We start from the raw sequence: 115,343 nt of genomic DNA on the forward strand, positions 1-115,343 counted from the left end.
GGATGAAACCCCGAGCGAATCAAAGAATAAATCCTTGTTTCCATGTATTTAGCACACACATCTTTTATGCCTGATTTCTTTCAATTGAAAATGATGTTTCTTAAATTATCCTTTTAAACCTAATTCAAAACAATCATGAAAAACTATCTTAAAATCAGCGCCTATGCGCTCTTGCTATTCCTGTTGGCCTCCTGCCAGGATCAGAACACTCCAGAACAACCACAACTGGAAGATGTCCCCAATGAAATACTCGACAAAGTAGATGCCCTCGGCTTCAATGCCAACGAAGTGCGCATGTACGATGGCACCCTCTTTATCGAAGGAGACATTGCCATTCCGGTCTCGAAACTCGATCAAATGAAACCCGGCCAACGAATCCCCACGGAGGAACAGTACAGCACTGACAACCTGGTAGCTGGCAATCCACGTACCATCAACGTATTTGTAGACATGCCTCAGAAGTACAAAGATGCCACTGACATTGCTAATGCCAGATACAATGCGGAAAGCCTTAACCTCACCTTTCAGCGGGTCACCAGCTCCTCAGGTGCAGACATTACCATCAAGGCTTCTCCCTGGTATTATCGTTTCTTAGGAATTCTGGGATCCGCCGGATTCCCAGAAAATGGTAACCCCTATCACACCATTCTGATGACACGCGCCTATTATGACAATGTGAGCAATATCAATGGACTGGCGACTACCATTGCTCATGAAATGGGTCATTGTATCGGCATGCGACACACCGACTATATGGACAGAAGCTATAGCTGCGGTGGAGTACCGGACAACGAAGGAGATGGCGGTGTAGGTGCCAACCACATCCCTGGTACCCCTACCGGTCCGGATGCAAACTCATGGATGCTGGCCTGTGGGACTCCCGAAGGTGACCGGCCATTTACAAGCAACGACCAGGTAGCCCTGGACTATTTGTATTAATTCAGTTCTCATATTTATTTTTCAGACTCATGATCGAAAGGTCATGAGTTTTTTAGTGTATTTAAAAAAATTAACCAAACGGTTAACTTTATTTCCATACTCCCGTATATTTGCAGTATGACACAGGAAACTGCCGAGTACAAAATCAAAGAAGCCGCCAAAGATGTCTTCATGATCAAAGGGATGGCCGGAGCCCGCATGCAGGAAATTGCGGATAAAGCCGGTATCAACAAGGCGCTCCTGCATTACTACTATCGCAGCAAAGAGCTGCTATTCAAAGCAGTCTTCGAAGGGATCATCAAAGCATTTATTCCAAAGATGCTGCAGTTATTCACCAGCGACCTCCCTCTGGAAGCCAAAGTGTATCAAATGGCCGATAAGTATGTGGACTTCCTCTCCGAACATAGAGAAATGCCTCTTTTTATCCTCACGGAGCTCAGAAGAGGCCCCCTGAAGCTTATACAAGCCTTAAATATAGGAGGATTGATAGACCTATCGGTCATTCAGCGCCAGATAGATGAAGAAGTGGCGAAAGGAAATATTCGCCCGATTACTGCACCACAGTTTATGCTCAATTTTGTCTCCATGATGGTATTCCCCTTCGCCGCTGGCCATATGTTCACTGGCATCTTTGGCGTCTCAGAAGAGGAATTTCAAAAGATCATGGAAGCCAGAAGAACCGAAGTTCCCAAATTTATCATGAATGCATTAAGACCATAAAAAAAATTTGTCATGAAATTAACCAAAAGGTTAAACCAAACAATTAAACCAGGAATACTCTCACTGATGCTCCTCGCCTCCACTGTCGCTGAGGGTCAGTCTGTGACAGTATACTCTTGCTACGAAATGGCTGAAGACCTGAGCCCTCTCAAACAAAAGGAAATTTACCTCAGCTCCATCAACAGTCTGAACCAGCTCATACAAAACACCCACAACCTTCCCAGTGTGACCCTGGAGGCTTCTGCCTCCTATCAATCGGATGTGTTTGGGCTACCCGCTAGTATTCCAGGCGTGGATTTTCCTACGATCCCTCGAGATCAGTACAACATGTCACTGCAAGTGAAGCAAAAAATTTTCGATGGTGGAGTCTCCAAAGCCTCAAAAGCCATTGAGGCTTTGGATGAGCAAGTGAAGCAAAATGAACTGGATGTTTCCCTTTATCAAATCAGGAATATCATCAACGAACTCTACTTCGGAAGCCTCCGGCTTCATCAGCAGGAGGCCGTGCTCATCAGCTTGTTGGCAGAGTCTGAAAACAAAACCAGCGCCGCACGCGCGGCCTTCAACAATGGTGTGCTCCTCAAAAGCGAGCTGAACGAACTGGCAAAAGAACAACTGAAAGTGAGCCAGCAACTGGTGCAGGTGAGTCATGCCAAGGCCGCAACACTGTCCATTCTATCCACCTGGATCAATCGGGAAATCAGTGCAGAGCAACTGGAACTACCCACCCCAGACGTGAATCAAAGTTTCGAATCCATTGACAGGCCGGAGCTCTCACTTTTCGCCACCAGAAATGAAAAGCTATCGGCCATGGCCGACCTAACCTCCACGAATAATACCCCCAAGCTCTATGGGTTTGCCAATGTAGGGTACGCACAGCCTAATCCACTCAACTTCTACCAGACTGATTGGAACAGCTACTACCTCGTGGGTGCACGACTCACCTGGGGATTGGACTGGGGGGCTTCCAAACACCAAAAGGAAATACTCCTGATCTCCCAGGAAATGACTTTGACCGAACAGGAAAACTTCCTTCGTCAGATCAACAATGACCTGATCAAAAAAAAATCGGAGATCGAGCAAATGAAAGCCACCATTGTGCTGGATGAACAAATCCTGCAAATGCAAAACGAAATTGTAGCTGAAGCCGAAAAACAATATGAAAATGGCACCCGCTCCTCTACTGACCTGCTCACCATACTTCACGAGCAGGCACAGCTGAAAATGAACTTATCCATACACTCCATAGCCCTCGCACAAATGGGTGTAGAACTATTGACCATATCCGGAAACTTACCATGAAAAAACTAAGCATATTACTCCTGGGAGCCTTCACACTGTCCTGCTCCTCCTCAGATCAAACACCAGATGCCTATGGCAACCTGGAAGCCACAGAAGTTTTTGTGTCAGCCGAAGTTGGTGGAAAAATCATTCAATCCTCCATCCGGGAAGGCAGTCTTTTGGAAGAAAATCAAATCATACTCACCGTAGACACCACGCAGCTTCACCTGAAAAAAGGCCAAACTGAAGCCATGATCTCTGCCCTCAGAGAAAAGCTTCAAAACATACCCATTCAGCTGGAGGTGTATCAAAAAAAGGAACAGCTGCTCCGGCGAGAAGTGCAACGTGTAAAGAACCTACTGGAAGCCGGAGCTGCCACCCAAAAGCAACTCGACGACCTCTCCGGTGAACTGGAGGTGATCACCCGACAAAGCGAAGCCCTGGAAAGTCAGCTATCCACCGCCAATAGAAGTATTCTGTCGGAAATCAAACCCCTCAACTGGCAGTTACTGCAGCTAGAGGATCAGATCACCAGAAGTGCCATCAAATCCCCCATCAGCGGCACGGTACTTCAGAAATTCAAAGAACCTGGTGAAATGGTGATGCCTGGCCAGCCAGTGGCCAAGCTTGCCAACCTGGAGCACATGGAAGCCCGAATATTCATCACGGGGGATCAACTGTTGTCCATAAAGCTCGGCGGCCAGGCTAAGGTTTCCATCGACGGTACAGAGGGGAATATTGTCTACGATGGCACAATCATCTGGATTTCTGACCGGGCAGAATTCACCCCCAAGTCTATTCAGACGAAAGCCGAACGCGTCAATCTGGTGTATGCCGTAAAACTGGAAATGAAAAACGATGGCAGCCTGAAAATCGGGATGCCTGTGGACGTAACCTTCGTCTTATGAAAGCCATCACCATCAACCATCTGAAAAAAGATTTCGGAAAAGTAACCGCTCTGAAAGAAGTGAGCCTGGAAGTGGCTCAAGGGGAACTCTATGGACTCATAGGGCCCGATGGTGCGGGTAAAACTACCATGATCCGCATCCTCACCAGCCTCCTCACTGCCACCGCAGGAGAGGTGAGCGTACTGGGCCTGAATCCCCAAACGGAATACAAGGCCCTGAGACAAAAGATCGGGTATATGCCAGGGCAGTTTTCGCTCTATCAGGATCTCTCGGTGGAAGAAAACCTGAACCTCTTTGCCAGCATTTACGAGACCACCATTGAAGCTAACTACCACCTGGTAAAGGACATCTACCAGCAGATCGAACCATTCAAACACCGCCGGGCCGGGGCCCTTTCCGGAGGTATGAAGCAAAAACTGGCACTCTGCTGTGCCATGATCCACCGGCCAGAGATTCTCTTTCTGGATGAACCCACCACCGGCGTAGATGCGGTTTCCCGAAAGGAATTTTGGGAAATGCTCAAAACACTCAATGTCGGCGGACTGACCATCTTCGTATCCACACCCTACATGGATGAAGCCTCACTTTGCGAAAGAGTGGCGCTAATCCAGGCAGGCGAAATATTGGCTGTGGATACCCCGGAAAATATTAATGAAACCTTCGGAAGGCATCTCTATGCCATCAAAGGAGGTAATAAGCGGGCACTACTCAATGCACTAAAGGCCTTTGAGCACTGTCAGTCTGCGTATTCCTTTGGCTCCAGCATCCACTACACAGACAGCCGCCAGGAGATGGATGTTGAGGAGTTGCTCCTCTCACTTCAGGCGCACGGACACTCCAATATTACCATAGAAGAAATTTCACCTTCCATAGAAGATTCATTCATGAAACTAATGACCAGCCATGACTCGTGAAGCTGTAATTTCCGTCCATCATCTCTTGAAGACCTTTGGCAGCTTCCATGCAGTCAATGACATTTCATTTGATGTCTATCGTGGTGAAATCTTTGGTTTCCTGGGTGCCAATGGCGCAGGGAAAACCACCGCCATGAAAATGCTCACCGGGCTCTGGAAACCTACTTCCGGCAAGGCCACGGTGGCTGGTTATGATGTATTCACTCAGGCGGAAAGCGTCAAGCGCAGCATTGGCTATATGAGTCAGCGATTTTCCCTCTATGCTGACCTCACTGTGAAAGAAAACATCGAGCTGTTTGGAGGAATTTATGGCCTTAGTAGCGGTCACATCAGGGAAAAACGAATCGAACTCCTTTCCAGATTGGATCTGACAGATTCCGAGCATGAGCTCATCAGCGCGCTGCCATTGGGGTGGAAGCAAAAGCTAGCCTTCTCGGTGGCCATGCTTCATGACCCGCAAATTGTCTTTCTGGATGAGCCTACCGGGGGAGTAGACCCTATTACCAGGCGGCAGTTTTGGGACCTCATCTATGAAGCTGCCGACTTGGGCAAAACCATTTTTGTCACCACCCACTACATGGACGAGGCTGAATATTGCGATCGCATTTCCATGATGGTAGATGGGAAAATCACCGCATTGGGCACCCCGGAAGACCTCAAAAAGCAATTTCTGGCCAAAGACATGGACGAGGTGTTTATCAAAGTAGCACGACATACCCAACCGATAGCCCAATGAAACGATTCGCAGCATTTGTCACGAAAGAGTTTTACCACATCCTGCGGGATAAGCGTACACTGGTCATTCTGATCGGGATGCCTACGGTCATGATCATGCTCTTTGGCTTTGCCATTACCAATGAACTCAAAGAGGCCCGGGTGGCCTTTCTCGACCATTCCAACGACCCACAGACTCTGGCCATTCAGGAAAAAATATTGGCCTCCCCCTATTTTTCTCTTTCCGGGCAAATCAGCTCTCCAACCGGAATCGAAGACATCTTCAGGGATGGTCAAACCAAGCTGGTGATGGTTTTTGAAAGTGATTTTGGACAAAGGTTAGAAAAAGATGGCCAGGCCAATATCCAGCTGATTGCAGATGCCACCGACCCCAACACGGCGAGTACGGTAGTGAATTATGCGCAGGCCATCATACTGGATTATACCCGGAACATAATACCCCAACAGAGTACCCCATTAATCAATGTGCAGTCACAAATGCGCTACAATCCGGAACTCAACGGCGTTTATTATTTCGTGCCCGGACTTATCGCCATTCTGCTGATGCTGGTATCAGCCATGATGACGTCTATCTCCATCGCACGGGAAAAGGAAACTGGCACCATGGAGGTACTGCTGGCCTCACCCATGAAGCCGGCTCAGATTATCCTGGCCAAGGTGGTGCCATATGTCTTGCTGTCCTTTCTGGATGCCGTGCTCATTCTCACCCTTGGCAAATTTGTGTTCGGTGTGCCCATCCTGGGGAGCCTCGGCTTGCTCCTGGGGGTGACCTTACTATTCATTCTTCTGGCACTGTCGCTTGGCATCCTTATCTCCACCGTTTCACCCAATCAACAAACCGCACTGCTCCTCTCACTAATGGGGCTGATGTTGCCTACCATTTTGCTCTCAGGATTCATTTTCCCGATAGAAAATATGCCCTTGCTACTGCAGGTCATTTCCAATATCATCCCCGCCAGGTGGTTTATCATCGCTGTGAAATCCATCATGCTCAAGGGCTCCGGATTCTTACTCCTTTGGAAGGAGATCCTGATCATGTTTGGATTCATCCTCTTTTTCATTGCCGTAAGTGTTAGAAAATTCAAAATCAGACTGGAATGAGGGTTATACTATTTCTTATCAGAAAGGAATTCCTACAGATATTCCGAAACAAAAGCATCTTGCCGCTGATACTGGTGATGCCTGTGATCCAGCTTTTCATACTGTCCTATGCCGCAGATTTCGAAATCAGGAATGTGCGCGTTTTCTGGATGGATGATGACCAGAGTACCTCCAGCAGGATGCTGCTTCAGAAAATTCAGGCATCCGACTATTTTCAGCTGGTCGATCAATCCTTTTCTCCGAAAGCTGCGGATCTGGCCCTGGTGCAGCGCAAAACGGATTTGGTGATCCACATCCCTCAGGAGTTTGAACACAACCTTTTCAGAGAAGGACATGCTGATATCCAACTGACTGCTGATGCCATAGATGGTACCAAAGCCGGACTGGGGACTTACTATGCCAATCTGCTGATTCAGGATTTCAGTCGTGATTGGCTGGCCAAGTATGGGAGCAACATTCACATACAAGCCGCATCCATGCCTTCCATCGTGCCCACCTATTCCTTTTGGTACAACCAGCACCTCAACTATAAGACTTTCATGGTTCCCGGTATTCTGGTGATGCTTGTCACCATGATCGGGGCGTTCATATCCGCCATGAACATCGTACGCGAGAAGGAGCTGGGAACCATCGAGCAACTGAACGTCACTCCCATCAGAAAGTATCAGTTCATTGCTGGAAAACTGATCCCACTTTGGATCCTTGGACTATTCATCTTCACTATTGGTCTGGTGGTGGCCAAGCTGGCCTTTCATGTCCCCATCATAGGAAGTCTTTTTCTTATCTATGGATTCACGGCGATCTACCTGGTCATGATCCTGGGCCTTGGGATGCTCATTTCCACCTTCACCAATACCCAACAGCAAGCCATGTTCATATCCTGGTTTTTTCTGGTGATTTTTATCCTGATGAGTGGGCTCTTCACGCCGATCGAAAACATGCCTTCATGGGCTCAAAACCTGACACTGATCAATCCCATCCGATATTTCATAGAGGTCATTCGCCTGGTCATGCTGAAGGGGGCAGTTTTTCAGGATGTTGGCCTCCAATTCGTGGTTATCGGATTGTATGCCATAATCATCAATGGACTGGCTATTTGGAATTACCGAAAGACCGTGTAATCTCCTACTTTTGAGGAAGATCAAGAGATATGACCTTCCTCGAAACCACAGCCCTCAACACAGCCCAAAAGGAAGCTGTAATGGCACTTTGGAACAAAGAATATCCAACCACACTTGCTGTGACCACTGTAGCGGATTTTGATGCCTACCTCCAAAACCTGATTAATCACAATCATCTGCTGGTGATAGATGACCAGAACCGAACCGTGGGCTGGTTCTTTACTTTCGAGCGGGATGCTGAAAAATGGTTTGCAATGATTCTGAGTGCTGATGTACAAGGGCAGAGACTAGGTTCACAGCTGCTTTCGCGAGCTCAACAAAAGCACGACACCCTGAATGGCTGGGTAATTGATCATGAAGACTACAAAAAATCCAATGGCCAGCCTTACCTTTCTCCGGTTACCTTTTACTTAAAAAATGGATTTGAAATACTGAACCTCACCCGACTGGAGACTCCAAAACTCTCTGCCGTAAAGATGCGATGGAGAAATCAGCTTTAGAGCCTAGTCCACCACATTCACCGCATAGGTTTCAGAAGTGATCTGTGAATGAGCGACTCCTCCTTCTTCTGTGGCTTCTGCCAATGAACCTGAAAAAGACCTGGATATGCTCATTCCGCATTGTCCCAACAAGGTCGCCTGAATATCCGCAGAATCGATTTCAATGAAAGTGGCGTTGACCAGGCCTATGGAAGCATAAAAATCACCCCCATCACCTGATAGGTGAAAAGTGACGGTTTCACCTGACTTCAGAGGTGCTCCCTCCCAGGTAATCCTGGCTCCTTCTGCAATGGATAGTTCGGTCAAAGAGGACGGCAAATCAATATCGGCAGGCAGCGACAAGGTATTTCTATACACCACACCATCATTATTGGTATAAACAAAAGTACCGCTGGGCACCTTTGTGCCGTAGCTCTTCTGATAATCTACTATCCCCAGTATCTCGGTTTCCTTCAGACGATCATCATCAAAAGTGATACTACTCGGGGAGTTGATCTTCAAAAAAGTAGAGCCAAACAAAAAACTCGCAGAGGCCGTGGTTTTACGGTCTCCGGCATTATAAGCAAGTGTATAATTGGTTTCAATTCGCTGCTGATTGACATCTGCAGCATCTTCAGACTCACAGGAAGTCCAGACAATCAGGGACATCAGGAGTACAAGGAATAATGGGCGGGTGGAGGTCATGGCTGTGTATCTTAATTGGATTTCAAAAAAGACACTTCAATCTAATAATTCGTTGGGACAAAAAGAAGGCCCGGCTCTCCGAGCCGGGCCTTCAATCTACTAATTTGAACAACAACTATTTCCTGGTGATTTCCTGAATGGCCCTATTCGGAACCAACACCTTATTTACTTTTTCCACGATGATTTCTTCAACCACCTGAAATTTGGCTTCTGCTCTTATATCTTCACTGGAAGCCCCTATTTTCACACTATACTCACCGGGTTCTACCACCCATGCTGAGCGGTCACTGTCAAATGAAGCGAGATCCCGGGCGTCAAGACTGAAGTTGAGTGCTTCACGTTCACCGGGCTTTAGAACCCTGGTTTTTGAAAAAGCTTTCAACTCAAGCGCAGGCTTATCCATAGAAGTCCCCGGAGCAGTGATATACAATTGCACAGATTCCTTTCCTTGAGTATCGCCGGTATTGATCACCTCCACCGACACAAACATCCTTTCTTGAAAAAACTCTGAACCCAATGCAAGCCCATCATAAGAAAATGAGGTGTACGAAAGTCCATATCCAAATGGATATGCTGTTTTCACCCCGAAGGTGGTGAAATATCGATATCCGACATAAATCCCCTCTTCGTATACCACCTCGGAAGCCTTGCCCAGCGACATAGGCCCCATCATCACTTCTTCTGCGCCAGGCAGCGCTTTACCCGGAAAGTTTTTGGTACTTAAAATATCTTCATAGGCCATCGGAAAGGTAGTAGGCAATTTTCCACTCGGGTTAACTGCACCGATCAGCACATCCGCCAGCGCATTGCCAGCCTCCTGCCCACCTTGCCATGCCAGCACAATCGCATCTACCTGATCCCTCCAGCTGGCTGTTTCGATCACATTGCCAATATTGAGCACCAATACCACCTTTTTATCTATCGCATGATAAGCGGCCGATACATTGCGAATAAGTTCCTTTTCAGCATCAGTGAGGTAATAATCGCCATCCAATGTCCGGTCCTGAAACTCACCAGAGTTTCTACCTATCGTGATCAGTGCCAGATCACTTTCACTGGCATGGGCCGCTATTTCTGCCTTTTGCAAGGGTCGCTCCGCTATGGGTGGAAGTAACTCAAAGAAAAATTTCTTTTCCGGCTGCTTGGCCTTCTCCTGTGCGATATACTTTTGATAATCCTCCCTAAGTGCCCCACTCACCAGGTACTTAGCCCTGCCCAGCCCCTCAACCAGGGAAACAGTGTAGGCCTCATTCACGTCACCACTACCCGACCCTCCTGCAATAAAATCATAAGAACCATTTCCAAAGGCGGCAATTTTTATACTGGAGTCCTTCAGAGGTAATGCGCCATCATTCTTAAGCAAAACCACCCCTTCTGCAGCTGCTTCTCGTGCCAATTCAGCATTGGCCTTGAGGTTTGGCTGATCACTATAAGCATATCTTGAAAACGATGGAGACTGTAATACGATCTTTAAAATATGACGAACATTTTCATCCAGCACGGCCTCATTCAACACCCCATCCGATACAGCTGCGAGAATGGCCTGGCGCTGATCTGGTCTTCCGGGCATCAGCAGATCGTTCCCCGCCTTCATCTGTGCCACCGCATCTTTACCCGCAAACCAATCAGTCATCACCAGGCCCTCAAAGCCCCACTCTTCTCTCAATACAGTATTTAGAAGCTCACCATTCTGTGAAGCGTACGTTCCATTGAGTTGATTATAAGCACTCATGATGGTCCAGGGCTGGGCTTCCTTTACTGCGATTTCGAATCCTCTCAAATAGATTTCCCTGATCGCCCGCTCGCTCACTATAGTGTTGATCTGCATTCTGTTAGTCTCCTGATTATTGGCTACAAAATGCTTCACAGAGGTACCAACACCATTTGACTCTACTCCATTCACAATGGCGGCCGCCATCTTCCCACTCAATACCGGATCTTCTGAGAAATATTCGAAATTTCTACCCGCCAGAGGACTTCTGTGGATATTCATAGCCGGAGCCAGCAAAACATCTACCCCATATTCTTTCACTTCATTGCCCATAGCCTGTCCCACCCGGTTCACGAGATCAGGATTCCAGGTGGAAGCAAGTACCGTCGCGATCGGGAATGCAGTACAGTAGTAAGTATTGTTATCCAAACTGTCACGAACAGGGTCTATTCTCAATCCCGCAGGCCCATCTGCCAGCACGATAGACGAAATACCCAAAGATGGAAGTTCCAAGGTACTGCCCGCTGCACCCTGCACTTTATCCTTACGCTCTGCCATGGACATACCGGGAATGTTCATACCCATGCCCACGACCAACCCCACTTTTTCTTCGAGAGAAAGCCGTGGCATGATATCAGCCACACGCTCATCGAGGGAAGCTTTGGGATTCTCATAGAGATCCATTTTCCCATTTTTATTTAAATCAGAATAGGTTGACTCCTGATTTTCAGTGCCGCATCCCAACAGGATGAGCAGACTGAGGGTATAAAATTTATTCATAGCTATGTTTCCTTATTGCGTCGTTATGACACAAACATAATACTTAATCATTATTTTTCATCAACTTTGCCTGCGAAAAGGATAAGTGCGTATGCAGACAGAAAATTTCCACCCTGGTTTATCTATTGACTGTGTGATTTTTGGATTTCACGAAAACGAGCTGAAGGTTTTACTTCTGAAGCTCAAAAAGGACGACCGGTGGGCATTGCCAGGAGGATTTGTGGAGAAGGATAAAGACGTAGACTCTGAAGCCGTACGTGTATTAAAAAAGCGAACTGGTCTGGATCATATTTTCCTCAAGCAATTTCACCTCTTTGGAGATGTCGATAGGATCGAACCGAGCCACTCCGACACCATGGTCAAAAAAGGGGTGATCCCACCGGAACTGAAAGGATGGTTTGATCAACGATTTGTTACCGTGGGGTATTATGCACTGGTAGAATACTCTCGGGTGAAGGCCCCCACTCCTGACCTCACCAGCGAGCGCTGCGATTGGCGGCCACTCAGTGACCTTCCGCCAATGATGCTCGATCATGCTCAAATCCTGAAAAAAGCTCACCAAACTCTGAAAAAGGAACTTAATGATCAACCAATAGGGCTCAATCTTCTACCCGAGCACTTTACCATGCCAGAGCTACAAGCCCTGTATGAAACCGTACTGGAGAAGTCCCTGGACAGGAGAAACTTCAGAAGGAAAATGCTGAGTTACGATATTCTGATTCAAACTGACCTTCAGCGTAAGGGAGGGGCTCATAAGGCACCGCTGCTTTATAAGTTTGACAAGGAAAAGTACAACAACGCTATACTGAGCGGATTACAATCCGGGTGGTAACGCTAACCTCTTGATTTACAGGGATAAATTTTGTTACTTACGAAATGCCGCCTGCATCTCACGTTTACATTCATGAGGATATATCCTCTATTCAGGAGCTCTATTCAGACCTCACAGAGGACTTATCAGCCACTCCTTTGGTGATTGATTTTTTGACCGCTTCGGCCGAAAAACTGTTACATGCACACCGAACCAACCTCCATGCTGCCTTCGTGGAAATCCGCAATGGCCTCCCTCAGTTCGCAGGTAAAAGCATTAGTGAAATATTCAACTATGCCTTTACCATGCTGGACGCACGTACCACGGTGGCCAGACTCCATGGGTTTGAGGATTGGGAAGAGGTAGAGCGGCATTCTGAAAATTCTTTCAACCTGGAATTTGAAAAAGCGATAGATCTGCTACTGGGTGGAGAGGTGGAGCACCTGAGTCAATTACTCAGCACTCATCCGGCATTGATCAAAGCCAGGTCTCCATTTGGACACCAGGCCACGCTGCTCATCTACTGCGGTAGCAATGGTGTGGAAATGAGAAGGCAGGTGGTCCCCGACAACCTGCCTGAAATGGTGAATCTCCTACTAGCCGAAGGGGCAGAAAAACACGCCAAGGCCCGGGTATATGGTGGGCAATTCACCACCTATCAGCTTGCCGAAAGTAGCGCCCATCCACATGATGCCGGTATCATGGATAAGCTACTTCGGGTCTTAAAGTGACATGGTTTGAGTTAGACTTTGGTTTATGGGATTAATTAAGTAATTTCTTGAATCATTCTTAGAACCATGAAAAAACTCATCCAACCACTAGCACTATCTATCTGTATGATGCTCACGATCACTGTGCAGGCACAGGATCCTAAAGTATCATTTCTGAATGGCAACAAAGCACTGAGCCAGGGTAATCTGGACAAAGCCATTGCTGACTTCAAAGAAGCGGTCAATCTGAAAAACGACTATCAGGACGCCTGGTATCAACTGGGGCTCACCTTCAACTACGCCAGAAGGTGGGAAGAAGCCGTCTACTCTTTTTCCAGACTCAAAGCGCTCAATCCCAATTACAACCCGTGGTTTTACTACGAGGCGTGCAGAGCACTGATCGAACTGGACAAACTACCAGACGCTCAGAATGCGGCAACAGCATTTTTAGAAAAGTATCCCAATAAACCGAAAGATCAGCTCAGCAGACACCAGGCTCTTACCAAATTGGTCTATGCCCGAGAAAGTCCCGGTCTGAGAATGCTTCCAAAGAGCATGACGGACCCTGTGCCCCTGAGTGCCATCAACAGCCCATCGGGAGACTACATGCCGCAGGTAAACCCTACAGGCACAAGGCTCTACTTCACCAGTGTGCGGCAGGGCGGATTTGACAACCTCGACGACAGTACGCGCATGATGGATTTTGGTGAGGACCTTTATTTTTCCATCCTCGAAAACGGCACATGGAGTGCTCCGAAACTACTTCCCGAACCACTGAATTCCATGGGGGATGATTTCGGATCGGCATTTACCGGCGACGGACAAATGATGGTCTATGTGCGCTGTGGAGACAAAGAGAGTATCGGCAATTGTGACCTGTACATTACCCAGCTCGTAGGCACTGATTGGTCCGAACCCATGAATATGGGAAATGTGGTCAATAGTGACGACTGGGACTCCCAGCCTACCATCAGTTCGGATGGTAACCGCATCATCTTTACCTCCGCAAGAACGGGTGGCTATGGCGGCTCTGATATCTATATGGTGGAAAAAAATCACCTGGGCGAATGGGGCGTCCCGCAAAATCTGGGTGGTACAGTGAATACACCTTTCAACGAAAACAGCCCCTACCTGGCGCCCGATGGCAAAACCCTCTACTATGCCAGCAACGGCCACCCGGGATTTGGAGGTATGGACATCTTCTATTGCATTTTTGAAAATGGTAAATGGTCCAAACCCATCAACCTGGGTGCTCCGCTCAACTCCTCCGGGGATGACACCAACTTTAGTATATCGGCAGAGGGCATGGGTTATTTCTCTTCCTCACGGCTAAATGGAGAAGACTATGAAATCTTTCAGATAGAACTTCCTGATCACCTGAAACCCAAGCCTACCGTGGTGGTACAGGGGATCGTATCCAACGCCAAAACCAGTGCACCGCTGGAAGCAGTGGTGCTCATAGAAGACATCAACTCAGGAGAGCTCATCAGTGTCAACAAAAGCAACTCATCCAGTGGCGAATACCTGGTGGTGTTGCCTGCCGGCAGAGACTACAGTGTTTCGGCCAGTAGTAAGGGCTTTTTCTTCTATTCACAGAGCTTTGAATTACCTAAGGATACCACCTATCAGGAGATCAGCCTTAATATCATGCTCGAGCCAATCGAGAAGGGAACCAAGGTAGTACTGAACAATATATTCTTTGAAAGTGGGCGAGCGGAGCTTAAACCCATCAGCTATGTGGAGCTCAACAAAGCCGCGGACTTATTAAAGGACAATGCCACCATGATCATAGAAGTAGGTGGCCACACCGATAACCTGGGGTCAGATGAACTCAACCTTTCTCTTTCTCAAAAAAGAGCCAATGCCGTGATGGAATACCTGAAACTGGCGGGAATTGAAGAAACCCGCCTCAAAGCCAAAGGCTATGGAGAAACACAGCCCATCGCCGACAATAGCACGGAGGAAGGTCGCGCCAAAAACCGTCGAACGGAATTTGAAATTGTAGAGTTTTGATATAGGTAAATCACAACGCTACAAACCATTCGCAAAGGGAGCGCCAAAACTCAAAACGATAAAAATTGAGTACGGAATAATGGTAGATGAGGAGTAGGACGAGTACTACCGGAAAGACATTCCATCTCCGGTGGGCATACCAATCCCAGATAGCCAGCCCTACTACAATAATATCGGCAAGAGCAAATCCAATAACAGGAACGATAGGGGCGTGATCAATCCTGGGTACCCATTCAATGAGCGGCCTGAAATATCCGTATATCAGGCGATCCGTTACCGGAGTAAACATGGGGAATATAGTAGCCAACATATACCTGGCGTGAACCAGAGGTCTTTTTCTGTGGTAGATAGCCAGACCGTAAATAATCACAAATACGATGATGGCATTGATGATCAAGGCCAGTGCGTACATGGGCAGGTTGGTCACCCTATCCAGTCCCCGCATCTGAAAATGGATCAGATTCAACGTAGTAAAGACAATGTAGGGAATCAGAAGATATGAAAGCCACCCAAGCCGCTTGTGCAACCCGCGCCTATGAGTGCGAATGAGATAAGCCTGAGTGATCAATAGCATACACCACAGGATCATGCCTATACCGTGTGCATGGAGACGATAGTCGGTCTGAGCCGTGAGTCGAGCAAAATAGCTTCCCCAAAAGGCCACTACTGCCATGACGAAAAACAAACTAAAGAGAATTACGCTCCGACGATTGATCAATTGATCCAATTTCATACTTCATAAATTATATCCAGTTTCCCAATAATTATACGGTTTACGCAAACTTCTTTTAGAGGAGCGGCGTTAAACTTGCCAAACCTAAATTTTCAACAATAAACTTTACATCAAATTATGGCTTTAAGAATTGGAGATGATGCACCCAACTTTCAGGTGGAAACCACTGAAGGTGCGATTGATTTTCATGAATGGTTGGGAGATAGTTGGGGAATCCTCTACTCACACCCTGCTGACTATACCCCTGTGTGTACTACAGAGCTTGGAAGAACGGCCCAGTTGGCACCGGAATTTGCCAAGCGAAACACGAAAGTTCTGGCAGTAAGCGTGGACGATCTGGAGTCTCACCAGGGCTGGATCAAAGACATCAATGAGACGCAAAACACCGAAGTGAACTTCCCGATCATTGCTGATCCGGATAGAGTGGTGGCCAATCTATATGATATGATCCACCCAAATGCCTCCGCTACTGCGACCGTTCGTTCGGTATTCTTCATTGGTGCGGATAAGAAAATCAAGGCTTCGCTTACCTACCCGGCCAGCACCGGACGTAATTTCGCAGAGATCCTGAGGGTCATTGACTCCCTGCAGCTGACTGCCAACTTCAGTGTGGCTACTCCGGCTGACTGGATACAGGGACAGGATGTGGTGATCACTCCGGCAATCAAGACGGAAGACATTCCGGCAAAATTCCCGAAAGGACACACCATCATTAAACCTTATTTGAGAATGACTCCTCAACCAGATAAATAAGCTTTTTAAAAGGTCGTTAATCCAAATTGGATTGACTGAAAACAAGGCGCCCGCAAAATTTTCAATTTTGCGGGCGCCTTTTTGTTTGAGTGTGTAAAGTCTATCATTCTCTCCTATCTGTAATTGCTCTCTTCTGGGTGAGATTTGGCAACCCCAAAGCTGCCTCTACTGCCGCGTAATCCGAGAAATCCACTCGACCGGAATTCCAGAATTCGCCGGGCACCACCACTACCCTGGCAATCCAGGCATCCGTATCTATTGCCCCCAGCCAATCCAGCGGAAACTCAGCATCCAGAAATAACCTCACATCATATTTAGAGTGGTCGTAGTTGTAGATCAGCAACCCATCATCGGTGATTAGCGTCTGATCCAATTGGCGCCATACTTCCACCACTTCATTATTGGCATTGGTATATGTATCCCATAAAAAATAAACCAGTGCTACGTCAGAATCAAACCCTTCGAAGTTGTCCGGATAAGCCAGTATTACTTCATAGTCGGGAGCTGTGAAGTTGATGTTTTCCCATTCAAAAACGAACCCCGACTGACCGTCAGCTCCCTTGGGACCAATAGGGCCTTGAGGACCTGTGGGACCCTGTGGTCCAATACTGGTCTCTGAGTAACAAGAACTTAGCATCACCAGTAGGCCTAATGCGAAAAATTGTACGGTAGCTTTCATAATATTAATGTTTGATTCAGGTAGACTTTACCAAACATTGTTCCAGTTTGTGGTTTGAAAGAATTTATTCACTACATTTGATCCAATTTTTAACAATTTATTTTATTACAATGAGTACTGGAAAAGTAAAATTCTTCAATGATTCTAAAGGTTATGGTTTCATTAAAGAAGATGGATCAGAAAAAGAATACTTCGTACACGTATCAGGTCTTATCGACGAGATCAGACAGGATGACGAAGTAACCTTCGAGTTGCGTGAAGGTAAAAGAGGATTAAATGCAGTTGATGTTAAGCTTGCTTAATAATTAATCATAAAAGTATTTTAATCATTGCTGGCCCCTGACTTTAACGTCAGGGGTTTTTTTGTGGCTTTTTCAAAATAGAGGCCCTTTGCTGATTCACTTCCAGCTGAAAGATATCAGGTCGGCTGTAGTGCCCCGAAACATCCAGTGTCAATCTAGCTGCCCGTACTTTCTGATGATCAATCTCCACATAGAAGATCCCCTCCTGATCGATCACTGGCTCCAACAACCAGCTACCATCCGGTGCTGCCACGCAGCTTCCGCCGTTGGCCAGTGTTCCGCTCATTTGATCCTTCATCAAACGAGCCTGTGGTAAATCATCCGTGATGTCCTTATCTGTAAAAAGTCCGCAGGCTGCCACCACATATGATCTTGATTCCCTGGCAATCATCGGAATGAGGTCCCTGGTATTGCGGTCATTACCCGGCCAAACAGACACATGTAGATCTTCGCCCTGTGCATATAAAGTAGCCCTGGCCAAAGGCAGCCAGTTCTCCCAGCAATTGAGTCCACCTATACCGTGAATGGGGCCAATGAATGAGTCACCAGACCATTTCCATCGCCCATGGCCCACACGAGCCGTTCTTCATACGTGGGCATCACTTTGCGGTGAGCAGACTGAATAATACCCTGTTGATCTATGTATACCAGCGTACAATACAGGCTTCGTCCCCTGTCTCGAGGCTGCTCAATGATACCTAAATAGATGGCAACTTCATACTCAGAAGCTATTGCACACAGGCCATCCAAATCCCCGCGCTCTATACAAACGGCCTCATTCATATAGTGAGCAAAAATCTCCTGCTGAATCGCACTTTCAAAAACTGCTCCGTCTGTCTTCTCCACCCAAAAAGGATACCCCGGCACCAGAGCCTCTCCAAAAACCACAAGCCCTGCTCCGCTGCCAGCAGCTTCTTTGACGCAGTGAACTACCTTCTGCAGAGTGGCTTCCCGATGAAGCCACTCCGGTGCGATCTGTGCTATGGCTATTTTGAGTAGATCAGACTGGCTCATCTCAAGGTCTCAAAATCTCCAGGCTATGGGTAATCTTGGTGGATTCGTTGATCGTAGCTGCCACCGAACAGTATTTTTCTACCGCCAGGTTGACGAGCTTTTCAGCCTCTTCCTCCTGCAAATCCGGTGAAGTGAATGTGTACTTCACATGAATATCTGTAAATTTCTTGGGGTATTCCTCACGTCTCGTACCGTCTATTTCACCGGAGAACGCCACGAGGGTTTTCCTTCTTTTCTTCACCATGGCCACCAGATCAACAGCCGCACAGGAAACCACCCCTGCAAGAAGCAGCTGCATAGGCGACATGGCCTTTTTATCTTCAGCAGCCAACATGTCTATTTCTATCCGATTGCCGGATTCATTCACTGCAAAATACTCCTGGTCGGATTTAAAACCCATCTTAATTTTCATCGTGCTCATACTCGGTTATGCTAAGTAGTTTAATGTTTTGTCCTTTTTATGATTTTTAAAATTTACGGCGGCAAATATTCGGTTGATCCTAAATATTTCCATTTATAAGTAACATTTTCCCCAATCTTCTTGGCTTATGTCCTGAGTGACTTACTTTTGCCGATTCAATAGTAACAAAGTCAGGGTCATGATTATTCCAAAGGAGCCAAAGTTAACAAAAGAGCAGTTTGAAGAGGTCGTTTCGATCGTAGAAGAGTACGGCTGTCGAGTACAACCAATAGAAGGACACCACAGAACGATATATGCGGTGCTGGGTGATGAGCGGGAAACCATCATGGTCACCCGTATTCTCGGTTTGGATTATATCGACAGGTTTGATGCAGTGGATACTCCATTTAAATTAATGGACATTAAATCTGAGCTGGCACACCATAAAATTAAGATCGGGAACATTATTCTTGGTGAAGCTCCGTTCATCATCGCTGGTCATTGTACCATCGACCCGAAAAATCCGAACTTGTTTATCGAGTCGGCACACGCCATGAAGGAAGCGGGAGCAGCGGCCATCAGAGGTGGGGTATGGAAACCACGAACAATGCCTTATGCATTTCAGGGGGACGATGCTTCCATGAAAATATTGATTGAAGCCAAAGAGCAAACTGGTTTGCCTGTGGATACTGAAGTGATGGATGAGCATCAGCTGTCCATCGCCGTGGAAGCAGGTGTAGACATTCTGCAGATCGGTGCGAGAAACGCACTGAACTACTCCCTGCTCAAAAAAGTAGGTCAGGAAACTGCCGATAAGCAAATCGCGGTGTTGCTTAAAAGATCAATGGGTATGGGACCTGTCAATGAATTCATTGCGGCCTCAGAGTACATCGCAGCAGGTGGCAACCCGGACGTGATGCTTTGCCCAAGAGGGACATCACCTACTATGGACGGATATAGAAATTATCCTGACGAATGCATCACACCGCTCCTGAAAGAAAAAACATGGGCACCGGTGATTGTGGATCCTTCGCACTCGGTGGGTAGAGCCAAGTATGTACCTTCTGCCGCCATGGCTGCCATGGCTTATGGAGCCGATGGGGTGATTGTGGAATCACACTGCGATCCTAAAAAAGGTATTGGTGATGACCCTAAACAAGCCATCACTCCGGATGTATTGAAAAAACTGATCCAGGACATCCACCAGATCTGGGAAATCAGGAAGCACTATAAGAAAGAGCTCCCTGTAACCGTATAAAACGAAAAAAAGGCTGCCGAATGGCAGCCTTTTTTATTCAATTTCACTTGTCAACTCAGAGTTGCACCACCAGGTAATTGGTGCTCTTCCAAAAGAGCTTTTTATCCGAAATCACCAGCTGAGTTTTATCCTTCGTAGAAGTAAGGCTGTAGCTACCTTCGGGATGCTCGGTAATGAGCTTGATCGATTTGGCATTAAACTCCAAAGCACTGGTACTGTCTTTTCTGATAGCAGAAAACAATTGATCTTCGCTATTGGCATTGAGTACCTTCACCTGACCAAGGCCGATGAATCCACTTCTTTATCCACGATTCCTTTTTGCTTCAAGTCCTTGGAAGATCCAGCAAAATAATAGGCGCGATTCAGGATATTATTCAATTCCTGTGTAAGGGCCAACTGCTTCTCATAGGCCAGCTCCAGCTCCTCCACGTCTGCTTCCAACTCACTTTTCAGTACTACAAATTCCGCTTCCCTTTCTAAAAGTATTCGAGCCTGAGCCTTGATTTCATTGTTGAGGGCCAAAACTTCCTCACTCTGGTCTCCGTATTTTTTCCTCATCTCATTCAGGCTTCTGTCCAGCGCGATCAGTTTCAGCTTGGAGTTATCCATCAAAGCTTTGATAGAAGCAATCCGTGCCCTTATCATCTCTTTGGTGTCCGCGTTGCCTTTTCCATCTTTACCCACTTTACCCACCATGGTCGCATTGGCATCAATAGACTTCAGGTTTTCATCCACTTCTTTCAAAAACACTTTATACCCTTCTATAGAGGCATTAAGTTTCTTGTTTTGAGACTGAAACGTCTCATTTTCCTGCTTCAGCTTCAACGTTTCCGCTTTGAGGTTTTCATTTTCCTTCTTCACTTTGGTATTACAGCTGCCCAGTAATACGATGAGTGCGATTCCTATAATTTTCGTTTTCATTTTTTTTAGAGATGATGCATATACGCAACAATCATACGAGGGTTTAGTTATTTCAACACAGAAATCAACCAAAAAGTCCCTCTATCAAAAAAGCCTCCAAATGGATCATTTTGGAGGCTTTTGAAAGGAAAAAAATAGCAATCTCAGAGAGATTTATGTGAGTTACAATTCACGAACCCATATGTTTCTAAACTGCATGCGGTCACTGTGATCCTGTAGTACCAATGGCAGCTTCTCAGGATGCGCTATGTAATAGGGAGTGCCGATGAAACAGGTAGGCCCCAAAAGTTCCACATTATTCTGAACGAGGATTCCATTGTGAAGAACAGTCACTTTGGCCGGGCTTACCACCCCCCCTTTCTCAGAAAACTTGGGTGCCATGAAAATGATATCATAAGTCTGCCACTCCCCGGGTTGGGTAGAAGCATTAACCAATGGAATGTGCTGCTTGTAGACAGACGCTACCTGACCGTTGCTATAAGTGGGATTTTCATATCCATTGAGTACCTGTACTTCATACATCCCCATGAATATCACTCCACTGTTTCCTCCGGCCTGGCCTGTTTTATCAGCTGGCATTTTGGGGGCTCTCCATTCCAGGTGAAGCTGTACATCCCCAAAAGCTTTTTTGGTAGCAATGGCTCCGGTGCCAGGGGCCACTTCCAGGGCATCTCCAATGATCGTCCATTCAGCCGGTGCTCCTTTGTAATCGGGATCGATCAGAGGAATCATGGCCTTAAAACCATCCATTTTCACCGGAGATCCAAACTGAGCCTTTTGCCACTGACTTTGATCTTTCCCATTGAATAGCACAATAGCATCTGAGGGTGCTCCTGAGTTGGCGCGGGGAGTAACGGTGGGTACGTCCTTATAGAGCTCGGTGATTTCCCAGGGTTTGGTCTTATTGAGTTCGTCCCAGTTGGGCTGAGGTATGTCCTGCGCCACCAGTGTGGCTGAAAGTGTGATGAAGAAAATTGAAAAAAGTGTTTTCATGAATTGAGATTTTATTGGATCATTAAATCTAAAGAAACCTATTGAAAATGCCGTTCTTTATTACTTTGGCGCTCCCATGGCAAGGATATTTTATTACCTCATCATCAAACCCCTCTCGTTTCTCCCGATGTGGGCGTTGTATGTATTGTCAGATCTGCTGTACCTAGTCATGCGTTGCGGGCTCACCTATCGGAAAAAAGTGGTTTTCAGTAATCTCTCCCTTGCATTCCCTGATAAACCTCATGAGGAAATCCGAGCGATCGCCTGGAAATTTTACCGCCACTTTTGCGACCTCTTAGCCGAATCTGTCCGACTTTTTAGTATTTCAAAGGAAGAGGCCATCGCGCGATTCAAAGTGGTCAACCCTGAAGTACTCGACGCACTGGCCCTGCAATCCAAAAGTGCCCTGCTGGTAGGTGGTCATTACAACAACTGGGAGCTTTTTGCTGTAGCCACAGCCCCTCAGATTCCCCACCAGTTACTGGGTATTTACACTCCACTTACCAATGCTTTTTTTGAGAGAAAGTTCTCAGAATCACGTTCAAAATTTGGCCTGGTGCTGGTGCCTAAGAAAATGGTGAAAGAAACCTTTGAACACTACAGAAATCACCTTACGGTCACCACCTTTGCCATCGATCAAAGCCCGAGAAAAAGTCAAAAGGTATACTGGACCCGCTTTCTTGGTCAGGACACGGCAGTGCACTTCGGTGCCGAGAAATATGCCAAATACTATCATTACACAGTGGTCTACGGAAGTGCCCGCAAGGTCAAAAGAGGGTATTATGAGCTGCGATTTGAGCTAATAGAGGCCAATGCACCTGAAGCTCACGAGGGATCTATCACCGAGCGAATGACTCATCTGCTCGAACACCAAATCCACGAGTCCCCGGAATACTGGCTCTGGACACACAAGCGTTGGAAACTAAAAAAAACCTAAAACAAAAGAGGCTGCCATTGGCAGCCTCTTTTGGCTCTTATTTATTCCAAAATCAGTCTGTACTAGATCTTCCCGATCGGCTCTTATAAGTAGGCTGCTCATCGCCACGATCCGAAGTACTCCTTTGGGTAGTCCCTGCATTTAACCTGGACCTGCCTTCATTAGAGGAATACTTTACACTTTCTCGCCTGCTCACCCCATAATCCACCTTGTTGGATTTGTGATGGTTTTTCCCATGCCCTTTGTCATATTTGTAATGGCCGTGTCCATGTTTGGGCTGGCTATAGTTTTGATAATGAATGGCCACGGGGCGGTAACGCGGCCCGTGATGGTAGTGATGAAAGCTTTGGCTTGCATAATACGTGGTATGAAAACCACAAAAAGTACTGCAATGGTGATCGTAAAGTGGATAGTTATAATCTATCACTTGTCGGACAATACGACCATTTCGTTCAATGTCCACTACCACAAACACATCTCCCCTTCTCATAATCAACTCAAAAGTGTAGCCACGTCTGAACGGCACCCGTCTGGCGTGCACCAGGTCAAATCCACGGTATTCATGCTCGATGGAATGATAAACCTCATAAGGAATCTCCCAGTGCTGCTGCACTCCCAATGAGGTGACAAACCTAAACTGCTGTGCTTCACTTTTAGAGGCTAAAAGGATGACACTCAAAACGGAAAGTATTATTGCTCTTTTCATGGCTCCACATATTTGGTTATGCGGAGATATTACCAAGTATAGTGCCAATTTGATCCAAAGAATAACAACAAACTCATTATCAATTACTTACACAGATTTAAAAATCAGTCTCCCGTCTTCAATGAGTTGATCCAGGCTGCGATTTTCATTGCTTCCTCCTTTGGTACCTGTGGCATCGGGGCCATAGGGGTGGAGTAATCCGGCCAGTTTTCAGGCTGAGGATTATAGATCAACTCCACAATTTTCTTATCCGTATAGCGTCGCTTGGCAATGTCACTAAAGGCCGGCCCCACCACACGTTTGCTCACCTGATGACAGGCACTGCAGGTATTCTTATCCAGCAGCGGCTTCACCTGCTCATAGGTGAGCACTTCAGTAGTTAACTTAGTCACGGGCTTTTGAGGGGCCGGTTTCTTCGGCACCACAGCTGAAGTTCTTTTGGTGCTCAGCGCTGAGGCTGGCAGTTTGTCCCCTTCAGGAATGCTATTGAGCGTATAATAGGCCGTAGGATGCAAAACAGGAAGCTGCTCATCTGCTGATCGGATGCCTGGCACATTAATTTCATGAATATAGTACCGGGTCAGATTGTCCACCACCAGCCGCACACTCAATCCATCCTCAGCCACTTGCACCCCTTTGATCTTTAGCGGCTCTGCATTGATAGTGGGGCTACCGTAGACCGAGTGATACTTATAGGTAAAGCTCTGACCGCTATAGCTATCCAGGTTTTCTGCCAGTTTGCGATCCACAGGTTTGGTAAAAGCTATTTCAAATCCATCTGGCCGGGCCGAAACAGTCTTCATTTCCATGGGCACTTTTCCTGTCCAAATCAGTCGCTCAAAACCGGAGTTTTGATTTCCAGCTGATCCCCATCCCCTATTGGTCTCACCAATGAAAAGTGATCCGTCATTCCCCCAGTCCATTCGTAAAATCCCGGACTGAAAACCCTCTTTAAAATCGAAGGCCACACCTTGAAATTCGCCATTGACTTTCTCCATCACCACGCGCATAATCTTACTCTGACCCTGGTCACCCACAAACACCTGACCCGCAAATGGCCCAAATGCACCTTGGGTCTCATCTTTCAAAATCTCAGAATTGGAGATCCCCAAAATGGCGTGTGGCAACCACACCGCCGGCAACCTGATCTCGGGAAATTTCTCCTTTGCGGTGGCTAAAGTGAGGGGATTCTCCTCGTCCATTATATTCTCGGGCTTGATGTATCTACCCTCTTCAAACCTCCTTCGTTCGTCTATTTCATCAAAAAATGCCTTCTGCGAAAGCTTCACCGGGGAATCCGACTCACCTGACCACCTGAGCCCTGCGGGATGTCCGGTAAAACTCCCTTTGGCGACATGCCAGACACCTCCCGAGCCCATCCAATCGCCCTGGTTGTCGGCATAGAAAAACTCATCGTCAATCATACCAATACCACAGGGTGAGCGCATGCCGGTGGCCCAGGGTTCCATTTCTCCGGATGGAGAAATTTTCATCGTCCACCCTCTCCAGGGTACCCGGCTCTCACCGCGCCACCATTCCTGATCACCGAAAGCCACATTGGCGGTCACAAACATACTGCCATCATCCGCGATCTTAGGACCGTAGGAGTATTCATGATAGTGACCCGAAAGTGGCCAGGAGTAAATCGTTTCGTAAACATCTGCCCGATCATCACCATTGGTATCTACCAGTTTGGTGAGCTCTCCACGCTGGGCAGCGTACAGGGCATTTTGATAATAGGCCAGGCCCAGAGATTCGTGCAGACCAGAGGCAAACAAGGTGTATTTCGGCAATTCACCTCCGGCCAGATAAGGGTTTTCCACCAGCCATACGTCCCCCCTTCGTGTAGACAAAGCCACCCGTCCATCAGGTAAGGTGGTCACACCACCCACCTCCAGTAGGATGCCTTCAGGCACCGGCATGGTGATGATCTTGTAGTAATCTTCTTCCTTTGGCTGAGCCACCAATGAAACCCACAAGGTGGCCAAAATAAGTGCGAAATGATATTTTAAAGTTTTCATATGATTGGGCTTACCAGGTTAATGAATATTGGATCGGAGTGGTATCGACAGGCAAGATCAGCTCTTGGACATCACCTTTACTCCTGACAGATGGTACCTGACCCGACTGAATATTGATATAATACTGCTTGTCATCCACGGCATACCATCCATTCGGAAGCAACTCAATCTTTCGGCCTTCAGCCACTTTCAGGTAAGTATTTGGGCTTGGGTTTGAGACAACCACCTCCCGAATAAAATACTTTGCCTCCTCATCGGGAACAATTTGATCGCTCACTTCGGCGCCTTTGTATTCATACAAAAAAGTGGGGCGCTGACTAGCGTAATCCAGCTTGTAGCCTTTAGAAATAAGGTCCGTCGATGACGAGGGAAATCCCTGACCAGGAGTATCGAGTACTGCCAAGGATGGCCCTGAAAACAGGTATTGCAGCATTCCTATTGGGCGAAACGAACCATCACCCCGATCATGCCACATAGGCGTAGCGTCTACAAAATCACCCTTCCATACACACACCAGGTTGCCAGCATTCAGGTCATAGATGTAGTGAATTCTGTCCGGTTCGCCCACCCCAATGGTATGGGTAAGTCGCTGGCTTCTATCTCCTTTGAAGTCTAGAAATGCCCGAAGCAACCTTACCTCACTCTTCGGTTGGATCAGGATAGGTGGTACCAGATTGCTACCCGGAGGAGAAGAACTGAAGCTATGCAAAGCCACCGGGTAAGAATTGGTTGTAGAAACCACCAAGCTTAGACTGCTCCGCACCCAACTTTGAGCTTTGAAAAGCACCACTTCTACGGAGTGTGATCCTGCTTGCAGAGAAGTACTTGCCGACAAGCCTCCCCAGCCATCACCAATGGATGCTCCATCAATCTTAAGATTTCCAATCCCCCCGTATACCATGTCGAAGAAATAATCGGTGGTTTCCGGCACTGTAAGTTTCCCTGTGAAGACTATCCCATATTCGTTTTCTTTCCCGGCCACTTCATAGGTCAGTGCGGAGATGCTTCCGCTTTTCACCACGGCAGATTCCTTCACTTCCGACTCTGTCTCAAAGGGGCCGTGATGCACCTCAAAGTTCAGGTCTTCCATTCGAATGTCCAGATCGCCAATGAGCTTATATCGGAAGTTCCTGAAAGCCACCGGCCCATGGTCACCCTGAATCATGATTGGCCCCATGGCTACCTCGTCATTCACCAATGGACCGCCTGTCGGTCTGGGGATTTCCACATTGTCATGGATTTTTACTCCATTTAGCGTGGTAGAAATAACACGTGCATTGGCAATTTTATTTCCACTCGCATCAAACCTTGGTGCTTTAAAAACTACCTCCAGTTTCTGCCAAAGACCGGGGGCCTTGGCCGCATTGACTAAAGGTGCTTTTCCCATATAACTGGTTTCAGGATTCTGCTCCCAGTTGCGGTAAATCCCTCCTATATCTGAAAAACGGGCGGTCTTTACGCCCCAGCTATCGCAAAGCTGAATTTCATATCTACCCTGAAGATAAAGGCCGGAGTTAGATCCTTTGGGGATCATCACCTCCACCTCCAGAGCAATGTCTCCATGCTCCCAATTGGTGACCAAATGACTCTTCTTGTCATCATCTGGCATGTTAAGAAGCACGCCCGTTCCGGAAACTGAGGTAATTGGCCGAGGAGGGGCTTCACTTTTCTTTTTCTTTTTCTTGTCTAAAGGTGGCTGAGCATGAACATCTACGGTGGGGTCCATCATCACATCACCTACGATCTGCCAGTTGCCGGATTGGCTCTGAAAAGCAGAAAGATCTTCGAATGGCAATGGTTTCATGCCACTGTTCTGGGCAAAAAGAAGGGCTGACAACACCAAGTACATGACTGAACTCAGCATAATTCGGGTTGGATTCATATTTTGGGTTCTTAAAAATTGAGTGGATGAAGCTAAAGAAAAAATGATGGGAGTCAAAACAGAAAGCTGCCTGACTCTTCATTTTTACCCACTCAATGGTACCCTCCAAACTCCTGCTTACCTCAAGTAAAACAGTGATCTACCTAACAATGAGGGTGTTGACCTGACCCAAGGAGTCCTACCGAATAAAAACCATTTTTACATATTCCTTCGGTACTGACCTCCTACCTCAAACATGGCATGGGTAATCTGACCCAAAGAGCAATACTTGGTACTCTCCATCAACTGCGCAAAGGTGTTTCCATTGTTCAGGGCCACATTCTGTAACTTCTGCAGGGCCGCTGCAGACTTGCTTTCATTGCGGTGATGAAGTGCATTGAGATTGGTGATCTGAGCCTGCTTTTCGTCTTCTGTCGCCCTGATCACCTCGTCTGGAGTGATAGTCGGCGATCCTGTGGAAGACAAGAAAGTGTTCACTCCGATTATCGGCAGGTCACCATTGTGCTTCTTGGTTTCGTAGTAGAGACTTTCCTCCTGGATTTTACCACGCTGATACATGCTCTCCATGGCCCCGAGCACACCGCCCCTTTCTGTGATCCGGTCAAACTCCACCATCACGGCTTCTTCCACCAGATCAGTCAGTTCTTCGGTAATGAATGAACCCTGCATTGGATTCTCATTTTTGGCCAGCCCCAACTCATTGTTGATGATCAGCTGAATGGCCATCGCCCTGCGCACCGAATGCTCGGTAGGTGTGGTAATGGCCTCATCGTAGGCATTGGTATGTAGCGAGTTACAGTTGTCATATATCGCATACAAAGCCTGCAAGGTGGTGCGGATGTCATTGAAATCAATCTCCTGAGCATGCAGCGAACGGCCAGAAGTCTGAATGTGGTATTTCAGCATCTGCGAACGCTCGTTGGCCCCGTATTTTATTTTCATGGCTTTCGCCCAAATCCTTCGCGCTACACGTCCAATCACCGCGTATTCAGCATCTACCCCATTGGAGAAGAAGAAACTCAGGTTTGGAGCAAACTTGTTGATGTCCATTCCGCGGGAAAGGTAATATTCCACGAAAGTGAACCCGTTGGCCAGTGTAAAGGCGAGCTGAGTGATGGGGTTGGCCCCCGCCTCGGCAATGTGGTATCCGGAAATGGATACCGAATAAAAATTACGTACGGCATGATCAATGAAATACTGCTGCACATCTCCCATCAAACGCAGTGAAAACTCTGTGGAAAAAATGCAGGTATTTTGTGCCTGATCCTCCTTGAGGATATCTGCCTGCACTGTACCGCGCACACTGGAAAGCGTTCTTGCTTTGATCTCTTCATAAACCTCCCTGGGCAGAACATCCTCTCCGGTGACTCCAAGAAGCATCAAGCCAAGCCCGTCGTGACCTGCCGGCAAATCACCCTTGTAAGTAGGGCGCTCACTGCCCAACTGATCATATATCTTCTTGATTTTCGCCTCTACTTCCTGCTCCAGTCCTTTTTCTTTGATGTACAGCTCACACTGCTGATCGATGGCGGCATTCATAAAAAATGCTGCAATGGTGGCAGCAGGGCCATTGATGGTCATAGAAACCGAGGTGGTAGGATCGCACAGGTTAAATCCGGAATACAATTTCTTGGCATCATCCAGGCTGCAAATGCTCACTCCTGAGTTCCCAATCTTGCCATAAATATCTGGCCTGTGATCCGGGTCTTCTCCGTAAAGCGTCACCGAATCGAAAGCGGTAGACAATCTCGCCGCAGGCAATCCGTGAGATACATAATGAAACCGCTTGTTGGTCCTTTCGGGTCCACCCTCTCCCGCAAACATCCGGGTGGGGTCTTCCCCTTTTCTTTTGAACGGAAACACTCCGGCTGTGTACGGAAATTCACCGGGCACGTTTTCCTGCAGACTCCACTTCAGCACATCGCCCCAGGCCTCGTACCTCGGCAGGCTCACCTTGGGGATTTTGGAGTGCGAAAGCGTCTCACTGGTGGTTTCCACCTCTATTTTCTTGCCTCGTACTTCGTAGGTAAATTGCTCCCCGGCATAGTTGGCCTTCTTGGCTTCCCATTCTTCCAGTAGTTTCTTATTGTGCGGATCCAGATCGAGTTCCAGCTGTGACTTAGCCTCCTCTATGGCCTGTATGGCGGCTTCTTTATCCATCGCCCTCATCACCTCCAGGGATTTATCCAATCCGTAAAGTTTCTGAGCAATCTCTTTTTGTTTTTCTACCGTCTCATTGAAATCCCGGATGGTTTCAGAAATCTCCGACAAATAGCGGGTTCGCTTTGGTGGAATGATGTAGATCTTCTCCGACATCTCCTGAGTGGTCTCAAAGCCTGACTTCAGATCGGCACCTGTCTTTTTGGACAGCGCATCGATGATGGCCCGGTAAAGTTGGTTCATGCCCGGGTCGTTAAACTGGCTGGCGATGGTTCCATACACGGGTAGTTCTTCATCCGGTGTTTCCCAAAGCCCATGGTTGCGCTTGTATTGCTTTTTGACATCCCGAAGCGCATCCAGCGCGCCACGCTTGTCAAACTTATTGAGGGCAATGACATCCGCAAAGTCGAGCATATCGATCTTTTCCAGCTGAGTGGCTGCTCCATACTCGGGGGTCATCACATACAGGGCCATGTCTGAGTGATCGGTGATTTCGGTATCAGACTGACCGATACCGGAGGTCTCGAGGATGATCAGGTCAAAACCGGCCGCCTTGGTGATGTCCACGGCATCTTTCACATATTTGGAAAGCGCGAGGTTAGACTGCCGTGTGGCCAGTGAGCGCATATATACCCGATCACTGAAGATCGAGTTCATCCGGATACGGTCACCAAGCAGTGCTCCTCCGGTTTTCCGCTTAGACGGATCGACAGAGATCACGGCGATATTTTTATCTTCAAAATCCAGCAAAAATCTACGCACCAACTCATCCACCAGGGAAGATTTACCAGCACCCCCGGTACCGGTGATTCCTAAGACCGGGGCGATCTTCTTCGCATCCATGCTCTTGCGAATTTCATCCAGCAGCCCTATGTTTTCCTCCGGGTAATTTTCAGCAGCCGAAATCACCCTGGCTATGGCATTGACATCCTTTTTGTCCAGCTTTTTGAGCTGCCCGTTGAGGTTTTCTCCTACCGGGAAATCACTGGTTTTTACCAGGTCGTTGATCATGCCCTGCAAGCCCATTTCTCGCCCATCATCTGGCGCATAGATGCGCGTGATCCCATACTCATGGAGCTCTTTGATCTCCTCGGGAAGAATAGTACCTCCACCACCGCCAAAGATCTTGATCTGGCTGGCACCACGCTCCTTCAGCAGGTCATACATGTACTTGAAGTACTCCACATGCCCACCCTGATAGCTGGTGATAGCGATGGCCTGCGCATCCTCCTGAATGGCGCAATCAACGATCTCCTGCACGGAGCGGTTGTGGCCCAGGTGGATCACCTCGCAGCCCGTAGACTGAATGATCCGACGCATGATGTTGATGGCAGCATCGTGGCCATCAAACAGCGAGGCAGCAGTGACGATCCTAATGTGATTGACGGGTTTGTAAGGAGCAATGGTCTGAGACATAAATGATTGGTTTATGTTTTGGGGTATTTTTTAATGTTGTTTTGGTCTACTGAACTACAAAAATAAGTAAAACCCCACTGTGAAGGTGTCCATTTCGGGGATTTGGTGAAAGGGGAAAGGATGTTTGGAAAGCAAAGGAATTGGGTAATTCCTGTTTTGAAAATGAAGGAAATTGAAATGGAAGGTTTTGGGGATTAGGGGGGTATTCTCAGGAAATTGAGATCACCCATCTAAAACCCTACTGATTGCGCCTTACTGACTTCCCCACTTTAATATACAATGCCGATATCCCAACGAATAAGACCATCAGGCCCATGGCATTGATCAATACTTTCGAAAGGCCGAGACTCCCCACATCCACAAAAGGATAGGGGTAGAACCCAGAGCCATTGCCCCTGATGAGTATGTACACCAGGTAAATCAAAGGATAAATGAGCCATTGTGGTATTTGTCGGTAGGACACCAATGATTTGTCCTCAAACAAATACCAGCAAACAATGACCGCAACGGGTATCACAGAATGAAGGAGCTCATCAACTACCAGCTGGATTCCGGTAGGCTCCCAAATAGGCCGCAAAAGAATTTGATAAACAAGTCCAACAATGGTAATATAAACCGTGAGGGCAGTTAGCGTGCCGGGCTTATTGAGCATGGAGGGATTTTCCTTTTTATGCAGGAGAATCCACCAGGTAAAATAAATCGCCACCAGCGAATTGGTCAGAATGGTAAAAAAACTAAAGAATCGGATGGTTGTTTCACCCACCGAAGCTACCCTGTTCTCAACCATTAAAAAGTATTGAGTCAATACAGCTACCCAAGCTATGCCTGCCAAAAACAACGACCATTTTTTCCTCATAACGCGATCCTAATTTAATCATCTCTCTGATTTTGAAAAATTCTTCAAAGGATCTCTTCGCTATGGCAGAAAAAAAGGGCCCCATCACATAACACTCACTTCTCTTCAAACGGGAAGTAATCGAGCACATCATATTCCCAGACATTCGTGGGAAATATCACCACCAGATTGGCCGTTTTCTCGCCTATGTTCTTAAATGCATGGGGCACCATTGGGGGGATATTCACAATGTATGGCGCCTCGATGGTAAAAAGCGTATCTCCAAGTGCGTAAAGAATCGTGCCCTCCAGCAGCACATGGGACTCTTCGCCCTTGTGGGTGTGCATTGGAGGAGCACCTCCCGGGAAGGTCTCCGTAATCCCTATCACCAGGTTTTGATAGCCATTTTTATAGCCCTCCATTACATGCACATATTCACCGGGGCCTGGATTAATGACTGGTAGTTCATCCAGCCGGGCAGCATATTCCTTCCAGTTCTTAAGCTCCCGGGTCGCATAGCCCGGGGGCACTGTTCGCCTTTCCAGTACCTTATGCGAATGGTGTTGGGCATGTAGGTATTCAATAATAGAATCAGGGACAGTCTTGATCTCATCCACCAACCCCTCAATTGAAAAGGTTTCCGTGGCAGAGCCATGAGTGTGAGTACCCAGACCATGCGTATGGGTTCCGGTATCTCCGGTGCAAGCGTAAAGCAGGAGGGCCATTCCACCTACAATTAAAAAGTTAAGTGGTTTCATATTAGTATTGGTTGGTGTCGTACGAGGGCACATCAACACCCTGATAAACAGCATGTTGACATTTACATTAAGACTCTTAAAATAGGAAAATAACCATTGCAAGTCAAGTATTATTTTTGTGTGGCAGGCTGATCTGCCTGTAGTAGAATGATGGTCACTGGATGCTCCAATAGGAAAAAATGTGCTAGAGAGACACAGGTTAGCGTATCTTTCTACCTGAATCGACGGGAATCCGCCCTAACCAATAAATAATCAAATGAGAAGATTAGTCTGGTTCGTTTTTGTGTTTCTGGCCATCGGTGTGGGCATCTACCCCATCCTTTACTTTGTGGTCGGTGAGCGAGTAGGATTGCTCACTGCCAAATCAACAGCAGTGCTCGAAAATCAAATTTGGTGGGTGGCATTTTATATCCATATCTCATTTGGTGCCTTTGCCCTGCTCACGGGTTGGTCACAGTTCAGTAAAAAAATACGCGCCAAAAATATCCAACTCCATCGCGTGCTTGGAAAAATCTACCTGATCAGCATTCTATTTGCGGGAACCGCCGGTCTCTATCTTGCACTTCACGCCAATGGCGGATGGATCGCACAAGTGGGATTTAGCGGGATGGCGCTGTCCTGGCTTACCACTTCCATTTTGGCTTACCTGGCCATCCTGAAATTGAACATCGAGCACCATAGGATCTGGATGATTCGGAGTTATTCGCTTGCTTTCGCAGCAGTCACCCTGCGATTGTGGCTTCCCTTCTTTGATATCGCCTTAGGGATGGGATTCGATGATTCGTACACCATCATCTCATGGCTCTCCTGGGTGCCCAACCTCTTTGTAGCCCAATATTTCATCAACAGGAAGTCCTGATTTACTTGCCAACTTATCTCGCATTTGCAGGCCTGGAAATTAATGTCTACTTTCGAGTAAACATCAAATTATTTATTATTTGATGTTTACTCAGTTTTGAACATCAAAACCATGGAAGCACCTCTTTTCAAAATCAACCCAGACAGAAACAAGCCCTGGAATGACTTACCGGATTTGCCCATACACCCCAACCTCTACCGAACGGTGGACATCATGGAGCAGTTGGGTAATACCAAATCTGCCCTGGGAAGGCTCCATGGACGCTCAGTAGCCATCCCCAATCAGGGAATCCTCATCAATACCATCAGTTTGCAGGAAGCCAAGGCCTCCAGTGAGATCGAAAACATCTTCACTACGGATGACGAACTGTACCAGGCCTACAGTGAAGAGGGAGAGGATGTGCATGTAAAGGGTGCACCCAAAGAGGTACTCCGCTACCGGGAGGCATTATGGGAAGGTCATCGGTATTTGATGGCGCAGGGTCAGTTTGATCAGGATTATTTCATCCGCCTGTACAGGATCATCAAGCAAACCAATGATGGCCTGCGGCCACCCAGTGCCCATATCTACATCAAGCAAGGTGGAACCGGCCCCAACGCCGGCACGGCCATTTATACTCCACCTCGTGACAAAGGGATCATCGAACAAAAGCTTCAAAACCTTACAGACTTTGTGAATGATGATGAAAAGTACCCCATAGACCCACTGATCAAGATGGCCATTGCTCATTACCAGTTTGAGGTGATCCACCCCTTTAGGGATGGAAACGGCCGTGCAGGTAGAATCTTCAACATTAACATCCTGACTCAAAAAGGACTTTTAGACCTCCCGATCCTGTTTTTGAGCCGATACATCATCAACCATAAAAGTGAATACTACTCCCTGCTGGCAGGGGTGACCCAGCGGGGACTTTGGGAACGGTGGATCCTATATATGCTCAAGGCGGTAGAGACCACAGCAAATCTGACATTCAACAAAGTCAACGACATACTGGCGGCTAAAGAAGGTATGATGAAAGCCATCACTGATGAGACCAAAATCAGGAAACCTGAGCAACTCGTGCAGATGATCTTTACTCAACCTCTCACCAAGGTGAGCCACCTCACCGATGCTAAAATCTATGCGGAGGGTACGGCCAGAAATTACCTCAATCAACTCTGTGATTTGTCCATTCTGGAAAAACGCACCATCTCAGGGCACCATTATTACCTGAATATGGAATTGTACCGGATCTTATCAGAGTGACCATACTCAGGAAAATGATGGTAAAACATCAGTAAACATCAAAAAAGAAAATAAACAACGTTTACTCCAAATCAGACATCAAATCTACCTGAGCAGCACTTTTTGAGATTTGGAGGTGTCCTCCATCAGCACCTGAATGGTATACAAGCCCCGTGGCCAAAAGCTGACATTCAGGTCAAGTTCCTGGCTCTCCAGATGATCATAATGCTGAACCATTCGCCCAGTAAAATCATAGATCACCACTGCTCTGGTATCCTGAGTCTCAGGTAAAACAAGTTTTAACCTGTCTTGTGCGGGGTTGGGGTAGATAAATACCTGCAAGGTTTCTGGATCCTCCACACCCAATACAGGTTCGGGGTTCAGGCTATGGTCGGTGTAATACACCTGGCCATCCAGTTGCTGTACGGCAAACACCCGCCCATCTCTGCGCTGAGCAAACCGGCAAAAGTTGAAATAGGGGGAGTCATTGATCATCACCGGATCCAGCGACATTCGCTCAAAGCTCTCCCGCTCATCATGATCCAGGTAGAAAATGCTGGACAACCGAAAGGAAAATCCCAGCCTGGGCGCATAAATGTCCCCATTTTCAGCAAAGAACAGGTCATAGCCCTCATTGTAAAACCAATCGTACCCATTGGGAGTAAGCTTCAGGTGCGACCATTCTTCCTGATCCAGTGCCCCGGAGAGACTGTTGGTCAGGTTGAGGGCCGTGGCCATAAAGCCAATGCTCCCCTGCAAACTAACATGCAGCTGATCACGCTGATCCACCTCCAGGCTGGTCACCTGCACTATATTGGTGGTGAGCAGCTCAGAATCCCCTCCGTTAAATTTTGGATTTGGAATTCTCTGCCAGGTATTGCCATGATCCGGTGAGTAAATAATGGCACCATCCTGGGAATTATATTCATTGAGCGAGGCGAAAAGATTACCCTGGCTATCCTGTGCCAGATGTACCACGTATCGGTTGTTGAAACTCCCAATATCCAACTTTTGCCAGGTGGCGCCATGATCAGCAGACCTGAAAAGGCCATTGCCCCGAAAATATCCCACGTCATCCTTCACTAACATGTGACCAGTGGCTGCCAACACATCTCCATTGGGCAGTACCTCCAAATCTCTGATCTCCTGCACATCCGGAAGCTGGCTCTCCTCCCAGGTGACTCCCCCATCTTGCGAATGGTAAACCACACCCTGTGCAGCTACCGCATAACGATACTGTCCGGAAATCCTGATCTGAAAAAAAGAGATAGTCGGGGCACTCAACTTTTGCCAGTCATCCCCATTGGGCCGGCTTTTATATAACCCATGGTCAGTGGCCAGATAGATCTCATCGCTGACCGGATCAATCGCAATATCAAAATGAACGGCCTGAGGATCGGCTTTGGATTCCAATACGTTCCAAAATGAGGTGTTTCGCTGGGACACCACCACTTGTGGCATCAAAATCAACAGCAGGAGGACTTTTCTCACGAAAAAATGAAATAAAATTCTCCATGTGAACGAAAAGTGGATAGACTGGTTTCAAAATAAATGTCTGACAAGGGACTTTTCGCTTCGAATCGGCATTAAGGCCCAATTACGCTTTCAATATCCAGCCCTGTCTCATCCCTTAATGCTTCTTCATCCATGTCCGGTACTGGTCACAAATGTCCGCATACGGATAACCATGAAACTACGGGAATACCCATCACCACTGACTATCAATCACTTAAAAGTATGGTTTGTTTTTTGCGGAAGAACCTGCAAATTACCTAAGTTATGAAAACAGTCATCGCCCTTATTCTTTGGTTCATCCTTTTCAGCCTTTCCTGGCCACTAGCCGTATTTCTGTTTTTCTTTCTGGGCTTCTTCTGGCTCATTTTGCTCCCCTTCAGAATTGTCGGGTTCACACTGGAGGTAGTATTCCGAACCGTTGGCGCTATTTTAACTCTTCCCTTCAGAGTCTTGAAAGGGGTCTAAGGTACTACCAATCCATCCGCAGGCATGACAAAAAGGGAATCGCTCAATGCAGATTCCCTTAATTCTATTTGCTCAAAGGTGGCATCTCCGGTCACTCCGCCCACGCTATCACCATCAAAATAGTGCCACTGGATTTTAGAAGGCATCTGGAGCCCGTTGACTAAAACCCAATCCCGATAATGAATCAGGTTGTATTCATTGCGCGCCTTGCCGCTGTGAAAAGTAGATTCATACATCAGCCATTCCATCTGATGACTATCCTGATCGTAAAACAAAATATAGCTGTCTCTGGATGACTGCCCCACACCGTCTGCATAGGAAATCCGGATAGCCTCATAAGTATTTCCCAGCAATTGCCTCCTGGCTACAGTATCGTAGCTGATGCCGGGATCAGCCAGCACAAAGGGCATTGCTCCAAAGTAAAAAAACAGGTTGTAGTAAAACCGGGCGCCCTGCAAATCGGCAGAATCCGTCACCCAAACATTCTCCCCATCAAATGCAACAATGCCTCCCCCTTCCTTATCGACTCTGGTCTTTCGGTCAGAAAGGTTGATTTGATGATGCTCCCCCTCCATATCATACTCCATGGACTGAAAGCTTTTCCACCGGTCTAGCCCACCGTGGGTTTCTAGCACCTTCTGAAGTGCAACCGGCACAGCCGCTATACCATCGCTCCCATCCGGTTTCGGGGAAGTGCAACCCACAACAATCAAAAACAAACCGCCAAAGTATTTTATCATGATATGAAGATAGTTTTTCATTCCATTTCCATCAAGACCGTATAGGTGCAAACGTCATGAAGCTTACATAAAAAACATCTCCTTTCAAGGATTTTGTCAACAGCATAACGAGCACAACCCCGTGAATCCGGTCTTTAGCTCCCCAAATCTTTCCTTTTGTCCATAAGAATTGATAATTTCATTACTCAAACTCACCACCCTAAAAACATGAAAACGATCGCCTCTCTTTGTAGTCTCATAGTTTGCTCATTTGCTTTTGCCCAATCCCCCATCACGAGTATTCCTTTTGAATTATTTGGGGACCATATGCTCATCAAGGTGAGCGTAGATAATTCAGAGCCACTGGATTTCATTTTCGACACGGGCTCCGGCCTCACAGTGATAGATAGTGATGTAGCTGAAGGCCTGAAGCTGTCCGGTAAAAAAATCAAAATGAATGAAGCCACCACCACTGTGGAGCTCATCAAGCACAATGAGATCGAGATTGATGGCTTTCCGATGGAGAAAAACATCAAAGTATATGCTACGGATCTTGACCATCTGGAAATCAGCCTTGGAAGGGATATAGACGGCATAGTGGGCTACGACCTGATGCACCACCACACCATCCGCATCAATTATGAGAATAAGACCATGGACATCTACGAGCACGGCAAGGGACCCAAAAGTGGTGATGCTGTACCTTTTGTGCTCAACACCTCTATCCCCACCATCTCCGGAAAGGTGGTTTTGAATAACAAAGAACCACACACCGGCACCTTTTTTATCATGTCTGGTGCAGGCACCACCCTCGACTTTAACTCACCCTATGCGCAAAAATATGATGTGATTCACAAAACCGGAAAACACTACTCCTACGTGGTAAAGGGGATTACCGAAGAAGAGACCCTGCACTATGAAGGTCATGTGCTTTCTCTTTCTTTTGGCAATCAGGTGATCAAGGATTTGCCAATTGGCATCAGCCAGGCCAACCATGGAATACAAGCCAGCCCGGAGGTATCAGGCATCATTGGCAACAAAATCTTAAGCATGTACAACATCACCATCGATGTACCCTCCAAAATGCTCTATTTTGAGAAAAACGCGAACTTCGGACAAAAGCTTTCGGTCAACTGCAGTGGCATAGACCTGCAGCTAACTCCCGACAAAAAGCGTGTGCTTATCCATCAGGTGTTTGAGGACAGCCCGGCATCCGATGCAGGAATCAAACTCAATGACGAATTGATCACCATCAATGATAAGTCTGTAGCTGAATTTGACCTGCCGGACATCAAGGACCTGCTGAAAAAAGAAGGTGAGACTGTGAACCTGGTGATCAAACAAGACGGCCAGGAAAAATCTGTTTCGCTCACCTTGAGGTCACTCATCGACTAAATCACCCCCCGGCTTTTATAAAAAGTGTAGGACATGGGTCTGAAAGGGATCGGAATGTCTATATGTGAAGGCTCAAATGGTCATACATTTCATTTATGACCCGCACAACCGTTAAATTCCTTCACTATTGTTTTAAAGACTAAACCCAAACCAGTCATGCAGAAATCCGGACTATTCATAGGTGCTTTACTGATGCTGAGCATCACCACTTTGGCACAAGTGCAAACCTCTAAGCTAGGTGTGCTGGAAGCCACCACCGATGTGGGTGCACCCAAAAACACGGGAAGCACCTCCTATAACGCCACCACGCAGCAATACACCCTCAAAGGCAGTGGCACTAATATGTGGGGCGAAAAAGATGAATTTCATTTTGCTTATAAAAAACTCAAAGGGGACTTTATCCTCCGTGCCCATGTGAAATTGATAGGCGAAGGAGTGGATTCACACCGCAAAATAGGGTGGTCGGTCCGGCCTACGCTGGAAGGCAACGGCACCCATGTGAGTGCTGAGCTCCATGGTGACGGACTCACCTCCCTCCAGAGCCGCAGTGAAATAGGAGGAATTACTGAAAGTCTTAACTCCACAGACAGCTTTCCGGATGTGATCCAGCTAGAGCGAAAAGCAGGGACCTATACCATGTCCACCGCTCAATACGGAAAAACCTTTACCAGTATCACACTCAACAATGTAGACCTGGGTGATGAGGTCTTTGCAGGAATTTTCGTTTGCTCACACAATGCCGAGGTGATTGAAAAAGCTGTTTTCAGCAACGTGCGCATTGTGCTCCCTGCTCCGGATGATTTCACTCCTTACAGAGACTACATTGGTAGCAACCTGGAAGTGATGGACATAGCCACAGGTCAAAGGAAAATCCTGGCGCAATTTCCCAATTCCATACAAGCTCCGAACTGGACACTGGACGGAAAAACCCTCATCTACAACAGCGAAGGCAAACTGTTCAACTTTGACCTGGCCACCAATACCTCCTCGGAGCTTTACACGGGCTTTGCCACCAGAAACAACAATGACCATGTGCTCACTTTTGATGGAAAAACCATTGGCATCAGCCACCACAGCGAGGACGACAATGGGCAGTCGATCATCTATTACCTCCCCACCAAGGGTGGAGACCCGGTGCGCGTGACCCCCAAAGGGCCCTCCTACTTTCATGGTTGGTCGCCCGATGGGAAAGAGCTGGTGTATACCGGTGGCAGAAACGATGTTTACAACATCTACAAAATCTCTAAAAAAGGGGGGGAAGAAACCAAGCTCACCGACCTCACCACCCTGGATGATGGCCCCGAGTACTCCCCAGACGGTAAATACATTTACTTCAACTCTACGCGCTCAGGCAAAATGAAAATCTGGCGCATGAAGCCGGATGGTAGCGAGCAGCAGCAGATGACCTTTGATGAATACAACGACTGGTTTCCGCATATTTCACCAGACGGAAAAAGCATGGTGATCATCTCCTACCCTACAGACATAGACCCTGCGGATCATCCCTTTTATAAACGTGTATACCTCAGGATCATGCCTGTAGAAGGTGGCGAACCAACAGTAATAGCTTACCTCTATGGCGGACAGGGCACCATCAACGTGCCTTCCTGGTCACCAGATGGTAAGAAAATCGCTTTTGTCAGCAATAGTCAGCTCTAAATCATCACATCAGCGGGAGTGGGTGCAGATGCACCCACCCCTGTTATTCGGGTGGATAGACAAAAGGCTTGGTTGCCGAATTTTGTTTCTTTAATTTGAGAGCAAATTACACCTATGACCGCCACACCTATCCACTCAAGAATCACCTCTATTGATCTGCTCAGGGGAGTCGTTATTGTACTGATGGCACTTGATCATGTGAGGGACTACTTTCATTACGACGCTTTTTTCTACGATCCCACGGACCTTACCCAGACCAACGGAGCCATTTTTTTCACGCGATTCATCACGCATTTTTGCGCCCCGGTCTTCGTCTTTTTGGCGGGCACCTCGGCCTTTTTGGTGGGTGAGCGCAGAGGCAAAAAAGTGCTTTCCGGCTGGCTGATTAAGCGTGGTGCCTGGCTGATCATTGCTGAGATTACCATTATCAAGCTGGGCTGGTTTTTCCAGTTAGACTTTTCCTTGATCGTGCTACAGGTCATCTGGGTGCTAGGAATCTCCATGGTCTTCCTGGCAGGTATTATTCACCTGCCCCGGAAACTCACAATTGCCCTCTGTCTGCTGGTGGTCTTCGGGCACGATGCCTTTAATAGCTTCCAGCCTTCAGAAAGCTGGAGTGGCGTCTGGTCCTTCCTGCATGTTTTTTCGATTGTCCCCGTGGGTTCGGTAGCCATTTTTGTGGGCTATCCCATGATCCCGTGGATCTTCGTGATGCCACTGGGCTACTATCTGGGGCAGCTCTACACTCCCGGCACGGACCCGGAATACCGTATAGCCAAACTCCGGCAGATCGGGCTTGGTGCCTTTCTACTTTTTGTGATCATCAGGTTCACCAACCTCTATGGCGATCCCGTCATCTGGACCGTACAGAAAAACCTGGGGCTCACCATTATGTCGTTTTTCAACGTCTCCAAATACCCCCCATCGCTGCTTTATCTGCTGGTGACGCTGGGGCCGGCCATCTACCTCCTCTCCCTGGCCGAAAGGTGGAAGGGAACCCTGGCCAGCTACATGGTGACCGTAGGCCGGGTACCTATGTTTTATTACATCATTCACATCTACATCATTCACATCGGTGGGGCGATTGCCGCCATGCTCACCGGCTTCTCGTTTTCTGATATGGTGATCAATGTGTGGGTCACCGAGGAGCCACAGCTGGACGGCTATGGCTTTGGACTGTGGGTGGTGTATGCCCTATGGCTGCTGCTGATTGTGGGGCTGTACCCTGTGTGCAAGTGGTACTATCAGTACAAGCAAAACCACCGGAACCAATGGTGGCTGAGTTATTTGTAGGGGATGCTGATGTTAAGATTATGTACTTAATATGGCAGAGTTCGTGTATGAATGCCAGAATGATTCAAGCCATATTTAAGAGTTACCACTGGCTTTGGCACGTGTCTCTAGACTTTTTTAATATCTTCAATCGATCAATTTTGTACAACATTTTAAGAAGTGAAACTGATTAGGAGGAGTTTCTTTTTGCATTTCAATAACAAATAGGCTCTCTTTGCGTTTTCAAGAACGATTGACTACATTTAATCGTTGATCAACATACCATGCCAGAAGTCTTAAAACGTATATTTTTTGCAATGAATGGCGCTTTTCTTCCAAAGGATGGATATATAGACGAATCGTTGCAAGAGTTTCAGGATTACGTTTATTCCGATCTTGAAATGAGTCACCCAATTGAAGATCGCATTAACATGAAACAAGATGTTAATAATGTGCGATCTGATTTTAGAAAATCACTGAAACAGTACAAAGAAGAACATACTGAGAATGGCAAAACATCATAGACAAACTAAACAGTCGAATGTTGTTGGTCGCCATGGGCAGGGTGTTTCCTATGAGCATCAGGAAAGCATTGATGACAGTTTATTGCCCGAAGCAACAGAGTTAGCAAGTCTAAAAGAACTAGATCCTGATGTGATGTCTTGGGTTAAGGAGAGAACCGCCAAGGAACAAGACGCACGACTGGATTTTAACGACCGAAAGATGGGTCTTCTCGAAAGGGGCCAAAGAATGAGTTATAGAGTTGACCTATTAGCCATTTTAGCTTCGTTTACAATCACAATGTCTGGAATGGTCTTTTCGTATTTCCTTGTTCAAGCTAATCAGATAATTACAGGAAGTGTTTTTGCAGGTGCAACCATCTTGTTTGCAGCCAATTCTTTTTTAAATTTCAGAAAGAAAAACAGTGGAAATACTTCAACTAAGTAGTTTCACTCAATGAGAAGCTTTTAGTTCAGATTCCTAATTATATTTCTCCCCACAGCACCGGGTATACTCCCTACGGAATTTCATCCCTTAGTGTACATACCTCTCTCCTAAGCATCTTTCACCCCTTCCTGGCCACTTAGGAACCTCCCCACAGCATCCGGCCCCCTTCCCACACAAAACCATGGTATTCCCCATACGTCAGGCAAGTCAATTGCAAATGCATCGCTTTTCCATCTGTCATGGTTGAGCTCCGTCGAACCACCAGACAGATGGTGGAAGGAGCGACCTGCCGGCTGTTTACAGCAATGTTTGGATGTCCTCAATCATCCGGGCCATTTCCAGCGGGATGGTACCATTGTAGACCCCTCTGATACGCCGCTGCTGATCCACTAAAATAACCTTCTCGGTGTGCAAAAAATCAGCCTCCACGGTCACCGTTTTACCAAACCCCTCATCAGCGAAGTAGGACTCCCTGGCCAGGGAATAGATCTCCTGTTTGTCACCCGTCAGCAGGTGCCACTGGTCACTCTGGATGTCATTCAGCTCAGCATATACCTGCAGCCGCTCCACGGTATCCGCCCAGGGCATCACCGTATGCGAAAGGATAAGCACCTCACTCGCCTCGAATGCCTCCTGTACCCTCAGGAGGTTTTTGGACATCCGGGGACAAACACTCGGACAAAGCGTGAAAAAGAAATTGGCGACATACACCTTTCCATCGGTCAGCGCATTGGTCACCGTGTCCCCCTGCTGGTCTACAAACTGAAAAGGAGCAACGGTGTGAATGGTCTTGTAGTCAGGCGTACCCGCCTCCACCCACACGGGTGTAAAAGTGGCTTCATTGAAAAACGGGAGCGGAATTTCCGCTACTTCCTTCCTGGCTGTCGGCTGACATGCTGATCCCGCCAGGATCAAGCTGAGCAGTGCCAGGTTAGTTCTCAACACCTTTGTAAGGGTCAATTTCTTCTTTTTCTCCATCTATTTTTGTGCATCTTTTAATTCCCATCAAACCATAGCGCTTCCCATTTTCACGGATCACGTAGTTGGCCCGTATCTTACCATCGCTTCTCCATATTTTCTGAGGACCAAACGGTCGCCCATCCTGGTAGTTTAGGTCCTGAAAAAGGCTGCCATCGGGGTACCATTCTTTGTGATTGCCCACGCTCTTGCCCTGATCAAAGTGATAAAGAAACTTCATTTGTCCATCCTCATACCAGGCCATATGCGCCCCATGTTTTTGGCCATCCCGATAGGGTCTTTTGAACCTGAGGGCTCCGCTGGCGTAATACGCTAGTATTTCCCCCTCCAGTCTCCCCTCAAAGTACCCCTGTCGCAGTATCACCTGGCCTTCCGAGTCCAGGTCCAGCAGATAACCGGAATAGGGCACCTCACGATACAGTAGCACACCGGATGAATCCTTCCGCAGCCCTTCATGCGTACTGACGAGCTGAGTGTTGGGGATTTGCTTCTCAGCAGCCCCCACCACCGCTCCATCATGCTCCTCACCCCCTTCGTACCAGGAGAGGGCAAGAAACAAACTACATAAAAGAAACAGGAAAAGTACTCGCATTTTAGCTTGCTGTTTTTACTTGGTAATCGTGCCGGGTGTCCCAAAATAGCCATCACCATTGATCCATGGAAGCTCATCTGTGATGTGGTAATGATAGATGCCATCAGGGAATTCGGCAGTTGCCGAAATATGCCCATGGTAGTCATCCAGGTCAGCATTGGTCAGTCTCTTGCCTCCCTCCACAGGTCCGTACACGGGAAATCCATCCAACAACAGCCCCAGAAAGGCATCATCACTGATGGTCTCGGTCAGCCAGATGGGCTCTAAGTGGTAATGGTAATCCCCAGACTGTGCCGGATGACCCTCATACTGATCAAAGGTATTGAGCTCCTCCAGGATATCATCTCCGGGCCCAGCATTCTGATTATAAAAGGCCACACTGTTGACCGCCACACCCATGGGTCCAAAATCAGTCGCTTCTTTATTGGTCGCTTCCTCGGGAAATCGGGGCAGCGTGTAGACAAAATTTTGAATCTCAATACTGTTCGGGTTTTTCTTAAAATCTGGATTATTCGGTTCATCATAGTCTTCATACAATGAATTGTTGGGTGAGTAATACATACTCTTGTGATCCGGCTGATCACTGGATGAAATAATCACATGATCGTCGGTAACGGTAACCGACACAGCGCTGGTGTGGTAAAATTTGGAGGCGAGTATGCTGATATCCACTTTGGTTTCTTCCTCCTCCTCTTCCTCCTCTTCTTCCTCTTCTTTATTTTCCTCTTCTTCCTCTTCCTCCTCCAGTTGCTCTTCCGGATCAGGTTCGTCTACCGGGGACTCATCACAAGCCACAGTGAAGGTCAAAAAGCCCATCAGGAGCAGCATGGCCAGTTGTTTCATAAGGTCTCTTACACTCATAGTAATATTCATTTAAATCAAACCAATGAAGGGTATCCCTCCTTTGGAAGATACAACGGGGAACCCTGCGTTAACCCTACCCCGCTATTCATACTTGTGGGAAAAACATGACCATTGTTTAGAGATTGACTTTTCGCGAGGCGAGAATATTTTATATCTTAACCCGAACTGATTGGCTACTTACCCTTCATTTTCTTTGCTTGCCCAAAGAAAACGAAGCAAAAGAAAAGGCACCAACGCAAAAAATCATTTTGACTCACCGTTTCAGACATTTTTTAAACAACTTTCTGGAGTCAAAATGATTCACACTTGCCTTGGATGCCCCTCCCTCCTTTGCGTCCTAACTTTTCTGAATACAAAGTGGATTAATTGGTTTAGCAAAACATAACCATATAGTGGTGCCCACACAAATATCGCTTGATTTATAACCATCACTCTACGAGTATTTCCCTGAGCTTCATCAATGCCTTCTGATTGTTGGGTAGCTCGATGTTTTGAATGATGTTCTGCTTCTCTCTGGTGGTCAAATGCCAGCTCAGCGAGGCCCTTTCCAGCTGCTTTCGTTCCAGCTCCTTTGAGGTCACAAGGTACTGCTCGCTAATGTTCGTATAGGTGTTGTACTCGATCTCCACCACATTCACTGGCAGGTGCAGCCAGGTGCTCAAACCCTCTATTTTAGATTCATTGTTGATGTCCTGAATGTTCCCCAGGTTGTTGTAAACACTGGCAATGGGGTAAGTCAGCTTGTCCACGAGCGATGAATTGGTTCTGGGCTCAATCGGGGCATTTTTACGGGTATCCCGGATGATGAGCAGCGTGATCCCACTGGTGTTTTCCTCCAGCCATTTTCTGAAAACATAGATAAACCGTGAGGCATCCCCCACCCCAAAGTTGTCGGAAATCCCCGCATCCATGATCTCAATGGGCGGATGGCTGGGAAGGGACACGGTGGGGGTAATGTAGGGAAAGGAAGCTGACATCCTGAGTGCCGTGAGAAAACTCAGGTCATTGGCTCCATGACCGCTAAAAAGCTGATTGAAATCTACTCCACGGATCTTATAGTCGTTATCGCGTAGCTCCTCATTGTTGATGTTCATAAAGGAAACGGAATGAGGGGAAATGTAAAGCTTGCGCCCATCATTGGCTATGACAGGTGACATCAGCATCAGTGGTATCAGCCCCTCGGCCTCCGGCCCCTCATAGTCGATCAGCCTTTTGTCAAAGACCCTACCCAAATTATTATTGAGGTTCTCTTCAAACACCACTCCCCTGTCCTTGAGGTACTTTCTTCCGGCGTACTCATAAGACCTCACCCTGAAAAAAGCGTCATTCACAAGCAGTGAAAAAATAATTGCGTTCAGGTTGTCGCGCCCCATTCTGGCCAGCTGCTCTGGTTCTGAAGGAATGGCCTGTTTTCTTTTGCGCATCAGCTCCAACTCACGGTAATACGCCGCACCAATCATCCCGCCTGAAGCTCCCGTAATCAGCGCAGTTTTGTCCATGATGGGGCTCCCAATGGTACTATCGATCTTCTGAAGGGCATTCACCGCCCACAAAGCAGCCCGCTGCCCGCCGCCACTCACACACAGAAACACCATTTGTGGTTGATCACTGTCCTGTTTTGCTTTCCAATTTTCCAGAACCTCTATCATCCTGAGACTATCCGCGGCAAACACTTCCTGACTATTCATCGCATTCAGTTTACTGAGCGAGTACGTCACCTTGGGGGAATCGTAGCTCAATCCACGCGCCTGATACTCTCCTTTGATCACACCCCATCGCACCAGCATATTCACCAACAGAAACAGGCCAAAAACAAAAGCCAGGCCCCAACCTCGCAGCCAGTAGGAAAAAGCTCCGATGAGCATCACCAAAAAGGAAAAAAGCAAAAGTGAACTGGCAGCCGCCGGAATCTGGAAATAGGGATTGTCCATGAAGGTGCCCAAAAACAGAATGAGAAAAATCACCGCCAGTTCAATCACCACCGAATTGAAGTGATTCTGATCAAAAACCTTTAAAACGGCTTCTTTATCATAGAAGTCCTGCAAATTCTTGCAGCTCATGACCCTCAGCTTCAGATCCAGGTAAGAATGCACCGTATACCTTCGCTCTCTGGTTTCGGTGAGCTTGTTCATCATCCGCTCCCGGCTGATTTTAGCCTTCCTGAGGCGTTTGTCCACAGACCCGGCCAGGTATTTGAAAATGTCTTTATTGGTAAACCTGAAGTAGATGAAAAAGACCGAAAGCATGCTGGCAATCCCCAGCAGCAGCCCCAGGAGATCCATGATGACATTGGTGGCTCCGGCAAATTCGTTGTTCACCTGAAACCGGACGATCAGCACAACATATACCACGAATGCAATGAGCGGAATCAGGCTGTTATTCACCGAAAACTTGGCAAAAGGGCGCTCCAGTATACCCACGAAGGTAAAACGGTGGCTGTCCAGAATATAACAGGTGATGTGGTAAGCCATGGTAAAGTTGCCAAAAGCCAGACCTACCAGAAAAAAACTCCAAAACCCAACCTTGTTCATGTATTCAGGATCCAGATACAAATAATGGATGCCATAAATCTTACCAATGCCCCCTCCCAGGGTAGCGATAAAGAGGATCCACAGTATGACCAGGGCGAGATTTCTCCTGATGTGATGAAAAACTAATTGTACAGGAAAGGAATAGATGAATGAGTTAAACTTTTCTCGCATAATCGGGGCACCCTATTTGATCCAGATAATTTATATAAATTCGGCTTCAAAGATTGAGAATGGATAGCGAAACAGAATATTTTTTAAGCCAGGACGGCCTTAGACTTTATTATCGCCACTGGGATTGCGAGCATCCCAGCAAAATGCTCTGCATCATTCATGGACTGGGTGAGCACAGCAATCGGCATCAGGAATTGGCCACCTTCCTCAATTCACAAGGGATTACCGTGTTTGCCATGGACCTGCGTGGCCACGGACTTTCACATGGCAAGCGGGGCCACGCCCGAAGCTATCCACTTCTGCTCAGCGATATAGAAGAACTTCTGAAAACTGCCCGCGCGGAGTACACCGAGCTCCCCATGTACCTGCTGGGACAAAGTATGGGTGGCAATCTGGTGGCTAACTATGTACTGAAAATGAACACCACCGAGCTGTCAGGTTTTGTGCTCACCAGTCCCTGGTTTCGTTTGGCCTTCGAGCCCCCCAAATGGAAAGTGACTCTGGGTAAATTGGTCTCTGGCATCCTCCCCGCACTCACACAGCCCAACGACCTGAATGCCGCTGATCTTAGTAGGGATCCGGTAGTGATAGAAGCCTACGATCATGACCCATTGGTGCACCGGGTAATTTCCGCCGGATTGTTCACATCGGCCACTGCCGCTGGCGAAGAGGCGCTTCAGCGGGCTTCGGAGGTGAAAATCAAAGGACTGGTCATTCATGGGAATGCAGATCCGATTGTTAGCTGGAAAGCATCCAAAACCTATGCAGAAACTAATGAACTCCTGACATGGACGGAACTGGATGGAGTCTTACATGAGCCCTTTCAGGATTTGGGCAAGGAGGAAGTGATGCAGCAGGTAGCTAAGTGGATTTTGGCGGAAGCCTAAGACAGAGATTTGACTTTCAGAATATCCTGAGAACGCTTCTGATCCAGCAGCTGGTACTCAAGCTCCTCTTTACCCATGAAGTAGACTTCCGTGAAGTCCCCTTCAAATCCTTTGACACGGATGTGAAAGTAAAAAGAGTTAAGCTTATGAATGTATCCCCCGTGCACATTGGGTTTCTGATAAAGAAAACCACTCACACCAGAAAGAATATGGTCTTTGGTCACACGATCCTGTATGATCATCAAAAGGCCTTCTTCCTGCTCTGAGAGCATCGCCCGAAATACGAACTCCTGTCCTTCCAGGCTAAAAAGCACCTTTACAATGATGTGATTTAATCTCACTACCTCCACATAGGTTCTCACCACTCTGCGTGAGGCAGAATAGACCATGTTTCCAAGGTATTTTCCCGAAAGTTTCGAGGCGAGATTTTGTTCCATTAGCAGATAATATCCAAACCAAAGTTAGAATTCCGCCAAAGACAACCTAATTACGAACAATGAACCGGTAAAAACGACGAATGGATGGGAATTTATGAATCCGAACCAAGGGGCAGGAATATTCTGAATCTGGCCCCTTTGCCCGGAGCACTATACACCTCTATTTTCCCCTTGTGCTCCTCTATGATCCGGTATGAAATGGATAAGCCCAGGCCGGTGCCTTCACCTACCTCCTTAGTGGTGAAGAAGGGATCAAAAATTTTGTTGATATGCTCTATGGCGATCCCATGCCCGGTATCCGACAGCTCTATGACCACATGCCCATCTTTTCTTTTGGTCTTCACTGTGATTACCCCTTCATGGGCGATAGCCTGAATGGCATTATTCAGAATGTTCAAGAACACCTGGCTCAGTTGCTGGGGATTGCACAAAATATCGGGTAACTCCCCAAAGTCCAACTCCAGGCGAATTCTGTCTTTGAGGTGATGGCGAACAAGGTTAATGGTTGATTTGAGTGAATCATTGACATCACAATACACTTTTTTGGCGCCTTCTGGCAGCGAAAAAGTATTGAGGTCGTTCATCAGGGTCTTCACTCTGTCAGCCCCTTCATTTACCCCTTCCAGCAGAGAATCCAACTCATCAAAAAGCAACTCAAAATTCTGCGTTTCAACGACGGGGCTTTGTTCATGGTGGTTATTGTTCAGGCTGATAAGAAATTCTTTCAACTCTCCCAGGTCCCTTCTAATTGGCCCAATATTACCCGCCACATAATTAATGGGGTTATTGATCTCGTGGGCAAGGCCCGCCGTAAGCTGGCCAAGTGAAGCCATTTTCTCGGATTCTATCAGGCGCATCTGGGTAGCACGCAACCTATTGAGGGTCTGCTGCAACTCATGGTTGGCCTCCAGTAGCTTAAACTCCGTCTGCTTCAGGTTAGTGATATCATTGTGTACGCCTAGCAGGTACTTTTCGGCACCTATCTGCATCCTGCGCTTGCTGAGAAAAAGCCATTTTTCGGAGCCATCCGGGTATTTATGCAATGACTCCTCCTCCACTGTTTTATTATTGGCCAGAATTTCCACATCCTCCGCTGCAAATTTTTCAGCATCCTCAGCATTCTGATGTGTTTCCGCTATCGTTCGCCCGATAAACTCTTCTATTTTCAACCCAAAAGAATCAGCCATGGCCTGATTCACAAGCACATATTTGCTCTGGGCATCCCTGACAAAAATGAGATTGGGCAAATTATCAATGATCTTTTGAAAAAATTCTGATTGTTCTTCCAGCTGAGCGGTTCGCTGTCTCACAAGCTCCTCCAGCTGGTCTTTGTAATTTTCCAATTCCTGCTCGGCCTGAATGCGATCCGTCACGTCAAAAACGTTGCTCGTAAGCCCCACGACGTTATCATGATCGTCATACACAGGATTAAAAATCTGAGTATAGTACCGATGATTATACAGGCTGGTGACAGAAAAGTGTTCACCATTAAGTGCTCTTTTGAAATTTCTAACCGTACGCTCTCTGATCTCGTCTGGCAAAAGATCTACGATATAGGCTCCTTCCTCCGCATGCGCATGAAAATATAACCGCATTTCCTTCTGATGGAGGGAGTTGAACCCGGTATAGCACATATCCCTATCCAGGGAAAAAATGCTCACATACTCAGGACTTTCAATGTAAGAGGTAAGACGCGCCGAATAAGTTTCCAGTTTCTCCTCCACTTTTCTTTTCTCCTGCAGATACTCCGAAAGCAATTGCTGAAAGTGCCAATAAAGCACCAAAAGCAACACTGCAGCAACAGCAGACGCCACCAAAAGCGCATTTCTAAAGAATTGGAGTTCATCGGAAATACCCGTGCCTGCTGAACTCCGCACAATGGATCCCATCCAAACCGCAAACAACGGAAGAGTGATCATAAGGACTCCTCCTACAATGTAGATCACCAGGTTTCGTTTCCGTGCAGGACTCATTTCACTTGAAAATAAGTGAAAAAACCGTCTCAGAGAAATCTATTTTCGTCTAAAACGAACTTACCCCGGATTAATAAAGCTCTTTGAAGTACTGAGCAGCCATTCTGTTACTCCCAAATTCTGGCAATACATCCTTCATTCCATTCACCACTATGTCGTGCCATGTATCAGGTTTTCCATAATAAGTAGGGATCACCCTACTTTCCAGAATATGGTATAGGCTTTCCTGATCCTGCTGATCCTGACCCTCCATATCCAGCTTCAGGTCAGCCGGTGGTATCACAAAACTGTTCTTACCATCTTTGGCAAACTCCGGAATCCAGCCATCATACGTAGAAAGATTCACTGACCCATTCATGGCAGCAGTCATACCGCTGGTACCAGAGGCCTCCCGGGTCACTCTTGGATTATTGAGCCAAATGTCCGAGCCTAGTTTCAGCAGCCTGGAGAGCTCTAACTCATACCCCACCAATACGGCTACATTGCTTCGGTATTTACTGAAAAAATGAAGTCTGTTGAAGGTATCTATCGCATCCTGATCTTTGGGGTAGGGCTTGCCCGCCCAGATGACTTGGATCGGTTTTTTGGTATTGCTCAGCATCTTCTCAAACCTGGCCTCATCACTCAGGAGCAAATCGGCACGCTTATACCCGGCAAACCTACGCGCCCACACGATGGTGAGCACCTCAGGATCAAACAACTTGCCAGTCTGATCGGCCACCTCTTTGAAAAGCTGAGTCTTTAGTTCTTTTTTACGGTTGACAAAGGCAACCTTATCCCCGCTTTCTGCCGCAGCAGCCAGTGCTTCATCCTGCCAGTATTTTTGATTCTGAGCATTGGTGATCGGGATAATCTCGCTGATGCCCTCATACCCCTTCCACATATCCTGCGAGACCTTCGCGTGCAGTTTGGATACGGCATTGGATCGATTGGCCAGCCTCAGAGCCGCCACTGTATAGCTGAGCATTCCGTCATTGACTGTTTGCGTTTCCAGCTCCTCCGCCGAAAGGTGCCTGCCGAAAAAGCCCATTTTATTCAGAAAATCACCGCTACGCTCCTCGTTTCCAGCCTTCTCTGGTGTGTGCGTGGTAAACGCAAAATGCTCTCTGGTGTAGCCCTTGTCTTTCAGGTAATAAAATGCCGGAAGACCATGCCCCTCATTGAGGTGGTAGACATCAGCGCCGCCCAGTTCCTCCACTACCTTGGCACCCCCTATTCCCAAAACGATGCTTTGAGATATTCTGGTCAGGTCATTGGCGTCATAAAGCCTGTCTGTAATGGTGCGGGAAAGGTGGTCATTCTCCGGTACGTCTGTGCTGAGAAAGTACATAGGCACAGTACCAAATGTTTCTGGCTTCAACACATAGGCTCTCACATGTACATTGGCATTGTCCAATACCTGTATTTTCACCTGGATCCCGGTATCCTCCAGGTACGGATAGTACTTCTCTATGGATTTGACCTCCAATGAACCATCCACTGCCCGGCTCTGATCATAATATCCATATTTCCAGAGCATGCCGATCCCGATCATATTCTGGCGCAGTTCGTAGGCACTGCGCATATGAGAGCCCGCCAAAAACCCGAGACCACCTGAGTAGATTTTCAAGGCCTGATCGATGGCAAACTCCATACTGAAATAGGCCACTTTTTTACTGTACTTCTTATCCGGTTTATAGGGATGAAACCACTTGTTATATTCAGTCATTTGTCTAAAATCTTATGCTAAAGGGCTCGAAAATAAGATTTTAAACCACAACTCAAATACAAAAAGGAATACATTTTTTATACAAACGTTTTCAATCAGGGCTCCCTACTGAAGTGGGTGTCCCGGGCATCAATTCCCCACATGAAAGAGGGCATCCCCCCTGTTGATCACCGGGTGATTATTCACAGCAATGATGTACCCTTCGAGCGGAGATTTAATTTTTACCTGGTACGTACCGTAAGGATCGCATACTTCGCCCAGTATTTCCTTGGGAATTATTTTAGATCCGTTTCGCACGAATGAATAGTGCAAACCAGCCGATTTGGCGCGAACCCATGTGGATTTATTGATCAGAATGGTTTCCCGCTCAGGCTTTGGTGCTGAGTCCTTCATTTTGAGGTGTTTCATTACCCGCTGCATCCCGCTGATGCCTTCATCAATGGCACTCTTTCGCAAACGCAGCGACTCACCACCTTCATAGACCAATATTCTTTTACCGTGCTTAAAGGCCTCTTTTCTGAGGGATTTTTCACGATAAGGAGAGTTGAGAATAAACCTGGTACCAAATGCCTGTGCCAGCTCAAGGTTCTGTGCATCGTCTGTCTGCACCCTCACCTGTGGGGAATTATTGATGCGGGCACCTCCTGTATGAAAGTCCACCCCATAATCTATATGAGGGATGATCTCCTGCATCATAAAATGCGCCACCTGACTGGCCAATGAGCCCGTTTTGGAGCCCGGAAACGACCGGTTGATGTCCTTACCATCGGGTACATCTCTGGAAAAATTGATAAACCCGTAAATGTTAATAATGGGTATGCAAATCACCGTGCCGGCATCTACTTTGTAAAGTTTCTCACGGATAATCCGGCGCATGATCTCCACTCCGTTGATCTCATCGCCGTGCATTCCTGCCAGTAGCATAAGCGTGGGGCCTTCTTTGGGCGCCCGGTAAACAATAATCGGGATGTCAATCAGTGTACCGGATGGAAGTTTGGCAATATTAACATCGATCTTTTTGGTCTTCCCAACAGGAATCTCCACCCCGGCTATGCGCATACTTTTGTTGTTTGGCTGATAAAAACGAAATGAAGTTACAAATACTTTTGATCCATGTCCAAATCTGAACGCCATAGAGCGAGTGTCTGACAAAAACTCTCGGAAATATCAGCCCCAAACCCATCTTGCATTTGGTCAGCATATGCCTGACTCACCTCCAACTCCAGACCCAAATACTGTGCTCCTAAAAACCGGGTGCGCAAATACGTGGTAAATCCGTCATCCGCTCCGGCATAGGGCTCATTATCCCTAATCACGAGCTGTGGCCTTATCCTTCTCAACTCTTCCTGCCATTTCAGGCAGAAGCCGGCCTCTGAGGTTCGGGTTGTATCGAACAAAAGACCCACTTCCACTTCTCTTTTCTGACCAAAAAAAACAGGCGTAAAACTGTGTACCGAAAGATGTACCACCTGATGACCCTGGTCAATGAGGTGGGAGATTTGGGCTTCCACTCCCTCCCTGTAGGGCTGGTAAAATGTGCACTTCAATTGCTCCTTTTCCTCCTCAGATAACCCACCAGAATACCTGGAAAATAGCTGAGGGTGATCCAGTGACCTATTCACCTCAATGAGTAAGCGAGAATAATCATAGGTGGTCAACGGTACTTTCAACTGGCCCGAAATAATTCGGGCCAGATCCAGTGCGCCGGGGTCCCAACCAAGATGGGTTTGAAGATCTGTGTGCGCCTCAGAGAATATGCCCCGGTACCGGGGAGGTATCTGATTACTTGCATGCTCGCAGGTAATCAGAGCTGTCACCTTATTCATGGAATGAAAAGCTGATCCTGATGAAGGCATTGTGCCAGTTTGGAGTAGGTCTCTTTTAGCTTCTCTTCAGAGAAATCTCCATTCAGTGCCGTCATGATTCTTTCCGCAAGGGTCCCCTGAGCATTGAGTTGATTCAGGGTTTCCAGCCATGGCATCAGATACTCCGGCAACGCCTGACTGACCTTCTGTATGGCATCTGCCCAAAACTGCCTGCCGGTCACGGGCTGATCATAGCCCCACGCACTGAGGTAGGTCGGGTCCTGAATGAGCGCAGCACTCCCTGACTTCACACAGCTTTTGAAGACATCATACAGATCCTCCGTTTCAAACGTTTCCTGCACATCAAAGCGCACCAGTTTTTCTCGCACCAAAAGCTTGACCAAACCAGTCACCAAAGCCACCACAGCCAGATCTGCGCTTACACACTCCTGGATGTCGATGATTCTGATCTCAATGGCTCCCCGGTCAAACCTGGCCATAGCGCCCCTTGAATTCAGCCAAACCGGCTTCAGAATATGATCAGTATCGAATGGCTTGATCGCCGCTGCTATGCGATCATAAACATGCTTTTGATAGGCATATTTGCTGAATAATTTCTCAGGAATCACCTTACCTGTAAGCACGGGAATCTTGGACTGGTTCTTTTCGTAATAGTACAGTCGCTTGTCCATGTAGCCTGTAAACTTCCTATCCAAAACAGGACTGGCAGCCGTGAGGGCCGGGATCATGGGCATCATAAACCTGATGGCTGTGTGCAATCTGGCAAACTCCTCGTCATCGTAAAACGGCAAGTTGATATGGGTACTTTGCAGGTTGGACCAACCATGCCCTCTGCAGCTGAAAATGCGATCATAAGCCTGGTAAATCTCCTGGCTTTCATGCTCCCATAGCTTGGTCTCCTTAGCGGGATTCATCCAGGGGTGAGCCGCCGATGGCATCAGCATGGCTCCGTTGGTAACCAGCTGACGATTGATGGCTCTCACGTCCAGTACAAACTTATCTCTCAGTGCTACCAGGTCGCCGGTAGGGCCATTGGACTTCAACTCAATGACGTGGCTCACGAGCTCATTGCTCCAGGCCGTGAGTCCGTGATCCATTTCCCCTTCTACTTCACCTTCTGCATTGCGAAGCAACACGTCGGCGATAGGCCTTACATCCAGGGATGATTGATCGGTGATCATGTATTCGAGTTCTACGCCGTAGCCCTCGAACAAGTGGAGGCGGGATGTTTTTTCCATGGTTCTTAAACCAATCGGTTCATAAATTCCTGCATGATCGTTTGGTAAAGCTGGTGTTTGAGTACCGCATCTTCCACACCTTCATCCAGGTTGGGGTTATCGTTGATTTCTATGATATAAAATTTCTTACCTCTTTGTTTGATGTCCACTCCGTAAAGTCCATTCCCGATAAGAGAAGTAGCTTTCACAGCCAGATCAATCAAAGCTTTCGGTGCATCCTCCACAGCAATGGTATCTGCGTCCCCCTCATCCGGTGTATCTGATCCCTTCCAATTCACAATTTGCCAATGATCTGCCGCCATGTAATACCTGCAGACATACAGGGGCTTTTTATTGAGCACCCCCACCCGCCAATCAAAATCAGTGGGGATAAACTCCTGCCCAATGACCAACTCGGAGGTTTGGAAGAAGTCTTTCAGCACTTTAATCAGCTCGGCTTCATTCTTCGCCTTTTTCACCCCTTTGGAAAAAGAACCATCGGGTTGCTTCAGGATGATCGGATATTCGAACGCTGAAGCATTGATTTGGCTCATTTTATCCTTCTTGATGATGTAATAAGCGGGTGTAGGAATGCTGTGTGCCCGGAGCAACTCACTAAGGTATACCTTGTTGGTACAACGCAAGATCGATTCCGGATCATCCATCACCACCAGTCCTTCGGAGGCTGCTTTTTTGGCAAACTTGAAGGTATGGTGGTTCACATTGGTGGTTTCGCGAATGAACAAAGCATCGTACTGAATGAGCTTAGCAAAGTCGTTTTTGGTGATCAAGTCCACATTGAACCCCACTTTTTCTCCGGCCTTCACAAAGTTCTGAATGGCCTTTTTATTGGATGGAGGGGTCTCCTCCTCTGGGTTGATCAAAATGGCCAGGTCGTATTTCTTGCGGCTGTATTGCTTGTTCAATTTGTTTTTTCCCTGGAGGTATTCGTCCAGCGCTGTACGCAAGAGTCCTTTTTGATCTTCAGGCAGTTCACTCAGGTTCAATGGTTTTAGCTGAGTGAGCATCCATTTGTCCTTTTTGGTGAAGCAAGCCTTCAGTATGGGCACCTGAAAAAGATTGAACAGCAAGGTGCTGATCCTGGCAAACTGTGGCTGGTACACCTGCCCCAAACAAATAATGAGATCCAGCTTATCACCGGTTTGTTTTTTCAGGCTCTGCTGTATGATGTCGTCAAAGTCTTCTGCATCTTCCCTCACCAATGCCGGAAATCGGAAATCCTGCAGGGTGGTGATCTGTGGCATCACCTTGTGGCCACGTGCCTCCGCCAGGAGGGACACATAATATCCCACACTCTGATATTGATAACTCTTGCAGAGGTTGACCACTTTATATTTTCGCGACTTCTGATAAATATCGGTGGAGAAGTAATCACTCGGTGAAATCAATTCTACATCATCCGGCAGGTCCTTCCACTCGTCCTGTCGTTCTGTTACTATCAGTTTATAAGCCATTGTGCTTGGGAGATAAAATCAATAAGTTAGCATCATAGGTGACAATTCCTAATAAAATGGAGTTAATCAGCCGCTGAAGTGATACACGATAATGTTGGGTGTCGCTGATGGGATTGGCTTCCAATGGATCAGCAATGTGCGCTACCCTATTCACCGGATCGTAACCATACACCACCACAAAATGGCCTGTAGGCTCCCCTTTCACGTCATGATATTCATTGATGGCACCGATCTCCCTGGAACAGTTATAGAGATAGGTAGCACTCAGCCCGGTCAGTATAGGCTTGTTTTCATTCAAAAGCCTCTTGATGAGCTTGGTATTCAACTCCTCAAATTTGATTTCTCCGCCAAGCTTCAAAAACTTGAGGTAGGCATTGGCTGCCACATGAAAGCCCTTCGCCGTTTTATAAATTTTCTGCTCTTCCAGCTTGGCACGAATATCCACACCCGAACTAAACCAGGTAGGATCAAACATGTGGAGGTTGTAAGTATACAATGTGGCTTGATACCCTCTGGCCAGGGCATGATTTCCCAGCATGACCGCCAAAGTACCACCGCTCTTCAGGGTTTTTACCTCTGAAATGACCGTATCCAAGGGCATAGGGTCATTAAAGTATTGATAAACTGCCTGAAGGCAGGTTGGCCCACATGTTTCGTCGTTGGGCTGTGCGTGGATGTCCAAACTTAAAGTCCTGGCATCCAATTCGGGGTTTTTGATCAACGCTTCAAACGTCTTCTAAATCCTTATTGATAATCAACCGATTTCCTCGGTTGTAAGTAAAATAATTCCATACCCAATTTAAGAAAACCAAAAATTTTCTTCTCAACCCAATAATGGAGAACAGGTGTACGAACATCCAGACAAACCATCCGAAAAAACCTCCAAACGTAATGTTCAAAGGAGCATCTACCACTGCCCTATTTCGCCCTACGGTAGCCATGGTGCCTTTATCCACATATTTGAAAGGCTTCATCGGCTCTTTATTGAATAACCGCTTCAGGTTTTCACCCAGAAGGTGAGCCTGCTGGATCGCTACGGGGGCCAGTTGAGGCAGCCCTTTTGGATATTCTTCATCTACCTGCATGGCCACATCTCCCACCGCATAGATAAATTCATGTCCTTTCACCAGGTTGAATTTATCCACCAGAATACGTCCTTTCTCCACAGCACCTTCTCTCAATCCGGGGATGGTGTTCCCTTTGACACCCGCTGCCCATATTAAGCAGTTGGTCTTGATGCTGGTGCCATCACTGAGGTAGGCTGTTTCGCCATCATACTTCTCCACTAGCTTTCCATACTGTACATTCACCCCAAAATGAGTGAGGTATTTAGCAGCCTTTCGTCCGGACTTATCAGACATGGGTGGCAGTACCCTATCCGCACCCTCTATGAGGTGTATTTTCATTTTTGTAAAATCAATCTCCGGGTAGTCCAAAGGCAACACGTGCTTCTGAAGCTCACCGATGGCCCCGGCCAGCTCCACCCCCGTAGGACCCGCACCCACTATGACGATGTTCATAAACTTTTCCAATGCCTCGTCTTCTGCTTCGTCCAATTGCAGCGCTTCTTCAAAGTTGGCAATGAGTTTGGTTCTCAGCTCAATGGCATCACTCATCTCACGGAGTTTGAAGGCCTTTTTCTCCAGGAGTTTATTACCAAAGAAATTGGTGGTGGCACCGGAAGCAATTACCAGAATGTCATATTTTAAAAACCCGAGATTGGTTTCTATCTTCTTTTCATCCGCATGGATTTGAGTAACCTTGGCCATTCGGAAATGGAAGTTTTTGTGATCCTGAAGAAACTCCCTGAGCGGGCTGGAGATGTCCCCGGGACTTAGTCCCGCCGTGGCTACCTGATAGAGCAGCGGGATAAAGGTGTGATGGTTGTGCTTATCTACCATCACGATCTGCACTTTTTGCTTGCTCAGTTTCCGTACCAGCTCGATGCCCGCAAAGCCTCCTCCTATGATCACCACACGGGTCATGTCCGTCCATGGTATTCTTTCAGTGATTTTATTCCTTCTTTGAACGGGTGCTTCGGTCAATTCTTCCACTTTGCCTTTTGTTTTATTAATCAGATCAGGTTAAATCTTATTAACCTTGCCATTATTAAACACGCAAAATTACAACGAGATTCATAGAAGAATGGACACCCGGAATGACGATATTTTTAAAATAATTTTCAGACATGGAAAGCAGTAAAAAAGTAGTGAATTCCTGGTGCATGTATGACTGGGCCAACTCGGTATACAACCTGGTGATCAACACCTCTATTTTCCCGATTTACTACACGGCGGTCACTGCCAATGAAGCCAACTCTGATAAGGTGAGCTTCTTCGGGTTTGAAATGATCAATTCCGTCCTTTATAGCTATGCACTCTCCCTTTCTTACCTACTATCGGCGCTCATTCTTCCCCTTCTCTCAGGGATAGCCGACTATACTGGGGAGAAGAAGAAGTACCTGCGGATTTTCACCACGCTCGGTGCCATCGCCTGCATGGGCATGTTCTTTTTCACCTCCGATACCCTGGAGTGGGGTATTATCTGTGTGCTTCTGGCCAGTCTGGGTTATAGCTCAGGTCTGGTGTTTTACGATGCCTACCTGCCAGAGATAGCTCCAGCCAGCATGACAGACCGGATCAGTGCCCGGGGCTATTCCTTTGGGTATGCGGGCAGTGCGCTCATGCTTATCCTCAGTCTTATTCTCATTACTTTCTATGAGTCTTTTGGTTTTGCCAATAAGGGTGACGCAACGCGTACGGTATTTTTGCTTGTAGGGCTATGGTGGATTGGGTTTGCACAGATTCCACTCAAGCACCTGCCTGCCAATGTTTTTAATCGAAAGCCCACCGGAAGAATCCTTCTCAATGGCTACCTGGAACTCAAAAAAGTCCTTTTGGCCCTGAAGCACCAGCCCAATATCAAGAAGTACCTTCTCTCCTTCTTTTTCTTCAATATGGGCGTGCAAACGATCATGCTTCTGGCCACACTTTTTGGTACAAAAGAGCTGAAACTCGGATCCGGAGAGCTCATTCCAGTGATCTTGATCATTCAGTTTGTGGCCATAGGAGGAGCGACGCTCTTTGCCAGAATATCCGATAGAAAGGGGAATATTTTCTCACTCAGTCTGATGATCTTTATCTGGGTTGGCATTTGCGTATTTGCATACACCATTACCTCGGTCAATGAATTTTATATTGTTGCCGTGCTCGTTGGTTTGGTGATGGGGGGAATTCAGGCACTTTCGAGGGCCACATTTTCCAAACTGATCCCTACTGACACCATGGATCATGCTTCATATTTCTCTTTCTTCGATGTGACCTTCCACATCAGCGTAGTCCTTGGCACCTTTAGCTATGGCTTTATCGAGCAGATCACCGGAAGCATGAGAAATAGTACACTCGCTCTTGCTTCTTATTTTGTCATTGGTTTTTTGCTCTTGATCTTTGTGAAAATGCCCAAAAACCAGCATGCAAAAACTTAACCTACCACCTAGTGACTTCAAGTTGAAAAGCGAGGAGGGTAATCAGTTTATTTTTGATATCGTCAGAAAAAAGTATCTGGTGCTCACCCCTGAAGAGTGGGTCAGACAACATTTTATTCACCTGATGGTGAATCATCTGGCCTACCCCAAGTCACTGATAAAAGTGGAAACAGGCCTGGCTTATTTCAAATCTGCCAAGCGAAGTGATATCATGCTTTGCAACCGGGAAGGCGGCAACTTCTTGCTGGTAGAGTGCAAAGCTGCTGACGTGAAAATAGATCGTAAGGCGCTCAATCAGGTGAGTGTTTACAACAAAGAATTAAAGGCCCGGTATGTGGCGCTAACCAACGGAATGGTTCATTTCATATGGGAATACAGGAGCGACGAGAATAAGTATTATCAGCTCAAAGAATTTCCGAAATTCGTATAAACAAAAAAAGGTGCCTGCAGGCACCCTTCTCTTCTATTAACCAAAGCTTTATTTCTATAAAAACTTCTCAGCTGGAGCAAAAGGGAGGTTAAAGGCTTTTGCTACCCCTTCATATACAATCTCTCCATTGATTACATTCAGCCCCAGGAGCAACTCTCTATTATCCTGACATGCTTTCTTCCATCCTTTATTGGCCAGCTGAATGGCGTAAGGAAGGGTTGCGTTGGTCAGCGCCAAAGTAGAAGTATAAGGCACAGCACCCGGCATGTTCGCCACACAGTAGTGTAGGATACCATCGATCACATAGGTTGGATCCTGGTGTGTGGTAGGTCTGCAGGTTTCGATACAGCCACCCTGATCTACAGCCACATCTACCAACACCGTACCCGGGTTCATCTCCTTCAGCATATCTCGCGTGATCAGATGAGGGGCTTTTGCACCTGGTATCAATACCGCACCTACGATGAGGTCGTGGTTCCTGATCAGTTCGCGAATGTTGAACTCATTGGACATGAAGGTATTCACATTGGCAGGCATCACATCATCCAGGTATCGCAATCTCGGCAGGCTCACATCCATGATGGTCACATCGGCGCCCATACCGGCAGCCATTTTAGCCGCATTGGTACCTACTACTCCACCACCGAGGATCAACACTTTGGCCGGACGAACACCAGGTACACCTCCCAGCAAAATACCCCTTCCGCCCATAGGCTTCTCCAGGTATTTGGCACCTTCCTGAATAGACATCCTTCCGGCTACCTCAGACATGGGCACCAAAAGGGGCAATGACCTGTCTGGTTTCTCTACAGTCTCATAAGCAAGACAAACCGCTCCACTCGCCATCATGGCCTTAGTCAGGGGTTCATATGAAGCAAAGTGAAAATAGGTGAATACCAATTGATCCTTCTTTATGAGCTTATACTCGGGCTCTATCGGCTCCTTTACTTTCATGATCATCTCAGCGATGGCATAAGTCTCCTCTATGGTAGGGAGTATGGTGGCTCCTGCCTCCTCATATTGCTCATCTGCAAATCCACTCCCCAAACCGGCAGTAGATTGTACATATATTTGATGTCCGTTTTTTGAAAGCTCAATGACACCTGCAGGGGTCACAGCCACTCTGTTTTCGTTGTTTTTAATCTCCTTTGGAACGCCGATAATCATAATTTTGAGTCAAATTTGGGTGTTTATTTAAGCAAAGATAAATGGCCCAAATCACAAATAATTAGCCGTTTTGAAATTCGATAGAAGCAATCACGCTTACATTCTTTATTGAAATAATATTCTGTTTAATCTCACAATTCGGAATATTATATTTTATGAAAACGATTAAACTCCTCCTTTCAGTAACTTTCTATCGTTATTTCAAAGAAAATTCCCGCTAATTTATTAAATTTGTGATAGTTCTTTTTCATTCTCATTTTTACCTAAATTCTCACTATGAGTTCCGTGAAAACCAGCAAGAAGACCAACCTGAAAAAAGCAGAAATACTCGCAGATTATGCACTGGCTATTGAAAGCCGTGAGGATAGTTTGATTGGGCGCAAGGAGGTCTTTATGGGGAAAGCCAAATTTGGAATCTTCGGTGATGGAAAAGAACTCGCACAAATAGCCGCTGCCAAATTCTTTCAAAATGGAGACTGGAGATCGGGATATTACCGCGATCAAACGTTCGTCATGGCCATAGGCCAGGTGACCTCTCAGCAGTTTTTTGCTCAACTCTATGCACATACGGATGTAGCTGCAGAGCCGGCTTCTGCCGGGCGGATGATGAACGGTCACTTCGGTACCCGATCCATTAACGCTAAAGGTGAGTGGCGCACCTTGACAGATATCAAAAACAGTAGTTCGGATATCTCTCCTACTGCCGCACAAATGCCTCGTCTGATTGGGCTCGGGTGGGCTTCCAAGCTTTACAGGAATAACCCAAACCTTAAAGATTTTAAAGATTTTTCCATCAATGGAAATGAGGTGGCTTTTGGCACGATCGGGAATGCCTCTACCTCTGAAGGACACTTTTTTGAGGCCATGAATGCGGCCGGGGTGCTACAAATCCCCATGGTCATGTCGGTATGGGATGATGGCTACGGCATCTCAGTACCGCAGAAATACCACACTACCAAGGAATCTATTTCCAAGGCACTGGCTGGCTTTCAGCGTACTGAAAACCAAACCGGCATAGAGATATTTACCGTAAAAGGATGGGATTATCCGGCGCTGGTAGAAACCTACCGCAAGGCCGTGAAACTAGCCAGGGAAGAACATATACCCTGTCTGGTACATGTGGAAGAACTCACCCAACCTCAGGGACATTCCACATCCGGTTCACATGAGCGCTATAAGCCCAAAGACCGATTGGAGTGGGAAAAGGGCCATGATTGCCTACTGAAGATGAGGAAGTGGATGGAGGAAGAAGGGATAGCAACCTCTGCAGAGTTGGACGCTTTGGAAAAAGAAGCCAGGGCCAAGGCCAAAAAGGCACGTGAAAACGCCTGGAAAGATTACATGAGTGAAATCAAGGAGGACCTAAATCAGGCGATAGAACTGATAGGTAAAGCTGCCCTGACTTCTAATAACAATAAGATTCTTCAGCAAATAAAAAATGACCTGAAAAGCTCTCTGAATGCGCTGAAGGCCGATATTGCAAAGGCTGTAAGAAAGAGCCTCAGGTACCTGACTGACAATGACTCTGAAGAAAAGAAGCGACTTCAGAACTGGCTGAAAGAGAAACAGGAGAAATACAGGGATGAATACAATTCCCATCTGTATAGTCAGTCTGCCGAATCGCCATTAAACACCGAAGCTGTAGCTCCCGTCTTTGGAGAAGACTCCAAACTGGTAGATGGTCGTGAGGTGGTTCAGGCCTGCTTCGACGCCCTTTTTGAGCGAGACCCAAGGGTAATCGCCTTTGGAGAAGATGTAGGGAGGATAGGCGACGTGAATCAGGGATTTGCAGGCCTACAGGAGAAATACGGAGAAATCAGGATTACCGACACTGGAATTCGCGAACTCACCATCATCGGGCAAGGCATCGGCGCCTCTCTGAGGGGGCTGAGGCCAATTGCTGAAATCCAGTACCTCGACTATTTGATTTACGCCCTCCAGACCCTATCAGATGACCTTGCCAGTCTTCATTACCGAATGAAAGGAGGCCAAAAGGCACCACTCATCATACGCACCAGAGGACATAGACTGGAAGGCGTATGGCACAGTGGCTCTCCCATGGGTATGATTATCAATTCGCTACGTGGCATACACGTACTGGTGCCTAGAAACATGACCCAGGCGGCTGGTTTTTACAACACTTTGATGGATTCCGATGATCCGGCTTTGATCATCGAGTCGCTCAATGGCTACCGTCTGAAGGAAAAAATGCCACAAAACATTGGTGAGATCAAGGTGCCGCTAGGAATTCCCGAAACCCTGCGTGAGGGCACCGACATCACATTGGTCACCTATGGCAGCATGTGCCGCATCGTGATGGATGCCGCTCAGCAGCTCAGTGAATTTGATATCTCATGTGAGGTCATCGACGTACAGACACTTCTCCCCTTTGACCGAAACAAGGACATAGTGGAGTCACTGAAGAAGACGAACAAAATTGCTTTCATTGATGAAGATGTACCGGGAGGTGCTTCGGCCTTTATGATGCAAAATGTACTGGAGCGCGATGGCGGATACTTCCATCTGGACTCAAAACCAATCACCATCACCGCTCAGGAACACAGGCCTGCATATGGTACGGATGGCGATTACTTCTCCAAACCCAGCACAGAAGATGTCTTCGAGAAAATCTACGCTTTGATGCATGAGATAAACCCTGAGCGATATAAGGCTATTTTATAGTTATCTTTTACCTCTACTAGTCCCGGCTGAGGGTGATTTTACTTAGGGTAAGATCTGGTGATTCTACCTCATTGCTTTTGTTGAGATCCCGGTCGTAGATGTAGAATTTGACCTTGAAAGTATCCGATCGGAGAATAATCGGAAAGCCCGCTGAGAGCATCGCATAACTAATGGTGCCGCTGAGCGATCGACCTATATTCTCCCGGTCAAAAATGGGAATACGTCCGTTAAAATCCACTACATCACAACTGGCATTACCAAATTCGGAAGCGAAATCTATTTTCGTATATGCACCATTTTTCTTCCTCAAAAACTGAATATGGAGATTGTTGTGATAAGGATTCTTTTGAATGTAAAAAGTATCGGTTCCTATATCTGTAAAGTTTCCCACCTGATAACTACTACAGTTGAAAGGGGGTCTGTTATCCGTTTCACTAAATGGAGTGACATTTCCAAGAGGATCTACCAGGTAAAGAGGTGGTACTACATCGGGATCTGAATATCGAACAATTGAATCCCTGGAGTCAATGACAATGTTAAAAGGATGATAAGGAGTGCGAATTTCATCTGCAGTGAGTCCAATATCTCCGTCCCCATCCTCAAACTCAAATTTCAACACCATGGAATCTCTGGCAGTCTCATAGTCAATGTACTGTAGGCTACTAAAGCGAATGTTTGGAACGTCTGGAAATTCTGGTGGAGGAAAACATCCACTGACCAGCAGTGTGACTAAAATTATAGATATTTGAGCTTTTCTCAGGTTCATACTCGTTAAAGACAAAACTATTATTTCTTTCCCTTATTGTGGATATAACCGATGTTTGATTACGAAAATTTCAAATCCAAAATATTTTCTATTCAGCCCGAAAATTTTCAGACCTACGCATTGGAGGTCTTTGTCTATCAGTACCTCCACAATCCTACCTATCAAATTTACTGCCAGCATTTGGGAAAATCTCCGGATAACGTTCACTCATTACAAGATATTCCTTTTTTACCCATTGAGTTCTTCAAAACGCACCAGGTAATGACCGGAAAATGGAAATCGGAGAAGGTTTTCATGAGCAGCGGCACTACAGGAATGCAAAGAAGTGAGCACCATGTACGTGACCTGGGCTTCTACCACAAGATCGCTCAGGTGACTTTTGAAAGGCTTTATGGCGCCCTTCAGTCCATAGAGATTATGGCGCTCTTGCCTTCCTATCTGGAGCAAGGGGACTCTTCCCTCATTAGCATGGTGGACCACTTCATGAGTCAGGCTCATCCCGCCAGCGCCTACTATCTAGGGGATCATACATCCCTTCAAAAAGCCATCACATCATCCGAGCGTAAAAAATTGCTGATCGGCGTAACTTATGCGTTACTGGACATGGCAGATGCATTGAGCTTATCTGCGGATGATCTGATTGTGATGGAAACCGGTGGCATGAAGGGGCGCAGGAAAGAAATGATCCGTACTGAGCTGCACGAGGTATTGATGAAAAATTTCGCGGTGGAGCACATTCACTCCGAATATGGAATGACCGAGCTCACTTCTCAGGCTTACGCCATGGGAGGGCAGTTCGCCTTTCCGCCATGGGCCAGGGCGCTGGTCAGAGATATCAATGATCCATTCAGTTTTCTACCCGTCGGGCGGACCGGAGGTCTCAACATTGTGGATCTCGCCAATATAAATTCATGTGCATTTGTGGAAACAAAAGATCTCGGCCTGGAGAGTAAAACGGGTCATTTTGAGGTACTTGGCCGCTTTGACAACTCAGATGTAAGGGGTTGCAACCTCTTGGTATAATAATATTAATGCCGACAATTAAGTGTTTTTTTTTGTTTAGAACTAAAGTAAGTGATATTTTTGAGAAAGGTAACCAACCAGAGTGTTCTATCCTTTTAGAAAAATAAAGCCGCTCATGAAATTGAAATTTGTAATTATCGCACTCGTAATATTAGGTTTTTCAGCCTGTACCCAAAAGACCTGCCCAACATACGCTAACGTAGATGTTGAGCAGCAGCCTGTTGAAGAAGCGGCCAAGGTATAAGCCCTAAATCTCTACGTATTTTATCACATCCTCCTTCGTAATCTGAGCATTTGACATAATAATCAGTCGCTCCACGATATTACGCAGTTCTCGTATGTTTCCTGTCCATTTGTATTTCTGAAGCAATTCTATAGCCTCAGATGTGATTTTTTTAGGTGCAGTACCGTACTCCTGAGACACCTGATTGAGGAAATGGTCAACAAGCAACGGAATGTCATCGCTTCGATCTCTCAATGCAGGTACATGGATGATCATCACACTCAGCCTGTGATATAAGTCTTCCCTAAACCTTCCTGCTTCAATCTCTTTCCTCAGATCCTTGTTGGTAGCCGCCAATACCCTAACATCCACCTTAATGTTTTTATCCCCACCCACGCGAGTGATCTGGTTCTCCTGCAGTGCACGAAGCACTTTAGCCTGAGCCGACAAGCTCATGTCACCAATTTCGTCCAAAAAAAGTGTTCCACCCTGAGCTTGCTCGAATTTTCCGCTCCTTTGCTTGTGTGCGGAGGTGAAAGATCCCTTTTCGTGACCGAAGAGTTCACTCTCAATAAGCTCTGACGGAATAGCGGCACAGTTCACTTCAATCATCGGACTGGCACTTCGATGACTCTTCTCATGGAGCCACCTGGCCACAAGCTCTTTCCCAGTACCATTTTCTCCGGTGATGAGCACTCTCGCCTCCGTAGGCGCCACCTTTTCGATGGTCTCTTTGATCTCAACAATACCCGCAGATTCCCCCACAATATCATATCGGCTGTTGATTTTTTTCTTCAGTCGTTTGGTCTCGGTCTGCAAGGTGGAGTTGCTGAGTGCATTTCTGACGGTGAGGAGTAGCCTGTTCAGATCCGGTGGCTTCTGAATGAAGTCAAATGCTCCTTTCTTAGTAGCATCTACTGCGGTCTCTATAGTCCCATGTGCGGAGATCATAATGAAAGGAACATCCATACCACTCTCCATTGCTTTGGAGAGGAGCTCTACTCCATCCATTTTGGGCATCTTGATATCGCAGAGTACGGCATCAAAAGTTTGCTCCTCCAGCAGCGCCCAGGCTGCTTCACCATCCGGAGCTTCACTCACTTCATAAGATTCATCCTCGAGGATATCTTTCAGGGCCTGACGAATGGTTTTCTCATCGTCAACAATCAATATATGAGACATGTAAATGAGTTAAAATAAAAAAAGCAAGTCTGTAAGCCGGGTCCTGTATCCCACTCCGATAATCACCGGAGCAGAATGCTCATCATTTATCTAGTCCTGACGTCACCATCAGGATCCATCAGCCTACCCATTCTGCATTTGGGCGAGCAACCCTTAGAGCAGAACCTATTTGGCCTTTCAGCCCGCAAGGTTTACCATGCACTCTTGCTCACACAAGAGCCGGTGAGCTCTTACCTCACCTTTTCACCTTTACCCATTTGAAAAACCAAAAGGGAAGTTTGTTTTCTGTGGCACTATCTGTCGCCTATCCATTCCTGAATAGGCTCCTTCCTGTTAGGAAGTGCGGCGCTCTACGCTGCCCGGACTTTCCTCTCTGACTCCTGTAATGATGGAATCAGAGCGATGAGCCGACTTGCAATGACGCAAAAATAGATAAATCAGAAGACATCCTGACCAGTAATTTTAAACTCCCACTCATCGGCAGTATACGCTACCTCTGTGATCATCTCTTCGATAAGATTCTCATCGGTATGATCTAAAAATATAGAAGTATCCACCTTCAGAAAGCCATCTTCCACAATGAAATTGGTATGCACAAAATCCTTGCTTGCTTCCAATACAGCCGGGTAGTCTATCGGATGGTCCACACTGCATACCTTGGAGGTCACCTGTACAGTCTTTCGATTGTATTTTTCGTGATCCACCAGCCGGGCTATCACAGTCTGGAATCGATCATCCTTTAGCGGAATTACAAAAATTGAATGGTTATCATCATATTCTTGATACTCTCCACCAATTTTATCGGCAAATCTTTTACTAAAATCTTTAAAGTCCATGATGTTTTTTGGTTATGGAAATATACAAAAAAATCAGTTCTGAGAAAGTGCCAGCTTGTAGGTTTCTATAGCCCGCAGGCGTGCTTCTTTATGAGAAACAATCGGTTCAGGATAGTCAGGACTTCCATACTCTGGCACCCAACGTCTCACATACTTTAGTTTCGGATCAAATTTCTCCTGCTGACTGTAGGGGTTAAAAACCCGGAAATAAGGCTGTGCATCCGTACCCGTACCTGCCGCCCATTGCCAGCCACCGTTGTTACTGCTCAACTCGAAATCCAAAAGTCTACTGGCAAAATAACGCTCTCCCCACCTCCAATCGATCAACAGATGCTTGGTCAGGAAACTAGCCACCACCATTCTCACCCTATTGTGCATATACCCTGTAGCGTTCAACTCTCGCATACCTGCATCTACCAACGGATAACCTGTCATCCCGTTGCACCACTTTTTAAACTGAGTCTCATCATTGATCCAAGGAATACGATCATACTGTGGCTTGAATGCCTGATCTATTACCCTGGGGTAGTGAGCCAGAATCATCATGTAAAACTCCCTCCAAATCAACTCACTGAGCCATGTGTCAGATAAGCCGTGTGCTCTGCGTACCAAATCCCTGATGCTCACTGTACCAAAACGCAAATGGACACCAAGCTTAGAAGTACCATGCTCAGCAGGGAAGTCTCTTCTGGCCGCATACTGGGATATCAGAGCATCACTTATCTCAGCCGGGGGTAAGTCGATCTCCGTACGTTTAAAATTCATCTGGCTGAGGGAAGGTATTTCCCTTCCTCTCATGGGGACCAGGGTCTTCAAATTTGCCTCACTATCGTGCTTTGAGACACCCACCTGATTGAATTTCTCAAACCATTTATTCTTGTAAGGAGTAAAAACCTTGTAGGGTTCCCCTTCTTTGGTAAGAATTTCACCTGCTTCAAAAATGACCTGATCTTTAAAAGTGAAGAAATCCACTCCTTTAGACTTTAAGCTGTTTTCTAATGCTGAATCCCGCGCCGTGGCGTACGGTTCATAGTCCCGATTGGTGAAAACACCATTCACCTCATAATTTTCAAGGATAGCTTCAAAGGCCTTATCAGGAGTGCCATGATAGACATCCAGAGCACTTCCATGCTCCCGATAGTAGGTGTTCAGTCGAGTGACCTGATCATGAATGAATGTGATCCTTGGATCCTTTCTGTCCTCGAGCTCATCCAAGATATTGGTATCAAAAATAAAGACGGGCAAAACAGGAAGCCCGGCTGTCAAAGCATATTGGAGCCCAGTGTTGTCATGACCCCTCAGGTCTCTGCGATGCCAGAAAATGTTAATCTTAGCCATGGAATAAAAACCTGAACCAGCTGGAATAGTTTAGGAATGAAGGATTATCCCTCCTCATTGGCAGCCCGTTCCTTGCTCATATCTTTAGGCTTGCTGGAGATAGCAGCTTCCCGGGTACGTGTGAGCAATTCCCTCAGGTCATCAAAGGACTTGATGTACTGAAAGCTCACCCCGGTTTCCCGCTGCAAATCGTTCGCTATTTGTTCGGTTTTACTAAAGGCCTTCACCCTAAAGTGGCCATCTGGTGTTAACAAATACCGGATGGACCAATCGCCAATCACATCATTTGTGCTGGGATCATCCGCTCCACTACTCGGTATGGCCCCACCTCCACTTACACGCAAGCGTCCATCCATGAAGGTGTATGACAGCCGAAGCTGAAACGTATTGAAAGCGTTGGCATCAAGAGAAGAGAGGTCTACATCTACCTCCAGGTTTTCATCTACCTGACTGATGAAGTAAGAAAACTGATTGGAAAGAAACTCGCTGAGACTACCGCCCACATCGCTACCGCCCACATTGAAGCTAGACTGCCTGTAAAACTTACGCAGAATAAGTAAGCTAAATACCTGTCGCTTGAGTTCCTGCTCATTGTTATTCATAACACTCAGCGCGCGCTGCACGTCGGAGGTAGGGGAAGACTGAGAATCTTCCAGCTTGATTTCAAAGTCGATACGCGGAGAAAGCATTTCACCCTGCAACTTCAACACTACCAGCACCGGATACTTTTGACTGACTGCACTCGCATCAGCAGTTCCATCAAACTCATCAAAAGAAGCCAATTGTCTGTAGTTCGCATTGAGGTTTAGAATACCGGAATAGGGATCTCCATACCAAGAAATGGTACTCCCGGCAGATACCGTGAATTCCTTGTTGATACCAAGGGCTGGAATGGTGAAATTATAGGCCCCTTCAGTAATGCTGAGGTCGCCAAACAGCTCGAATTCTCCATTGGTATCCAAAAACATTTTGAGGTTACCATTGCCCCTGCCCCGAATAATGTCTCCTGTTCTGATATCAAAAATCAGCTCCACATATGCATCAGGAGTCACATCTATTTCAAAATCCAATCGAATGCCTGAAATGCTGTTTTTGACGATTTCATCAATATTAAAAGTGTTGGTGGTATCAGAGAAATCGACGAATGAGATGTAATCCTTTTGGGTAATCTCACTACTTTCGGAAAGGGGTATAAATAGTTTGGTCCCTTTCTCTGTAGTAGCTTTCGCCTTGATGATCAGATCCTCCACAGGTCCTGCGATACTGATATCCCCGGTCGCGTTGGCGGTACCATAATACAAACTATTTTCAGAGGCCGTGGTATTCAAGAGCTGAAAATCCCTCACGGCCATATTGATATCCACTTCCAGTTCGCGGAATCCTCGATGATAGATGGCGCCACTCAAAGTGGCCCTGTCATCGTCACGATCTCTCAGCTTGATTCCATTGAAATTAATGGCCTTGTTATCGAAAGACAAATCCCCGTCGAAAGAGTAGGTAGTTCCCAGATAATCAAAAGTAAATCGCCCATTGGAAACGCTACTGGAGCCGTTCAGGACAGGATACCTGGTAGATCCCGTGATTGCAATCTCACCATCCGCAAACCCACCTATATCCGAAAACAAACCCTGCAGGAATGGATCCAACAACTGCAAGTTCGCTTGATTAAATTCTGCCTTAATATCCAGCTGCTCCAGAGAGTCCCCGGGAATGTACATGCCGGCGATGGTAATGGTGTTAATGGCTTCTCTCTGCACTCCAAAATCAATTTCCAACCCACGTCTACCTGGGTTCCATTTGGATCTCCCGGCTACATTCCCCACCACAAATTCGTTCAATTCGAAGGCGTTTACATTCAAGTCACTATCGAGAATAAATGGGCTTTGAATATCTTCCCTTATGAGGTCCACTGTGGCGTCCAATACGCCGCCCAGACTGACGGGCAGTAGGGCTCCCAGAGCCTTTAGATCAAAGTTTTTAAAAGATAAATTCAGGTTGGTGGCAGCACTGTCTGTATAGATGCCTTTTAGCAGTATCGATTGATCATTTTGATACAGCTCCATCCTATCAAACACCAATTCCTTCTCGGTCAGCGTGATCTTGTTATAAGGGTTAAAATACCAACGCTCACCGAAAGCCACTAATTTAGATGGGAGGAAATTGAAGGTAAGCCGGTCATCTGATAATTTCATTTCACCATTGATGTCGGCCGAACTATTATTCTCTGGTTGCGCAATACTGGTGTAGAAATTGATCTTATCATCAAACCAAACAGCTTCTATAGACAAATTCTTGGTAGGTGGGTTATCTTTCCACGCCTGCTTTTGCGAATCGATAAAGACTGAGGCGATGATCCCGGCGGAATCCAGGTCTTTTGACAGGTTCACATCAATCGTGTTTTGATTAAACGAAAAACCATTAAAATACACGGAATCAATTTCTGCGAAGATGGACAACGTGGCATTTTTCCTTTGATAATAAGTACCCTCAAACACTCCTTTAGGAGACAAATAAAAATCCTTATCGAAAATCAAATTGGTATATCTGGAAATGTCATGATACCTAACCTGAAAATCAATAGAGTAGCTATTCACTGGTTGGTCAGCGGATACTTTCTCAGGATCTCTGGAGTAATCAGGGCTGAAATAGGCCTCTAATTCAGAGGCCATTGTTTCAATATCCGAAGATATCTGTGAGAAGTAAAAATCCCCCTCCAACTGGACATCCAGTTCTGGTAGGATCAATTCAATCCGTCTCTGCCGCCCTATCAAGGAAGAGTTGAGCTTCACCGAATCAAGTTTCAGTGAATCATCCGACCATACCAAACCTAAATCGTCTATTCTCACACTACCCTGCAGGCTATCCAGATTAAGCCCGCTAAGATCCGCATCCACCCTTCCATTGATTCTCCATTTTGTCCTGGTAAAGCCCAAAGCGAACAAGTCAAGTGTATCTATCTCTGAGTAGATTTTTACCCTTTCAGGAGCCTGCTTCAAATCCACACTACCTTCGGTCAGTACCTTACAGTTAGGATCGGTAATCTCCAACTTCCCTTCAAAAAACTGCGAAGAGAACTGGCCATTGGCTTTGATATGTTCATACTCGTACCCGAAAATTTCAGATCTAAACACTTCTGCATCCAAATAGAACTTGGCATTCTTCTGGGTCAGGCCCTGTCCATCTATTTTGCCTTCCAGGTTCACCCTCCCCACCAGCATTGTATCTCCAATGACTTTGCCCACATTAAAGTGATCGAGTTTCAGCTTTCCCGAATAGCTGGCTTCTTCCCATCCCTTTGGGAATTTTAGGTTTAAATCGGAATAGACCTTGCCTTCATTTGTATCAAAAGTGGCGTTCGCAACAAAATCGTTGGTAAATCCCAAGAATCTCCCGGAAAAACTAATTTCACCCAATTCTTCCAATTCCTTCAGCGAAGCAGTAGTGAAGACCTGCACATCCTGTGGATAAATCAACGCCTCCTTCACCCTGGCGTCAATAAACGTCTCCTCTATGGCCGGCAGTCCCATAAAATCAAAACTTCCCTCCAGGTGTGTTCCTATTCCAAAATCCAATTGGAGGTTACTCAATGAAAGCCTGGGAACGGGACCAGAAATCTGAGTGGATATATTCACTTCAAAATCATCAGTGGGCAAATCAACGAAAAAAGCAAGGTCATGCTTCGAAATGCGAGCATCCACCAAATTCACATCAAGTGCTACGCTATTGGTGAAGTCTGAAAGCGCTGAAAAATCTGAATACTTTAAGCCAAAATGATCCCTTATAATAGAATGACGAGTCTCCAGTACCAAATCACTCAAATCAATCTCATGACTATTCAGCATAAACATGGTTTGCAACTTTTCCACTGTCAGACCTGTAGCGGGATCTCTCGCAGCCAGGGATCTGATTTCGGCCTGAATGGTATCACGTATTATCGTGAAATCAGCAAACGTAGCTCCTGGTATCTCCAGCAAGAAATGCCCGTAATCAAACTTCCCCTGAGGTAGGCTATCATTCAATCGATTGTCGTATGAAAACTGAAATTGATCGAGTCGGATCTTGCCGAGAGACAACTTTGGCGCGGAAGCTTTGGACACGGTATCCTGCTTTTTGGGGGCCAGCGCCCTTAGGTCATTAATAAACTCAATAAGGTTGAGGTTGAGTGTGTCCTCATATTTTTTCATATGCAAGGCACCGTCTCTCAAATAAATCTGATCAAACCACAAATCCCCCTCTACCAGCAAATGATCCAATTGATAATCCACCTGAATGGTACTGGCCGAAATCATCACATTGTCCTGATAATCTTTCACTTCCAGCCCTTTTATTTCCACAAAATCAAACCATTTGATCTTAATGTTTGTAAACTTTGCGGTTTGCCGGGTGTTTGCATTGATTAATGACAGCACCTCATTGGCAAGATAATTTTGTAAGAAGGGGGTTTGCAATAGCAAAATCAAGATGACGAGGAAAATAGCAATGCCAGTGATGCTCCAGAAAATCAGCTTTCTGAGCAAAACAACTGCACTTCTGAATGTAATCTTTCCCTTCAAATCCCGTAAAATTCTGTTCTGATGAGTACCACGATATTAGGTATAGAGTCATCTTGCGATGAAACCGCCGCTGCTGTGTGCAAAGATGGAAAAATAATCAATAACATAATTGCAACTCAATCCATCCATGAAAGTTACGGAGGGGTAGTCCCTGAACTGGCATCCCGTGCACATCAAAAGAATCTCATTCCGGTGATTAACGAAGCATTGGTGGCTGCCGATATAAAAATGTCTGATTTAGATGCCATTGCCTACACACAAGGGCCAGGGCTACTCGGTGCGCTCCTTGTGGGAAGCTCATTTGCTAAAACAGCAGCCATGGCGCTGGGCATACCCATTATCCCCATCAATCACATGCAGGCTCATGTACTGGCGCACTTTATCGAAGATCCTATCCCGGAGTTCCCCTTTCTATGTCTTACAGTTAGCGGAGGGCACACGCAGATTGTAAGGGTAAACAACCACCTGGATATGTCCATCATCGGCCAGAGCAAAGATGACGCTGTTGGTGAAGCTTTTGATAAGTGTGCGAAATTATTGGGTGTGGGATACCCAGGCGGACCAAAAATTGATCAACTGGCCAAAACAGGAGATGCTAAAAGGTTCACTTTTCCGCATAGTGACATTCCCGACCTGGATTATTCGTTTTCCGGTATCAAAACTGCCTTCATGTATTTCCTGAGGGATGGCATGAAAAAGAACGATCAATTCATCAACGAAAACATCAACGACCTGGCAGCAAGCCTGCAAGGCACCCTCATCGATATGCTCTTTGTGAAACTCAAACTGGCAGCAAAAAGAGAGAAAATAAAAAACATAGCCATTGCCGGAGGTGTTTCAGCTAACAGCGGCCTGAGAAATCGGCTGCTCACAGATGCTGATAAATATGGATGGAAGGTTTTTATTCCCAAATTTGAGTACTGTACGGATAATGCGGCCATGATCGCCACGGCAGGCTATTACCACTTGCAAGCAGGTAAAACCGGTACGCTCCGGGACAGCCCTCAGCCGAGAATGTCATTTTCCTAGTCAAATACTTTCCATTAGACCTCCAACTTCATTATTTTTAAAATTGACCAAGTAAACCATGGCAAAAGACACCTCACGTTTTTCTAATAACATTTCGATCAAAAATCGAAAGGCCAGTTATGAGTATGAATTCATAGACAAATATGAAGCGGGCATTGTATTGAAGGGAACGGAAATCAAGTCCATTCGTGAGGGCAAGGCAAGTGTACAGGAAGCCTATTGTTACCTCAAGAATGATGAGGTTTTTATCAAGAGTATGAACATCTCTCCCTATTCGAATAGCTCCTTTGCCAATCACGAGATCACTCGTGATCGTAAACTGCTCCTTAAGAAAAAAGAGGTTGAAAAAATTAAGACAAAAACCGAAGAAAAGGGATTGACCATCGTGCCGACGAAGATGTATATCAATAGTCGGGGCTTTGCCAAGGTGGAAATTGCTGTGGCGAGAGGTAAAAAACTTTTTGACAAGAGGGATAGTATCAAAAAGAAAGATCAGGATAGGGAACTCAAACGGTTGAAAATTTGAAATGAGTACTGTACTGGTATTAAATGCGGATTTCAGTCCCCTCACAGTATGCTCTGTGGAGCGCGCATTTTTGCTGGTCTATCTCCAAAAAGCTGATACACTAAGCCAAGTGAAGGAAAAAACCCTAAGGAGTGTTTCACGGGAATATCCTTACCCTTCAGTGATCAAGATTCATAAGTATGTGAACGTCCCTTACAAAGGGGTCATACTCACCCGCCACAATGTATTCAAAAGGGATCAGTTTTCCTGTCAGTACTGTGGCGCCAGTAAAGACCTCACATTGGATCATCTGATACCGAAATCCAAGGGTGGGAAGTCATCATGGACTAACCTGGTCACAGCCTGTAAGAACTGCAACGCCCGAAAAGGTGACTACCGACCTGAAGATGTCGGACTGAAGCTCTCCAGCATGCCTGTGAGGCCCTCCTATGTCATGTTCTTAAGATCTACCACCAAGAGCCTCAGAGAGGACTGGATACCCTATCTGGAAAGAAAGGCAATAGCCTAGCCCGTACATAAAAAGAATAAATCGTTCAATCTTTGTAGGTTCGTACTACAGTATCAACAAAACCAATCCCATGAAGCTATTAAAAACCTCACTACTCCTTTCTGCACTTGTTCTGTGTTTCTCCTGCCAAACCACGGAATCCAGCTCAGAAGAAACCCTCTCGAAGCAGGCCCTTGAGAAAAATCTGGAAGAAACAAAAGATGATCTTGAGAAGAAAATAGCCGAACTCCAGGAAGGAGCTGGTGAACTCGCCGAAGACGCGCGGTTTCAAACTTACAAAGCCGTGGAAAAACTTCAGGCAGAAAGGATCAAAGTGCGCAGAATGATCAAAAAAGTAAAAAACTCTTCTGAGAAAGACCTCAAACGAGTGAGTAAGGAAGCCAAAGGGGTTTATGAAGATGCCGGAAAGCAACTGGACAATATCCGCAATGAGTTTAACGACTGGCTTGAAAAACAGAAGAAATAAAAAAAACCTGAAGGTGTCCCTTCAGGTTTTCATATTCTTAAGTAAATACTCTTCTTAAATTTCAGCTTTCTTCACAGAACTATAGAGCACCTTTCTTGCATTGGCTTCTCTTAATTCTTGCTGCACATCAGAAACAATTCCCATCTTCACCTCTACATCCACTTTCATAGACATAGTGATCTGATCGCGCTCCACTTCTGAAAGCTTGTCTTTCTCCTGACTCACAAACTGAACGATTTCATTAGCCTCTACAAAAACATCATTGGTTTGAATCTTAGGTTCATTACCATACTGAGCAGTATTTTTCGGCTCACCGATGTAGATATAGCTTACTAAGGACTTTCTTTCAATTTTGGTCAACTGTGTAGCTCGAGGAAGCTGCTGCTTCACCATGATATCAGTCTCTCTCATCACGGTGGTTACCATGAAGAAAAACAAGAGCATGAAAATAATATCAGGCAGAGCGGCAGTAGGAATTTCCTGTTGCGTGTTCGAACTCTTCTTAAATTTAGACATGCTTCAAATTATTTATCAGGTTCAGCAATTGATATCGCACGGGGGATATTAGATCTTGCCCGATTATACATATCCTTTTGAATATCGTCATCCTTGTCTAATGCCAACCACTCCTCTACTGAAATCCCTACTCTCTGAGCGTAGATTTCATTGTAGGCTCCGTTGATGGCATCAAGTACATTGATATATAGCTCATAGCTTGTACCTCGAGCAGCTTTGAATGATACCACACACTCAGTGGGGTCATCTGATGAATCGAGTCTCTTACCGAATCTATTCACCTCCGCCTTCATAGGTGATGGCAAGCTATTATAAACTATTATTCCTTCTTCTGTCGGGTCACCGAAGTTCAAAACGAACTCTTTAACCTCTCTCTTCAGATCTTCCATAGTCCCCTTGTATGGCTCATCTTCCACCAATAACTGGTCGCTCGAGTTGGCAAGGATCTTATAGATATTCTTATCGTTTTTCGTCACCTCTGGCGGTGGCTCATTAGGGTCTGGCTTTGGTGGAAGCAAGAGCGTAATCCCCTTGTCATTTGCTATGGTAGTCGTTACCAAAAAGAAAATGAGCAAGAGAAACGCTATGTCCGCCATAGACCCTGAGCTAACCTCAGGTAGTGGTCGTTTTTTACCTCTTGGCATTACTTAATCAATTTTGAGATTTCAGTATAAACAATCCCTGCCAGCGCAATAAAGAAGAATATATACATTGATATGATTCCTCCACCTACCAGCTTCGAAGTGCTTTCAGTGATGTCTGCAGAGCCTGTATCTGAGCCCGCAATAATGTATCCGATTAAAAACACCACTATCAGTGCGCCTAGTCCGATCCCTGACTTTATGAGTGACTGTGGATCACCTAAGGACTGAGCCAAAGGAATGATTATTGCAGCCAAAGCACAGAGCACGATTAAAATATAACTGGCGTATAGCCCTACATCTATGATATCCATGTGTCTGTCAGTTTAAATATTATTTAGAAAGATTATGCTTCACCAAAATATCTACCAGAGATATAGAAGCATCTTCCATACTATTTACCAAAGAATCGATTTTAGACACCAGGTAGTTGTAGAAAAGCTGAAGGATTACAGCTACGATCAAACCAGCAACAGTAGTCAAAAGGGCTACTTTAATACCTCCGGCCACAAGTGATGGAGATACGTCTCCAGCCTCTGCGATGGCATCAAAAGCACCAATCATACCTATTACCGTTCCCATGAAACCAAGCATAGGAGCTAGTGAGATGAAAAGGGAAATCCAAACCATTCCTCTTTCTAATTTACCCATCTCTACAGAACCGTAAGCAATGATTGATTTTTCAACCATTTCGATACCCTCTGACATTCTCATCATTCCTTGTACAAAGATCGACGCTACAGGCCCTCTGGTGTTTCTGCAAACCTCCTTGGCTGCCTCTACACCACCTGAAGACAACGCACTCTCTACGCTGGTCAGCAATTTTTTAACATTGGTAGTGGCCAGGTTGAGGTGAATGATTCTTTCGATTGCAACAGCCAATCCGAGGATCAAACAAAGCAATACGATCCCCATGAACTCTGGTCCACCATCGATAAATTGTTCCTTCACTACTTGGTGGAAGGTTGCGTCAGCCTCTTCTTCAGGTTCAACAATTTCTTCAACAACAGCCGCCACTGGCTCTTCCTCTACAGGAGCCTCAACGGAATCAGCTTCAGCCGCTATAGTATCCGATGCTACATCGGGGCTATCTTGTGCGAATGCATTCACTGAAGAAAAGGTGAAAACACCTGCTAACATCAAAAGAGTAAATAACTGTTTCATAATCTGTGTGGTCGTCTTCGGTTAAGTTTTATTTATTTTTCAATCCGTAAATATATTAATTATTCAAGAACTCGCGGAGAGAGAGGGATTCGAACCCTCGATACCCCGTGAAGAGTATACACACTTTCCAGGCGTGCGCCTTCAACCACTCGGCCACCTCTCCTAAATTCACTTGAATTTTTTATACAGGGCAACAAATAAATCAAGAAAATTAAGCTTATGCAAATTTTAAATGCAATTAGCAGATATTCAATTATCCATTTCGCCATTTAATGGAATGACCAACTTTTTGCGCACTTCATCCAGGCTCTTTTCTGTCCCCAAAAGGAACATTAACTTGGTGATAGCGGCTTCTGTCGTAATGTCACCTCCACTCAAAACTCCTATATCGTTTAAACGCTTACTCGTCTCGTATCGTCCCTGGATCACCTCTCCCCCACTACACTGACTCACATTGTAAATGATGATCTCTTTCTTAATCGCTTTTTGCAATGACTTAATAAACCAGGGGAAGTTCATAGTATTGCCAGAACCGTAGGTCTCAAGCACTACCCCTCTCAATCCCTTAATATTAAAGATACTTTCCACAGTCTGTTGGTTAATCCCTGGAAAAATCTTCAAAATGGCCACATTTTCGTCAAACTCCTTCTTGATCTTCAGCTTACTGCGGGCATTGTGAGGCCACATGTAGTTCAGCCTGTACTCTATATCAATACCAGACTCGGCCAGATAAGGGTAGTTCTGAGACTGAAACGCTGCAAACGTGCTACTTCGTATTTTCTGTGACCGATTTCCTTTCAGGAGATAGTAATTGAAATAAATACATACCTCATTGACGATCGGGCCTTTGTCATTTTTGGCGGATGCAATCTCCAGAGCGGTGATTAGGTTCTCCCGCGCATCTGATCGGATAGATCCTATTGGAATTTGTGCTCCTGTGAGAATCACCGGTTTGTTTAGCCCCTGCAGCATATAACTAAGCGCAGACGCACTGTAAGCCATGGTGTCAGTGCCATGCAAAATCACAAAACCATCATACTGAGCATAATTCTCGTAAATGATGTAGGCCATATCCTGCCAGTCCTGCGAATTAATATTGGATGAGTCACGGGGTTCTGGAAAAGAGATGACGGTAAGCCTCAGTTCCAGTCCTTTCAATTCGGGAATGCGGTCTATGACCCTACCAAAATTGAATGGCGCAAGGGCGCCAGACTCATCATAAGCCATACCAAAAGTACCCCCAGTGTATATAATCAATATGGAATCAACAGGGTCTACAGAGGCGGTAGTCCTTATGTTGACTATTTTGTAATTCATTAACGAAATAAGGTTTTGCTGTTTTGGGAGGTAATTTCTCCAATTTCTGCGACTTCTCTATCAAGTATCTCCGCGATTTTTTGGGCCACAATTTTTGTATAGGCGGGCTCGTTACGCTTGCCACGGTGAGGGGTCGGGGCAAGATACGGACTATCCGTTTCCAGTAATATATGTTCCAAAGCAACCCCTCTGATCACAGGTTCCATTCCTCCATTTTTGAAGGTGGCGACTCCTCCCAGCCCCAACTTAAAATTCAAGTCAATCACTTCATTGGCTTGCTCCAAAGTTCCGGTAAAACAGTGAAATACGCCAGTAAGCCCCCTATCCGCATAAGGTTTCACCAGAGCAATGGTCTCATCAATGGATTCTCTACAGTGAATGACTATGGGTAATTGATGCCTTATGGCCAGCTCACATTGGATGCGAAAAGCCTCCTTTTGCTCTTCAAATAAGGTCTTGTCCCAATAGAGATCTGTTCCCATTTCACCTACTGCGCAAAAGCCCCCTTTGGAGAGAAATTCTTCCACTTCATAGAGTTGTTTTTCAAAATCTTTTTTCACCGAGCATGGATGCAAACCCATCATGGGAACACAGAAACCCGGGTACTTCAGTGCCAACTCAAGCATATCCTCAATCGACTCATGGTCAATGTTGGGCATATAAATGCGATCTACCCCCGCTTCTCGGGCCCTTGAAATCACCTCCTCGATATCGACCTTAAACTCTTTTGTATAGATGTGTGCATGTGAGTCTACCAGAATCATAAGTTGCTAAGTGTTTTAAATGAATAACCCAAAGTAGAAAAATGTTCCAACACCCTGGGCAACATCTCTTTCAGATTTTTAAAAGCTTTTTCACTGTCATGAAAAACTAAAATAGAACCGGGATCAGCCTTTTTCATATAATCCAATGATTGTTTGCGGTCCAATTCCCGATCAAAATCACCGGATAAGTGAGACCACATGATGATTCGATAACCCGCCTTTTTCAGAGCTCTGAGCTGACCGAGCTTCAGATTTCCATAGGGAGGCCTGAAAAGACGATCATTAGAATATTCATCCTGCAGGGTTTGACATGCCAGCACGTCGGCCATATACTGGTATGTCTTGGTGGCCCAACCATTCAAATGACTTTGAGTATGATTGCCAATGAGATGGCCATCATCATTGATCTGCTTAACCACTTCCTGATTGGCCTCCATAGCCGAGCCCAGGCAAAAAAAAGTAGCCTTGGCCTGATAGGTTCTCAGCTGTGCCAATACATATGGTGTGACTACCGGGTGCGGCCCGTCATCAAAAGTCAAGAACAACTCCTTTTTGTTGGTCATGACCTTCCAGACAGCTCCCGGATACAGCCAGCTTATCCAAAAGGGGTTTTGGAAAAAATAATTTCTCATGGATTCTTGACCAGGCAAGATAGCATGGTGATGTCATCCCGATAGGGCACATCTACCCTGAACTCATCAAGGCTTTTGAAAATATCGAGGTGCAGTTTATTAATATCTGTGGGGATTCCGCCTTCTAAAAATGCCTTCAGACGCTCCTCACCATATTGGTCATCTGCAGCATTGAAGGTCTCAGTGAGACCATCAGTGTATCCAAAAAAGAAGAAATCGCTCAGGTTTTCAATCCTAACGGTCTTCAAAAATGGCAATGGATCAAACATCCCAAGGATGGTCGTCCCGTCATTGAGCTCCTGAATACCATCATTAGTGACCAAATAGAGCGGATTATGCCCACAGTTTACATATTCGAAAGACTTGTCATGAAAGTCATAAATACCCAGGAAGAAAGTGATGAAGTTCTCGGCATTGCCACTATCGGTGATGATGTGATTGAGTTCTGCCACGATCTCCTTAGGATCCTGTGTTTTACGCACAAGTGTGCGGAGCGAAGCCTGAAAATTGGACATCAGCAAGGCTGCCGGTACTCCTTTGCCACTCACATCTGCCACGCAGACCAAAAAGCGATCATTGTCAATGGCCAGATAGTCATAATAATCGCCTCCCACATCCTGATGGGGTAGGTAGACGGCCTCTATCTTCAGGCGGTGGGTCTTAGGTAATTCTTTCGGAAAGAGGAAATTCTGCACCTTTTTGGCAATTTCCAGCTCTTTTCTATAAGCCTCCTGCTGAAGCTGCTTTCTGGCCAGCTTCTTATTCTCTACAGCCACTATGATGATATTTGTGAGTGCCTTTAAAAAGGTGGTATTACTCTTTTTGCCCGATCGCTCATTGCCACCCACAAAAACAATGGCCAGCAAGCGATCCTTGTGAGTCACCGGAATAGCTAACTCAAATGCCTGAAACTCCTCATCGCAATCAGCAAGTTCCCGCACCTCACGCAAGTCCCAGAAAAACTGAGGCAAAAACACTTTATTCCAATCCGTCTGGGTTCCAAAATGAACTTTACAGTCCCAGTTGTCATCCTTCACATAAAGGGCAAGGCGCTGCACCTTCAGATCCGCAAGCAGTGTAAACTTGTAAATCCTGAATAGATCCTCTTCAGCAAGGTTGTTGTTGATTGCTTGAGTGATCTCCAGAAGCGCATTGAGCTCCAGGTCTTTTATGTCCAGGCCGTTCGGCATTTTTTATATTATGAATTATGTGCGAGCAGACCACTTTTGGTGGCAAGGAAGAAGTACTCGTCTGCGTGATTATTCAAATCGATCTGTCCTTCAGGCAGTTCGTCATCGATGGTCTTCATGATTTTGATCCACCCTTTCCTGTAAATACTATCCAACACAGGAATCAACTTGGCCGGTGCCCAGCCTATAGTCTCCCGAAGCACTCCGAAAGGGGTAACAAAATAAAGCTCATCTAAAACATCAAACTCCTCGTCGGTCATGAATAGTATCTGCCTTTCCATGAATAATGTCCAAAAATAGACGCTATTCCCAAGAATAGCACGAGGAAAGGGTAAATTATCTCCATCACGAAAGACGCCCAAATGACATTTCGCACTCCAAGAAAAACCGCCACTGACCTGATATAAAGACTAAGAACAAGGGCTCTGAGCAAGAAAAAAGATGTGAATATTACAAATGACGCTTCATTAGTAAGACCTTCAACGAGCATGTAAGCAAATACGAGGTAGTTAAAAAAGACCGCAATAGCCATGAGCTTGACGTAATAGCTCTTGTGAAATTTCCATTTACTGCTCCATCTCTTGCGCTGATTGATCAGCTCGCCCAGAGTGTCTTTAGCCGGAGTTGAAACAATGGCTCGTTTATCTTTTAGAAACAACACACCATTGGGATAAGCTCTGAATATTTTTTGTAATAAAAACTCATCATCCCCGGAGGCAATCTCCTGATTGCCCTCGTACCCGGAAACCTCGTGAAAAGCGGACTTACGATAGGACAGGTTGGCCCCATTGCACATCCCCGGGTTACCAGATTGCAGGCTTGCTGCACCCAGTCCTATCAAACCGGCAAATTCCAGTGACTGAAGATGGGTGAAAAAATCATGCTCCACCATCCGCACTGGTCCAGTGATCATTTGAATGTCCTTGGTGTATTTGTTGGCATACACCCGAATCCACATTGATCCTACCCTGCAATCCCCATCCGTGGCTAGTATAATCTCATTTTCAGCCAGTTCCAATGCCTTGGAAATGGCCTGTTTTTTCCCCTTCATCCCATAATCCTTCAAGCGAACCAAATGGTATTTCATGGAAGATCTTTGCAGTACTTCTGCTGCTATTTCCAGTGTCCCGTCATCAGAGTCATCATCTATGACGAGAACCTCATACAAATCCGCAGGATACTCCTGAGCCTGCAGGTCTGCGAGTATGGAGGCAATATTTGCGGCCTCATTGCGTACGGGGATAATGACAGAAAAGGTCAACAACCCTCCATCATCCGCTTCCACCGAGGTATCTATCCGGCACCAGTGATACCTGGCCCACAACAAAAAGCCGCAATAGATCAATGAAAACGCAATGAAAATAATCATTGCGCAATGTTAAGTTTTAATTTAAAAACATAGACTGTACCCAGGATAGAAGGGATGACAGTATTTATCATCCAAATGATCAAACAAGGAATCAAAACAATGCTTACATCGGGCACATAAGCCTGAAAGAAAACAATTGCGCTGGCTTCACGCACCCCGAAATTTCCAAAAAAAGAGGGGATAACTGACCTGAAAAGAAAGATCCAGCCAATACCCAAGAGGATTAGATACCATGCCAGTTCTGGGAGAAAAAGACTCAGAACAAGATAAAATTGAAAAGTGAAAATGACATAACGCAGAAGTGATAAAGCCAACACCTGTATCCACATAGAGCCATTACCCCGACTACTCAATACCAGCAGCCCAACTCCCACCACCAAAAAAGGGATGGCCAACATCCAGTGATTATACCAGTCAAAATAATAAAGCACTGAAATCCCACCATAAAGCAGGGTGATCAATAAAAGGATGGTTCGGTTAATCAGGAGTGCCCCCGCTGATTTTTTAGCATTTTGCACATTCAGTAGTCTGCCCCCCACATCCCCAAGAGTGAACGGAATCACCCAGTTGAGGGCCAAACCAGCCAGCACTCTCCGCCACGCTTCTTGAAATGAACTCGTCTCATGGGGGATTGATACACGCCATTTTTCTGCCTCCAACACCCAGTTGAGTGGCATGAGCATCAACACTATCATGTAGATAATTATGCCATCAGGTTTATCAAAAGCCTCCTTGAGACTAATATCAGACAGATCCACCCGCGTACTGATAAAATAAATGCAAAGACCTGTGACAATTATCTTCACAGTCCACTCCAGTGATTTTTTATATCTCTCTGTGTAATGGTTAATTTGCATTGATGTCAAAAGATACTTCATTAGAAAAGATCATTTTGGGGCTGGATCCCGGCACAAGTGTAATGGGATACGGACTCATCAAAGTTAAGAAGCAGGATATTAAACTCTTGCAATTTGGTGTGATCCATCTTAGTAAATACTCCAGTCATGAGCTAAAACTCAAAAAAATATTTGAACGCATCATTGGCATTATCGATGACTACCACCCGGATGAGGTAGCTCTTGAAGCTCCCTTCTTTGGCAAAAACGTGCAATCTATGCTAAAGCTGGGCCGTGCTCAGGGTGTGGCCATGGCCGCTGCACTCTCCAGAGAAATCCCCATCACGGAGTATGCTCCTAAGAAAGTGAAACAATCAGTCACCGGAAATGGCAATGCCTCCAAAGAACAGGTGGCGGCTATGCTCAAAACGCTCCTCAAGTTTAATGATGCACCCAAACTCCTGGATGCAACTGACGCCCTGGCAGTCGCACTTTGTCATCATTACCAGGGAGGAAAGCCCCAGCAGTCCTCTAAAAGCTGGAAAGCTTTCCTTTCGGAAAATCCCGGTAGGATTAAATGATCAGCAAGCGATAAAAAAAAGCACCCTGGAGAAATCTCCAGGGTGCTTTTTTATTTCTTGGATACTCGGCTAACTACTTCGCCAACGTAAAGGCGGCCTTAATCTTCTCTGCCACTTCCATCAGGTCTTCTTTACCCAGAGAAAGTTTTTCTTTCCCGAAGTTCATATCATTCACCGCATTGATCGGGATCAGATGAACATGCGCATGAGGCACTTCCAACCCAATCACAGTCACACCAATCCGTTCGCAAGTCACCACAGCTTCTATAGCCCTGGCCACTTTCTTCGCAAAAATGTGGAGCCCGGCCAATACCTCATCATCCAGATCAAATATGTAATCCATCTCTTGCTTGGGTATAACTAAGGTATGTCCTTGCACCAGTGGATTGATATCTAGAAAAGCAAGAAAATTCTCATCCTCCGCCACTATATGAGCGGGGATTTCTCTTGCTACGATCCTGGAGAAAATACTTGACATCAGATAGAGATATCAATGATTTCAAATTCAATCTCCCCTGCCGGCACATTGATTTTGGCCGTATCCCCGGGCTTTTTGCCCAGTAACCCGCTACCTATAGGGGATTTTATAGAAATCTTATTCTGCTTTAGGTCAGCTTCCTCTTCTGCTACCAACTGATATTTCATCTCCATTCCCGTCTTCTTGTTCTTTATCTTCACGAAAGACAAGATGCCCACTTTGGATGCATCCAAACTGGACTCATCAATCACTCGGGCATTTCCTACAACCGCTTCAAGCTTGGAAATCTTTAATTCCAGCAAACCCTGAGCGTCCTTAGCAGCATCATACTCGGCATTTTCACTCAAATCTCCCTTGTCACGTGCCTCAGCAATCTGCTTAGACATGGCCGCTCTTCCTTTGGTCTTAAGCTCGTTCAACTCATTCTTGAGACGATCCAAACCTTCTTTTGTGTAATAATTTAATGCTGACATACCTTTATTCTTTAACCTACTAAAACAAAAAAGAACGGCCCCATAAGGACCGCCTTCGTATCGATAGTTTCTTTATTTCTCTTACTAAAGAGGCAAATATAATTTTTTTGAGGATGATTTACAATTTCAGCTTAACTGTGCAAGGTCCCCTGCCTGAAGCTTCCGTATTAACACCTCATTGATTTTACGGTAAGATTCAAACGTCCATCCTGCCACATGAGGTGTCAGGATCACATTGGGATAGCTGATCAATTCTTCAAAATCTGCCCGCTGTGCCTCTGTTAATTTATCCAGTTTTTCATTTTCCAATACATCCAGACCAGCCCCTAGTAGCACGCCTCTTTTCAGTAAATCATTCACCGCTGACAACTTCACCACTTCTCCCCTGCTGGTATTGAGTAGGAATTTTAGGTTTTTGAAACGAGCAAAATACTTCTCATCAAAAAGAAACCTGGTCTCTGAAGTGAGCGGCACGTGAATACTAAGAACCTCCACTTCATCAAAAAATTCCTGCAAACTCACCTCTTCCAGATAATCAGTGGAGAACCCACTTTTATACTTATCATAGGCCACCACTCTGCACGAAAAACCCTTCAACCGCTGAGCAAATGCTGCACCCATGTAGCCATATCCGTAAACCCCTACTGTTCGTCCCATGAGCTCCCAACCCCGATTGGCCTCCCGGTTCCAAACTCCACTTTTCACTTCTTCAGTGCCTGTATTGAGCTTATTGAAAATGGTGAGTAGCATCCCTACAGTGTGCTCAGCCAGGGCATCCCTATTGCCCTCCGGGGCATTGATCAACTTGATGCCTTTTGAAGACACATAGGTGTAATCTACTTTGTCGAGTCCTGCACCAGCCCGTGCCACAAATTTCAAATTCACCGCCCGATCAATCAGTTCACGGTCTACACTCATCTTGCTGCGAATCACCAGACCGTGGTACTCATGAATAATCTCACGTACTTCCTCAGGCCTGATCAGAGGCCGGTAGTCCGGAACAAAGCCGGCATTCTCAAATAGTGATGTGATACTCTCGTGCATATCATCCACGATGAGCACCTTTAAACCTTCTTCATTCATAAATTGTAAAGCAAATGGGCGACAGAAAAATAAACGGCTAATCCCAGCAAATCGTTCGCTGTAGTGATGAATGGACCTGATGCAAGTGCCGGATTGATCCCAAACCGATCCAGAATCAGTGGGGTGATAGTGCCCATGAAAGAAGCCAGGAGTACTACGCTAAACAGCGCAATGGACACGGTGGCAGCCAGGGGTTCGTTTCTATTCACCATCATGACCACACCAAATACCATCAGAGCGAGAATCACGCCATTGACCACTGCTACAAAAAGCACTTTCATCAGTCGCTGCACGATGCCTCCTGCAAATACATTGGGATTAGCCAGACTTTGTACAACAATGGACGAGGATTGTATGCCCACATTACCACCTGTGGCCGTAATGAGCGGGATGAAAAATGCCAGCGCAGGAATGAGCACAATATCGCCTCTGAAAAGCCCCATAAACTGGGCGCCCAACAATCCCCCTACCATACCGACAATCAACCATGGCAATCTGGCCTTGGAAAGCATCCATACCGTGTCGTCTTCTTCCACATCAGCACTGATACCAGCCATCATCTGACGTTCCTCTTCAGCCATTTCAGTGATCACATCCACAATGTCATCAATGGTGATTCTACCTACCAGCTTTCCACGTGCATTTACCACCGGAGCTGCTTCCAAATCGTATTTTCTCATGATGATAGCTACCTCTTCCTCATCCATATAGGTCTCCACAGAAACCACATTATCATCATATATATCGGCGATTTTAGCACTGTCTTCTGCCAGAATGATCCGCTTCAGCGACACCTTCCCCACCAGTTTGCCAAGGTCATCCACCACATATACAGAGTAGATCTTCTGCACATTTTCAGCCTGCTTGCGTATCTCTTCTATACACTGCTTGATGGTCCAGTTGATATTGGCTTTGATCAGCTCCTTGGCCATCAGTCCTCCAGCCACATCCTCTTCATACCTGAGTAGGTCCAGGATGTAGCTGGCCTTTTCTTCGTTGTCTATGAATCGGATAACTTCCTCCCGCTTCTTGAGAGACATCTGATAAAGGATATCAGCTCCATCATCAGAATCAAGATACTCGATGTACTTAGCCAGCTCTTCAGGAGTGAACTCCGCAATGAAATCCACCCTCACATCTTCCTCCAGATCATTCAGGATGGCCGCATCCACCTCTTTGGGCAGAAGCCCAAACACATAGTGGCACTCTTCCGAGTCAAACTCATAAAGCAGCGCGGTGATATCAGCCGGATTGACTCCTTCAAGCGACTGCCTGATGAAAGCCTCATCTTTCTCATCCAGTGCTTGCTGGAAGCGCTCCAAAAACTCTTTGCTAAGCGCAAACTCCATGATGGATTCGGTGGTCATGCGGAAATGTATTTTGTCAACTGTATAAACTCACTCACCGACAATTGTTCAGCTCGCTGGCCAAAAACTTCGGTATCAGTAGCAAAATCCAAATTTAAGTCTTTTAGGGCGTTGCGCAACGTCTTCCTTCTTTTTCCAAATCCGGCTTTCACCACCCTTTTAAACAGAGCTTCATCACATTCCAGTCGGGCAGTTTCGTTTCTGGTAAGCCTGATCACTGCGGATTGTACTTTGGGTGGGGGATTGAACACCTGCGGCGGTACAGTGAAGAGGTATTCGATATCATAAAAAGCCTGTAGCAATACACTCAGTATCCCATAGGTCTTGTTGCCTTCTTTTGAAACGATCCGGTCAGCCACCTCCTTTTGGATCATGCAGACCACTTCGTTCACCGTATCTCTATGATCCCATATTTTAAAAAATAGCTGGGAGGAGATGTTGTATGGAAAATTGCCAATGACGCCTATAGGCCCATTCATTTCGGCCAGATTGTATTTGAGGAAATCCTGATGCAAAAATTTAGTAGCGTGTTCAGGAAAATGATCCTTTAGATAAGCCACAGATTCAGTATCCACATCAAACGCTATGAAATCTGGAAATTCATCCAGCAAATACTTGGTCAATACTCCTGTGCCCGGCCCCACTTCTATCAAAGTTGACATCTTTCCTGGATCCAGTCCGTTCACAATTTTCCTGGCGATGTTTTCATCCTTCAGAAAGTGCTGACCTAAATGCTTTTTGGGAGTTACCTGTTTCAAAGGGTCTGATTATTTTAAAATGAATTAACTTTTCGGCGCTGTAAATTTGACAAAATATGAGTGATACTTCTCAAAACAGAGAGAATAAACCAATAATAGGTATTTCCATTGGAGATTTTAATGGTATTGGGCCAGAGGTGGTCATCAAAGCCCTTAATGATAACAGGATACTGAGGCATCTCACGCCTGTGATCTATGCCGATGGACGAGTCATCTCCTTTTACAGAAAACAACTCGACCTCCAGAATTTCACTTACAATCAGACTAAAAGCATCGAGAGCATTCATCAGCGGAAGGTAAATGTTTTGAACCTGAACGAGCAGGAAATTGAAATCACCCCAGGTGAGCCTGGAAAATCCGGCGGGGAATATGCCATTGCCTCGCTCCGAAGAGCGCTTGAAGACCTGAAATCAGGAAAAATACACGCCATTGCTACTGCTCCATTGAGCAAGGAGATGGTACAGTCCGATGATTTCAAATTTCCCGGGCATACGGAATTCCTCACGCAGGAAGATGGAGCTAAAGATAGCCTCATGTTTTTGGTCGCAGAAGGCCTGAGAGTGGGTGTGGTTACTGGTCACATTCCATTGAAAGAAGTGGCTCAGGCAGTCACACAGGAGCGTATTGAAGCCAAACTGAATTTAATGATTAAGTCCTTGAAGAAGGATTTCGGAATCAAAAAGCCCAGAATTGCAGTGCTAGGGCTCAACCCCCACGCTGGTGAAAATGGCCTTTTAGGTGAAGAGGAAGAAAAAATTATCAGCCCGTCTATCAAAACCTTTAAAGACAAGGGTAACCTCGTGTTTGGTCCGTACCCCGCTGATGGCTTTTTTGGCACCAATCAATTCAGAAGTTTTGACGGGATATTAGCCATGTACCATGATCAGGGCTTGATCCCTTTCAAGAACATGGCCTTCGATACGGGCGTAAATTTCACTGCAGGGCTTTCCTTCATCAGAACCTCTCCTGACCATGGCACCGGCTTCCCAATCGCCGGCAAAGGAGAGGCCAGCGAGACTTCTATGAGAAACGCCATCTATATGGCTGCAGATATATTCAAAAACAGATCAGAGCACCAATAGACAATCCCCACGAAATTTGTTTTTTTATATGTGGTTTATTCCTAAATTTGCGGTTCTTTAAGCGGACAGAAGGAAAGCGCATGAAAGGGCTCAGGGAATTTCAGATAGATATTTTCAATTTAGGCTACAAGCTTCACGAGTTTGAATTTCAGATTGATAACCGACTACTGGGGATGTATGAGCACAGTTTGGTGGAAAAAGGCAGTGGTATTTGTAAACTCAGCCTGGAGAAATCCGAAACCATGATGAACCTTCACTTTCATATTGATGTGAAAGTGGAACTCATCTGCGACCGTAGCCTGGATAGTTTTGACTATCCGATTAAGCTTGAAGAATCACTCATCATTAAATTTGGTGAGGACAATTACTCACTCAGCGATGATGTGATTGTGATCAAAGATGACACAGCCACCATCGATGTAAGTGAGTTTATTTATGAATTTATCACCCTGGCAGTGCCTCTGAAGAAGCTTCATCCACGTTATGAGGAGACAGAAGATGACGAGCCAGATTTGATATATACTTCCGAAGATGAGGATACGGACCGAGAGAACGGTGAAGTGGATCCACGATGGGAAGCATTGAAAAAACTTAAAGGAAAAAAATAGAAAAATAAGATGGCACACCCTAAGAGAAAAATTTCCAGAACCAGAAGGGACAAGAGAAGAACGCATGTGAAAGCTACTCCAAAGAGCTACGTAATATGCCAAACCACTGGTGAACCACACCTTCCGCACAGAGCATTCTGGCATGAAGGCAAGCTTTACTACAAAGGTAAAGTGGTTATGGAAAAAGAAGTTCTGGCTTAATACAGCCAAACAATCAATATAGCATGACAAAAATCCGCGCGGCAATTACCGGGGTTCATGGGTACGTTCCAGACTATGTGCTTACCAACCATGAGTTGGAAACCATGGTCGACACGAACGACGAATGGATCAGGAGCAGAACGGGCATCGAAGAACGTAGGATTCTCAAAGGCGAAGGTCAGGGAACCTCTGTGATCGGTGCTGAAGCAGTTAAGGGCCTTTTGGCCAAGACGAATACAAAAGCAGAAGAAGTTGACTTGATTATTTGTGCCACTGTAACGCCTGATATGCCTTTCCCGGCTACAGCCAATATAGTAGCGGATATGGTCGGTGCTAAAAATGCTTTTGGTTATGACCTTAGTGCCGCGTGTTCAGGATTTCTCTACGCACTCGCCACAGGAGCACAGTTCATACAGTCCGGCACCTACAAAAAGGTGGTGATCATTGGCGCTGACAAGATGTCGTCCATTATAGATTACACTGACCGGGCCACCTGCATTATTTTTGGTGACGGAGGTGGGGCCGTGATGTTGGAGCCCACTGAAGAAGACCTGGGTGTGATGGATTCCATTTTGAAGTCTGATGGTTCTGGGGCACCGTATCTGCACATGAAAGCAGGTGGAAGTCGCAAACCAGCCACCGCAGAAACTGTGGCACAGCGTGAGCACTTTGCCTTTCAGGAGGGCTCTACCGTTTTCAAATTTGCGGTCACCAATATGGCAGATGTGGCGGCAGAGGTCATGGAAAAAAATAACCTGACCAGTGACGATATCAGCTGGCTGGTACCTCATCAGGCAAACAAACGCATCATTGATGCTACTGCCCGCAGAATGGGTGTGGGTGATGACAAAGTGATGCTGAACATTCAGCGATACGGCAACACTACAGCTGGGACTTTACCATTGTGCCTTTGGGATTATGAGCCTCAGCTCAAAAAAGGAGATAATATTATTCTTGCTGCTTTCGGAGGTGGATTTACCTGGGGAGCAACGTGGCTTAAATGGGCCTACGATCCAAAATAATTTCACAAAAAACTTACCATGGCAACAACTGCAGATTTTCGTAATGGTCTTGTTATCGAGTTTAATCATGACCTTTTTACCATCATTGAATTTCAGCATGTAAAACCCGGAAAAGGTCCCGCATTTGTGCGTACCAAGCTCAAGAGCCTTTCGACCGGCCGAGTGATCGACAACACTTTCACCTCCGGCCACAAGGTGACTACCGCCCGGGTGGAAAGAAGAGCATACCAGTTCCTGTACAAAGATGACATGGGCTTCCATTTTATGGATAGTACCACCTTTGAGCAACTCCCCATATCCGATTCATTGATCAACGCACCTGCACTCCTGAAAGACGGACAAGAAGTAGATGTGCTTTTCCATGCTGAAGAGGAAAGGGTACTCGGAGTAGAATTACCACAACACGTGATTCTCAAAGTGGTGTATACCGAGCCCGGTCTGAAGGGGGATACTGCCACCAACACTACCAAACCTGCCGAATTGGAGACAGGAGCCACCATTCAGGTGCCTTTGTTTGTGAACCAGGATGAAGTCATCAAGGTGAATACACAAACAAATTCCTACGTGGAACGAGTTAAATAAAATAATTACCTTTATTTACCGCCAGAGTAAAATCGATCTTAAGTGCTTATTGCGCCCATTTTGATAGACAACCAAAAATGCTAAATAATGAAAGCAAAAGAAATTCGTGATTTAATAGATTTTATTTCAGGCTCAGGCCTTGAAGAGGTAAACATAGAAACAGAGGAGTTCAAGATCAATGTGAAAAGATCTTCACCTCAGGTAACTGTGGCTGCAGCACCAGCGCCTGCTGCCCCAGCAGCACCGGCTCCGGCGCCAGCACCAGCTGCTGCCAGTGAAGCTCCCAAAGCTGCACCAGCTGCTCCCGCACCTGCCAGCGATGCACACCTCATCACCATCAAGTCACCAATGATTGGTACATTTTACCGATCAGCCAATCCTGAATCACCAGCTTTCGTGAATGTAGGTGATGCTGTTAAGCAGGGAGATCCGGTTTGTATCATTGAAGCCATGAAGCTTTTCAATGAAATAGAATCTGAAATATCTGGCAAAATAGTGAAGGTACTCGTGGAAGATGCTCAACCAGTTGAGTACGATCAGCCTTTATTCCTTGTAGACCCCTCTTAATCCAAAAAATAAAAAATCGTGTTTGATAAGATTCTCATAGCTAATCGCGGAGAGATCGCTCTTCGTATTATACGTACTTGTAAAGAGATGGGCATCAAAACTGTGGCCGTCTATTCTACCGCTGATGCCGACAGTTTACATGTAAGGTTTGCCGATGAGGCCGTCTGCATAGGCCCTCCTGCCAGTAAAGATTCTTATTTGAAAATACCACAGATCATCTCTGCGGCAGAAATCACCAATGCAGATGCGATACATCCTGGGTATGGTTTCCTGGCTGAAAATGCTGAATTCTCTAAAGTTTGTGAAGAGTATGGCATTAAATTCATAGGTGCTTCTGCAGACATGATCAATGCCATGGGTGACAAGGCTACCGCCAAGGCCACCATGAAAGCAGCCGGAGTACCTACCATACCAGGATCAGACGGGTTGCTAGAGTCAATGGAGCAAGGGATGAAACTGGCTGAAGAAGCCGGCTACCCTGTAATGCTAAAAGCTACCGCTGGTGGAGGTGGTAAAGGCATGCGCTACGTGAAGGACAAAAGCGGATTCAAGAAAGCATGGGATGATGCCCGCCAGGAAGCTGGCGCTTCGTTTGGCAACGACGGTCTGTACCTTGAAAAATTCGTAGAAGAGCCTAGACACATCGAAATACAAATAGTAGGTGATAGCAGAGGACGGGCATGTCACCTCTCGGAAAGAGACTGCTCCATCCAGAGAAGACATCAAAAACTCATAGAAGAGACGCCCTCTCCGATCGTAACGCAGGAACTGCGTGAGAAAATGGGACAGGCGGCCATCAAAGGGGCTGAGGCCATCGGATATGAAGGAGCTGGTACCGTAGAATTCCTGGTGGATAAATATGGTGATTTCTTCTTCATGGAGATGAATACACGTATTCAGGTCGAGCATCCTATTACTGAAGAAGTAACGGATTTTGACCTGATCAAAGAACAAATCAAGGTAGCCGCTGGGGTGGAGGTTTCTGGTAGGAACTACTATCCACAGCTACACTCTATAGAGTGCCGTATCAATGCCGAAGATCCGGCCAATGGCTTCAGACCTAGCCCCGGAAAGATCACCAATCTACATTTCCCAGGTGGTCATGGTGTTCGCGTAGACAGCCACGTCTATGCCGGATATGTGATTCCACCATTTTATGACTCTATGATTGGCAAGCTGATCGTCTCAGGGCAAACCAGAGAAGAGGCCATCGTACGTATGAAGAGAGCTCTGCAGGAAATGGTCATAGAAGGGGTGAAAACCACCATTCCGTTCCATATCAGATTGATGGATGACCCGGTTTTCAAATCCGGAAAATTCACCACTAAATTTCTGGATGACTTTGACTTTTCTGGCCTGTAAAACAGACCAGAAAAGTCCTCATGAGGGTTGCAAATAGTGCTGAGTTAGAGGTGAATTGGGCTTTATATAGGTCACTTTTCCCTAAAAACTATCCAAGAAAAGCTCGTAATAATGCCGTATAAAGGTTCAAAAGACCATAGGTTTTATACTATCTTTGATAACAGCCGTTAACTGGGCAAACAAACACATTTTGTCAGCTACTCATCCAAACAATCGTCTTACAGAAGAACAGAGGGAACTTATTTCGGAGCTTATAGGCAACGCGATCAAGAAAGCGGTGCAGTCTATGGAGCAGATGCTCAAAATAAGGGTCAATGCCAGTCATATCACCTATGGCGTAGGTCCACTGACCCCCATTCCTGAATTAGACCTGTTAGGTCGATTCAAGGCGCACCTGGTCAAGCTGGTATTCAGTGGCGATATCCGTGGGGCTTTCTATTTCGTTATCCTGGATCATGAGGTAGACCTGATCAATACTGTCTGCCTTCCACCCGAATTCAAGTCAGACAAACGGACCGAAACCAAGCTGATGAAGCATGGATTCATGTCAGAAATCGAAAATGTGATAGCAGCCTTGTCTATGAAAGAAATATCTGAGTATCTGGGCGTGCAATTGGAACTCAGGGTACCTCAGATCCAAATCATGTCTGGCAATCTGATCAACGAGTTTTTTGAAAAAGAAAATAAGGTTCATAAAACAGCCTTTCATGTCAAATCCGTACTGGAAGGAGTTGCTGTTAACGTTGCTCCTTTTTTTATCTGGATACTCGACGATAATTTTTTGAGGATTCTAAAGTTGAATACTTCAGAAGGTTGAGTGATTCAGGGTTGAATCAAAGTGCAAACCCCATGATGAGGACATCATCAGGCTGATCATTGGAGCCTTTCCATTGATCGATGAATGTGGTCAGCAAAGTCTTTTGATCTAAAATTGGTTTATCAGCATTCTCCAAAATGGCTTCAGCCACCATTTTCCTTCCCAACTTCTTATTCTTATCGCCACCCATCAGGTCACGAAAGCCATCACTGGATAGATAGAGGTTAGACTTCACTCCTTCTTCCAACACAATGGTGCTGGTCTGATAGGTATGCTGCATTTCAAACATTTCACCAATCTGCATTCTATCAGCTTTGATGATCTCCATCTTACCCTTCTTCACATGCATTAAATCTACTTTGGCGCCTGCGAATTCTACATGCCTGATGGCTAAATTGATTTTAAGCAGTCCCACATCAGCACCGGTACCCACCTGGAGTTTTTCTCTGTCGCTAAACTTAGTGGCAATTTTGTGATGAAGGTATCTCAGAATAGTCCCGGGATCACGGGTCTCATACGACTCCATCACCCGCTGGAGTGATTGCTTGTACACACGAGTCATCATACTGGCCAGGTGACCATGCCCCATACAGTCAAAGAGCGCAATAAAAAGATCTTCTCCGTCTTTGAAAATCCAGAAGCCATCCCCCCCTACCTTGCCACTCATGGGGAGATTGATAATGAAAGCATCCAGAAAACTTGCCACGACCTCCTCAGGAAACAAAGAAAAATAGTTCTTCTTTGTTACATCCTCTAAAGACGAAACTCCAAGGTTATAGTACGTGCGTTCCTGATCAAGCATGCTGAAATTTTACTGCAAACCAATAACCACAAATGCTTCATGGTTGTTCCAAACTATCGGAATTACGTATATGGAGACATCTTCGGGTATTTTCAACTTGGAAGGCATCCCCTGAAACACGACAGGCACTGAAATCATAAAGTTGGCTCCCAGGTTCGCACGGACGTTTCCGGCCACCACGTTCGAGATTTCGCCAGCCATATCCAGGATATCCTCCTCAGAAGGATCATCTATCCCAATGAAAATCTTAATCAGATCCTCATACATAATTCGGTTAGCTGAAATATAAACAAATCCCTTCCGATTTCCAGATATTCCTATCATTCCGGTATAGTCCTTCAACATCAGACCTTCGGATTGCTTGATATAAGGTACGTTCAGTTCGGAATCAATCTCTGTCAGGTGCCTGAAGTAATTGTTGACTGAATTAATGAACAGACTACAGGTGGCATCAAACTCCGCTTTGCTTGTTTTCATTTCTCTTTAGTAATCGGTCAAAAGCTTTGGCGAGATCATCGGCATTCACAGGTTTATAAAGAAAACCACGTGCGCCTTTATCCAATGCTCTCAGGCCGGTTAATTTATCTGATAGAGCCGTGATGATCATAACCTTGCATTTTGGGTGCATAAGCATGATTTCATCCAGGCAAGCCAAACCGTCCATTCCCGGCATGGTAATATCCAGCGTTACCACGTCTGGTTTTTCTTCCTTAACAATCTTCACAGCACTCGCCCCATCAGGAGCCATACCTATGATCTCAATATCGTAATCTTTCAGATTTTTCTCAATTATGCGACGCATAATTGATGAATCATCAACTATCAGTAGTCTCATGCTCTTTTGATTGGTCTTCTACAATACCACTGATGGGTAAATTTATGATTAGTTTGAAGTACTTACCTTCCTCAAAAGTGGTGGTAAATGTTCCATTCATCTCCTCTATCAGTGTCTTCACTAAATTCATGCCTCTTCCACGACCTGCGTTTTCATCCACTTCCGTAGCGGTTGAAAATCCTTTTTCATAAATGAGGTTGATCACCTGATCATGTGTGAGTTTCTCAGCCTCAAATTCAGTAAGTATGCCACTTTGAACTGCCCTTTGTTTTACTCTGATCACATCGAGTCCCCTGCCGTCATCCATGTAGCATATCTCGAATCGCTGATCTTTTGGCTGATCCAGCTCAATAGAAATCGTTCCTCTGATCAATTTTCCAAGTGACGTTCGGGTTTCACGATCCTCTATTCCATGCTTTACGGAATTTCTAATCAGCTGAATCATGATGTCCCTAAAAGCATCAATGTGCTCATTTGGAAGCACCAGGTTGCTTTCATTTTTAAAGAAAAAGTCCACCGGCTTGTCCATTTTGTCTGACAGCAACTTAACTGATCGCTCCAGATTGTCAATGAGCATGATATTGGAAACCACATGACCACCAGATGGGTACTTACGGTAGATATCTGCCACCTTTCGGAGCATAGAGCTCATTTCATCGATCATCTTATCGGCATCATCGATCTCATAGAGGATGGTGAGGAAATCCTTACCGGTCACTTCCTTGAGCTTTAGACTTTCAATGGCTTCCTCTACCTCATGGAATTTTTCGCTCATGATGTCAAGGCCTATCACTACGGCATTCCCTTTGAGGTTGTGGATGGTTTCGAAGGTGAAATCAAGCAACGCCTTCAAGTCTCTGTCTTTATTGGCCTCATAGCGCTCCGAGATGCCTTTGAGGGTCCGTTTGGCATTATACAGGAAGCCCCTGATCAATGACGGATCTATTTTCAAAATGCTCAATACCTGTTCGGTTTCCTGCTTTTTCTTCTTCTCCGCGTCTTCCAGGTGTTTCTGGAGCAATACTGATTCCGTTTCGTCAGATACCGTCACCATGATATTAGCGATGCGATCTCTTCTCCATATCCTTGTAAAATTGACCCGGATGTATTTGGTGGTCACTATACCATCGGTCTCGCTGTATATTTTTACCTGCTCGATAGGGTTGAGCTGGTTGACTACATCCTCGTCCATGTCTTCATTGAACAGATGGCGCATGAACATCTCCAGTGCCTCCAGATCGCGAGGGATAATCAATGGTCTCATGAAGTTGGCAAAGTTCTCACCGGAGATCTTGGAGAGGCCAAAGATCTTTTCCATGGATTTGGAATAGAGCTTACTCATTTTGAAATTCCTATCTAACAGAAAAATCCCCTGGTGGATATTTTGGAACACAACAAGGGATACTCGATAGATATTGTTATACAGGAATTTGGCCTTATCACGCTCTTTTCTCAGGATGTTATGAGACTTCACAATCTCATCCACCATCACGTTGAAAGTCTTGGCGTACTGTCCAATTTCATCCTTGGTAGCAATGAACACTTTCTTTGACAGGTCTCCTTTGGAAATCCTGATGGTAAAGCGTTCCAGTATTTTCACATTGGCCAACAGGTTGGTCACAATAATGGACATCAGCCACATAGCCAGAATACCGATGATGATATCCAGTACAATGAAGGTCCAAAATTTTTGAAAAGCTGTGCGGGCAAGATATTCCGTACGAGAAAGTAGCCTCTGAGAGATACTATCCTCTACTCTTTTGAGCGCATTGATCTTGCTAGTGGTCATTTCGTACCAGTAGCCAGGATCCTGATTAAAATTATCCCTAAGATGCAAAACAGACCTGAGTCGATCTACTTCATTCACATCATGTCCAGTGACCAGGTTATTGTATACTCCTCTTGAAGCTTCATCTGCAATGATGAGAAAAGCATCTGTATAAGCTTCCTGCTCTGCTACCAAGGCGGTGAACGAGCTGTAAGTCTCGTCATCAATCTCACTAATGGAAAATGCGTGAGTACCAATGGCTCGCTCTATACTGGCTCGCTCTTTGGCTTTCAAGAAATAAATAAGCGCATGCACCTGCTGCGCTATATCTTTATCCCGTGTTTCATTGATTAGCTGATCGACGGTATTCAATGCTACCTCATCGATATCTGAGAAATACTCAAGAATCTGGATCGGATCCAATACCCGACGATCTACTTTCTGACGGATACTGTTGATCGTAGAGAAATTTGAGTTCAACAACTCTACATCGTTAGCATGAATGGCAAAAATGCCTTTGAGATCTAACCGGTCCAACTCCTCATAGAAGCGCTCCAGGGTACTGTCTGTCACATGCCTCTGATGCAAGAGTGCTTGTGAAAAGTCCTCGCCATCATTGGTCAAAAAACCCACGGAAATGCTTCGCTCCTTTTGCAGCTCATGAACGGCGTGGTTGATTTCCACACCCAACAAGATGGTTTTGTTCAGCCTCTGCGAATCGTCATAATCCAAATAGTTATGCTTGATTTGTATGTAATCAAAGCAAATGATGATGACAATAAGAGGGACCAAAACCACTGCAAACTTGGTCCTGATTGGAAGATCATAAAGTATTCTCATACTTTTTACATTATTCTGTTAACCACTGCTATCAGCTCTTCTGACGTAAATGGTTTAACAATATAGTCAGCCGCTCCCAATTCTTTACCTTTGTTTACAACTGTTTGCTGACCTACAGCACTGATCATAATCACTTTTGACTCCAGTCCTTCATCTCTAAGGACTTTCAATATCTCAAAGCCCATCATGTCAGGGAGGATGTTATCCAGGGTAATCAGGTCCGGCTGCTGCTCCAGCGCTATGTCTATAGCCCCCTCTCCGTCTTTTGCTTCGCCCACAATCTCCATCCCGGCTTCTTCTAAAGCTGTACGGATCAAAGACCGCATATAAATTGAATCGTCTACTATTAGTACTCTCTTACTCATGATATTTTACCCTGTTTAATCAAACTAAATCTCTGATTTTATCCACAAATTCCTCCTGAAAAATCCAAACGAAATCAGGCGAAATGTCTAATTCAACACCGTGGAAAATGGCCTTGAAACGAATAATTGCGTCAAATTCACCCGCTTCCTTCTCCAAATAGCTGTTGACCTCAGTAGATTTCACAACATTCAGCGAAGGTACATGACCGTATATTTCCAAGCCTAAAAAATTTGAAAATTCTGTGATCACTGCCGCAGCCATCATATTATCGATTTCGGTAAGGAAACCAATTTTCATCATTCTGCTTTCTGGTGTATCACTGTCTATCAATTTGGCTGGTAGACAGGCTTTAAAGACTTTGGCCACTTCATCTTCTCTGAAAATCAAATGGCTGGTACCCTTGAGCTCACCAATCAGCTTGGTTTTGATCACATGTACACTTTGACCACCCAGGTCTTCAAATTTGGGAAGGGGAACATCCGCACTACTACTGTAGTCGATCTTCTCTATGGAAATGGGGCTTTGCAAAATTTGCTCCATCGATTTCTTAGCCATTGACAGTCCGTCAAAGACCAGCTTAGAGGCTATTTCCAGTTCGTTTTCGTTCAATTTATCCAACATCAAAATTAAAATTATCTATAGCAATCTGTTTAATTTATTCTTAATGTTCAAGGTCTCTTTGATCGAACGGCTTAATTAGTCGTTGAATCAGTTGATTGGTGCAGTAACCTTACCAATCTAACCTACCTATACCTATTTTAATCAGAGATAGCGAAAGATTTTTTCACTTCCTCCAATAACTCCTTCGGATCAAACGGTTTGGTAATATAAGCCTTAATTCCAAGATCTAACCCCTCCTGAATGGCAGATTGTTGTCCCACGGCACTCACCATAATAACGGTACGTGAGATGCCCTGTTCTTTTAGCGCTCGCAAGATTTCCAAACCCGTCATATCCGGCAGTATATTATCGAGTGTTACTAAATCCGGATCTAACTCTACTATTTTGTCCAGGGCCTCCACACCGTCCTTTGCCTCTCCAATGACCTGATAGCCGGCGTTCACTAAAATTCCTTTGATGGTAGATCTGGAGTATCCAGAATCGTCAACTATGAGTATGGTCTTGCTCATCTTTTCTCAAATTTTGGTTTTTGTGTACTCCCTTTCTCTTCTTTTTTCCGGTAGACTCTTGTCCTGATGTCCTCTACTTGAAACAGTAATTTTCCCGCATCTGGCATGATGTCATAGTACCCAATAATCAGGTAGCCATTGGGCTTCAGACTTTTATAAAACAGGTTGAGGACTTTTAGCTTGAGCTGCTCATCAAAATAGATCATCACGTTTCTACAAAAGATGATATCGTATTCTCCAGTGACCGGATCATGAACAAGATTGTGCCTTTCGAAGGTAACACTGCGCTTGTAGTGAGGCTTAATGGCCGCATGCTTGTCGTGGAACTCAAAATAGTCCTCCAGCTTACGATCCGGGAAAAATTTCAAAAAGGGAGTTAGATACGGCTTAATCACCTCCAGTGAGTACTCTCCATCTTTTGCCTTTTTCAGTGCCTTGGTACTCAAATCGGAGGCAGCAATTTTTGTCCTACCCAAAAGCCCTTTTTCCTCCAATACAATGGCCATGGTATAGACCTCCTCTCCGGTAGAGCAGCCGGCGTGCCATATTTTGAGTGATTCTCCCTTGAATCGTTCGAGGATCTCATCCCGAAGCTTGATCCATACATCGGGGTTTCTAAACAGCTCCGTCAGGTTCACCAGCAGATCATCTATGGCGCTCATGAAGAAATCATGGTCTTTAAGTATCCGTCCCCAGAGGTCAAGGGAAGAATCCATATGATGCTTCATCATTAATCGATTCACCCCTCTTTTCAAAGATGCCTTCTCGTAGTTGGTGAAATCCAGCCCATAGCGGTTTTTGATGGCCACCATCAGGGCATTCATTTCTTCGTCCGTTATCAACTCAAGGGGCTTTGCTTCACCGGAGAAAATACTTACTGATTCCTTCATTTAGAATTATTTTGATTGGAGGACTTTTAGATGAATCAGGTCGGTGAGAGCTGCTATATCTATTACCGGGCATACGTTACCACTTCCCAGTATGGTAGTGCCACTTAGCAATTTAGTTTTGTTAATGGGTTTGGCCAGCGGTTTTTCGATGATCTCCTTCTGCTGAAGGACTTTATCTACAATCACACCGGTGGTCTGCCCCACATACGATACAATGATCACATTAAACAGATCATCGTCAGTACTCAATTCGAAACTCTTCTGAAGACTGCCACGTTGGCCTAGCTCATCCAAACTCTTCATTTCCAGGATATCTTTCAAGAAAACAATGGAGATCGCTTCATCCTGATATTTGGCCATGAGCCCGCCACTGAGTTTGTAGATTTCACTCCTGGCAATGGTCACCACGGCCTCTGTGTATGAAAGCGCCATGGCATACTCCTGCCCCCCTACATCGAAAAGCAAGGTGCCCTTGAGTGCCAGTGAAGATGGTACGTGGAGGTTGACAGTGGTGCCTGTACCCACCTCTGTCTCTATACGCACCTGACCGCCAATAGACTCTACGGCTTTCTTCACCACGTCCATTCCCACACCACGCCCGGAAATTTCATTTACTTTATCGGAGTTGGAAAAGCCTGACTCAAAAATATACCGCAGTACTTCATCCTTTGTGAGATCCTTGGCCACAGCGTCGGCCACCATTCCTTTTTGAACAATTTTCTTACGTATTACTTCATGGTCGATACCGGCACCATCATCCTTCACCACGATAATCACCCGATCTCGCTCGTAGCGCGCGTCCAGTGTAATGGATCCTTCAGGGGCTTTCCCGTTTTCTACCCTTTTGGCTTCCGGCTCTATACCGTGACTCACGGCATTTCGTACGAGGTGAACCAGTGAGTCGCTGATTACCTTGAGCACGTTGCGATCTATTTCTATTTCTGTGCCTTTGAGAACCAAAGCCACATTTTTTACCTCTATGGCCGCGGCATCCCGAACTACCCGATGGAACTTATTGAAGAGAAACCCCACCTGAATCATTCGGGCATTCATAATGCTATACTGGAGGTTGGAACTGATTCGCTTCAGTCGCTCAAACTCTGCCGTAGCCAACCCTATTTCCTGACTGTAAGCAATCAATCTGTCGCGCTCTATGATGAGCTGCCCCACCTCATTGAGCAAATCATCCATTTTCTTAACGGGGATCTGAATGACATCCGAAAACATCACCTGGGCCTGGCCTTCCTGTTTGGTGGTTTCCTCTTCCTGATGGTCTATCTCTTCTTCTTTGGGTGCTGCAGGGGCTCCCTTATCTAATTCATTTTTTAGGAATATTGAAAGGCTGGTTTTGATCCCGAGGTAGCTGACCTTTTGGTTGGTCTCGAGGGCCCGCACCACTTGGGTGAGTTTGTCGTTGGCTCTGAAAAGGATTTCAAAAAGCTTTTTACTCAGTGTGATTTGCTTATTTCGGATGGCAATCATCACGTCCTCCATAGCATGTGAAAGTTCGGACACACCATCCAGGCCCAGGCCCATGGCATTACCTTTCAACGTATGGGTAATCCGAAAAATGCCATCAATGGCATCCTGATTGGACTGATCTTTTTCCAGCTCCACGAAAAGCTTGTCCAGCTCTTCTATCTGGTCTTTCGCTTCTATGAGAAAGAGTTCCTTATATTCTGATTCCTTAGATTTCAATGTCTATAAACAGTTAACCAAGTATCCACCAATTTCTTTTATATGCATGACCTTTTCGGCCGCTCCAGTTTCGAATGCTATTTTCGGCATACCGTAGATAATACTGGATGACTCATCCTGTGCTATGGTAATGCCGCCATTATTTCTAATCATTTTCATACCCTTCACCCCATCGCGCCCCATCCCTGTGAGGAGCACCCCTATGGCCTTTTCACCATAGCACTCAGCCACAGATTCCATCAAGGCATTAATGGATGGGTTGTTATATTCCTTATATTCCTCTTTTGAGAAACCAATTTTCACTTTTTCTCCCTTTCCATCCTTCATCACTACCATGTTGGCATTGCCTGGTGCGATAATGACCATGCCTGGCTGGGGAACCATACCCCGCTTACCCACCACCACTTTGAGCGAACTGAGGGCATCCAGTCTGTCCGCAAAGGACAAAATGAAATTAGGTGGCATGTGCTGACAAATAAGTACCGGAACGTTTAGGTTGGCAGGAAGCGAAGTGATTACTTTCTCCAAAGCGGAGGGCCCGCCGGTAGATGCGCCAATGACGATCACATGAAACCTCGCCTCACTATCAAAGGTGTGAGGCAGCTTACTCAGCCCATCGCTTTCGATGGGTGTAGGACGCGGCTTGGCCCGAGCCACCCGCTTGACCATGGCCAAAATCTCAACATTGATCTCGCGGATTTTGGATCCCCCTTTTTGCGGTTTGTTAATATAATCAACTGCTCCGAGTCTAAGTGCATCAAAAACCACATCGAGGTTAGTGTTTCCCACCGAACTCAAAATCACAATAGGAATAGGGTTAGCCTTCATGATATGCTCTACGGCATACAATCCATCATACTCGTCCATGTTGATGTCCATGAGTATGACATCCGGCTTGAGCTCGCGGGCCTTCTCCACTGCTTCCTTGCCATTAGAGGCCGAACCAATGACTTCCAGTTCCTTGTCTTTAGACAACAGATCCGAGATCAGCAATCTCATAAATGCTGAGTCGTCCACTACCAATATTTTTATCTTCCCTGTCAAATGCTTAGCTGGTTTTCATTCTGGCCCTCAATCTATCGCCCTCAATCAGTTCATCTATGTCGATGAAATAGACCATCTCACCCTGAACCTTCACTAGCCCTTTTATGTACGTTTCGTCCAGAGAGGTTTCGGACAGGTTGTCAATAGTAGACTGAATGGTATCTCCGGAAATCTTCTGATTGGATGGGACCTCAGCCACCAAAATCCCCACGGTAAACCGCTCTGTACTCACCACCATGGTATAGGCCGAGCGGGTCTTGATGTCTTCATTGGCATCAACCAGGCCGAGCTTATCAGCCAGGTCCAAAATGATAATGCCTTTTCCACGAATGGTGGAGATCCCTTTGATGTATTTGGGCGTTTGAGGCATCTTAGTAATGGGGACACTGGGCACTACTTCGTTGACTTTGGATATTTCCATGGCGAATGACTCCTGTCCAAGCTTAAAGACAATGAGGTGTACATGCTTGCCTTTGAGGGAATCGATCTCCTCTTTGAATCGCTTGTGAAGTTCAGATCTTCGAGCGAGTTCCTCCTGAGTAAGAAACCAGGACTGATCCGCTGACTCTACTTTTTCGGAGACCTTTTTGGCTTTCTTCCCCTTATCTTCCTTGGAAGGGTGGGCGCTTTTTTTCTTAAGGTTGCGTCCTGTTGTCATATTCTATTCTGATTGCTCACCAATTTTTAATCTACAAAGAAATTAGTCGATATCTGCCAAAATCTCGGGGTACTTCTTTCTAATATCCTCAAGAAACTTTACGTTATCCTCAATATTAACACCTATTTCACTTTGAATATCCAAAATTCCCCAATCTTCAATCTCCGGAAGGTAGATTGGAGCCTTCTTGTCTAGCTGATAGGAGTCACCCATATCAGTTTTCAACTTCACCAGTCGCTGTACAGGCTTTCTGTCCTTAATTATCTGTACTTCATCCGCCCAATCATCACTGGATACTTTTGTGCCATTGGCGCTTGTCAGGTACTTTTTACCATCCGGCGTTTTCACCAGCACGGTATCATTCACATGCTTCAGTACCTCACCGAAAAACGCCTTTTGCTCTTTGAATAATTTATTGGTGTCCTTGCCGGACTTCATCATCCGCTGCAGATTTTCAAGCTCTACCTCCTGTTCCTCAGATTTGATCTGGGCCAACTTCAGATCCGTGATGTCTCTGGATATCCCAAAGGTGCCAACGATCTTTCCATCCTGATCTTTCAGTGGCAGCTTGGTAGTGGATACAAAGGTGGTAGTGCCATCCTTTTTGTCTTCTCTCTCTATTTGATTAAGTAAAGGCACTCCTGTCTTGATGATGGTTTGTTCGTCGTTAAATGCTTTCTTAGCATGGTCTCCAAAGAAGTCAAAATCTGTTTTTCCGGTAATCTCACTGACATCTTTTACACCAAAATTAGGAGCCATGGATTCGCTCACTCTGAGGAAGTGTCCCTGAGTATCTTTGAAGTATATAAAATCAGGCATGTTATCGAGTAATGTCGCCAACAGCCTATTCTCCTCTTCGAATTTGAGCTGGGCAATCCTCATTTCGGTAATGTCTCTTGAAATTCCGAAAGTGCCTATGATGTTTCCATCCACATCTTTCAACGGCATTTTAGTCGTAGATACATACTTGAATTCGCCGTTTTTAAGGTCAGCTCTTTGAATACTGTTAATCATTGGGATGCCTGTCTCCATGATCTTCTGCTCATCCTCATAAGATACCCTTGCATGTTCTCCATGAAAATCAAAATCACTCTTGCCAATTAATTGCTTAGGGTCTTCCATTCCAAACCTCTTGACATGAGAAAGGCTGTTGCGGATGAATTTACTCTCTCTGTCTTTGAAGTAGATAAAATCGGGAATATTGGAGAGCAACGCATCCAAAAGACTTTTCTCCTTTTCGTAGGCCTCACGCATCTGAAAGAGGGCGTTATTCTCCTTGGCCTGGCCGGAGAGCCTCACCATGCTGATACCCTCTTTGAATTCCATGGCGATTTGCGCCAGGTTTTGGGTCTTGTCATTGTAACTGCCCATACCGGATGAAAGCTCAGTGGCCGAACTGGCCACCTCTTCGGTGCCCGCTGCGGTCTGCTCCGCTATCACCACGATGCTTTCGGTGATGGAAACCACATTATTAATACTCTGGATCTGATTCTGGGCGGCATTGAGAATTTCTTCTGAGAATCGCAGTGTTTCGGTGGAGGAATCGAGAATCTCCTTAAAGGACGCAGCGGCAGATCTGGAAGTTTCCTCTCCACTTTTCACTACCATATTCATATTGGACATCACTTTGGCAGCCACTTCGGTGTCTGTCTGCACGTCTCCTACCAATATCTCTATTTCCTTGGCCGACTTTCGGGAATCCTCGGCCAGTTTGCGGATTTCTTCGGCTACCACTGCAAACCCGCGACCAGCATCGCCTGCCTGTGCTGCTTCGATGGCCGCATTTAGTGCCAGAAGGTTCGTTTGTGAAGCAATTTCGGTGATCACGCTCAGCGTTCTGGAGATTTCCTGAGACCTCTGGGTGAGCACCTGAATTGATTGGTTTGTTTTGGTGGAGTACTCAGAAATCTCCACCATGCTGCTCACCACGCCATTCACTATACCAATTCCCTTCTCACTGCTTTCAGCACCGATCTTTGCGGCGTTGTTGATGGCTTCAGCCTTCTGTACCATCCGCTGAGAGGCCTGAAGGATTTCTTCTACCAGGCTGGATGACTCATCTACTTTGGCCAGCTGGTTTTGAGCTCCGCTGCTCATTTGAGCAATCGCAGAAGCAATTTCGTTGGTGTTGGAATTCATCTCCTCACCGGTCACTCGCATTTCACTTGTAGACTCCTCAATGGTGAGGACATTCTGTGAAATCTGATGAAGCAGCCCATCGAGGTTATCCAGCGCCAGATTGAGATTATTGGTAATTTTAAGGATATCTCCCTTGGCCTCCTCCTTGTACCGATGCGTGAGGTCACCGGAAGCCATGGCATTGACGATCTTGTTGATAGAATAGAATGGCCTGGAAACATTTTCCAACAGCTCATTGATGGAGTTGCCCAACTGAAGCCAAATGCCGGATTTATTTTGGTTGTCAATCCTCACATCTAACTTACCCTCATCTCCTGCCATACTCACTACCTCATCCACACCGCCGAGCATAGTCCGCAGGTTGTCTCTCATATCCAGCAATGACTGTCCCAATAGGTCATTGTTGCTTTTCAGACTAAACTCCGAATTCAGGTTTCCCTCCCTGATCTCATTGGCCAGTCCGGCGGTATTTTTCAAGAACATGAGGTGACTGTCAAGAGCCCTGGAAATATGACCAATTTCATCCTTCCTTCTATCTGTTTTCAACTCCTGAAAATCAATATCGAGATTACCATCAGACATCATATTGATTCGCTTGATAATCCTGTAAAGCGGATAATGAACATACCTAAAGATAAACCTCATCCCAAGGTAAAACTGAAGGACGATGATGGGCGAAGCGTAAAGAAAATACACAATCCCGTACATACCGGATGCATAGGAGACTATGCATAACTCAGCGGAAAGAGCCACAAAAAAAACACAAATTCTGAAAAGGAAGGATCCCTTAAAATTGTAGTAAATGGCCACAGTACTCGCTAGTAAAATAGCGCTTACCAGGCCTGTAATCTTTAATAATTCTATCATCTATCGGGTTGGGTTGAATTCAAAAATATGGGGAAATTCGTTTACCTAATGACCAAGCGCACTATTCGGTTTTAACCTCAATCATCTCTAAAATATCGACCAATATGATCATGGACTTGTCCTGTTTGACAATCCCTTTGATAAAGTGATCTTCGGGTGCAAGGTTGTTGATCACAGCGGCACTGGTATTGATTTGTGAAGATTGCACAAGGAGGGTATCAGGCACCTGCCGTACAATGAGGCCAGCCTGGTAAGTATCATCCTTGATCACAATGATGAACGCCTCCTCCAAACCCTCCATTGCCGGGGCCTTTGGATTGATCCTTTTTTCAAGGTCAATTACGGCAAGAACATTACCCCTTACATTACCGACACCAAGTATATAATCCGGGGCCTGAGGTACAGGCGCAATTTTGGGAGCCTTCACCACTTCACGCACTTTTTCTATGGGAAGTGCGTAACGCTCACGCCCCACCGGGAAAACCACGAGTACTTCGTTTTTTTCTACCGTTCCTGTCTCTGAAATCTCCTGATTGAGCCTGCCCAAAGCGGCTGCTTCTACCCAACTCTTTTCTGGCTGAGCAATGTCATGTGACTTTGTAGAGTCTCCGTCCACCATTTCGCTGCGTTAAAATCTTGTCTATAGGGATGTGTTCACCAGGGACCACATTCATTCAAATCTCAAATGGCTTAGTCCACGGAACCCCAATACTTTGGGTGATCTATTATTTTCATATTTTTTGATATTAAAAAATAATATTTGGCTCAAACCACACTATTCAAACATTCGTAAAATAGCAAAATGATAAATTTCACCTGCTAAAAAACCTAAATATTTAAGGAAAAACTTATCCTCTCAAACGAAATTTACTCACCCGCTCTATAAGCTCGGCCGCCACATCTGATAAACTTTGAGATTTCTGCACGTAGCTCTCCATCCCTGCTGATAATTCAGTAGCAGAACTGGCTATTTGTTCGGTGCCTGCAGCCGTTTCTTCGGCAATTACCACCACAGATTCCGTAATGGTTACTACATTCTTGATGGACTCAATCTGCTGCTTCACACGCTTGCGAATCTCTTCTGACATGAGCAAAGTATGATTAGAAGAGCTGGTGATTTCATTGAAAGCCTCTGAGGCGAAGTTGGTGGCATCCTCACCACTCTTCACACTGGCTTTCATCATTTCTATGGCAGTTGCTGCGGTGCTTACGTCACTCTGTACGTCGTTCACCAATTGCTCGATTTCGCGCGCAGATTTTTTGGAATCTTCGGCCAGCTTCCTGATCTCCTCGGCCACCACTGCAAACCCTCTTCCGGCATCACCTGCCTGAGCTGCTTCGATAGCGGCATTCAATGCCAACAGGTTGGTTTGAGAAGCTATTTCAGTAATCACTCCTAGCGCACGTGATATCTCATTGGAGCGTCTGGTCAGTACCTGAATAGAATCATGTGTATCTGAAGAGAATGCGGCAATGTCTCGCATGCTGAAGCCCACCTTTTTCACGAGGCTCTGACCTTTTTCACTGTTCTCCACTCCACCTTGTGCGGCTTCATTTATATTTTCTGCCTGCTCACCCATTTCATTGGAAGACCGCAAGATTCCTTCTACCAGGCCAGAGGATTCATCTACTTTCACCACCTGATTTTGAGCTCCATTGCTCATTTCAGAGATAGACGAAGCTATCTCCCGGGTATTATAGGTCATCTCCTCACTCACCGTTCGCATCTCTACTGAAGACTCATTCACTATGGTGGCCATTCCAGCTATGTTTTCAATCAATTCATTGATATTATCCAGCGCTTTATTGAAACTAGAAGCCATTACCTGCACATCTCCTCTGGCCTCTTCGTCATATCGCACCGTGAGATCACCTGCAGCCATTGCATCCACCATGGTGTTGATCTTATTAAATGGAAGTGAGATAGAATCCAACAGGTTATTTACTGAATCGCTCAACTCTTTCCATGCACCATCTTCCCAGTCTGTCTTCATCCTGGCAGTCATCAGCTCTCCGTTCTCACCAGCATTCTGAATCACCTCGCGAGTTTCCCGACTTACGGTTCGTAGGTTTTCGCGCATGCGCAAAAGGGAGATCCCCAACATATCGTTCTTGCCCGAGCTGGCAAATTCGGTATCCAGATTACCCTTCCCAATCAAATGAGAAAATTCGGCCTTTCGGATCAGGTCATCCATCAGTTCGTTGGCAGCAGCTGCTAATACCCCCAGCTCATCCCTGGATTGAATATTCAGTCGGTTTTCGGCGGACAGATCCCCCTCAGCCAGCTTCGTGAGCAAGAAGCTCGATTTCTCAAGAGACTGAGCAATGGCAGCGGAGATCTTATAGGTAATAATCACCAGTACGATGAGACCAGCCAACCCAACAATCAGGGTAACCATAAATACCGCATTGAACTGGGCAGTAATTTCTGAAACGGGAACCACAAAGCCTGTAGACCAGGGAAAAGAAGATCTGCCAATGGGAATCGCTGCAAAGGAAACGTACACCTGCTCGCCCTGATCTTCGTCATACACCTGATAAGAAAAAGAATCTCCATTTTTAATCCTCTCCCTCACGTTGTAAGGGCTTTTCTTCACGATACTCAAAGTATCCATCGACTGGCTAAACAGGCTCTCATTCTTATGGGAGATAATAACACCCTGATTGGAAAGGAGAAAAGCGAACCCATTGTCATAATAATCTACCTCAGTTACCCCCTTGAAATCATCTACCGTCATATCAGTACCGATAACGCCGACAAACTTGCCATCAACCTCTATACTGACTGTAGGAGATATTCCCAACAATGAGTCCGTAGCGCCAGACGAATAGTCGTAATCCAGATACCAGTATGGTTCTGAAAGTTTTTCGCTGTGATCACGATTGTATTTAAGAAACCAGTAAACTCCCGATGTAGGGTCTCCATCAAGGTTGGCCAGCTCACCCGAAGAGTTCAGTTTGCCATCGCGCATGTAATAGTTCTTGCGCTCTCTTCCATATGGTTTGTCATACCCATCTTCAATAGCCCATAGCTGCCAACTCATCCAGGTAGCATCATATTTTGGATACTGTTTCAGGATGTTCACCATCAGATTCTTTCGGAGCGTATCACGAAGCGGCCGCTTCATAAAGGTGTAGTCTTTGATGATGTCTGCCATGCTGCGAGCTACGGCCATATCTTCATCCAATATTGCCTTGATCTCATTAGCCTTCTGCTGAGCGTAGGAGTCGGCCAGTTTCTGTGCCTCATCTATGGCATTGGCTCTCAATTGAAAACTTATATACCCCAATGAAATGATATAGACAAGGACTGTAACCCCCACTATAAAAATCATCATCTTCCTCCTGATCGTCAAATTAAAGTTCATACCTAAAAGCTTGTATTTTCACATGGAGCATATTGCTGGTTGCTCATTATAAAAGAAGACATTTTAGTTGACAATTTCACGACAATTAGACCTATCCCGAATAATTTCATTATGAACTGGATAAAGTAGGGGACGAATGATTACCAAATCAGAATTATTTGGTCATTTCTAGTAATAAAATAACAACATTAGGGCTCATTTATTAACAACACCTCATCCGATACCATATCGTTCAATGGGCGTCTACAACCCATGATTATGCCTGAGAACTCTCAATCTCCTCACACAGTCGTTGATACCAATCCTGACCAAATCTTCTGATCAGCGGGTCCTTCAGAAATTTGTATACCGGCACCGAGAGTTTTTCGCCCAGTTCGCAGGCAGGGGAGCAAATGTGCCAACGATCATAATTCAGGGCCAAAAAATCGTGAAGTTTGGCTACTCTTATGGGGTATAGGTGGCAAGAGATCGGCTTCCGGATAGAGGTCTTCCCGTCACGCCAGGCTTGCTCTATGCTGCATTTCAATATTTTCTTCTCATCATAAAAGGCAAAGGCACACTCCTTATTATCAATGGTAGTGGTACTAAAATCTCCTTCTTCATCCAACAAATAGGCACCATTGGCCTCCAGTGCGGCGATTGCCTGAGCAGACAGATAGGGCTTCACTACCTCCATCACCTCCTCCATGTCTGCCAGTTCGTCTTTATCCAGAGGAGCACCCAGGTCGCCCTCCACGCAGCAGGCTCCCTTACATTTGTCAAGGTCGCAAACGAAAAATTGCTCCTTGATATCGTCTGAAATGAGTGTTTGATCTATCTGTATCATGCCTTCTTGTTAACCACCACAAAGGTATTCCAATGCCACTTTATATTGATTAGAAATATTTTTTTCTAAAAATCCAAACTCTTTTAACCATTCTCGCGTTATCCTTGTACTTACATATATGTATGTACATTAAAATTAACTAAAGAAACACAAAACAAACCATGTTACAATCAATCATTTTATCATTAGCCATGTTGGTATCTTCCGGTGAAGGGACTGAGGCAAATTACAAAGTAGACACAAAAGCCAGTACCGTAGAGTGGTTGGGCAAAAAGGTAACCGGACAGCACAATGGACTGGTCAACCTGAAGGAAGGCTCATTTGAATTTAAAGACGGGGTACTGACAGGGGGTACTTTCACTGTGGACATGACCACTATAGTAGACTCTGACATGACAGGAGAATACAAAGGCAAGCTGGAAGGTCACCTGAAATCTGACGATTTCTTTGGTGTAGCCAAGTATCCTACTTCCGTTTTCACCATTACCAAAGCGGTACCACAGGGGCCAGGCAAATACAAAATAGTTGGTAACATCACCATCAAAGGCAAAACTGAAGAAATTCAATTCCCGGCTACTTTGGAAGAAAAAGATGGCAAGGTAACCGGTACCGCTTCTTTGACCATTGACCGATCAAAATTTGACGTAAGATATGGATCAGGCAGCTTCTTTGATGACCTGGGGGATAAAACCATCTATGATGACTTTGAACTGACGGTGAACATCGTAGCGAGCAAGTAAAAATATAAATGATAGTAGCCCTGTCTACCTGTACCAGGTGATTTAGGCTAGCACAAAAAAGCCCCGGAAAATTCCGGGGCTTTTTTGGTTTCAAAAGATTTCAAATATTGAGATGGCTCAAACTCCCTCGAGAATAAATCCCGGATACATCAAATGATCAGGATAGATATTTAGAGTAACCTCTTGGAGTATAGCTTTCTGTTTATCAGGACAACAAATACTGATGGATCCAGTATGGAATCTGGTTTGTTTTGGCAATTACCTCTTTACCATTGTATACTTCCAAAATGAGCTTTGGTTCTTTCCCGGAGTTATCCCAGATAAATGATCGATAGGTA

Annotated in this window: 112 protein-coding genes, 1 tRNA gene and 1 other RNA gene (1 of these 114 running past the window's edge); 43 read left to right on the plus strand and 71 right to left on the minus strand. The window is 45.9% G+C overall.

Features of this window, described 5'->3' with window-relative positions; translation table 11 throughout:
- Positions 1–135: 135 nt before the first annotated feature.
- From GV030_RS18570 to GV030_RS18610, 9 genes are all read left to right on the plus strand, one after another.
- Positions 136–939 carry a M57 family metalloprotease gene (locus GV030_RS18570; protein WP_159584860.1) on the plus strand — a complete coding sequence of 268 codons (804 nt, stop codon included), beginning with the start codon at positions 136–138 and terminating at the stop codon, positions 937–939.
- Between the two features lie 117 nt (positions 940–1,056).
- Positions 1,057–1,659 (plus strand): TetR/AcrR family transcriptional regulator, encoded by a 603-nt coding sequence (locus GV030_RS18575; protein WP_159584861.1) that lies wholly within the window; start codon positions 1,057–1,059, stop codon positions 1,657–1,659.
- 12 nt (positions 1,660–1,671) lie between these two features.
- On the plus strand, positions 1,672–2,961 hold the full coding sequence (locus GV030_RS18580) for a TolC family protein (RefSeq protein WP_159584862.1): 1,290 nt from the start codon (positions 1,672–1,674) through the stop codon (positions 2,959–2,961).
- Positions 2,958–3,848: an HlyD family secretion protein gene (locus GV030_RS18585; protein WP_159584863.1), complete on the plus strand. Its 891-nt coding sequence runs from the start codon at positions 2,958–2,960 to the stop codon at positions 3,846–3,848. Before GV030_RS18580 ends, GV030_RS18585 begins: the two co-directional genes overlap by 4 nt.
- Positions 3,845–4,762 carry an ABC transporter ATP-binding protein gene (locus GV030_RS18590; protein ID WP_159584864.1) on the plus strand — a complete coding sequence of 306 codons (918 nt, stop codon included), beginning with the start codon at positions 3,845–3,847 and terminating at the stop codon, positions 4,760–4,762. Before GV030_RS18585 ends, GV030_RS18590 begins: the two co-directional genes overlap by 4 nt.
- Positions 4,752–5,498, plus strand: a complete 747-nt coding sequence (locus tag GV030_RS18595) for an ABC transporter ATP-binding protein (protein ID WP_159584865.1) — start codon at positions 4,752–4,754, stop codon at positions 5,496–5,498. The genes GV030_RS18590 and GV030_RS18595 overlap by 11 nt, the downstream gene beginning before the upstream one ends.
- The gene (locus GV030_RS18600; protein ID WP_159584866.1) at positions 5,495–6,598 is read left to right on the plus strand and encodes an ABC transporter permease; all 1,104 of its coding nucleotides are present in this window, start codon (positions 5,495–5,497) and stop codon (positions 6,596–6,598) included. Before GV030_RS18595 ends, GV030_RS18600 begins: the two co-directional genes overlap by 4 nt.
- Positions 6,595–7,719 carry an ABC transporter permease gene (locus tag GV030_RS18605; protein ID WP_159584867.1) on the plus strand — a complete coding sequence of 375 codons (1,125 nt, stop codon included), beginning with the start codon at positions 6,595–6,597 and terminating at the stop codon, positions 7,717–7,719. Before GV030_RS18600 ends, GV030_RS18605 begins: the two co-directional genes overlap by 4 nt.
- A 29-nt stretch (positions 7,720–7,748) precedes the next feature.
- Positions 7,749–8,219, plus strand: coding sequence for a GNAT family N-acetyltransferase (locus GV030_RS18610; RefSeq protein ID WP_159584868.1), 471 nt, complete (start codon positions 7,749–7,751; stop codon positions 8,217–8,219).
- Positions 8,220–8,222: 3 nt separating this feature from the next.
- On the opposite strand, the gene GV030_RS18615 is transcribed toward GV030_RS18610, so the two are convergent.
- Both GV030_RS18615 and GV030_RS18620 read right to left on the minus strand, forming a co-directional pair.
- Entirely contained in the window at positions 8,223–8,903 is a 681-nt protein-coding gene (locus GV030_RS18615; RefSeq protein ID WP_159584869.1) for a hypothetical protein, read from the minus strand.
- 115 nt (positions 8,904–9,018) lie between these two features.
- On the minus strand, positions 9,019–11,394 hold the full coding sequence (locus tag GV030_RS18620; RefSeq protein ID WP_159584870.1) for a glycoside hydrolase family 3 N-terminal domain-containing protein: 2,376 nt from the start codon (positions 11,392–11,394) through the stop codon (positions 9,019–9,021).
- A gap of 91 nt (positions 11,395–11,485) precedes the next feature.
- Here GV030_RS18620 and GV030_RS18625 point away from each other — a divergent pair, with 91 nt between their 5' ends.
- The 3 genes from GV030_RS18625 (at position 11,486) to GV030_RS18635 (ending at position 14,928) form a co-directional block, all read left to right on the plus strand.
- The gene (locus GV030_RS18625; protein WP_159584871.1) at positions 11,486–12,226 is read left to right on the plus strand and encodes an NUDIX domain-containing protein; all 741 of its coding nucleotides are present in this window, start codon (positions 11,486–11,488) and stop codon (positions 12,224–12,226) included.
- A gap of 44 nt (positions 12,227–12,270) precedes the next feature.
- A complete protein-coding gene (locus tag GV030_RS18630; protein ID WP_159584872.1) occupies positions 12,271–12,936 on the plus strand; it encodes a hypothetical protein in 666 nt (221 codons plus the stop codon).
- A 66-nt stretch (positions 12,937–13,002) separates the two neighbouring features.
- Positions 13,003–14,928 carry an OmpA family protein gene (locus GV030_RS18635; RefSeq protein ID WP_159584873.1) on the plus strand — a complete coding sequence of 642 codons (1,926 nt, stop codon included), beginning with the start codon at positions 13,003–13,005 and terminating at the stop codon, positions 14,926–14,928.
- A 10-nt stretch (positions 14,929–14,938) separates the two neighbouring features.
- Here GV030_RS18635 and GV030_RS18640 read toward each other — a convergent pair whose 3' ends face one another.
- The gene (locus tag GV030_RS18640) at positions 14,939–15,661 is read right to left on the minus strand and encodes a hypothetical protein (protein ID WP_159584874.1); all 723 of its coding nucleotides are present in this window, start codon (positions 15,659–15,661) and stop codon (positions 14,939–14,941) included.
- Between the two features lie 117 nt (positions 15,662–15,778).
- Here GV030_RS18640 and GV030_RS18645 point away from each other — a divergent pair, with 117 nt between their 5' ends.
- Positions 15,779–16,414 (plus strand): peroxiredoxin, encoded by a 636-nt coding sequence (locus tag GV030_RS18645; protein WP_159584875.1) that lies wholly within the window; start codon positions 15,779–15,781, stop codon positions 16,412–16,414.
- A 103-nt stretch (positions 16,415–16,517) separates the two neighbouring features.
- Here the strand turns inward: GV030_RS18645 and GV030_RS18650 are convergent, their stop codons facing one another.
- Positions 16,518–17,093 (minus strand): collagen-like protein, encoded by a 576-nt coding sequence (locus GV030_RS18650; RefSeq protein WP_159584876.1) that lies wholly within the window; start codon positions 17,091–17,093, stop codon positions 16,518–16,520.
- A gap of 110 nt (positions 17,094–17,203) precedes the next feature.
- On the opposite strand from GV030_RS18650, the gene GV030_RS18655 reads away from it, so the two are divergent.
- Positions 17,204–17,395: a cold-shock protein gene (locus GV030_RS18655; RefSeq protein ID WP_159584877.1), complete on the plus strand. Its 192-nt coding sequence runs from the start codon at positions 17,204–17,206 to the stop codon at positions 17,393–17,395.
- 49 nt (positions 17,396–17,444) lie between these two features.
- Here GV030_RS18655 and GV030_RS21635 read toward each other — a convergent pair whose 3' ends face one another.
- Genes GV030_RS21635 through GV030_RS18665 form a run of 3 tightly spaced genes read right to left on the minus strand, consistent with a single transcriptional unit; the run spans position 17,445 to position 18,821 of the window.
- Positions 17,445–17,969: a nitrilase-related carbon-nitrogen hydrolase gene (locus tag GV030_RS21635; RefSeq protein WP_255465553.1), complete on the minus strand. Its 525-nt coding sequence runs from the start codon at positions 17,967–17,969 to the stop codon at positions 17,445–17,447.
- Complete coding sequence (locus GV030_RS21640; RefSeq protein WP_255465554.1) at positions 17,909–18,409, minus strand: nitrilase-related carbon-nitrogen hydrolase; 501 nt, start codon at positions 18,407–18,409, stop codon at positions 17,909–17,911. The genes GV030_RS21635 and GV030_RS21640 overlap by 61 nt, the downstream gene beginning before the upstream one ends.
- 1 nt (position 18,410) lies before the next feature.
- On the minus strand, positions 18,411–18,821 hold the full coding sequence (locus GV030_RS18665; protein ID WP_255465555.1) for an OsmC family protein: 411 nt from the start codon (positions 18,819–18,821) through the stop codon (positions 18,411–18,413).
- Between the two features lie 187 nt (positions 18,822–19,008).
- Here GV030_RS18665 and GV030_RS18670 point away from each other — a divergent pair, with 187 nt between their 5' ends.
- Entirely contained in the window at positions 19,009–20,067 is a 1,059-nt protein-coding gene (locus GV030_RS18670) for a 3-deoxy-D-arabino-heptulosonate 7-phosphate synthase (protein WP_159584878.1), read from the plus strand.
- Positions 20,068–20,122: 55 nt separating this feature from the next.
- Here GV030_RS18670 and GV030_RS18675 read toward each other — a convergent pair whose 3' ends face one another.
- From GV030_RS18675 to GV030_RS18685, 3 genes are all read right to left on the minus strand, one after another.
- Positions 20,123–20,341 carry a hypothetical protein gene (locus tag GV030_RS18675; protein WP_159584879.1) on the minus strand — a complete coding sequence of 73 codons (219 nt, stop codon included), beginning with the start codon at positions 20,339–20,341 and terminating at the stop codon, positions 20,123–20,125.
- Positions 20,338–20,988 carry a hypothetical protein gene (locus GV030_RS18680; protein ID WP_159584880.1) on the minus strand — a complete coding sequence of 217 codons (651 nt, stop codon included), beginning with the start codon at positions 20,986–20,988 and terminating at the stop codon, positions 20,338–20,340. Before GV030_RS18680 ends, GV030_RS18675 begins: the two co-directional genes overlap by 4 nt.
- A 162-nt stretch (positions 20,989–21,150) precedes the next feature.
- Complete coding sequence (locus tag GV030_RS18685) at positions 21,151–21,981, minus strand: DUF1080 domain-containing protein (RefSeq protein WP_159584881.1); 831 nt, start codon at positions 21,979–21,981, stop codon at positions 21,151–21,153.
- Positions 21,982–22,057: 76 nt separating this feature from the next.
- On the opposite strand from GV030_RS18685, the gene GV030_RS18690 reads away from it, so the two are divergent.
- Positions 22,058–22,918 carry a lysophospholipid acyltransferase family protein gene (locus GV030_RS18690; protein ID WP_159584882.1) on the plus strand — a complete coding sequence of 287 codons (861 nt, stop codon included), beginning with the start codon at positions 22,058–22,060 and terminating at the stop codon, positions 22,916–22,918.
- 52 nt (positions 22,919–22,970) lie between these two features.
- Here the strand turns inward: GV030_RS18690 and GV030_RS18695 are convergent, their stop codons facing one another.
- From GV030_RS18695 to GV030_RS18720, 6 genes are all read right to left on the minus strand, one after another.
- Positions 22,971–23,624: a hypothetical protein gene (locus tag GV030_RS18695; protein WP_159584883.1), complete on the minus strand. Its 654-nt coding sequence runs from the start codon at positions 23,622–23,624 to the stop codon at positions 22,971–22,973.
- A 104-nt stretch (positions 23,625–23,728) separates the two neighbouring features.
- Positions 23,729–25,645: a c-type cytochrome gene (locus GV030_RS18700; RefSeq protein ID WP_159584884.1), complete on the minus strand. Its 1,917-nt coding sequence runs from the start codon at positions 25,643–25,645 to the stop codon at positions 23,729–23,731.
- Positions 25,646–25,655: 10 nt separating this feature from the next.
- The gene (locus tag GV030_RS18705) at positions 25,656–27,509 is read right to left on the minus strand and encodes a DUF1080 domain-containing protein (protein ID WP_159584885.1); all 1,854 of its coding nucleotides are present in this window, start codon (positions 27,507–27,509) and stop codon (positions 25,656–25,658) included.
- A gap of 216 nt (positions 27,510–27,725) precedes the next feature.
- Positions 27,726–31,103, minus strand: a complete 3,378-nt coding sequence (locus GV030_RS18710; protein WP_159584886.1) for a methylmalonyl-CoA mutase family protein — start codon at positions 31,101–31,103, stop codon at positions 27,726–27,728.
- 238 nt (positions 31,104–31,341) lie between these two features.
- Positions 31,342–31,959, minus strand: a complete 618-nt coding sequence (locus GV030_RS18715) for a Pr6Pr family membrane protein (protein WP_159584887.1) — start codon at positions 31,957–31,959, stop codon at positions 31,342–31,344.
- 95 nt (positions 31,960–32,054) lie between these two features.
- On the minus strand, positions 32,055–32,696 hold the full coding sequence (locus GV030_RS18720; RefSeq protein ID WP_159584888.1) for a cupin domain-containing protein: 642 nt from the start codon (positions 32,694–32,696) through the stop codon (positions 32,055–32,057).
- A gap of 256 nt (positions 32,697–32,952) precedes the next feature.
- Here GV030_RS18720 and GV030_RS18725 point away from each other — a divergent pair, with 256 nt between their 5' ends.
- Positions 32,953–33,555 carry a DUF2306 domain-containing protein gene (locus GV030_RS18725; protein ID WP_159584889.1) on the plus strand — a complete coding sequence of 201 codons (603 nt, stop codon included), beginning with the start codon at positions 32,953–32,955 and terminating at the stop codon, positions 33,553–33,555.
- Between the two features lie 111 nt (positions 33,556–33,666).
- The gene (locus tag GV030_RS18730) at positions 33,667–34,800 is read left to right on the plus strand and encodes a Fic family protein (protein WP_159584890.1); all 1,134 of its coding nucleotides are present in this window, start codon (positions 33,667–33,669) and stop codon (positions 34,798–34,800) included.
- 84 nt (positions 34,801–34,884) lie between these two features.
- Here GV030_RS18730 and GV030_RS18735 read toward each other — a convergent pair whose 3' ends face one another.
- Positions 34,885–36,270: a T9SS type A sorting domain-containing protein gene (locus GV030_RS18735; protein ID WP_159584891.1), complete on the minus strand. Its 1,386-nt coding sequence runs from the start codon at positions 36,268–36,270 to the stop codon at positions 34,885–34,887.
- A 288-nt stretch (positions 36,271–36,558) separates the two neighbouring features.
- On the opposite strand from GV030_RS18735, the gene GV030_RS18740 reads away from it, so the two are divergent.
- Positions 36,559–36,759 (plus strand): hypothetical protein, encoded by a 201-nt coding sequence (locus GV030_RS18740; protein WP_221413411.1) that lies wholly within the window; start codon positions 36,559–36,561, stop codon positions 36,757–36,759.
- Here GV030_RS18740 and GV030_RS18745 read toward each other — a convergent pair.
- Entirely contained in the window at positions 36,756–37,499 is a 744-nt protein-coding gene (locus tag GV030_RS18745; protein ID WP_159584892.1) for a DUF6503 family protein, read from the minus strand. The genes GV030_RS18740 and GV030_RS18745 overlap by 4 nt on opposite strands.
- A 207-nt stretch (positions 37,500–37,706) precedes the next feature.
- On the opposite strand from GV030_RS18745, the gene GV030_RS18750 reads away from it, so the two are divergent.
- The 5 genes from GV030_RS18750 (at position 37,707) to GV030_RS18770 (ending at position 42,752) form a co-directional block, all read left to right on the plus strand.
- Positions 37,707–38,873: an aspartyl protease family protein gene (locus tag GV030_RS18750; RefSeq protein ID WP_159584893.1), complete on the plus strand. Its 1,167-nt coding sequence runs from the start codon at positions 37,707–37,709 to the stop codon at positions 38,871–38,873.
- A 156-nt stretch (positions 38,874–39,029) separates the two neighbouring features.
- On the plus strand, positions 39,030–40,532 hold the full coding sequence (locus tag GV030_RS18755; protein ID WP_159584894.1) for a PD40 domain-containing protein: 1,503 nt from the start codon (positions 39,030–39,032) through the stop codon (positions 40,530–40,532).
- Positions 40,533–40,646: 114 nt separating this feature from the next.
- The gene (locus tag GV030_RS18760) at positions 40,647–41,825 is read left to right on the plus strand and encodes a DUF1624 domain-containing protein (protein ID WP_159584895.1); all 1,179 of its coding nucleotides are present in this window, start codon (positions 40,647–40,649) and stop codon (positions 41,823–41,825) included.
- A gap of 263 nt (positions 41,826–42,088) precedes the next feature.
- Positions 42,089–42,328 carry a hypothetical protein gene (locus GV030_RS18765; protein ID WP_159584896.1) on the plus strand — a complete coding sequence of 80 codons (240 nt, stop codon included), beginning with the start codon at positions 42,089–42,091 and terminating at the stop codon, positions 42,326–42,328.
- Positions 42,312–42,752 carry a hypothetical protein gene (locus GV030_RS18770; protein WP_159584897.1) on the plus strand — a complete coding sequence of 147 codons (441 nt, stop codon included), beginning with the start codon at positions 42,312–42,314 and terminating at the stop codon, positions 42,750–42,752. The genes GV030_RS18765 and GV030_RS18770 overlap by 17 nt, the downstream gene beginning before the upstream one ends.
- 297 nt (positions 42,753–43,049) lie before the next feature.
- Here the strand turns inward: GV030_RS18770 and GV030_RS18775 are convergent, their stop codons facing one another.
- The 4 genes from GV030_RS18775 to GV030_RS18790 all read right to left on the minus strand — a co-directional run bounded on the left by GV030_RS18775 (position 43,050) and on the right by GV030_RS18790 (position 47,888).
- A complete protein-coding gene (locus GV030_RS18775) occupies positions 43,050–43,730 on the minus strand; it encodes an SCO family protein (RefSeq protein WP_159584898.1) in 681 nt (226 codons plus the stop codon).
- Positions 43,684–44,322: a toxin-antitoxin system YwqK family antitoxin gene (locus GV030_RS18780; RefSeq protein ID WP_159584899.1), complete on the minus strand. Its 639-nt coding sequence runs from the start codon at positions 44,320–44,322 to the stop codon at positions 43,684–43,686. Before GV030_RS18780 ends, GV030_RS18775 begins: the two co-directional genes overlap by 47 nt.
- 15 nt (positions 44,323–44,337) lie before the next feature.
- Complete coding sequence (locus GV030_RS18785) at positions 44,338–45,183, minus strand: YHYH protein (RefSeq protein ID WP_159584900.1); 846 nt, start codon at positions 45,181–45,183, stop codon at positions 44,338–44,340.
- Between the two features lie 431 nt (positions 45,184–45,614).
- A complete protein-coding gene (locus GV030_RS18790; protein ID WP_159584901.1) occupies positions 45,615–47,888 on the minus strand; it encodes a patatin-like phospholipase family protein in 2,274 nt (757 codons plus the stop codon).
- A 59-nt stretch (positions 47,889–47,947) separates the two neighbouring features.
- On the opposite strand from GV030_RS18790, the gene GV030_RS18795 reads away from it, so the two are divergent.
- Positions 47,948–48,775 (plus strand): alpha/beta hydrolase, encoded by an 828-nt coding sequence (locus GV030_RS18795; protein ID WP_159584902.1) that lies wholly within the window; start codon positions 47,948–47,950, stop codon positions 48,773–48,775.
- Here GV030_RS18795 and GV030_RS18800 read toward each other — a convergent pair.
- The 9 genes from GV030_RS18800 to GV030_RS18840 all read right to left on the minus strand — a co-directional run bounded on the left by GV030_RS18800 (position 48,772) and on the right by GV030_RS18840 (position 59,465).
- Positions 48,772–49,212 carry a hypothetical protein gene (locus tag GV030_RS18800; protein WP_159584903.1) on the minus strand — a complete coding sequence of 147 codons (441 nt, stop codon included), beginning with the start codon at positions 49,210–49,212 and terminating at the stop codon, positions 48,772–48,774. The two genes, GV030_RS18795 and GV030_RS18800, sit on opposite strands and share 4 nt — an antisense overlap.
- Before the next feature lie 92 nt (positions 49,213–49,304).
- The gene (locus tag GV030_RS18805; protein ID WP_159584904.1) at positions 49,305–51,185 is read right to left on the minus strand and encodes an ATP-binding protein; all 1,881 of its coding nucleotides are present in this window, start codon (positions 51,183–51,185) and stop codon (positions 49,305–49,307) included.
- 70 nt (positions 51,186–51,255) lie between these two features.
- Positions 51,256–52,893, minus strand: a complete 1,638-nt coding sequence (gene glgP / locus GV030_RS18810; RefSeq protein ID WP_159584905.1) for an alpha-glucan family phosphorylase — start codon at positions 52,891–52,893, stop codon at positions 51,256–51,258.
- A 129-nt stretch (positions 52,894–53,022) separates the two neighbouring features.
- Positions 53,023–54,027, minus strand: a complete 1,005-nt coding sequence (locus GV030_RS18815; protein ID WP_255465561.1) for a succinylglutamate desuccinylase/aspartoacylase family protein — start codon at positions 54,025–54,027, stop codon at positions 53,023–53,025.
- Complete coding sequence (locus tag GV030_RS18820; RefSeq protein ID WP_221413412.1) at positions 53,988–54,719, minus strand: N-formylglutamate amidohydrolase; 732 nt, start codon at positions 54,717–54,719, stop codon at positions 53,988–53,990. Before GV030_RS18820 ends, GV030_RS18815 begins: the two co-directional genes overlap by 40 nt.
- Complete coding sequence (locus GV030_RS18825; RefSeq protein ID WP_159584907.1) at positions 54,716–55,957, minus strand: glutamate-cysteine ligase family protein; 1,242 nt, start codon at positions 55,955–55,957, stop codon at positions 54,716–54,718. The genes GV030_RS18820 and GV030_RS18825 overlap by 4 nt, the downstream gene beginning before the upstream one ends.
- 5 nt (positions 55,958–55,962) lie before the next feature.
- On the minus strand, positions 55,963–57,411 hold the full coding sequence (locus tag GV030_RS18830; RefSeq protein WP_159584908.1) for a RimK family protein: 1,449 nt from the start codon (positions 57,409–57,411) through the stop codon (positions 55,963–55,965).
- Positions 57,401–58,132, minus strand: a complete 732-nt coding sequence (locus GV030_RS18835; protein ID WP_255465562.1) for a C39 family peptidase — start codon at positions 58,130–58,132, stop codon at positions 57,401–57,403. Before GV030_RS18835 ends, GV030_RS18830 begins: the two co-directional genes overlap by 11 nt.
- Before the next feature lie 4 nt (positions 58,133–58,136).
- Entirely contained in the window at positions 58,137–59,465 is a 1,329-nt protein-coding gene (locus GV030_RS18840; protein ID WP_255465563.1) for an NAD(P)/FAD-dependent oxidoreductase, read from the minus strand.
- Between the two features lie 134 nt (positions 59,466–59,599).
- Here GV030_RS18840 and GV030_RS18845 point away from each other — a divergent pair, with 134 nt between their 5' ends.
- Both GV030_RS18845 and GV030_RS18850 read left to right on the plus strand, forming a co-directional pair.
- Positions 59,600–60,895, plus strand: coding sequence for an MFS transporter (locus GV030_RS18845; protein WP_159584909.1), 1,296 nt, complete (start codon positions 59,600–59,602; stop codon positions 60,893–60,895).
- A complete protein-coding gene (locus GV030_RS18850) occupies positions 60,882–61,325 on the plus strand; it encodes a type I restriction enzyme HsdR N-terminal domain-containing protein (RefSeq protein ID WP_159584910.1) in 444 nt (147 codons plus the stop codon). Before GV030_RS18845 ends, GV030_RS18850 begins: the two co-directional genes overlap by 14 nt.
- A gap of 54 nt (positions 61,326–61,379) precedes the next feature.
- Here the strand turns inward: GV030_RS18850 and ald are convergent, their stop codons facing one another.
- Positions 61,380–62,492, minus strand: coding sequence for an alanine dehydrogenase (gene ald / locus GV030_RS18855; protein ID WP_159584911.1), 1,113 nt, complete (start codon positions 62,490–62,492; stop codon positions 61,380–61,382).
- Positions 62,493–62,768: 276 nt separating this feature from the next.
- On the opposite strand from ald, the gene GV030_RS18860 reads away from it, so the two are divergent.
- Positions 62,769–65,174, plus strand: a complete 2,406-nt coding sequence (locus tag GV030_RS18860; RefSeq protein WP_159584912.1) for a thiamine pyrophosphate-dependent enzyme — start codon at positions 62,769–62,771, stop codon at positions 65,172–65,174.
- Positions 65,175–65,190: 16 nt separating this feature from the next.
- Here the strand turns inward: GV030_RS18860 and GV030_RS18865 are convergent, their stop codons facing one another.
- Positions 65,191–65,940: a hypothetical protein gene (locus GV030_RS18865; protein ID WP_159584913.1), complete on the minus strand. Its 750-nt coding sequence runs from the start codon at positions 65,938–65,940 to the stop codon at positions 65,191–65,193.
- 51 nt (positions 65,941–65,991) lie between these two features.
- On the opposite strand from GV030_RS18865, the gene GV030_RS18870 reads away from it, so the two are divergent.
- The gene (locus tag GV030_RS18870) at positions 65,992–66,963 is read left to right on the plus strand and encodes an acyl transferase (RefSeq protein WP_159584914.1); all 972 of its coding nucleotides are present in this window, start codon (positions 65,992–65,994) and stop codon (positions 66,961–66,963) included.
- 247 nt (positions 66,964–67,210) lie between these two features.
- Here GV030_RS18870 and GV030_RS18875 read toward each other — a convergent pair whose 3' ends face one another.
- The 5 genes from GV030_RS18875 to GV030_RS18895 form a co-directional block, all read right to left on the minus strand.
- Positions 67,211–68,368, minus strand: coding sequence for a sigma-54 dependent transcriptional regulator (locus tag GV030_RS18875; RefSeq protein WP_159584915.1), 1,158 nt, complete (start codon positions 68,366–68,368; stop codon positions 67,211–67,213).
- A gap of 16 nt (positions 68,369–68,384) precedes the next feature.
- Positions 68,385–68,787, minus strand: an RNA gene (rnpB, locus tag GV030_RS18880) — RNase P RNA component class A.
- A gap of 18 nt (positions 68,788–68,805) precedes the next feature.
- A complete protein-coding gene (locus GV030_RS18885) occupies positions 68,806–69,204 on the minus strand; it encodes a hypothetical protein (RefSeq protein WP_159584916.1) in 399 nt (132 codons plus the stop codon).
- Positions 69,205–69,237: 33 nt separating this feature from the next.
- The gene (locus tag GV030_RS18890; RefSeq protein ID WP_159584917.1) at positions 69,238–70,542 is read right to left on the minus strand and encodes a deoxyribodipyrimidine photo-lyase; all 1,305 of its coding nucleotides are present in this window, start codon (positions 70,540–70,542) and stop codon (positions 69,238–69,240) included.
- A gap of 44 nt (positions 70,543–70,586) precedes the next feature.
- A complete protein-coding gene (locus tag GV030_RS18895; RefSeq protein ID WP_159584918.1) occupies positions 70,587–75,095 on the minus strand; it encodes a translocation/assembly module TamB domain-containing protein in 4,509 nt (1,502 codons plus the stop codon).
- Positions 75,096–75,116: 21 nt separating this feature from the next.
- On the opposite strand from GV030_RS18895, the gene tsaD reads away from it, so the two are divergent.
- From tsaD to GV030_RS18915, 4 genes are all read left to right on the plus strand, one after another.
- On the plus strand, positions 75,117–76,124 hold the full coding sequence (gene tsaD, locus GV030_RS18900; RefSeq protein WP_159584919.1) for a tRNA (adenosine(37)-N6)-threonylcarbamoyltransferase complex transferase subunit TsaD: 1,008 nt from the start codon (positions 75,117–75,119) through the stop codon (positions 76,122–76,124).
- 58 nt (positions 76,125–76,182) lie between these two features.
- Entirely contained in the window at positions 76,183–76,650 is a 468-nt protein-coding gene (smpB, locus tag GV030_RS18905; protein ID WP_159584920.1) for an SsrA-binding protein SmpB, read from the plus strand.
- Position 76,651: 1 nt separating this feature from the next.
- A complete protein-coding gene (locus GV030_RS18910; RefSeq protein WP_159584921.1) occupies positions 76,652–77,158 on the plus strand; it encodes an HNH endonuclease in 507 nt (168 codons plus the stop codon).
- 70 nt (positions 77,159–77,228) lie between these two features.
- Positions 77,229–77,624, plus strand: a complete 396-nt coding sequence (locus GV030_RS18915) for a hypothetical protein (RefSeq protein WP_159584922.1) — start codon at positions 77,229–77,231, stop codon at positions 77,622–77,624.
- A 54-nt stretch (positions 77,625–77,678) separates the two neighbouring features.
- Here GV030_RS18915 and GV030_RS18920 read toward each other — a convergent pair whose 3' ends face one another.
- The 12 genes from GV030_RS18920 to GV030_RS18975 all read right to left on the minus strand — a co-directional run bounded on the left by GV030_RS18920 (position 77,679) and on the right by GV030_RS18975 (position 86,023).
- A complete protein-coding gene (locus GV030_RS18920; protein ID WP_159584923.1) occupies positions 77,679–78,140 on the minus strand; it encodes a biopolymer transporter ExbD in 462 nt (153 codons plus the stop codon).
- A gap of 8 nt (positions 78,141–78,148) precedes the next feature.
- Positions 78,149–78,784, minus strand: coding sequence for a biopolymer transporter ExbD (locus tag GV030_RS18925; protein WP_159584924.1), 636 nt, complete (start codon positions 78,782–78,784; stop codon positions 78,149–78,151).
- Positions 78,784–79,095, minus strand: a complete 312-nt coding sequence (locus GV030_RS18930) for a hypothetical protein (RefSeq protein WP_159584925.1) — start codon at positions 79,093–79,095, stop codon at positions 78,784–78,786. Before GV030_RS18930 ends, GV030_RS18925 begins: the two co-directional genes overlap by 1 nt.
- Before the next feature lie 19 nt (positions 79,096–79,114).
- Positions 79,115–79,945, minus strand: a complete 831-nt coding sequence (locus GV030_RS18935; protein WP_159584926.1) for a MotA/TolQ/ExbB proton channel family protein — start codon at positions 79,943–79,945, stop codon at positions 79,115–79,117.
- Between the two features lie 74 nt (positions 79,946–80,019).
- Positions 80,020–80,108, minus strand: a tRNA-Ser gene (locus GV030_RS18940).
- 86 nt (positions 80,109–80,194) lie between these two features.
- Positions 80,195–81,262: an asparaginase gene (locus GV030_RS18945; protein WP_159584927.1), complete on the minus strand. Its 1,068-nt coding sequence runs from the start codon at positions 81,260–81,262 to the stop codon at positions 80,195–80,197.
- Entirely contained in the window at positions 81,262–82,026 is a 765-nt protein-coding gene (locus GV030_RS18950; RefSeq protein WP_159584928.1) for a TatD family hydrolase, read from the minus strand. Before GV030_RS18950 ends, GV030_RS18945 begins: the two co-directional genes overlap by 1 nt.
- The gene (locus GV030_RS18955) at positions 82,023–82,658 is read right to left on the minus strand and encodes a polysaccharide deacetylase family protein (protein ID WP_159584929.1); all 636 of its coding nucleotides are present in this window, start codon (positions 82,656–82,658) and stop codon (positions 82,023–82,025) included. The genes GV030_RS18950 and GV030_RS18955 overlap by 4 nt, the downstream gene beginning before the upstream one ends.
- A complete protein-coding gene (locus GV030_RS18960) occupies positions 82,655–83,848 on the minus strand; it encodes a PP2C family protein-serine/threonine phosphatase (protein ID WP_159584930.1) in 1,194 nt (397 codons plus the stop codon). The genes GV030_RS18955 and GV030_RS18960 overlap by 4 nt, the downstream gene beginning before the upstream one ends.
- Before the next feature lie 8 nt (positions 83,849–83,856).
- The gene (locus tag GV030_RS18965; RefSeq protein ID WP_159584931.1) at positions 83,857–84,129 is read right to left on the minus strand and encodes a hypothetical protein; all 273 of its coding nucleotides are present in this window, start codon (positions 84,127–84,129) and stop codon (positions 83,857–83,859) included.
- Complete coding sequence (locus GV030_RS18970) at positions 84,105–85,217, minus strand: glycosyltransferase (protein ID WP_159584932.1); 1,113 nt, start codon at positions 85,215–85,217, stop codon at positions 84,105–84,107. Before GV030_RS18970 ends, GV030_RS18965 begins: the two co-directional genes overlap by 25 nt.
- Positions 85,214–86,023, minus strand: coding sequence for a lysylphosphatidylglycerol synthase domain-containing protein (locus GV030_RS18975; RefSeq protein ID WP_159584933.1), 810 nt, complete (start codon positions 86,021–86,023; stop codon positions 85,214–85,216). Before GV030_RS18975 ends, GV030_RS18970 begins: the two co-directional genes overlap by 4 nt.
- 53 nt (positions 86,024–86,076) lie before the next feature.
- Between GV030_RS18975 and ruvC the strand changes: the two genes are divergently transcribed.
- Positions 86,077–86,634, plus strand: coding sequence for a crossover junction endodeoxyribonuclease RuvC (ruvC, locus tag GV030_RS18980; RefSeq protein ID WP_159584934.1), 558 nt, complete (start codon positions 86,077–86,079; stop codon positions 86,632–86,634).
- Between the two features lie 73 nt (positions 86,635–86,707).
- Here ruvC and GV030_RS18985 read toward each other — a convergent pair whose 3' ends face one another.
- From GV030_RS18985 to rsmA, 5 genes are all read right to left on the minus strand, one after another.
- Positions 86,708–87,112, minus strand: a complete 405-nt coding sequence (locus tag GV030_RS18985) for an HIT family protein (RefSeq protein ID WP_159584935.1) — start codon at positions 87,110–87,112, stop codon at positions 86,708–86,710.
- Positions 87,112–87,585 carry a transcription elongation factor GreA gene (greA, locus tag GV030_RS18990; protein ID WP_159584936.1) on the minus strand — a complete coding sequence of 158 codons (474 nt, stop codon included), beginning with the start codon at positions 87,583–87,585 and terminating at the stop codon, positions 87,112–87,114. Before greA ends, GV030_RS18985 begins: the two co-directional genes overlap by 1 nt.
- A 126-nt stretch (positions 87,586–87,711) precedes the next feature.
- Positions 87,712–88,668: an NAD(P)-dependent oxidoreductase gene (locus tag GV030_RS18995; protein WP_159584937.1), complete on the minus strand. Its 957-nt coding sequence runs from the start codon at positions 88,666–88,668 to the stop codon at positions 87,712–87,714.
- Positions 88,665–90,035 (minus strand): magnesium transporter, encoded by a 1,371-nt coding sequence (mgtE, locus tag GV030_RS19000; RefSeq protein WP_255465569.1) that lies wholly within the window; start codon positions 90,033–90,035, stop codon positions 88,665–88,667. The genes GV030_RS18995 and mgtE overlap by 4 nt, the downstream gene beginning before the upstream one ends.
- Positions 90,032–90,793 carry a 16S rRNA (adenine(1518)-N(6)/adenine(1519)-N(6))-dimethyltransferase RsmA gene (gene rsmA, locus GV030_RS19005; protein ID WP_159584938.1) on the minus strand — a complete coding sequence of 254 codons (762 nt, stop codon included), beginning with the start codon at positions 90,791–90,793 and terminating at the stop codon, positions 90,032–90,034. The genes mgtE and rsmA overlap by 4 nt, the downstream gene beginning before the upstream one ends.
- Positions 90,794–90,849: 56 nt before the next feature.
- On the opposite strand from rsmA, the gene pdxA reads away from it, so the two are divergent.
- The 8 genes from pdxA to GV030_RS19045 all read left to right on the plus strand — a co-directional run bounded on the left by pdxA (position 90,850) and on the right by GV030_RS19045 (position 97,034).
- Positions 90,850–91,875, plus strand: coding sequence for a 4-hydroxythreonine-4-phosphate dehydrogenase PdxA (pdxA, locus tag GV030_RS19010; RefSeq protein WP_159584939.1), 1,026 nt, complete (start codon positions 90,850–90,852; stop codon positions 91,873–91,875).
- Between the two features lie 80 nt (positions 91,876–91,955).
- Positions 91,956–92,483: a DUF177 domain-containing protein gene (locus tag GV030_RS19015; protein WP_159584940.1), complete on the plus strand. Its 528-nt coding sequence runs from the start codon at positions 91,956–91,958 to the stop codon at positions 92,481–92,483.
- Positions 92,484–92,492: 9 nt separating this feature from the next.
- Positions 92,493–92,684 (plus strand): 50S ribosomal protein L32, encoded by a 192-nt coding sequence (gene rpmF / locus GV030_RS19020; protein ID WP_159584941.1) that lies wholly within the window; start codon positions 92,493–92,495, stop codon positions 92,682–92,684.
- Positions 92,685–92,707: 23 nt separating this feature from the next.
- Complete coding sequence (locus GV030_RS19025; RefSeq protein ID WP_159584942.1) at positions 92,708–93,706, plus strand: beta-ketoacyl-ACP synthase III; 999 nt, start codon at positions 92,708–92,710, stop codon at positions 93,704–93,706.
- Positions 93,707–93,724: 18 nt separating this feature from the next.
- Positions 93,725–94,288, plus strand: a complete 564-nt coding sequence (efp, locus tag GV030_RS19030) for an elongation factor P (protein WP_159584943.1) — start codon at positions 93,725–93,727, stop codon at positions 94,286–94,288.
- Between the two features lie 87 nt (positions 94,289–94,375).
- Positions 94,376–94,855 carry an acetyl-CoA carboxylase biotin carboxyl carrier protein gene (accB, locus tag GV030_RS19035; RefSeq protein WP_159584944.1) on the plus strand — a complete coding sequence of 160 codons (480 nt, stop codon included), beginning with the start codon at positions 94,376–94,378 and terminating at the stop codon, positions 94,853–94,855.
- Between the two features lie 18 nt (positions 94,856–94,873).
- The gene (gene accC, locus GV030_RS19040) at positions 94,874–96,217 is read left to right on the plus strand and encodes an acetyl-CoA carboxylase biotin carboxylase subunit (RefSeq protein WP_159584945.1); all 1,344 of its coding nucleotides are present in this window, start codon (positions 94,874–94,876) and stop codon (positions 96,215–96,217) included.
- Positions 96,218–96,407: 190 nt separating this feature from the next.
- Positions 96,408–97,034 carry a hypothetical protein gene (locus tag GV030_RS19045; RefSeq protein WP_159584946.1) on the plus strand — a complete coding sequence of 209 codons (627 nt, stop codon included), beginning with the start codon at positions 96,408–96,410 and terminating at the stop codon, positions 97,032–97,034.
- 16 nt (positions 97,035–97,050) lie between these two features.
- Here GV030_RS19045 and GV030_RS19050 read toward each other — a convergent pair whose 3' ends face one another.
- The 15 genes from GV030_RS19050 to GV030_RS19120 all read right to left on the minus strand — a co-directional run bounded on the left by GV030_RS19050 (position 97,051) and on the right by GV030_RS19120 (position 114,265).
- Positions 97,051–97,836: a PP2C family protein-serine/threonine phosphatase gene (locus GV030_RS19050; protein ID WP_159584947.1), complete on the minus strand. Its 786-nt coding sequence runs from the start codon at positions 97,834–97,836 to the stop codon at positions 97,051–97,053.
- Between the two features lie 9 nt (positions 97,837–97,845).
- The gene (locus GV030_RS19055; protein ID WP_159584948.1) at positions 97,846–98,313 is read right to left on the minus strand and encodes a chemotaxis protein CheX; all 468 of its coding nucleotides are present in this window, start codon (positions 98,311–98,313) and stop codon (positions 97,846–97,848) included.
- Positions 98,288–98,671, minus strand: coding sequence for a response regulator (locus tag GV030_RS19060; RefSeq protein ID WP_159584949.1), 384 nt, complete (start codon positions 98,669–98,671; stop codon positions 98,288–98,290). The genes GV030_RS19055 and GV030_RS19060 overlap by 26 nt, the downstream gene beginning before the upstream one ends.
- Positions 98,652–101,279 (minus strand): nitrate- and nitrite sensing domain-containing protein, encoded by a 2,628-nt coding sequence (locus tag GV030_RS19065; RefSeq protein WP_159584950.1) that lies wholly within the window; start codon positions 101,277–101,279, stop codon positions 98,652–98,654. The genes GV030_RS19060 and GV030_RS19065 overlap by 20 nt, the downstream gene beginning before the upstream one ends.
- 5 nt (positions 101,280–101,284) lie before the next feature.
- The gene (locus GV030_RS19070) at positions 101,285–101,644 is read right to left on the minus strand and encodes a response regulator (protein WP_159584951.1); all 360 of its coding nucleotides are present in this window, start codon (positions 101,642–101,644) and stop codon (positions 101,285–101,287) included.
- Positions 101,645–101,663: 19 nt separating this feature from the next.
- Positions 101,664–102,266 (minus strand): hypothetical protein, encoded by a 603-nt coding sequence (locus tag GV030_RS19075; protein WP_159584952.1) that lies wholly within the window; start codon positions 102,264–102,266, stop codon positions 101,664–101,666.
- 137 nt (positions 102,267–102,403) lie between these two features.
- Positions 102,404–102,775, minus strand: coding sequence for a response regulator (locus tag GV030_RS19080; protein WP_159584953.1), 372 nt, complete (start codon positions 102,773–102,775; stop codon positions 102,404–102,406).
- Positions 102,772–103,665 (minus strand): protein-glutamate O-methyltransferase CheR, encoded by an 894-nt coding sequence (locus tag GV030_RS19085; protein WP_159584954.1) that lies wholly within the window; start codon positions 103,663–103,665, stop codon positions 102,772–102,774. Before GV030_RS19085 ends, GV030_RS19080 begins: the two co-directional genes overlap by 4 nt.
- Positions 103,666–103,671: 6 nt before the next feature.
- A complete protein-coding gene (locus GV030_RS19090; RefSeq protein WP_159584955.1) occupies positions 103,672–105,363 on the minus strand; it encodes a chemotaxis protein CheA in 1,692 nt (563 codons plus the stop codon).
- 3 nt (positions 105,364–105,366) lie between these two features.
- Positions 105,367–106,407: a chemotaxis-specific protein-glutamate methyltransferase CheB gene (gene cheB, locus GV030_RS19095; protein WP_159584956.1), complete on the minus strand. Its 1,041-nt coding sequence runs from the start codon at positions 106,405–106,407 to the stop codon at positions 105,367–105,369.
- Positions 106,408–106,411: 4 nt separating this feature from the next.
- A complete protein-coding gene (locus tag GV030_RS19100; RefSeq protein ID WP_159584957.1) occupies positions 106,412–107,065 on the minus strand; it encodes a chemotaxis protein CheW in 654 nt (217 codons plus the stop codon).
- Positions 107,066–107,107: 42 nt separating this feature from the next.
- Positions 107,108–110,071, minus strand: coding sequence for a methyl-accepting chemotaxis protein (locus tag GV030_RS19105; protein ID WP_159584958.1), 2,964 nt, complete (start codon positions 110,069–110,071; stop codon positions 107,108–107,110).
- 61 nt (positions 110,072–110,132) lie between these two features.
- Positions 110,133–110,690, minus strand: coding sequence for a chemotaxis protein CheW (locus GV030_RS19110; protein ID WP_159584959.1), 558 nt, complete (start codon positions 110,688–110,690; stop codon positions 110,133–110,135).
- Between the two features lie 229 nt (positions 110,691–110,919).
- Positions 110,920–113,439: a methyl-accepting chemotaxis protein gene (locus GV030_RS19115; protein ID WP_159584960.1), complete on the minus strand. Its 2,520-nt coding sequence runs from the start codon at positions 113,437–113,439 to the stop codon at positions 110,920–110,922.
- 256 nt (positions 113,440–113,695) lie between these two features.
- Positions 113,696–114,265, minus strand: coding sequence for a DUF3109 family protein (locus tag GV030_RS19120; protein ID WP_159584961.1), 570 nt, complete (start codon positions 114,263–114,265; stop codon positions 113,696–113,698).
- 161 nt (positions 114,266–114,426) lie between these two features.
- On the opposite strand from GV030_RS19120, the gene GV030_RS19125 reads away from it, so the two are divergent.
- Complete coding sequence (locus GV030_RS19125) at positions 114,427–115,005, plus strand: YceI family protein (protein WP_159584962.1); 579 nt, start codon at positions 114,427–114,429, stop codon at positions 115,003–115,005.
- A 205-nt stretch (positions 115,006–115,210) separates the two neighbouring features.
- Here the strand turns inward: GV030_RS19125 and GV030_RS19130 are convergent, their stop codons facing one another.
- A protein-coding gene (locus GV030_RS19130; RefSeq protein WP_221413413.1) for a zeta toxin family protein crosses the window boundary here: on the minus strand, positions 115,211–115,343 show its end. It continues 377 nt past the right edge of the window; the window shows 133 of its 510 coding nt (coding positions 378–510); its start codon lies off the right edge, out of view — the gene reads right to left on this strand; its stop codon occupies positions 115,211–115,213.

Source organism: Marinoscillum sp. 108, from assembly GCF_902506655.1.
Lineage (GTDB): Bacteria > Bacteroidota > Bacteroidia > Cytophagales > Cyclobacteriaceae > Marinoscillum > Marinoscillum luteum.

Bases quoted from the DNA above. Each gene is read 5' to 3' on its own strand.
- GV030_RS18570 (WP_159584860.1), top strand. From the start codon at position 136: ATGAAAAACTATCTTAAAATCAGCGCCTATGCGCTCTTGCTATTCCTG.
- GV030_RS18575 (WP_159584861.1), top strand. From the start codon at position 1,057: ATGACACAGGAAACTGCCGAGTACAAAATCAAAGAAGCCGCCAAAGAT.
- GV030_RS18580 (WP_159584862.1), top strand. From the start codon at position 1,672: ATGAAATTAACCAAAAGGTTAAACCAAACAATTAAACCAGGAATACTC.
- GV030_RS18585 (WP_159584863.1), top strand. From the start codon at position 2,958: ATGAAAAAACTAAGCATATTACTCCTGGGAGCCTTCACACTGTCCTGC.
- GV030_RS18590 (WP_159584864.1), top strand. From the start codon at position 3,845: ATGAAAGCCATCACCATCAACCATCTGAAAAAAGATTTCGGAAAAGTA.
- GV030_RS18595 (WP_159584865.1), top strand. From the start codon at position 4,752: ATGACTCGTGAAGCTGTAATTTCCGTCCATCATCTCTTGAAGACCTTT.
- GV030_RS18600 (WP_159584866.1), top strand. From the start codon at position 5,495: ATGAAACGATTCGCAGCATTTGTCACGAAAGAGTTTTACCACATCCTG.
- GV030_RS18605 (WP_159584867.1), top strand. From the start codon at position 6,595: ATGAGGGTTATACTATTTCTTATCAGAAAGGAATTCCTACAGATATTC.
- GV030_RS18610 (WP_159584868.1), top strand. From the start codon at position 7,749: ATGACCTTCCTCGAAACCACAGCCCTCAACACAGCCCAAAAGGAAGCT.
- GV030_RS18615 (WP_159584869.1), bottom strand. From the start codon at position 8,903: ATGACCTCCACCCGCCCATTATTCCTTGTACTCCTGATGTCCCTGATT.
- GV030_RS18620 (WP_159584870.1), bottom strand. From the start codon at position 11,394: ATGAATAAATTTTATACCCTCAGTCTGCTCATCCTGTTGGGATGCGGC.
- GV030_RS18625 (WP_159584871.1), top strand. From the start codon at position 11,486: ATGCAGACAGAAAATTTCCACCCTGGTTTATCTATTGACTGTGTGATT.
- GV030_RS18630 (WP_159584872.1), top strand. From the start codon at position 12,271: ATGCCGCCTGCATCTCACGTTTACATTCATGAGGATATATCCTCTATT.
- GV030_RS18635 (WP_159584873.1), top strand. From the start codon at position 13,003: ATGAAAAAACTCATCCAACCACTAGCACTATCTATCTGTATGATGCTC.
- GV030_RS18640 (WP_159584874.1), bottom strand. From the start codon at position 15,661: ATGAAATTGGATCAATTGATCAATCGTCGGAGCGTAATTCTCTTTAGT.
- GV030_RS18645 (WP_159584875.1), top strand. From the start codon at position 15,779: ATGGCTTTAAGAATTGGAGATGATGCACCCAACTTTCAGGTGGAAACC.
- GV030_RS18650 (WP_159584876.1), bottom strand. From the start codon at position 17,093: ATGAAAGCTACCGTACAATTTTTCGCATTAGGCCTACTGGTGATGCTA.
- GV030_RS18655 (WP_159584877.1), top strand. From the start codon at position 17,204: ATGAGTACTGGAAAAGTAAAATTCTTCAATGATTCTAAAGGTTATGGT.
- GV030_RS21640 (WP_255465554.1), bottom strand. From the start codon at position 18,409: ATGAGCCAGTCTGATCTACTCAAAATAGCCATAGCACAGATCGCACCG.
- GV030_RS18665 (WP_255465555.1), bottom strand. From the start codon at position 18,821: ATGAAAATTAAGATGGGTTTTAAATCCGACCAGGAGTATTTTGCAGTG.
- GV030_RS18670 (WP_159584878.1), top strand. From the start codon at position 19,009: ATGATTATTCCAAAGGAGCCAAAGTTAACAAAAGAGCAGTTTGAAGAG.
- GV030_RS18680 (WP_159584880.1), bottom strand. From the start codon at position 20,988: ATGAAAACGAAAATTATAGGAATCGCACTCATCGTATTACTGGGCAGC.
- GV030_RS18685 (WP_159584881.1), bottom strand. From the start codon at position 21,981: ATGAAAACACTTTTTTCAATTTTCTTCATCACACTTTCAGCCACACTG.
- GV030_RS18690 (WP_159584882.1), top strand. From the start codon at position 22,058: ATGGCAAGGATATTTTATTACCTCATCATCAAACCCCTCTCGTTTCTC.
- GV030_RS18695 (WP_159584883.1), bottom strand. From the start codon at position 23,624: ATGAAAAGAGCAATAATACTTTCCGTTTTGAGTGTCATCCTTTTAGCC.
- GV030_RS18700 (WP_159584884.1), bottom strand. From the start codon at position 25,645: ATGAAAACTTTAAAATATCATTTCGCACTTATTTTGGCCACCTTGTGG.
- GV030_RS18705 (WP_159584885.1), bottom strand. From the start codon at position 27,509: ATGCTGAGTTCAGTCATGTACTTGGTGTTGTCAGCCCTTCTTTTTGCC.
- GV030_RS18710 (WP_159584886.1), bottom strand. From the start codon at position 31,103: ATGTCTCAGACCATTGCTCCTTACAAACCCGTCAATCACATTAGGATC.
- GV030_RS18715 (WP_159584887.1), bottom strand. From the start codon at position 31,959: ATGAGGAAAAAATGGTCGTTGTTTTTGGCAGGCATAGCTTGGGTAGCT.
- GV030_RS18720 (WP_159584888.1), bottom strand. From the start codon at position 32,696: ATGAAACCACTTAACTTTTTAATTGTAGGTGGAATGGCCCTCCTGCTT.
- GV030_RS18725 (WP_159584889.1), top strand. From the start codon at position 32,953: ATGAGAAGATTAGTCTGGTTCGTTTTTGTGTTTCTGGCCATCGGTGTG.
- GV030_RS18730 (WP_159584890.1), top strand. From the start codon at position 33,667: ATGGAAGCACCTCTTTTCAAAATCAACCCAGACAGAAACAAGCCCTGG.
- GV030_RS18740 (WP_221413411.1), top strand. From the start codon at position 36,559: ATGAAAACAGTCATCGCCCTTATTCTTTGGTTCATCCTTTTCAGCCTT.
- GV030_RS18745 (WP_159584892.1), bottom strand. From the start codon at position 37,499: ATGATAAAATACTTTGGCGGTTTGTTTTTGATTGTTGTGGGTTGCACT.
- GV030_RS18750 (WP_159584893.1), top strand. From the start codon at position 37,707: ATGAAAACGATCGCCTCTCTTTGTAGTCTCATAGTTTGCTCATTTGCT.
- GV030_RS18755 (WP_159584894.1), top strand. From the start codon at position 39,030: ATGCAGAAATCCGGACTATTCATAGGTGCTTTACTGATGCTGAGCATC.
- GV030_RS18760 (WP_159584895.1), top strand. From the start codon at position 40,647: ATGACCGCCACACCTATCCACTCAAGAATCACCTCTATTGATCTGCTC.
- GV030_RS18765 (WP_159584896.1), top strand. From the start codon at position 42,089: ATGCCAGAAGTCTTAAAACGTATATTTTTTGCAATGAATGGCGCTTTT.
- GV030_RS18770 (WP_159584897.1), top strand. From the start codon at position 42,312: ATGGCAAAACATCATAGACAAACTAAACAGTCGAATGTTGTTGGTCGC.
- GV030_RS18775 (WP_159584898.1), bottom strand. From the start codon at position 43,730: ATGGAGAAAAAGAAGAAATTGACCCTTACAAAGGTGTTGAGAACTAAC.
- GV030_RS18780 (WP_159584899.1), bottom strand. From the start codon at position 44,322: ATGCGAGTACTTTTCCTGTTTCTTTTATGTAGTTTGTTTCTTGCCCTC.
- GV030_RS18785 (WP_159584900.1), bottom strand. From the start codon at position 45,183: ATGAGTGTAAGAGACCTTATGAAACAACTGGCCATGCTGCTCCTGATG.
- GV030_RS18790 (WP_159584901.1), bottom strand. From the start codon at position 47,888: ATGCGAGAAAAGTTTAACTCATTCATCTATTCCTTTCCTGTACAATTA.
- GV030_RS18795 (WP_159584902.1), top strand. From the start codon at position 47,948: ATGGATAGCGAAACAGAATATTTTTTAAGCCAGGACGGCCTTAGACTT.
- GV030_RS18800 (WP_159584903.1), bottom strand. From the start codon at position 49,212: ATGGAACAAAATCTCGCCTCGAAACTTTCGGGAAAATACCTTGGAAAC.
- GV030_RS18805 (WP_159584904.1), bottom strand. From the start codon at position 51,185: ATGAGTCCTGCACGGAAACGAAACCTGGTGATCTACATTGTAGGAGGA.
- glgP (WP_159584905.1), bottom strand. From the start codon at position 52,893: ATGACTGAATATAACAAGTGGTTTCATCCCTATAAACCGGATAAGAAG.
- GV030_RS18815 (WP_255465561.1), bottom strand. From the start codon at position 54,027: ATGGCGTTCAGATTTGGACATGGATCAAAAGTATTTGTAACTTCATTT.
- GV030_RS18820 (WP_221413412.1), bottom strand. From the start codon at position 54,719: ATGAATAAGGTGACAGCTCTGATTACCTGCGAGCATGCAAGTAATCAG.
- GV030_RS18825 (WP_159584907.1), bottom strand. From the start codon at position 55,957: ATGGAAAAAACATCCCGCCTCCACTTGTTCGAGGGCTACGGCGTAGAA.
- GV030_RS18830 (WP_159584908.1), bottom strand. From the start codon at position 57,411: ATGGCTTATAAACTGATAGTAACAGAACGACAGGACGAGTGGAAGGAC.
- GV030_RS18845 (WP_159584909.1), top strand. From the start codon at position 59,600: ATGGAAAGCAGTAAAAAAGTAGTGAATTCCTGGTGCATGTATGACTGG.
- GV030_RS18850 (WP_159584910.1), top strand. From the start codon at position 60,882: ATGCAAAAACTTAACCTACCACCTAGTGACTTCAAGTTGAAAAGCGAG.
- ald (WP_159584911.1), bottom strand. From the start codon at position 62,492: ATGATTATCGGCGTTCCAAAGGAGATTAAAAACAACGAAAACAGAGTG.
- GV030_RS18860 (WP_159584912.1), top strand. From the start codon at position 62,769: ATGAGTTCCGTGAAAACCAGCAAGAAGACCAACCTGAAAAAAGCAGAA.
- GV030_RS18865 (WP_159584913.1), bottom strand. From the start codon at position 65,940: ATGAACCTGAGAAAAGCTCAAATATCTATAATTTTAGTCACACTGCTG.
- GV030_RS18870 (WP_159584914.1), top strand. From the start codon at position 65,992: ATGTTTGATTACGAAAATTTCAAATCCAAAATATTTTCTATTCAGCCC.
- GV030_RS18875 (WP_159584915.1), bottom strand. From the start codon at position 68,368: ATGTCTCATATATTGATTGTTGACGATGAGAAAACCATTCGTCAGGCC.
- GV030_RS18885 (WP_159584916.1), bottom strand. From the start codon at position 69,204: ATGGACTTTAAAGATTTTAGTAAAAGATTTGCCGATAAAATTGGTGGA.
- GV030_RS18890 (WP_159584917.1), bottom strand. From the start codon at position 70,542: ATGGCTAAGATTAACATTTTCTGGCATCGCAGAGACCTGAGGGGTCAT.
- tsaD (WP_159584919.1), top strand. From the start codon at position 75,117: ATGAGTACCACGATATTAGGTATAGAGTCATCTTGCGATGAAACCGCC.
- smpB (WP_159584920.1), top strand. From the start codon at position 76,183: ATGGCAAAAGACACCTCACGTTTTTCTAATAACATTTCGATCAAAAAT.
- GV030_RS18910 (WP_159584921.1), top strand. From the start codon at position 76,652: ATGAGTACTGTACTGGTATTAAATGCGGATTTCAGTCCCCTCACAGTA.
- GV030_RS18915 (WP_159584922.1), top strand. From the start codon at position 77,229: ATGAAGCTATTAAAAACCTCACTACTCCTTTCTGCACTTGTTCTGTGT.
- GV030_RS18920 (WP_159584923.1), bottom strand. From the start codon at position 78,140: ATGTCTAAATTTAAGAAGAGTTCGAACACGCAACAGGAAATTCCTACT.
- GV030_RS18925 (WP_159584924.1), bottom strand. From the start codon at position 78,784: ATGCCAAGAGGTAAAAAACGACCACTACCTGAGGTTAGCTCAGGGTCT.
- GV030_RS18930 (WP_159584925.1), bottom strand. From the start codon at position 79,095: ATGGATATCATAGATGTAGGGCTATACGCCAGTTATATTTTAATCGTG.
- GV030_RS18935 (WP_159584926.1), bottom strand. From the start codon at position 79,945: ATGAAACAGTTATTTACTCTTTTGATGTTAGCAGGTGTTTTCACCTTT.
- GV030_RS18945 (WP_159584927.1), bottom strand. From the start codon at position 81,262: ATGAATTACAAAATAGTCAACATAAGGACTACCGCCTCTGTAGACCCT.
- GV030_RS18950 (WP_159584928.1), bottom strand. From the start codon at position 82,026: ATGATTCTGGTAGACTCACATGCACACATCTATACAAAAGAGTTTAAG.
- GV030_RS18955 (WP_159584929.1), bottom strand. From the start codon at position 82,658: ATGAGAAATTATTTTTTCCAAAACCCCTTTTGGATAAGCTGGCTGTAT.
- GV030_RS18960 (WP_159584930.1), bottom strand. From the start codon at position 83,848: ATGCCGAACGGCCTGGACATAAAAGACCTGGAGCTCAATGCGCTTCTG.
- GV030_RS18965 (WP_159584931.1), bottom strand. From the start codon at position 84,129: ATGGAAAGGCAGATACTATTCATGACCGACGAGGAGTTTGATGTTTTA.
- GV030_RS18970 (WP_159584932.1), bottom strand. From the start codon at position 85,217: ATGATTATTTTCATTGCGTTTTCATTGATCTATTGCGGCTTTTTGTTG.
- ruvC (WP_159584934.1), top strand. From the start codon at position 86,077: ATGTCAAAAGATACTTCATTAGAAAAGATCATTTTGGGGCTGGATCCC.
- GV030_RS18985 (WP_159584935.1), bottom strand. From the start codon at position 87,112: ATGTCAAGTATTTTCTCCAGGATCGTAGCAAGAGAAATCCCCGCTCAT.
- greA (WP_159584936.1), bottom strand. From the start codon at position 87,585: ATGTCAGCATTAAATTATTACACAAAAGAAGGTTTGGATCGTCTCAAG.
- GV030_RS18995 (WP_159584937.1), bottom strand. From the start codon at position 88,668: ATGAATGAAGAAGGTTTAAAGGTGCTCATCGTGGATGATATGCACGAG.
- mgtE (WP_255465569.1), bottom strand. From the start codon at position 90,035: ATGACCACCGAATCCATCATGGAGTTTGCGCTTAGCAAAGAGTTTTTG.
- pdxA (WP_159584939.1), top strand. From the start codon at position 90,850: ATGAGTGATACTTCTCAAAACAGAGAGAATAAACCAATAATAGGTATT.
- GV030_RS19015 (WP_159584940.1), top strand. From the start codon at position 91,956: ATGAAAGGGCTCAGGGAATTTCAGATAGATATTTTCAATTTAGGCTAC.
- rpmF (WP_159584941.1), top strand. From the start codon at position 92,493: ATGGCACACCCTAAGAGAAAAATTTCCAGAACCAGAAGGGACAAGAGA.
- GV030_RS19025 (WP_159584942.1), top strand. From the start codon at position 92,708: ATGACAAAAATCCGCGCGGCAATTACCGGGGTTCATGGGTACGTTCCA.
- efp (WP_159584943.1), top strand. From the start codon at position 93,725: ATGGCAACAACTGCAGATTTTCGTAATGGTCTTGTTATCGAGTTTAAT.
- accB (WP_159584944.1), top strand. From the start codon at position 94,376: ATGAAAGCAAAAGAAATTCGTGATTTAATAGATTTTATTTCAGGCTCA.
- GV030_RS19050 (WP_159584947.1), bottom strand. From the start codon at position 97,836: ATGCTTGATCAGGAACGCACGTACTATAACCTTGGAGTTTCGTCTTTA.
- GV030_RS19055 (WP_159584948.1), bottom strand. From the start codon at position 98,313: ATGAAAACAAGCAAAGCGGAGTTTGATGCCACCTGTAGTCTGTTCATT.
- GV030_RS19060 (WP_159584949.1), bottom strand. From the start codon at position 98,671: ATGAGACTACTGATAGTTGATGATTCATCAATTATGCGTCGCATAATT.
- GV030_RS19065 (WP_159584950.1), bottom strand. From the start codon at position 101,279: ATGAGAATACTTTATGATCTTCCAATCAGGACCAAGTTTGCAGTGGTT.
- GV030_RS19070 (WP_159584951.1), bottom strand. From the start codon at position 101,644: ATGAGTAAGAGAGTACTAATAGTAGACGATTCAATTTATATGCGGTCT.
- GV030_RS19075 (WP_159584952.1), bottom strand. From the start codon at position 102,266: ATGTTGGATAAATTGAACGAAAACGAACTGGAAATAGCCTCTAAGCTG.
- GV030_RS19080 (WP_159584953.1), bottom strand. From the start codon at position 102,775: ATGAGCAAGACCATACTCATAGTTGACGATTCTGGATACTCCAGATCT.
- GV030_RS19085 (WP_159584954.1), bottom strand. From the start codon at position 103,665: ATGAAGGAATCAGTAAGTATTTTCTCCGGTGAAGCAAAGCCCCTTGAG.
- GV030_RS19100 (WP_159584957.1), bottom strand. From the start codon at position 107,065: ATGACAACAGGACGCAACCTTAAGAAAAAAAGCGCCCACCCTTCCAAG.
- GV030_RS19105 (WP_159584958.1), bottom strand. From the start codon at position 110,071: ATGATAGAATTATTAAAGATTACAGGCCTGGTAAGCGCTATTTTACTA.
- GV030_RS19110 (WP_159584959.1), bottom strand. From the start codon at position 110,690: ATGGTGGACGGAGACTCTACAAAGTCACATGACATTGCTCAGCCAGAA.
- GV030_RS19115 (WP_159584960.1), bottom strand. From the start codon at position 113,439: ATGAACTTTAATTTGACGATCAGGAGGAAGATGATGATTTTTATAGTG.
- GV030_RS19120 (WP_159584961.1), bottom strand. From the start codon at position 114,265: ATGATACAGATAGATCAAACACTCATTTCAGACGATATCAAGGAGCAA.
- GV030_RS19125 (WP_159584962.1), top strand. From the start codon at position 114,427: ATGTTACAATCAATCATTTTATCATTAGCCATGTTGGTATCTTCCGGT.